The organism is Pseudomonas triticicola (assembly GCF_019145375.1).
In the GTDB taxonomy this organism is placed as follows: Bacteria; Pseudomonadota; Gammaproteobacteria; order Pseudomonadales; family Pseudomonadaceae; genus Aquipseudomonas; species Aquipseudomonas triticicola.
On the sequence record NZ_JAHSTX010000001.1, the window covers coordinates 4,441,011 to 4,556,353 of the forward strand.

Genomic DNA, 115,343 nt, shown 5'->3' on the forward strand with positions numbered 1-115,343 from the left:
ACGCCGCGCAAACGCCGGTAACGGTCAACCTGAGCAACGGCCAGACCATCACCATCGAAGCCGGCAAGACCAGCGGTTCGGTGACGATTGCCGCACCGAGCGATGACGTCTACAAGGACGTCAGCAAGCTCACCGTAACCATGACCGATGCCAGCGGCGGCAACTTCGAGAAACTCGACGTCAGCAAGACTCCGGTCAGCACCACGGTCAACGACACCGTCGACACAACCGCACTGACCCTGACCGCCAGCGATACCGTCAGCGAAGGTGGCCAGATCACCTACACCGCGACCCTGAGCAACCCGGCCGGCACTGCGATGACCGTGACCCTGGCCAACGGCGCGGTGATCAACATCGCGGCCGGTGCTACCAGCGGTTCGGTGAATTTCCCGGCGCCCGCCAATACGCCGTACATCGATGGCAGCAACGTGCGGACGGCGATCGCCAGCCACAGCGGCGGGAATTTCGAGCGCGTCGAGGCCGATCGTTCGGCTGTGGTGACCAAAGTCACCGACGCCGTCGACACCACCAACATCAGCCTGAGCGCCACCGGCAGCGTTGCCGAGGGCGGCTCGATCGTCTACACGGCGACCCTGAGCAATCCGGCCGGCACCGCCATGAGCGTGACCCTGAGCAACGGCGCGGTGATCAACATCGCCAAGGGTGCGAGCACTGGCACTGCGACCGTCGCCGCGCCTGGCGATGACGTGTACAAGGACGCCGGCAAGGTCGATGCGAGCATCACCAAGACCAGCGGTGGCAACTTTGAAAATCTGGTGATCGACAAGACTCCTGCGGTAACTGATGTCACCGACACCATCGACAACAGCACTGTTGCGCTGACCGCCAGCGCCAGTGCGGTAGAAGGCGGCGTGGTTGTCTACACCGCGTCCGTGACCGCACCGGTCACCGGTTCGCCAGTGGTGGTGACCCTGTCCAACGGCCAGACCATCACCATTCCGGTCGGCGCCAGCAGCGCCAGCGTCAACTTCACCGCGCCGAACGATGCACAGGCCGGCGGCAACACCCTGAGCGTGAAAATCGACGGCGCCAGTGGTGGCAATTACGAAAATCTCGTCGCAGACCAGACCCCGGCGGTGACCTCGGTAACCGACGTCGCCGACACCACCAACCTGTCGCTGTCCGCGACCGGCTCTGTGGCCGAGGGCGGTTCGATTGTCTACACCGCAACCCTGAGCAACCCGGCCGGCACGCCAGTGACCGTGAGCCTGAGCAACGGCGCGGTGATCACCATCGAGGCCGGCAAAACCAGCGGCACCGTCACCGTTCCGGCACCTGCCGATGACGTCTACAAAGACGCCGGCAAAGTCGAAGTCACGATCAAGGACGCCATCGGCGGCAACTTCGAAAACCTGGTGCCAAGCACCACGCCAGCGGTTACCGATGTCACCGACACCGTCGACACCTCGACGGTCAAACTGACCGCCACCGAAACCGCAGCCGAAGGCGGCACCGTCACCTACACCGCCACCGTCGGCGCGCCGGTCACCGGTTCGCCTGTGGTCGTCACCCTGGCCAACGGTCAGAACATCACTATCGAAGTCGGCAAGACCAGCGGCAGCGTGAGCACCACCGCGCCGAACGACGTCCTCGCCGGCCACGCGCCGCTGACCAACTCGATCACCAACGTCAGCGGCGGTAATTTCGAAAATCTTGTCGCCGACCAGACCCCGGTCAGCACCACCGTGACCGACACCGTCGACACCACCAACCTGTCGCTGAGCGCGACCGGCGCGGTGAACGAAGGCGGCCAGATTACCTACACCGCGACTTTGAGCAACGCCGCTGGCACACCGGTCACCGTGACCCTGTCGAACGGTGCGACTATCCTCATCGAGGCCGGCAAGACCACCGGCAGCGTGACCGTCGATGCACCGAAAGACGACGTCTATAAAGACGCCGGCAGCGTTGAAGCGACCATCCAGAGCGCAACCGGCGGCAACTTCGAAAACCTCGTCGCCAGCAAAGAGCCGGTGGTGACCACGGTCAACGACACCATCGACACCACCTCCGTGTCGCTGAGCGCCACTGCGAACGTCGCCGAAGGCGAAACCGTGGTTTACACCGCCACCGTGGGCGCGCCAGTGACCGGTTCGCCGGTGATCGTGAGCCTGTCCAACGGTCAGACCATCACCATCGCCGTTGGCGAAACCACCGGCAGCGTCAACTACGTCGCGCCGAACAGCCCATTGGCGGGCGGCAGCTCGCTGAGCGTGACCATTGATGGCGCCACCGGTGGCAACTACGAAAAACTGGTGGTCGACGGCAAGTCCGCCGACACCGTGGTTTCCGACACCACCGACACCACCAACCTGAACCTGACCGCCAGCGATTCGGTCGCCGAAGGCGGCCAGATCACCTACACCGCAACCCTGACCAACCCGGCCGGCACACCGGTGACCGTGACCCTGTCGAACGGCGCCACGATCACTATCGACGCGGGCAAAACCACCGGCACCGTGACAGTCGATGCACCGAAAGACGACGTCTATAAAGATGCCGGTAAAGTCGAAGTGACCATCGAGGGTGCGACCGGCGGCAACTTCGAGAACCTGGTGCCAAGCATGGTTCCAGCGGTGACGAATGTCACCGATACCATCGACACTTCGACGGTCAAACTGACCGCCGATACTTCGGTGGCTGAAGGCGGCACCGTGACTTACACCGCCACCGTTGGTGCACCAGTGACTGGCTCGCCTGTGGTCGTGACCCTGGCCAACGGCCAGACCATCACCATCGGCGTCGGTCAGACTACTGGCACTGCAACCGCTGTTGCTTCGAACGATGCGTTGGCCGGTAATGCTCCGATCACCAATTCGATCACTGGCGTGAGCGGCGGCAACTTCGAAGATCTGGTGGCGGACAAAACACCGGTTTCGACTTCTGTTACGGATGTTACCGACACCACCAATCTGTCGCTCAGCGCCAGCAACTCGGTGGCTGAAGGTGGCCAGATCACTTACACCGCGACATTGACCAACGCCGCTGGCTCGCCAGTGACCGTGACCCTGTCGAACGGCGCTGTGATCACCATCGACGCCGGCAAGACCACCGGCACCGTGAATGTTCCAGCGCCAGCTGACGACGTCTACAAAGACGCCGGCTCTGTTCAGGCCACGATCACCAGCACCACCGGTGGTAACTTCGAAAATCTCGTGCCGAGCACCACGCCAGCGATCACCCAAGTCACCGACACCATCGATACTTCGACCGTCAAACTGACGGCCGACACTTCGGTAGCCGAAGGCGGCACCGTGACTTACACCGCCACCGTCGGAGCTCCGGTCACCGGCTCGCCAGTTGTGGTAACTCTGGCCAACGGCCAGACCATCACCATCGGCGTCGGTCAGACTACTGGCACTGCAACTGCTGTTGCTGCGAACGATGCTCTGACCGGTAATGCTCCGATCACCAACTCGATCACTGGCGTGAGCGGCGGCAATTTCGAAGATCTGGTTGCAGACAAAACTCCGGTTTCGACTTCTGTCACCGACGTTGCCGACACTACCAATCTGTCGCTCAGCGCCAGTAACTCGGTGGCTGAAGGTGGCCAGATCACTTACACCGCTACACTGACCAACGCCGCTGGCTCACCAGTGACCGTGACCTTGTCGAACGGCGCTGTGATCACCATCAAGGCTGGCGAAACCACCGGCACCGCAACCGTTCCTGCACCGTCCGATGACGTCTACAAAGACGCAGGTTCCGTGCAGGCGACGATCACCAGCGCTACCGGTGGCAATTTCGAGAACCTGGTACCGAGCACAGCTCCGGCCGTGACGACTGTCACCGACACCATTGACACTTCGACGGTCAAACTGACCGCCGATACGTCGGTGGCAGAAGGCGGCACCGTGACTTACACCGCCACCGTTGGCGCTCCGGTTACCGGCTCGCCTGTTGTCGTGACTCTGGCTAATGGTCAGAACATCACTATCGCTGTCGGCCAAATTTCCGGCACCGCAACCTTCACCGCACCGAACGATGCGTTGGCCGGTAATGCGCCGATCACCAACTCGATCACTGGCGTAACCGGTGGCAATTTCGAAGATCTGGTTGCGGACAAAACTCCAGTTACGACTTCTGTCACCGACGTTACCGACACGACAAATCTGTCCTTGAGCGCAAGCAATTCGGTGGCGGAAGGCGGCCAGATCACTTACACCGCGACACTGACCAACGCCGCTGGCTCGCCAGTGACCGTGACCTTGTCGAACGGCGCTGTGATCACCATCAAGGCTGGTGAAACCACCGGCACCGCAACCGTTGCGGCACCGTCCGATGACGTCTACAAAGACGCCGGTTCCGTCCAGGCGACGATCACCAGTGCCACCGGTGGCAACTTCGAAAATCTCGTGCCGAGCACCACTCCAGCGATCACTCAGGTCACTGACACCATCGATACTTCGACCGTCAAACTGACGGCTGATACTTCGGTGGCTGAAGGCGGCACCGTGACTTACACCGCCACCGTCGGTGCACCAGTGACTGGCTCCCCTGTCGTCGTGACTCTGGCCAACGGTCAGACCATCACCATCGGCGTCGGCCAGACTACTGGCACTGCAACTGCTGTTGCTGCGAACGATGCGTTGGCCGGTAATGCTCCGATCACCAACTCGATCACCAACGTCAGTGGCGGCAATTTCGAAAATCTGGTTGCGGACAAGACTCCGGTCTCGACTTCTGTCACCGACGTTACCGACACTACAAATCTGTCCTTGAGCGCCAGCAATTCGGTGGCGGAAGGTGGCCAGATCACTTACACCGCGACATTGACCAATGCTGCTGGCTCACCAGTAACCGTGACCCTGTCGAATGGCGCCGTGATCACCATCAAGGCTGGCGAAACCAGCGGTAATGTGACCGTTCCGGCACCGTCCGATGACGTTTACAAAGATGCTGGTTCCGTGCAGGCGACGATCACCAGCGCTACCGGCGGTAACTTCGAGAACCTGGTGCCGAGCACAGCTCCAGCCGTGACGACAGTCACCGACACCATCGACACGTCGACAGTCAAACTGACCGCCGACACTTCGGTAGCCGAAGGCGGCACCGTGACCTACACCGCCACCGTCGGCGCTCCGGTCACCGGCTCGCCAGTTGTGGTAACTCTGGCCAACGGCCAGACCATCACCATCGGCGTCGGCCAGACCACTGGCACTGCAACTGCTGTTGCTGCGAACGATGCGTTGGCCGGTAATGCGCCGATCACCAACTCGATCACTGGCGTAACCGGCGGCAACTTCGAAAATCTGGTGGCGGACAAAACTCCAGTTTCGACTTCTGTCGCGGACGTTACCGACACCACCAATCTGTCGCTGAGTGCGACCGGTTCGGTAGCCGAAGGTGGCCAGATCACGTACACCGCGACCCTGACCAACGCCGCTGGCTCGCCAGTGACCGTGACCTTGTCGAACGGCGCCGTGATCACCATCAAAGCAGGCGAAACCAGCGGCACCGCAACCGTTCCTGCACCGTCCGACGACGTCTACAAAGACGCCGGTTCCGTCCAGGCGACGATCACCAGCGCTACCGGTGGCAACTTCGAGAACCTGGTACCAAGCACTGCTCCGGCCGTGACGACAGTCACCGACACCATCGACACTTCGACCGTCAAACTGACTGCTGATACTTCGGTGGCTGAAGGCGGCACCGTGACTTACACCGCCACCGTTAGTGCTCCGATTACCGGCTCACCAGTTGTGGTAACTCTGGCCAACGGTCAGACCATCACCATCGGCGTCGGTCAGACTACCGGCACTGCAACTGCTGTTGCTTCGAACGATGCACTGACCGGCCACGCTCCGATCACCAACTCGATCACTAACGTAACCGGCGGTAACTTCGAAAACCTCGTTGCCGACAAGACCCCGGTCAGCACCACCGTGACCGACACCGTCGACACCACCAATCTGTCACTGAGCGCAACCGGCTCCGTGGCCGAAGGTGGCCAGATCACCTACACCGCGACACTGACCAACGCCGCTGGCTCGCCTGTGACCGTCACTCTGTCGAACGGCGCGGTCATCACCATCAAGGCTGGCGAAACCACCGGCATTGCAACCGTTGCGGCACCGTCCGATGACGTCTACAAAGATGCCGGCTCGGTGCAGGCGACGATCACCAAAGCCACCGGCGGCAACTTCGAGAACTTGGTACCGAGCACTGCTCCAGCCGTGACGACTGTCACCGACACCATCGACACGTCGACCGTCAAATTGACCGCCGACACTTCGGTCGCGGAAGGCGGCACCGTGACTTACACCGCCACCGTTGGTGCACCAGTGACTGGCTCGCCTGTGGTCGTGACTCTGGCCAACGGCCAGACCATCACCATCGGCGTCGGCCAGACCACTGGCACCGCAACCGCTGTTGCTCCGAACGATGCGCTGACTGGCAACGCTCCGATCACCAACTCGATCACCAACGTCAGCGGTGGCAATTTCGAAAATCTGGTGGCGGATAAAACTCCGGTCTCGACCACTGTCACCGACGTTGCCGACACCACCAACCTGTCTCTGAGTGCGACCGGTTCCGTGGCCGAAGGTGGCTCGATCGTTTACACCGCTACACTGACCAACGCCGCTGGCTCGCCTGTGACCGTCACCTTGTCGAACGGTGCCGTTATCACCATCAAGGCTGGCGAAACCACCGGCACCGCAACCATTCCTGCACCGTCCGATGACGTCTACAAAGATGCCGGTTCTGTGCAGGCGACGATCACCAGCGCTACCGGCGGCAACTTCGAAAACCTGGTACCAAGCGCTGCTCCGGCCGTGACGACAGTCACTGACACCATCGACACTTCGACGGTCAAACTGACCGCTGACACTTCGGTAGCCGAAGGCGGCACCGTGACCTACACCGCCACCGTCGGCGCTCCGGTCACCGGCTCGCCAGTTGTGGTAACTCTGGCCAACGGCCAGACCATCACCATCGGCGTCGGTCAGACTACCGGCACTGCAACCGCTGTTGCTTCGAACGATGCACTGACCGGCCACGCTCCGATCACCAACTCGATCACTAACGTAACCGGCGGCAACTTCGAAAACCTCGTTGCCGACAAGACCCCGGTCAGCACCACCGTGACCGACACCGTCGACACCACCAATCTGTCACTGAGCGCAACCGGCTCCGTGGCCGAAGGTGGCCAGATCACCTACACCGCGACACTGACCAACGCCGCTGGCTCGCCTGTGACCGTCACCCTGTCGAACGGCGCCGTGATCACCATCAAGGCTGGCGAAACAACCGGCACTGCAACCGTTGCGGCACCGTCCGACGACGTCTACAAAGATGCCGGTTCCGTGCAAGCCACGATCAAAACCGCGACCGGTGGCAACTTCGAAAACCTGGTGACCAGCAGTACACCTGCCGTTACGAGCGTCACCGACACCATCGACACCACCACCGTAAAACTGAGCGCAACCGCCACAGCAGCCGAAGGCGGCAATGTCGTCTACACCGCAACCGTCGGCGCGCCCGTCACCGGTTCGCCAGTTGTCGTGACGTTGGCTAACGGTCAAAACATCACCATCGCCGTCGGCCAGACCACCGGCACCGTAACCGCCGTCGCACCGAACGATGCGCTGACCGGCAACGCTCCGTTGACCAACTCGATCACCAACGTCAGCGGCGGCAACTTCGAAAACCTCGTCGCCGACAAAACGCCGGTCAGCACCACCGTGACCGACACCGTCGACACCACCAGCCTGTCGCTGTCGGCAACAAACTCGGTGGCTGAAGGTGGCCAGATCACTTACACCGCGACCCTGACCAACGCCGCTGGCTCGCCAGTGACCGTAACCTTGTCGAACGGCGCCGTGATCACCATCAAGGCTGGCGAAACCACCGGCACGGTGAACGTTCCAGCGCCAGCTGACGACGTCTACAAAGACGCCGGCACCGTGCAGGCGACCATCAGCAGCGCCACCGGAGGCAGCTTCGAAAAACTGGTACCGAGCACCACGCCAGCAGTGACCAGCGTCACCGACACCGTCGACACCACTACCGTCAGCATCACTGGCAGCAGCTCGGTGACCGAAGGCCAGACCGCCAGCTATACCGTCAGCCTCAATCACCCGGCGCAGACCGAAGTGACCCTGAAAATCGTCTACAGCGGCACCGCCGCCGACGGTTCGGACTTCACTGGCGTGTACACCGTGAAGATCCCGGCGGGCGCCAGCAGCGCGCAGTTCAACGTCGCCACCCTCGATGACAAGATCACCGAAGGCACCGAGAACTTCGTGGTCAAGATCGATTCGGCTACCGGCGGCAACTTCGAGAACCTCGCGGTCAGCGGCACCAATGGCAGCGTCAGCACCTCAATCATCGACAACGATGCGCCACCGGTGCTCGATCTGGACGCCAACAACTCCAGCGGTGCGACCGGTGCCGATTACAAGGTGACGTTCACCGAGAACACCCCGGGCGCCGGCGTGTCGATCGCTGACACCGACATCAGCATCACCGACCCGGACAGCACGATGCTGACCGGTGCCACCGTGGTGCTGACCAACCGTCAGGATGGTGATGCGCTGAATCTGGGCAACAGCGTCAACGGCATCACCATCAATGCCAACAGCACCAACGGCACGGTGACCCTGACCCTCTCGGGTAACGCGACCCTGGCCGACTACATGCAGGCCATCAAGAACATCAGCTTCACCAACAGCAGCGAAAACCCGAGCACCGTGCCGCGCATCATCACCGTGACGGTGACCGATGGCGGCAACTACTCGAACACTGCGACCACCACGGTCAACGTGGTGGCAGTCAACGATGCACCGGTCGCCGCGCCGAGCAATGTCACCGGCACCGAAGACACGCCGCTGGTACTCGGCTGGTCGACCTTCGGCGTCAGCGATGTCGACAGCCCGGCGAGCAGCCTCGGTATCAAGATCACGCAGCTGCCGGGCGAGGGCAAACTGCAGTATCTGGACGGCTCGACCTGGAAGGATGTTGCCAACAACCAGACCTTCAGCAAGGCCGACATCGACGCCGGCAAGCTGCGCTTCCTGCCGGATGCCAACGAGTCGGGCACCAACGGTTACGGCGGCACCGGTCTGGGCAACAATCAGGCGGACTACGCGCAGATCAAGTTCCAGCCTACCGATGGCCAGGCGCTGGGCAGCACCGGCACAGTGAAGATCGACATCACGCCAGTGGCGGATGCGCCGACCGTAGCCGTGGCTGACAACAGCGTTAAATCCACTGGTCTGATCAAGGAAGTCTGGACCGGTCTGCCGGGTCTGGGCACTGACGGCAGCGGAGCGAACTCGACCACCCTGAAAAACGTCATCGACGCGGCCGGCAAACCGAACTCCAGCGGCAACGTCACCAACGTGCAGTCTGACGGCAGTGTCGCCGCCGGTACGGCGTCGAAGACCTCTGGCCTGATCTACCTGGAAGCCGGCAAGACCTACAGCTTCAGCGGCGTGGCCGATGACAGCCTGCTGATCACCATCGGCGGCAAGAGTGTGGCTTCCGGTACCTGGGGCGCGGGCGGTGCGATCAATGGTTCGTTTACCCCGACTACAAGCGGTTACTACACCCTCGACATCTACCACCACAACCAGAGCGGCCCGGGCAGCTACGATGTCAACCTGTCGGTCAACGGCAGCACGCCGATTGACCTCAGCAACACCGGCGTGCCGATCTACACCGGTGTGCAGGATCTGATCAACTCGGGCGTGACCGTCTCCGATCTGCACGGCACCAACGGCGAAGGTTATTACGACGGCTACAAGCTCAACACCGGCGCCGAAGGCACCACGGTGAAACTGTCGGCGATCAGCACCGCGCTGACCGACACCGATGGCTCGGAAACCCTGAGCGTAAAGATCAGCGGTGCGCCGGTCGGTTCGGTGCTCAGCGATGGCGCCGGTCATACCTTCACCGTTACCGCGAGCAATGGCGAAGCCAACGTCACCGGCTGGAACCTCGGCTCTCTGACCGTGACTCCGCCGACCTACTACAACGGCCAGTTCAACCTGACCGTGACCTCGACGTCCACCGAACAGGTCGGCGGCTCGGCAAGCAGCACCGCGACCATTCCGGTCACCGTGGTGCCTGCGGTGTACAACGCGGTCACCGCCACCTCGGGTGATGACAACGTCACCGGCACCGACGCCAACGACATCATCGTCGCTGACATCGGCGGTCTGACCGTGGTCCCGGGTACCAACTACAACATTGCGTTCATGGTCGACAGCTCGGGCAGCATGAGCACCTCGTCGCTGAACGCCGCAAAAGACTCGCTGACCTCGGTGTTCAACAGCCTCAAGCAAAGCCTGGGCGGCAGCAACTCGGGTACGGTGAACATCTTCCTGGTGGACTTCGATACCCAGGTCAACAAGTCGGTGTCGGTGAATCTCAACGACCCGAATGCGCTGACCTTGCTCAAAGCAGTGCTGAACTCGATGGCATCCGGTGGCGGTACCAACTACGAGGACGTGTTCAAGACCACGGCCAACTGGTTCCAGAGTGCCGACGCAGTGGCCAACACCGGGGCGAAGAACCTCACGTATTTCATCACCGACGGCCAGCCGACTTACTACCAGACCGGCGAGCAGACCAACCCGACGCTGTATGGCAACGTGAAACTCGACAGCGTGGTGAACACCAGCAACTACAAGCAGGGCGACACGTTCAGCACCTACATCGACAACACGCACTACCTGACCATCAACAGTGCCGGCAGCGTTGTGCTGCAAACCTACAACTCGTGGTGGGGCTGGAGCAGCGAAACCTTGGGCACGATTCACGCGCAGGGCGACGGCACTTATGAATTGTCGAACCTCGCGGGTACCGGCAACAGCACCAACTCGTCGACGACCAGCAACTCGACCAGCGGCTTTGCCTTGTTGAGCGGGTTGTCGAGCGTCGAAGCCATTGGTCTGAACAACGACGTCAGCCTCAACGACCTCAAGCCGTACGACTCGGACAAAACGCCGCAAACCAACATCGATCCGAAGGACCTGGCCAACTCGATCATCGGCCATACCGAAGCGACGATGCCGGGTAACGACACCGTCAACGGTGGCGAAGGCAACGACATCCTGTTCGGCGATCTGGTCAGCTTCAACGGCATTGCCGGCGAGGGTTACCAGGCGATGCAGGCGTTCGTCGCCAAGGAAACCGGCGTTGATGTCAGCAAAGTCACCACCAGCAATGTGCACCAGTACATCACCGAGCACTATCAGGCGTTCGATGTGTCCGGCGCGCACGATGGCAACGACACGCTGCTCGGTGGCGCAGGCAATGACATCCTGTTCGGCTCGGGCGGCACCGACCTGCTCGACGGCGGCAAAGGCAATGACATCCTGCTCGGCGGCACCGGCAACGACACGCTGATCGGCGGTCAGGGCAACGACATCCTCATCGGCGGTTCCGGTGGCGACACCTTCGTCTGGAAATCGGGCGACACCGGTAACGACGTGATCAAGGATTTCAAAGCCAGCGAAGGCGACCGCATCGACCTGCGCGACCTGTTGCAGGGCGAAACCGGCAGCACGATCGACAACTTCCTGAAGATCACCACGGTCGATGGCACGTCGTCGCTGCAAGTCAGCTCGGCGGGCAAATTCAACTCGGGCGATGCCGCTGCGGCGACGCCGGATGTGACGATCAAACTGGAAGGCAACAACTGGGCGAGCGCCAACCTGCACAACCTGATTGCCGGCAGCGATCCGACCATCAAGGTCGATCACAACAACAGCTGACGCTGAAACAGAAACGGCCGCCTCTGATGAGGCGGCCGTCGCGTTTGCGGGCAATGCAGCGGTGACGATTTCATCGTCGCCCCGCATACTGGCGCGCAGTTGGCTATGCTGCTGACAGCATGACGCTGTTCATTTGTGAGGGATGCTCAATGTTTTACGTGCAACGCGATGCGCAAGGCCAGTTGATTCGCGTGGAAGCTGCGGCCTATGCCGAGGCCACGGAAACGCTGCCCGCCGATAACCATGAGATCCAGGCGTGGTACGCCAACGAAGCCGTGGAAAACAGCCTCAGACAGCTCAAGCAGAGCGACTTTGAAATGATTCGGGTACTCGACGACCTGATTCAGGTGCTGACCCAGAAAGGCGTGATCCGCGTCACTGACCTGCCGGCGGCGGCCCAGGCCAAACTGATGGACCGCACCCAGGCGCGTGAAGCACTGGGCGGGTTGAGCCAGTTGATCGATGAGGATGAGGGCGGGTTGATCTGATCCTCCCAAGATCCAAAGCTTACCCTCACCCCAGCCCTCTCCCGGAGGGAGAGGGGGCCGATCGAGGTGTCTTGCGCTATCCATCGACCTGAGAGATCGAGTCGATTTTGGATTCAGTGGAGCTCTTGCAAGTCGGCGTATCTCGTAAATATCCCACGGTCAGTCCCCTCTCCCGGAGGGAGAGGGAGCCGATTGAGGTGTCTGGCGTTATCCATCGACCCGAGAGATCGAGTCGATTTTGGATTCAGTGGAGCTCTTGCACGTCGGCGTATCTCGTAAATATCCCACGGCCAGTCCCCTCTCCCTTTGGGAGAGGCGGCCGATCGAGGTGTCTTGCGCTATCCATCGACCTGAGAGACCGAGTCGATTTTGGATTCAGTGGAGCTCTTGCACGTCGGCGTATCTCGGAAATATCCCACGGCTGATCTGGCTTAATGATTCTGGACACCTCTAAAGGGCGGTAATCTACGCCCAGCTACGAGGTGTGATATGACCAGACGATATTTTTCGACAGATTTCAAACGGGATGCGGCTTGCCTGGTTTTGGATAAAGACTATTCGGTGAGTGAAGCCTGCGAAGCAATGGGTGTGGGCCCTACAGCTCTACGCCGCTGGGTTGAGCAGTTGCGCGCGGAGCGCAGCGGCAAGACGCCTGAGAAGTCCAAAGCCATGACCGTTGACCAACAACGCATCCAGGAACTGGAAGCAACAATTCGACGGATTGAGCGTGAGAAGGAAATTTTAAAAAAGGCTACAGCTCTCTTGATGTCGGATTCCCTCGATCGGTAAGGCTGGTCGAGGAGTTAAGCGAGCAATATTCAAGATCCGAGTTGTGCGTTGTATTTGGAATCAACCGCAGCAGTTATTACGAGCGTCTGAAACAGCGGACAAACGTGGATGTCGAGCGCGATCGCCTTAAGATCAAGGCTGCTGAATTACATGAGCAAAGTCGTGGATCAATGGGCGCGCGCAGCTTGGCAAAGGCGTTGTGTAACGAAAAAGAGTCGGTGGGTCGTTACATGGCTCGTAGCCTGATGCGCGAGCTCGGGTTGAAGAGCCAGCAACGGCGCAGGCATCGTTACAAACCCAGCGGTGCGGAGGCGCAATACGCCCCCAATCATTTGGAGCGTAAATTCAATGTCGAGGCCCCCAATCGAGTGTGGTGTGGCGACGTGACTTACATTTGGGCCGGTACTTAATGGGTTTATCTGGCTGCTGTACTTGATCTGCATGCCCGGCGCATCGTCGGCTGGGCGATGTCCAGAAGTCCGGATTCAGCTCTGACCTGTCGAGCGTTAAAGATGGCTTTCGAGTCGCGAGGACGCCCTGAAAACCTAATGTTCCATTCGGATCAGGGCTGTCATTACAGCAGTAAAGTATTTCGTCAAATGCTGGCGGACATGCGCATAAAACAAAGCATGAGTCGACGAGGAAACTGCTGGGATAACGCCCCGATGGAGCGTTTCTTTGGCAGTTTGAAATCTGAATGGATACCCAAGGCTGGCTACCGAAACGAAGATGAGGCTAGTACCGATGTGTTGCGCTACCTGACCCATTATTACAATCGGATCAGGCTGCACAGTCACAACGGATATCGGACTCCGGTAGCAATGGAAGCCTTGGCAGCATGAGAAATGACCTAAACCCTATAACCGTGTCCAGTATCGTTTGACCAGATCAGGCCAGTCCCCTCTCCCTTTGGGAGAGGGTTAGGGTGAGGGCGCTTCTTGGCTCACCCCCAAGGCTTCGGCTCACCGAGCAACTGCCCCTGCACGCCATACAAGCCCATCTCGCGAATCACTGACAGCTCCCCTTCAGTCTCGACCCGTTCGGCAATCAGCGGCAAATCGATGCTGTGCGCCGCGCGCTGGATCGCTTCGATGAACAGGCGCTTGTCGCTCTCCTGATCAATCGCCCGAATGTAGCTGCCGTCGATCTTCAAATACGCCAGACCCAACCGCGCCAAGTTGCCGATCATGCTGAAGCGCCCGCCGAAGCGCTGCAGGCTCAGCGAGAAGCCAAGCTCGCGCAGGCGTCGGGTCAACTGCTCCAGCACGGCCTGTTCAGGCAATTGCTCCTCGCCGATTTCCAGAGTCAGACGCGCGCCGAGACTGGAATGCGCCCGCAGAATTTCAAAGACTTTGTTCAGCGCCTGCGGGTCGGCCAGCGTTGCCGAGGACAGGTTCAGCGCCAGCGAATCCTCGTGCCCCTTCATCTGCTCGAGCACGCGTTCGAGCATCAGCCGATCGAGCCGCGCGGTCCAGCCGAAGCGCTCCAGCCACGGCAGAAAGCGCCCGGCGGGAATGGTCTGGCCCTGCTCGTCGAGCAAGCGCGACAGGACCTTGTAATGCAGCACCAGTTGCGTGTCCTGCGCAGCGACCACCGGTTGGAAATACAACTCGAAACGCTGCTGACTCAAGGCCTGATCCAGCAGTCGATGCCAGGCGTGGTGATCATCGCCGACCTCCGCCACCAGACTCTGATCGATGCACGCCCAATTCTGCTCGCCCTGCCCTTCGGCCTGCGCGAGTGCCTGATCGCCCAGTGTCAGCACCGCTTGCGGGGAGTCGCCGTGAGCGAAGGGCGCCAGCCCGATCGAAGCCACCGCCGGCACATCGGTCGCGCCGGTGGCATGCAGGCTGCTCAAGGCATTGTCGAGATTCTGCGCCAGCTGCAACGCTTCCTCGCGCACCAGCCCCGGCGCCAGCACGGCGAATTCACCGCCGCGAATACGCGTGACCAAGTCCTGGGTTTGTGGATATCTGGCGCACTCGCGGGTCAGTTGCTCACCGACGGCCTTGAGCAATTGGTCAGTACGCTGGCCGCCGAGACGCTGGTTGAGACCGGCCAGGTCCTTGACCCGCAACAGCAGCAGATAACCGGAACTGGCCTGCTCCGGGTTGCTCACGCGGTTGTTCAATTGCATCTCGAAATAGCGGCGATTGGCCAGGCCGGTGAGGTTGTCCTGATAGGACTCGGTACGCAGTTTTTCACTGCGCTCGGCCTGCTCCTGGAACAGCGTCTTGAGCTTCTCGACCATCTGATTCATTGCCTGCACCACGCGACGCAATTCAGGCGTGCGCGGCAGATCCGGCAGGCTGAGAAACTCGCGGCGGGCAATCGCATGGGACTGCTGGACCATGTAATCGAGGGGCTTCAACTGCCGACGCAGCAACAGCGCGCCGAGCACCGCACTCAATACGCCGCAGATCAGCAACCAGCCAAGGCTGCCCAGTGCGCTCTGCCATAGCTTGGCCACGGCGAACATCGGATGGCTGACCACCTCGACCCGCGCCGCCTGCTCCCAGCCACGGCTGACCAGCGCATCGCCACCCGCTGGTTCGAGGCCGATCAGTCTGACGAACCAGTCCGGCACATTGCTCACCGCCGGGGCACCGCTGCGCTCGACAATGGTCTGCTCGGTCTTCACGTCGACCACGCGGATGCTCGCGTAATAGCCGCTGTCGAAAATCGAACTGACCAGCAGCTCGACCATCGCCGGGTCGTCGATATTCGGCGTCAGCGACAATGCCAGCGCCGTCGCCGCGTCCTGTGCGTGGGAGCGCAACTGATTGACGTACTGGGTGCGCGAGCTCTCCAGGCTGACCATGAAGCTGCCGGTGAAGGCCACGACCAGGAACAGACAGATAGCGATCAACAGCTGTTTGAACAAAGACATCTGAGCGCGTGCTCCTAGTTAGTCGTCTCGACCGGAAAACCTTCGGCCTGCATTTTTTTCAGCACATCCTGCCAGCGCGACAGGCGTTTGGTGTCGCCGACCTTTTTATTGCCCTTGGCGCCGGGCAGATACAGACCTTCGGCATTGAAAGAGTAGACCGGCAGCAAATCGGTCCGCTGCGACGCCGGCTGGATCGGATCGATCAGGCTGTCAAGCACCAGCGGCATGGCATCGGGGGTCGCATAGTACGTCAACACCATGTGCGCGCGGTTCTGGCGCAGCGCCTTGACGTAGGTGATGCGCAGCTTGTCACTGGAAACGCCGAGATGGCGCAGGCTGAAGTACTTGGCAATGGCGTAGTCTTCGCAGTCGCCGGCGCCCTTCCACAGCGCTTCGATAGGGGTTTCCCAATAATCCACTTCGCGCCACAGATCGATGTCTTCGACGTAACGCACCTGCTTGTTGAAAAACAGGTTCACCACTTTGAGCTTGTCCATCTCACTGGCCTGCTTCTGCGTCGCCAGCAGATTCTGCCAGGCGTCGATGCGCTGCTGCCCCGCGCCCAGTGGCCCATAGAGAGCCGTGGCCTTGCGGCTGATCGCGGAAAAATCCCAATCGGCGTGCAGACCGCCCAGCATGACGCCGGCCAGCAGCAATGCGCAGCCAAGCCAGCGCAAGGTCCGAGGGATCGCGAAACGTACCGCCACTGCAGGTTTCCAGAAGGACAGAAAGGAAGCGTTTGATGGTGAAGCTTAGCCCCGCAAAAAACAATGGCACCGTGAGATCATCGAAGACGCGCTAGACTTCAGATTGCAGCGCTTTGTTTTACAAGGTTTGACAACCTGTAGAGCAATCACTAGTGTCATTTGGATCCAAATATTACGACCTACAGGGTGTGTTGTCGTGACTCAGAAGCCCAAACCGCTGCACAGCATCAAAGTCGAAGGACCGATTCCTGCGCATCTGGCCCGGTCGGTGATTGAAGAAACCCTGCGCTCGGCCATCCTCGATGGACGCCTGCCCTGTGGCACTGCGTTGCGCCAACAGGATCTGGCCGATCTGTTCGGGGTCAGCCGCATGCCGGTGCGCGAAGCCTTGCGCCAGCTCGAAGCGCAGGAGCTGCTCAGCGTCACCACGCACAAAGGCGCCGTGGTCGCCCCGCTGATCCAGGGCGATGCCGCTGAAACCTACGAGTTGCGCATTCTGCTCGAATCCGAGGCATTGCGGCAGTCCATTCCGCTGCTGACTGAGGCCGAGCATCAACTCGCCGCTGGCTACATCGACGAACTGGAAGCGCAGCACGACTACAACGAAATCGGCCGCCTCAACCGTCTCTTTCACATGGCCTTGTACAGCAAGGCGCCCAACCAGCGACTGCTGCGCCTGGTGGAGGACGGCCTGAACGAAGAAGAACGTTTTCTGCGGTTCAATCTGGAAGCGATGGGCCTGGGCAAGCTGTCCCAGGATGACCACCGCGCCATGCTTCGGGCCGTGATCCAGCGGGACATACCGCGCTCGCTCGAAATGCTGGAGCAGCACCTCAATCGGGGCGTTGAGGTCATCACCCGCTACCTAGCGACTCCCGCCGCACAGAAGCGTCACACCGCACGCTGATATCTCGTACGTCGAATAATCCCCTTACAAATCTTCGCGACCGCTCTGCTGCCGGCTCTGGCAGCGGAGCGGCGTGCCCACTGGTGCCCGCCCCGGCCCTGCCGACGCATTTCTGCTGCCCGCCGATGACCAATCGGTAATAGCCCTGACGGCAATTTACCCGCACTCTTCCAGCGCCACCCCTACAGAACGGGGACGCGCCGCCCTGACGGCACAGTCCCCGCAACAGGAACCTACGGAAGGAGCCTTGTCACGGGAAACAGGAAGTCATGGCGCCGGTCCCGGCCAACTTTCGCCCCCTTTAAATTCAATCAATCCCCTTGTTTAAAAGTTGCTTCGAGTGAGGCATTCACTCTTGTTATCGATTTTGGCCGTTATTAGCCGAAAGGAGTAACTACGCCCTAATAAAACTTGGCCTGAAAGTTTTATCGGCCACTCTCATATTCAAAAAACAGCCAACTTAAAATAATTTAAAATAAACTTGTTAAATACATTTGCCCTGTATTAGTTTTTCTCTCGCCAGGTTTGAACGTCGCCGTTCAGCGCGGCATATCTCACGCAGCAACCGCAGCACCCATGGCGCCGCAACGGCGCCACAGCGCAATCAATATTTGCCCGACTAACTTGCTATCCAACTCGCTCAACCGCTTACAGCAACTGAAAGAACTGTGCATTTCATATCAATGATAAAGGACATCATGATGCCCACTAAGCAGCAACTCGCCCAGAAGAAAGCCGAACTGAGTATTCACCCGATCTTTTCCGAGATTACTTCGTTATCGGTATTACGCCGTTTCATGGAAACCCATGTATTTGCCGTATGGGACTTCATGTCGCTGACAAAGCGCCTGCAACAGGAACTGACCTGCACGCGTTTACCCTGGTTGCCGCCGCGCGATCCCCACGCGGCGCGGTTGATCAACGAGATTGTGCTGGGAGAGGAATCGGACGATCGCCTCGATGCCGGCCATTACAGCCACTTCGAGTTGTACCTGGATGCGATGCGCGAGATCGGCGCGAGCACCACGGCGGTAGAGCGCTTTGTCGCCCTGCAGCAGGAAGGCGTGAGTTATGACGTCGCGTTGCAGAGCGTCGACGTCGACCCGGCGGCGGCGCAGTTTGTCCGCGATACTTTGCGCACGGCTCTGGAAGCACCCGGACACAGCGTCGCTGCTGCGTTCCTGCACGGTCGCGAGAGCGTCATTCCGACGATGTTCCAGCGCATTCTCGATGACTGGGGCATCGGCATCGAACAGGCACCAACTTTCCGTTACTACCTGCAACGGCATATCGAAGTCGATTCCGAAGATCACGGCCCCGCCGCCGAGCAGTTGCTGGAGCGTCTGGTCGACGGCGATCCGCAGCGCGAAGCCGAGGTTTATGCCAGTGCCATCGCCGCCGTGGAAAGCCGCATCACCCTGTGGAACGGGTTGCGCCTGAGCATGGGCGCAGAAGTAGCCGAGGTGGCCCAATGAACGCAACCGACTATCAATCCTTCGCCGACGCCTGGGAAAGCCGCGCGACCATTCGCACCCGTCCCCGGCGGCTGCTGGAAGACGATCAGCGCCTGATCTACCCGCTCAGCCGCCAGCCGCTGGTACTCAGCGAAACCTTCTTGCGTGAATGCCCGCAACAACGTGATTTCGCCTTGGTGCAGACGTTGTACAAATTCATCAACGACGTTGTGATTTTCGAGACGGAAATCGTCGACAAGACCGCCCGCAGCATTGCCAAGAATCGCTTTGCCGTGGCGTTCCCGTTCGCCTGTCGCTACGACGCGATGACCGTGGTGGTCGATGAGGATTACCACGCGCTGGTGGCCATGGACTTCATGCAGCAGACGGTCGCGCTGACAGGTATCGAGCCGATTCAATTGCCCGATGAAATCGAGCTGAGCCGGGCGATTCCCGCCGCTGTTGCGCTGGCGCCGGACCACCTGCGCAGCGCGGTGGAATTGATCTGCGTGGCGATCGCCGAAAACACCGTGACCGGCGATGTCGCCGCGTTCGCCCGCGACGATTCGGTCAAGCCGTCGATCAAGGGCCTGATGGCCGACCACTTGCTCGACGAGGGTCGCCACTCGAGTTTCTGGGCGCACATGGTGCGCATCTATTGGCACACCGCCAGCGACGCGGACCGCGAAACCATCGCGCAGATTCTGCCGGTGTTCATCGGCCATTACCTGACCAACGACATCCAGAAGTCCTTCGACTTGCGCCTGATCGACGCGCTGCCGGTCAGCGAAACCACGCGGCATTCACTGCGTGAAGAAATCGCCGGCCTGGCCTTCCCGATCAATCGCCACCACCCGCTGGTAGGCAACATCGTCAGGTTTTTCCACAACAGCTCGCTGCTCGCCACACCGTGCGTGCAGCACGCCCTGCGCGACTATCTGGTTTGAGGAGGCTGACATGAAACGTCTCGACATTTTGCTCACCGGCGCCGGCCAGGCCATGACCGATCTGGCCCGGGAGCTCGAACAGCATGGCCATGCTGTGACCCGCAGCGGCGTGGCTCAAGCGGCGGTGAATCTGATCATCGACGATGGCTTTATCGCTGCCGGCGACTTCTGCGCCATCCCGCATCTGCACCTGCGCCTGGGTGTCGCCGCGCAAGAGCATGGCGGCCTGCCGACCCTCGACTTGCTGTGCTTCCTCGGCTCGTCGCTGATCAGCCGTGTGCCGATCGGCGATGAGCCGTCCGGCAACGGTCAGTCGCTACGCCAACGAGCGCTCGCCCATGTGGTCGATGAGGTGTCGTTGCTGGTCAGCCGCTTTTCCCGCGATGCCGATTATTTGCGCCACGCCCCAGCCCTCAAGGCACCGGATTTCGAACGCCTGGAAGACTTGCTGTTTCTCGACAAGCTAGCGTATGTCCACCGTCTCAACGACACGGCAAACCCGGCGCTGCTGCAACAAGCGCAGATCCCGCTGATCGAGCGTCTGCAGCAAAGCCTGATCGAGCATGCCGATCGACCGGCGCTGCACCTCGGCGGACAGTCCATCAGCTACCGCCAATTGCACGCCCACAGCCGGGCGATCCAGCAGCGGTTGCTGCCCTTGCTTGAGCAACATCCGCAGCCGTGGGTGGTCGGTGTCTGCCAAGGCAAAAGCCCGGCGCTGTTTGCCTCGATTCTGGCGATTCTCGGCAGCGGCGCGGTGTACTTGCCACTGGAGCCGAGCCATCCATTGCCGCGTCAGCAATACATCCTGGAAAACGCCGGCGCGGTGCTGTTGCTTCACGATGGACAACAGGCGCTCAGCGAGTCGATAGCGGGGCTGGATGTCAGTGACATCGGGGCGACGGACGCCGATCTCGGCCAGCCGCTGATGCAGCGCTGGCCCGAGCTCGAAGCGCCGTGCATGGCGCTCTACACCTCGGGTACCACCGGGCATCCGAAAGGCGTGCTGCTCAGCCAGGCCAATCTCGCCCACTTCACCGCGTGGTACGCCGACTACGTGCAGTTGCACGCCGAGAGCCGGGTGTTGCAGTTCTCTTCGCTGAGCTTCGATTCGTCACTGATCGACATCTTTCCCAGCCTGCTCGCAGGGGCGGAACTGGTCGTGCCCGACGACACCCAGCGCCGCGATCCTTTGCAGCTGATTGCGCTGATTCGCCGGCGGCAACTGACCCACGCCTTCTTGCCGCCGGCGCTGTTGAGCATCCTGCCGCTGGAGCAACTGGAGGGCGTGCAGGTGATGACCGGCGGTGATGTCTGCGAGCCGTACGTCATCGAGCAACTGACCCGCCAAGGCACCCTGCACAACCTGTATGGCCCGACCGAAGCCACCGTGCTGATCACCGCGCGCCAGCTCAAACCGGGCGACAGCAACCGCACGCTGGGAGGGCCGATCGCTAACAGTCGGGTGCTGATTCTCGACGACGATCTGCAACCGGCGCCCGATCAAACCGTCGGTGAACTATTCATCGTCGGCCCCGGTGTCTGCCTCGGTTACCTGAACAATCCGCAGCAGACCGCCGAGCGTTATCTGAGCCTGTCACTGCCCGGCGGCGAAACCCTGCGCGCCTACCGTAGCGGCGACATGGCCAAGTGGGGCGAGCACGGTATCGAGCTGTGCGGGCGGCGCGACAATCAGGTGAAAATCCGTGGCTTCCGCGTCGAGCCGGAAGAGATCGAGCGCTGCCTGCGCGAGAGCCGCATGTATCGGCAAATCGCCGTGGTCATCGACAATCAGCGGCGCATTCTGGCGTTCTTCGCCCAGCCACAGACCGAGACTGCCCGCGACGCATTGAAGGCTCACGCCCGGCAGTTTCTGCCGGACTACATGCAACCGGGAGCGTGGACCGAACTGGCGCAGATGCCGTTTGCCAGTAACGGCAAAGTCGATCGCAAGGCGCTGCTCGCATTGCCGGTGACGGTGCAGGACAGCGCTGCGAAATGCCTGCCGGCCAATGCTGACGAAGCGCTGCTTCTTGAGGTCTGGGCCGAACTGCTGGAACTGCCGATCAGCGACATTTCCACTGACGAAAGCTTCTTCAATCTCGGCGGACATTCGATTCTGCTGTCGCGGATGTTGCTGCGCTTGCGCGAGGAATTCGGCCGGAGCATTTCGATCAATCGCTTCATCGAACTGCCCACGATCAGCAAACTGGCGACGCTGGTGCGCGGCACCGATGACAGCGCCGTGCTCAGCGCCCAAGCCATGGCCGACGCCGAGCGCGCGCTGGATATCGAACCGTTGCCGATCAGCCGCATGGGCAATGTGCACAAGGTCATCGTCACCGGTGCCAACAGTTTTGTCGGCGTGCACATCGTCGAAGCGCTGCTCGGTTGGGGCGCCAGCGAAGTGGCCTGTCTGGTGCGCGACGGCGTTGGGCAAACGGCGGCGCAACGCTTCGCTCAGGCACTGCGCGAGAACCGTCTGGAGCACCTCGACCTGAGCCGTGTGCGGGTTTACGCAGCTGATATCAGCCGTCCGCAACTTGGCCTGGGCGATGAGGATTATCAGCGTCTGGACCGCGAGTTCGGCGCGCTGGTGCACAACGCCGCCAACGTCAACCACGTGCTCGATTACGAGTCCCTGGCAGCGGACAACGTCGAGCCGATTTTCGCCCTGCTGAAGCTGTGCGAAGGGCAGCGCAAAAAGGTCTTCAACTTCGTCTCGACCCTGTCGGCATCCAGCACCGTGGATGACGCCGGCCGAGTGCTGGAACTGCCCGCCGCAGCGACGCCGCCGATCTATATTCGCAACGGCTACAACCTGTCGAAGTGGGTCGGCGAACGCATCCTCGAACGTGCGCGCGAGTGTGGTGTGCGGGTCAATCTGTATCGCCCCGGCAACATAAGCTTCAACAGCCTGAGCGGCGTTTGCCAGCCGCACAAGAACCGCTTGATGCTGATGCTCAAAGGCTCGATCCAGCTCGGTCAGGTACCGGCCTTTGCGCTGAATTTCGACCTGATGCCGGTGGACTTTCTCGCCCGCTTCATCGCCTTCCATGCCAGCCGTTATTCAGCGGATCGCGCGGTGTTCAATCTGCACAACCCCGAGCCGCTGAGCTGGGATGCCTACGTCGCTTCGTTCAGCGAAACCGGCAGCGAGTTTGCGCTGGTCAGCGTCGCCGACTGGCAGCAGCAATTGAGTCGGGTCGACGCCGACAACGCGCTGTTCGGCGTGCTCGGTTTCTACCTCAACGGCTTCGAAGAAGACATCGGCGACATCTCCCTTATCGGTCACGCCAACGCCGAGGCCGGCGTGCGGCAGATGGGCGCGCACTACCCACAGAAATCCCCGGCGCTGCTGCGTCGCGGCTGCGACTACCTGAAAGAAATCAACTTCATCTGACTCATCAACAAGGAGCAACACCATGAGCAATCTGCAACCCGACACCCTGATCAAAAACCCGCAAGGCTGCCACGTTGTGTCGTCGGTGGAAGTGTCGGCGGACGCGGCAAAAATCTGGGCGATCGTTGGCGATTTCGCAGGCTTCGAACGATTCATTCCGGCGCTGTCGCACACCGAAATGACCGGTGAGGGCGTGTCATCGCTGCGCAAGAAAATCTTCAAGGACGGCAACGTCGTGGTCGAACAACTCAACTCGCGCGATGAACAGGCGCGGCGCATGACCTGGACGACGATTTACAACACGTTGGGGGTGGCGAATCTGTGGGCGGCGATGCAAGTGGAGTCGCTGAGCGCAGGGAAGTCGCGAGCGACCTGGACGATCATTGCCGAACCGGCTGCGGGTGGGGATGAAGCATTGCCGGGGTTCAGGGATTTTGTGCAGGGGTTTGCCGATGATGCGATGGGCAATGTGCTGAAGCTGTTTGTTTAAGGCATCGGTTTGGCGGTGATTGAACCGCCGCTTTCGCGAGCAGGCTCGCTCCCGCATTTTGATTGCATTTCCCTGTGGGAGCGAGCCTGCTCGCGAAGAACGATAACGCGGTCTGCGATCTGTGAATCAGATCTTGAAACTGTCGACCAACTGCTTCAACCGGTTCGCCTGCTGCGACAACGCATCACAATCCTTCAACGTTTCGTTGAGGTTGGCCACGCTCTGCTGGTTCAACAGGTTGATCTGGTTGACGTCGACGTTCAGCGTTTCCACCACCGCCGTCTGCTCTTCAGTCGCCGCTGCAACCGATTGGTTCATGCCGTCGATTTCGCCGATGCGCTGGGTCACGCTGACCAGACGCAGACCGGCCTGATTCGCCACTTCCACGCTTTGCTCGCTGGACGCCTGACTGGCGTTCATCGTGCTCACCGCCTCACGCGAGCCGACCTGCAGCGAGGTGATCATCTTGTGGATCTCTTCCGCCGATTCCTGGGTGCGATGCGCAAGGTTGCGCACCTCATCGGCGACCACGGCAAAACCGCGCCCGGCTTCACCGGCACGCGCGGCCTCGATGGCAGCGTTGAGCGCCAGCAGGTTGGTCTGCTGCGAGATGCCTTTGATTACATCGAGAATGTGGCCAATGTTGTCGGTGCTCGCGTTCAGGGTTTCGATCTGCGTGCACGACAGGCTGATCTTCTGCGACAGCTCGGTCATCGCCTGAATGGTCTGCTCGACCACCTGACGACCATCATCGGCCTGCTCGGAAGCGCCACTGGCGTGCTGCGAAGCATCCGCCGCGTTGCGCGCGATCTCCTGAGTAGCGGCGCCCAGCTGATTGATCGCCGCCGCGACGCTGTTGGTGCGCGCACTTTGCTCGTCGGAACCGACGATCGAAGCGTTGGACGACGCCATCACCCGTTGCGACAGGTCATGTACTTGACGGGTCGCCGACGACACTTCGGAAATCGATGCGTGAATCCGTTCAACGAACTGGTTGAACGCGCTGCCCAGTTCACCGAACTCGTCTTTGCTCTCGACCACCAGACGCCGGGTCAGATCGCCCTCGCCCTGGGCGATGTCTTTCATCGCGCGGCCCATAGTGGTCAGCGGACGCATCAACACATTGATCAACAGGCTCAACAGCAACGCAATCGCCGCGACTGCGACAAACATGGCGATCAACGCCGAGGTGCGGAATTGGCTGAGTGCAGCGTAGGCCTTGGCGCGATCGATCGACAGACCGATGTACCACTGCGCGTTCGGCAGATCGCTGACCGGGGTGAACGAAAGAATGCGTTCCTGGCCGTTGAGCACCACGTTCTGGTTGCCCTTCTCGATGCGCACGCTGGTGTTCGGGTAGATGTCCTTGAGGTTTTTCATTACCTGATCTTTGTCCGGGCTGACGATCACCTGACCGTCGGCACTGACCAGAAACGCATGGCCGAGGCCACCGAAGTCCACCGAGTTGATGATCTTCACCAGGGTTTCCAGGCTCAGGTCACCACCGACCACACCGAGCAATTCACCGTCCTTTTTCACCGGCATGGCGATGGTCACCACCAAACCGCCGACTGCCGCCATATATGGCGGGGTCAGCATGGTTTTGTCGGCGGCCACGGCCTGCTTGTACCAAGGCCGCTGACGCGGATCGTAACCGTCCGGCATCTTCGCATCGGGGCGCTGGGTGAAGACACCGTTGGCCTGCCCGACGTAAGTGAACTGGAAGTTCGACGTGAAGGCCGGCTGATCGACAAGGCCCGGCAAGTCGGCATTCCTGCCTTGATGGGCTACGTTCTGCGCGAGGTTTTCCAGCACCAGAATGCGCCCGCTCATCCAGTTCTGCACGCTGCTGGCGGTGAGGTCACCGGCCTGTTGCACGGAGGACTGCAGGTTCTGGCGAATGGTGTTTCGCTGCAGATAATCGTTGTAGAGCGTGAACAAGGCGAACGCCAGGACCACGACGCCCGAAGCGGCCAGGAGGATTTTATGGCTGAACTTGAGATTCATTTCATGGGACTTCTTATGCCAAAAGTGGGGATGCGTTTCCGGATGCAACATTCCATGTACGGCGCAGGCAGCGTTCTTCTGGCCGCTCTACTTTGGTGCACGCATTTCTCACCAGTCTGTCGGCCAGCGGCGGAGAAATCTTAGGGGCGCGTGAGAAATGGGCGGGTTTTGAACAGGATTCCCGCCGAACGGCGTGCCAGAGCGGCTGCGAGGGAATTTTTCGCATCGACATGGGGGCAGCAGTTGCAAAATCTGTAACCCTTGATGACAATGCGACTAATTATCATTTGTGACGTTCGGGCTGGCGTGGTCATGTCTTCACCTGAGTTGGTCGTACAGGCGCTTTACGGTAGTCATCACGGCTGGCTCAACGCTTGGCTGCGCGCGCGGCTGGGCAACGCAGCGGATGCGGCGGATCTGGCTCAGGACACTTTCCTGCGCCTGCTGCAACGTACCGAACGCCTCGAACTGAAAGCGCCCCGAGCTTTCTTGCGAACCATCGCGCGCGGTCTGGTGATCGATCATTGGCGCCGCGAGGAAATCGAGCGGGCGTATCTGGAGACCATTGCTCACTTGCCTGAAGGCGAAGTACCTGATGCCGAATCGCGCGCGTTGGTGCTGGAACTGCTGGAAAGCATTGCGCGCATGCTCGAAGGACTGAAGCCGAAAGTGCGTCAGGCGTTTCTCCTGGCGCAGTGCGAAGGTTTGACTCACAAACAGATCGCCGAGCAGTTGGGCGTGTCGGTACGTTCAGTGGAACGCTACGTCGCCGATGCGCTGTATCACTGCTATGTGTTGCGGTATGAAAGCTGATGCCTGTGGATAACCTCTCACTCGCTCGCCGCGTCGAACCGCGCCAACAGGTGGTCAAGCAAGCAATTCACTGGCTGCTGCGGCTGCGCAACAACCACGGCAATTCGCGGCTGACTCGCCAATGCGAGCAGTGGCGCGCCGAGCATTACGAACATGAAATCGCCTGGCAGCGGGTGCAGTCGCTGCAAGCCGAATTGAGTTCCAGTCTGCGCGCCGTGCCGGGTGCGCAGGTCGCTTTCAACACCTTGGAAAACAGTGCGCAAGGACTGGGCCGTCGCCAGGCCTTGAAGTTGTTGTCCGGCGCGCTGCTGATGGGATCTGCCGCGTGGCTGGCCAAGGACAGCGCCGCCTGGCAGCAATGGAGCGCCGACTACGCGACAGCGACTGGCGAACGGCGCGGTTTCCAGTTGCCCGACGGCACGCGCATCGAACTAAACACCGCCAGCGCCGTAGACCTGGATTACACCGCGCAGCAGCGCCTGATCAAACTGACCCGTGGCGAGATCATCGTTACCTGCGGCGGCGCTGACGAAGACGCGGCGGCCGATCGACCGCTGCGCATACAGAATCGCCACGGCACTTATGCGCCGTTCGATGCGCGTTTCATTTTGCGTCAGGAAGAACAGTGCACGCGGCTCAGCGTTACCCGTGGCCGGGTGTTGGTTCGCGCTGGCAGTCATTCCCTCGAAGCACTCGCCGGGCAGAGTTTTCTGGTCGATCAAAGCGGTTTGCGCGCAGCGCCGACGCCGGATATGGATGCGGGCGCCTGGCTCGACGGTTTGATTGTCACGCGCAATATGCGGCTGGGTGACTTCCTCGCTGAAGTCGGCCGTTATCGCCCGGGTTATCTCCATTGTTCGGCGGATATCGCAGACCTGCGCCTTTCTGGGGTGTTCCGTCTGGAGGACACCGACAGGCTGCTGGCGGTCCTGCCGCAGACGCTGCCGGTGCAATTGCGTTATCGCACCCGCTGGTGGGTGACCCTGGAACGTGCGGTGTGATTATTTTTGGCGGGTTTTTCCAGGCAGTCCGGCTTAGTCAGTAAGCACTTCAAATCAGCCCTCGCGACTGCCTACGGAAATCCACAATGACTGTCCGCGCCACTTGTAAGAACCCTCTGAATTTCACTGCAGAATCGACACTACTGCGCCATGCGGTTCGGGCGGCACTGCTGACCACCGCGCTGGGCGTCAGCGTATTACCGAGCCTGAGTCTGGCCGCCAACACCGGCACCGAGATCAGCCACCGCTACAACATTGCTGCCGGGCCATTGGGCGAGGCGTTGAATCAGTTTGCCCGGCAGGCCGGTATCACCCTGGCGATGACGCCGCAACAGACCCAAGGTCAGCAATCTCCCGGCGTGCAGGGTGAATATTCGACCGACCAGGCCTTGAGCCATTTGCTCGGTGGCTCAGGGCTGGAAGCCGTCAGCCAGGACGGCAGCAGCTACATTCTGCGCCCGCTGGCTGAAAGCGAAGCGCTGGCCTTGCCGACCACCGACATCAAAGGCTTCGCCCTCGGCAACGCGCTGGGCAGCATGGCCGGCTACAACGCCACGCACAGCCAGATCGCCACCAAGACCAGTACCGCCCTGCTGGAGACCTCGCAAAGCGTATCGGTGGTGACGCGTGAGCAAATGGATGACCAAGGCTCGCAAACCGTCTCGCAAGCGATGCGCTACACCCCGGGTGTGCTGACCAACCCGTATGGCGCCACCCATCGTTACGACTACGTGGCGATGCGCGGTTTCAACGACGGCTCGGTGGACAACATCTACCTCGACGGCCTCAAGTCGATGGGCGACAGCGGCACCTACAGCACCATGCAGGTCGATCCGTATTTCCTTGAACGCGTGGATATTCTCAAAGGCCCGTCATCGGTGCTGTACGGCCGTAGCTCGCCCGGCGGTCTGGTCGCGCTGACCAGCAAAAAGCCGTTGTATGAGGCCTACCATCAGGTGCAGGCGACAGTGGGGACGCAAGGCCAGCGCGGGATTGGTTTTGACTTCAGCGGTCCGGTCGATGACGACAAGCGCATTGCCTATCGTCTGACCGGATTGAGCGATCAGTCCGACACGCAATTCGATCACAACAAGGAAAAACGCTTCGCCCTCGCGCCGACGTTGAGCATCGATTTCAGCGAAGACACCTCGCTGACCCTGCAGGCCTATCTGCAACACGATCCGGACGGTGGTTACCACGGCGGCGTTCCGGCGGACGGCACGATCCATCAGCGCAATGGCGAGCGCATCTCGCCGCGCTTCTTCGAGGGCGAGCCGGGGATCGACGGCTACTCTCGTGACCAGCAGTCGTTCGGCTATCAGTTCGAACATCGTTTCAACGATGTCTTCACCGCCCGGCAGAACTTCCGCTATCTCGATTCCAAAGTGAACATGGATCAGGTCTACGCCTATGGCTGGACCACCCCGACCAGCAATGAACTGAACCGCTATTACACCGGCGGTGATGAGCGCCTGCATGCGTTCATCGTCGACAACATGCTGCAGGCCGAATTCTTCACCGGCGCGACCAAGCACACAGTCCTGATGGGCGCGGATTATCAACGGCGCAAAACCGTGGTCGACTGGACCAGCGGTGGCCTCGCGCCAATCAATGCGTTCAATCCGGTATACGGCAACTCGGCGATCGAGATGTACGGCGAGACCAGCTATCTGCGTCGCCTCGAACAGACCGGTGTGTACCTGCAAGACCTGATCGAGATGGACAAGTGGCGCTTCTCGCTGGGCCTGCGTCAGGACTGGGTCGAGACATCCGATGAAAACCGTATCGCCGAAGCGGGGCGCCCGGTGGGTACAGAGATCAATGATCGGCGCACGAAACTCACTGGGCGTGCCGGCGCTTTATACCTGTTTGATAACGGTCTGGCGCCATACATCAGCTACTCCGAGTCGTTTAACCCGAACTCTTATGCCGACAGCGCCGGTAATCCACTCGCCCCTACCGATGGCACACAGTGGGAAGTCGGTTTGAAGTATCAGCCGCCGGGCACCGATAACCTGTTCACCGCCTCGCTGTTCCGCATCGACCAGGAAAACCTCGCGACCAAACTGCCGCAGGAAAACTTCTATCGCGCGGTCGGCGCCGTGCGCTCGCAAGGTCTGGAGCTGGAAGCGCATATGCAACTGACCGATAACTTGAAAGTGCTCGGCAGTTACACCTTCACTGATATCGAATATTCCAAATCGATGATCAGCACCTTGAGCACGCCGACCGATGCCATCGAGAACAAGGGCAACTCACCGACTCAGGCGCCGCGACACATGGCCTCGCTGTGGGCTGACTACAAGTTCGACAGCGCCGCACTTGATGGGCTGCGCCTGGGTGGTGGGGTGCGCTATGTCGGCTACAGCTGGGCCGATGCGGAGAACACGATGAAGGTGCCGTCTTACACGCTGTTCGACGCCTCGATTGGTTATGACTTGGGCAAGGTCGGCTTGAAAGGTGTGGATGTACGGCTCAACGCGAACAACCTGACTAACGAATCCTATGTCGCGTCCTGCGCCAGTCTGAATTTCTGCTACATGGGCGAAGAACGTAACGTAGCGGCGACCGTCAGCTACCAGTTCTAAAACTTTGTCCTGTGCATAAAAAAGCCAGCCCCTGATATCAGGGGCTGGCTTTGTCATTTCTTCGGGGTGTCTACCATGCGTGCGTTTCTGGTTTTGTTGCATCGATATATTGGCTTGGTTACTGCGGTGTTTTTATTGTTGGCCGGCCTGACCGGCAGTGTGCTGGCGTTTAATCACGAATTGGATGAGTGGCTGAATCCGCAGTTCTACGAGGCGACGTCAATGGGTGAGCGCTTGTCGCCGGGCGCGTTGGTAGATGCAGTGCAGACTGCACATCCGAAACTGCAAGTCTGGTACATGGAGTATCCCCATGAGACGGGGCATACGGCGCTACTGGCGGCCGTTCCGCGTAAGGATCCGGCGACGGGCCAGCCGTTTGATGAGCGCAATCAGGTGTTCTATCTGGACCCGGTCAGCGCGGAGCAAAAAGGCGCGCGCTACTGGGGTGAATGCTGTTTTCAGCGAGAGAACTTCATCCCGTTCATTCTGGAGTTTCATTACAACCTGACATTGCCCGGTAACTGGGGATTGCTGTTGATGGGTGGGGTGGCGATCGCTTGGGTGATCGACTGTTTTGTCGCATTGTGGCTGACCTTGCCGCGCGGCAAGCCATTCTGGAAGAAGTGGGCGACTGCGTGGAAGGTCAAAGGCGGGCATGCCTACCGCTTGAACTTCGATCTGCATCGCGCCGGAGGATTGTGGTTGTGGCTGCTGCTGTTACCGATCGCCGTCAGCAGCGTGGCGATGAACTTGCCGAGCCAGGTGTTCAAGCCTGCAGTTTCGTTGTTTTCGCCCATCGAGCCGAGCGTTTATGAAGCCAGAGGACGAATGCCCGCCAATCAACTGGGGACGACACAGCTAAGTTATCAACAGGCGTACGAAAGGGCATTGCAGGAAGGGAAACGATTAGGACTGACGGCGGCAATCGGCGAGTTGTATTACAGCTTTGAGTACAACTTCTACGGCGCAGGATTTGGACAGCACGATACGGACGCACATGGAAAATCCTGGTTGTTCTTTCACGGTACCGATGGCCGATTTTTGGGACAGGAGATCGCAGGACAGGGCACGCTTGGAGAGCAGTTCTATCGACTCCAGTTGCCGATACATGGGGGACGGATCATCGGGGTGACAGGGCAGGTAATGATCGCGGTACTGGGTGTGTTGATTGCGGGGTTATCAGGGACGGGAGTTTATATCTGGTGGTGCAAGTGGCAGGCAAGACGCAGCAGCAAGAGTCGCAGAACGGCCTGATCTTTCGTACACGCTTAAATGACAAAACCCCTGTCTGCGTTAGCAGACAGGGGTTTCGGAATTCAATCTTGACGATGACCTACTCTCACATGGGGAAACCCCACACTACCATCGGCGATACATCGTTTCACTTCTGAGTTCGGGATGGGATCAGGTGGTTCCAATGTTCTATGGTCGTCAAGAAATTCTTTATCTGGCCCGTCAACACGGTAACAAGCCAGCAAAAACAGGAACTTCTACTAAAACAAAACCCCAACTGCTTTCGCAATTGGGGTTTCGGAATTTAATCTTGACGATGACCTACTCTCACATGGGGAAACCCCACACTACCATCGGCGATGCATCGTTTCACTGCTGAGTTCGGGATGGGATCAGGTGGTTCCAACGCTCTATGGTCGTCAAGAAATTCGGGTACTGACTCGTGACCGGATGGCCTCGCTTCAGCAAATTGGGTATGTGATAGCTTTCGGTGTTTGTGCGCTTCGAACTTTCGGTTCGTTTCGTCTTCACACACCGCAATCTGGCTTTTAAGCGCAAATTGCTTGGGTGTTATATGGTCAAGCCTCACGGGCAATTAGTATTGGTTAGCTCAACGCCTCACAGCGCTTACACACCCAACCTATCAACGTCGTAGTCTTCGACGGCCCTTCAGGGAACTCAAGGTTCCAGTGAGATCTCATCTTGAGGCAAGTTTCCCGCTTAGATGCTTTCAGCGGTTATCTTTCCCGAACATAGCTACCCGGCAATGCCACTGGCGTGACAACCGGAACACCAGAGGTTCGTCCACTCCGGTCCTCTCGTACTAGGAGCAGCCCCTCTCAAATCTCAAACGTCCACGGCAGATAGGGACCGAACTGTCTCACGACGTTCTAAACCCAGCTCGCGTACCACTTTAAATGGCGAACAGCCATACCCTTGGGACCGGCTTCAGCCCCAGGATGTGATGAGCCGACATCGAGGTGCCAAACACCGCCGTCGATATGAACTCTTGGGCGGTATCAGCCTGTTATCCCCGGAGTACCTTTTATCCGTTGAGCGATGGCCCTTCCATACAGAACCACCGGATCACTAAGACCTACTTTCGTACCTGCTCGACGTGTCTGTCTCGCAGTCAAGCGCGCTTTTGCCTTTATACTCTACGACCGATTTCCGACCGGTCTGAGCGCACCTTCGTACTCCTCCGTTACTCTTTAGGAGGAGACCGCCCCAGTCAAACTACCCACCATACACTGTCCTCGATCCGGATAACGGACCTGAGTTAGAACCTCAAAGTTGCCAGGGTGGTATTTCAAGGATGGCTCCACGCGAACTGGCGTCCACGCTTCAAAGCCTCCCACCTATCCTACACAAGCAAATTCAAAGTCCAGTGCAAAGCTATAGTAAAGGTTCACGGGGTCTTTCCGTCTAGCCGCGGATACACTGCATCTTCACAGCGATTTCAATTTCACTGAGTCTCGGGTGGAGACAGCGCCGCCATCGTTACGCCATTCGTGCAGGTCGGAACTTACCCGACAAGGAATTTCGCTACCTTAGGACCGTTATAGTTACGGCCGCCGTTTACCGGGGCTTCGATCAAGAGCTTCGCGTTAGCTAACCCCATCAATTAACCTTCCGGCACCGGGCAGGCGTCACACCCTATACGTCCACTTTCGTGTTTGCAGAGTGCTGTGTTTTTAATAAACAGTCGCAGCGGCCTGGTATCTTCGACCGGCATGAGCTTACGGAGCAAGTCCTTCACCCTCACCGGCGCACCTTCTCCCGAAGTTACGGTGCCATTTTGCCTAGTTCCTTCACCCGAGTTCTCTCAAGCGCCTTGGTATTCTCTACCCAACCACCTGTGTCGGTTTGGGGTACGGTTCCTGGTTACCTGAAGCTTAGAAGCTTTTCTTGGAAGCATGGCATCAACCACTTCGTCACCCAAAGGGTAACTCGTCATCAGCTCTCGGCCTTAAGATCCCGGATTTACCTAAGATCTCAGCCTACCACCTTAAACTTGGACAACCAACGCCAAGCTGGCCTAGCCTTCTCCGTCCCTCCATCGCAATAACCAGAAGTACAGGAATATTAACCTGTTTTCCATCGACTACGCTTTTCAGCCTCGCCTTAGGGACCGACTAACCCTGCGTCGATTAACGTTGCGCAGGAAACCTTGGTCTTTCGGCGTGGGTGTTTTTCACACCCATTGTCGTTACTCATGTCAGCATTCGCACTTCTGATACCTCCAGCAAGCTTCTCAACTCACCTTCACAGGCTTACAGAACGCTCCTCTACCGCATCACCCGAAGGTGATACCCGTAGCTTCGGTGTATGGTTTGAGCCCCGTTACATCTTCCGCGCAGGCCGACTCGACTAGTGAGCTATTACGCTTTCTTTAAAGGGTGGCTGCTTCTAAGCCAACCTCCTAGCTGTCTAAGCCTTCCCACATCGTTTCCCACTTAACCATAACTTTGGGACCTTAGCTGACGGTCTGGGTTGTTTCCCTTTTCACGACGGACGTTAGCACCCGCCGTGTGTCTCCCATGCTCGGCACTTGTAGGTATTCGGAGTTTGCATCGGTTTGGTAAGTCGGGATGACCCCCTAGCCGAAACAGTGCTCTACCCCCTACAGTGATACATGAGGCGCTACCTAAATAGCTTTCGAGGAGAACCAGCTATCTCCGAGCTTGATTAGCCTTTCACTCCGATCCACAGGTCATCCGCTAACTTTTCAACGGTAGTCGGTTCGGTCCTCCAGTCAGTGTTACCTAACCTTCAACCTGCCCATGGATAGATCGCCCGGTTTCGGGTCTATTCCCAGCGACTAGACGCCCTATTAAGACTCGCTTTCGCTACGCCTCCCCTATTCGGTTAAGCTCGCCACTGAAAATAAGTCGCTGACCCATTATACAAAAGGTACGCAGTCACAGAACAAAGTCTGCTCCCACTGCTTGTACGCATACGGTTTCAGGATCTATTTCACTCCCCTCTCCGGGGTTCTTTTCGCCTTTCCCTCACGGTACTAGTTCACTATCGGTCAGTCAGTAGTATTTAGCCTTGGAGGATGGTCCCCCCATATTCAGACAAAGTTTCTCGTGCTCCGTCCTACTCGATTTCATGACTAAGAGATTTTCGCGTACAGGGCTATCACCCACTATGGCCGCACTTTCCAGAGCGTTCCGCTAATCTCAAAGCCACTTAAGGGCTAGTCCCCGTTCGCTCGCCACTACTAAGGGAATCTCGGTTGATTTCTTTTCCTCAGGGTACTTAGATGTTTCAGTTCCCCTGGTTCGCCTCTTGCACCTATGTATTCAGTACAAGATAACCATCTTATGATGGCTGGGTTCCCCCATTCAGACATCTCCGGATCAAAGTCTGTTTGCCGACTCCCCGAAGCTTTTCGCAGGCTACCACGTCTTTCATCGCCTCTGACTGCCAAGGCATCCACCGTATGCGCTTCTTCACTTGACCATATAACCCCAAGCAATCTGGTTATACTGTGAAGACGACATTCGCCGAAAATTCGAATTTCTCAACTAAGAGAACTCACAAATTTTACCTTAGCCTGATCCGTTACCAGTGAAAGTAACGTTCAGTCTATCTTTCTATCACATACCCAAATTTTTAAAGAACGATCTAATCAAAAGACTAGAAATCAATATTCAGTGCGAATATTCATTTCTAAACTCTCAAACTTCGAAGCAGTTTATGGTGGAGCCAAGCGGGATCGAACCGCTGACCTCCTGCGTGCAAGGCAGGCGCTCTCCCAGCTGAGCTATGGCCCCATAACAAAATTGGTGGGTCTGGGCAGATTCGAACTGCCGACCTCACCCTTATCAGGGGTGCGCTCTAACCAACTGAGCTACAGACCCAATTTCGAGCTTGTAACTGTTAGCTCAGAGCTATCAGCTTGGAGCTTAAAGCTGCTTCTATCGTCTTCTTCAATGAATCAAGCAATTCGTGTGGGAGCTCATGCAGCAGCTGATGTCGTCGATTAAGGAGGTGATCCAGCCGCAGGTTCCCCTACGGCTACCTTGTTACGACTTCACCCCAGTCATGAATCACACCGTGGTAACCGTCCTCCCGAAGGTTAGACTAGCTACTTCTGGTGCAACCCACTCCCATGGTGTGACGGGCGGTGTGTACAAGGCCCGGGAACGTATTCACCGCGACATTCTGATTCGCGATTACTAGCGATTCCGACTTCACGCAGTCGAGTTGCAGACTGCGATCCGGACTACGATCGGTTTTATGGGATTAGCTCCACCTCGCGGCTTGGCAACCCTTTGTACCGACCATTGTAGCACGTGTGTAGCCCAGGCCGTAAGGGCCATGATGACTTGACGTCATCCCCACCTTCCTCCGGTTTGTCACCGGCAGTCTCCTTAGAGTGCCCACCATTACGTGCTGGTAACTAAGGACAAGGGTTGCGCTCGTTACGGGACTTAACCCAACATCTCACGACACGAGCTGACGACAGCCATGCAGCACCTGTCTCAATGTTCCCGAAGGCACCAATCCATCTCTGGAAAGTTCATTGGATGTCAAGGCCTGGTAAGGTTCTTCGCGTTGCTTCGAATTAAACCACATGCTCCACCGCTTGTGCGGGCCCCCGTCAATTCATTTGAGTTTTAACCTTGCGGCCGTACTCCCCAGGCGGTCAACTTAATGCGTTAGCTGCGCCACTAAGAGCTCAAGGCTCCCAACGGCTAGTTGACATCGTTTACGGCGTGGACTACCAGGGTATCTAATCCTGTTTGCTCCCCACGCTTTCGCACCTCAGTGTCAGTATCAGTCCAGGTGGTCGCCTTCGCCACTGGTGTTCCTTCCTATATCTACGCATTTCACCGCTACACAGGAAATTCCACCACCCTCTACCATACTCTAGCTTGCCAGTTTTGGATGCAGTTCCCAGGTTGAGCCCGGGGATTTCACATCCAACTTAACAAACCACCTACGCGCGCTTTACGCCCAGTAATTCCGATTAACGCTTGCACCCTCTGTATTACCGCGGCTGCTGGCACAGAGTTAGCCGGTGCTTATTCTGTCGGTAACGTCAAAACAGCAAAGTATTAATTTACTGCCCTTCCTCCCAACTTAAAGTGCTTTACAATCCGAAGACCTTCTTCACACACGCGGCATGGCTGGATCAGGCTTTCGCCCATTGTCCAATATTCCCCACTGCTGCCTCCCGTAGGAGTCTGGACCGTGTCTCAGTTCCAGTGTGACTGATCATCCTCTCAGACCAGTTACGGATCGTCGCCTTGGTGAGCCATTACCTCACCAACTAGCTAATCCGACCTAGGCTCATCTGATAGCGCAAGGCCCGAAGGTCCCCTGCTTTCTCCCGTAGGACGTATGCGGTATTAGCGTTCCTTTCGAAACGTTGTCCCCCACTACCAGGCAGATTCCTAGGCATTACTCACCCGTCCGCCGCTGAATCCAGGAGCAAGCTCCTTTCATCCGCTCGACTTGCATGTGTTAGGCCTGCCGCCAGCGTTCAATCTGAGCCATGATCAAACTCTTCAGTTCAAACATCTTTGGGTTTTTAAGAAACCCTAAACTTGGCTCAGCAATCGTTGGTTACATCTTTGATTTCTCGCGGAGTAACTTGTGATGCTGATAATCTTGTTGACTATCAGTCTGACTGCACAAGCACCCACACGAATTGCTTGATTCAGTTGTTAAAGAGCGGTTGGTTAAGATCTTTCGTCTCAACCGAGGCGCGCATTCTACAGCAGCCTCATTTGCTGTCAAGTGATTATTTTCAGAAGTTTTCGAAGAATTCTTCAACAACTTCAACCACTTGCGCTTCCGATCTCTCGTTAGCGGGAGGCGAATTCTACAGCGTTAATCGCTGCTGTCAACACCTCTTTTTCTCCGCTTTCGACCGAGAAGATCGAACCGTTAAAAGAGCTACACATCACTGCCCTTTCAACTCCTTCCAGGCTTCGATGATCTGAAGCAAGCCGCGGTCGAAAACTGCGTAACTCTTTGAATCTCAAGGAGTTTTCCGTTTCGACTGCGCCGGAAGTGGGGCGAATTATAGACCTCTGGAATCTGCCGTCAACCGTTAATTTCGCTTTTCTTTCAATAACTTGCGTATTGGTTAAAAAACATCCAATCAGATGAGAAAAGAGCTCCTTCTATATAGAAGAAGACTTAAAGGACGCCTTCCTCCTTCAACATAGCCACCGCACCTGCCCCCAGGCCCAGCACCCGCTGCAGAACCTCTAACGTGTGCTCACCTAATAAAGGAGGCGCATGACGATATTCAACGGGCGTCTCCGACAATCGAATCGGGCTGGCCACCTGGGGCACCATCCCCGCCAATGCATGAGGCAGTTCGATCGCCAGACCGCGCGCCTTCACTTGTGGATCTTCAAACACCTGCGACAGATCATTGATCGGCCCACAAGGCACACCCGCATGCTCCAATTGAGCAACCCACTCGGCTGTCGTCTTGAAAACCGTCGCCTGGCGGATCAGTGGAATCAACACCGCGCGGTTCGCCACTCGCAGCTTGTTGGTCGCGAAGCGCGGATCATCCGCCCAGTGCGGCTGCCCGGCGACTTCGGCGAACTTGCGGAACTGCCCGTCATTGCCCACGGTGAGGATGAAGTCGCCATCCGCCGTAGGAAAGTCCTGATAAGGCACGATATTGGGATGGGCATTGCCCAGACGCTTTGGCGCATTGCCGGTGGTCAGGTAGTTCATCGCCTGGTTAGCCAGACACGCGACCTGCACATCCAGCAACGCCATATCGATGTGCTGGCCACCACCGTCGTGATCGCGATGAGCCAACGCCGCGAGAATCGCCACCGTTGAATACAGCCCGGTGAGAATATCCGTCAGCGCTACGCCCACTTTCACCGGGCCAGCACCTTCATCTCCTTCAGGTCGACCAGTCAGACTCATCAAGCCGCCGAGGCCCTGGATCATGAAGTCATACCCTGCACGCTTGGCGTAAGGACCGGTCTGACCGAAGCCGGTGATAGAGCAATAGATCAGATTCGGGTTGAGCGCCTTCAGCGACTCATAGTCCAGGCCATAGGCCGCCAGACCGCCCACCTTGAAATTCTCGATGAGGATGTCCGACTTCGCCGCCAGGTCGCGCACCAGCTTCTGCCCTTCAGGACGGGTGAAGTCGATGGTCACCGATTGCTTGTTGCGGTTGGCCGACAGGTAATAAGCCGCTTCCGACGTGTTCTCGCCGTAAGCGTCTTTGAGAAAGGGCGGACCCCACGCGCGAGTATCGTCACCATTGCCTGGCCGCTCGACCTTGATCACTTCGGCGCCAAGGTCGGCGAGGATTTGCCCAGCCCAAGGCCCGGCCAGCACTCGCGATAAATCCAGTACCCGCAGATGCGACAGCGCGCCCATGGTCTGCTCTCCTATTAATAGAACGCCTGCAGACCGGTTTGCGCACGCCCGAGGATCAGCGCGTGAACGTCATGGGTACCTTCATAGGTATTCACCACTTCCAGGTTGACCAGGTGACGGGCCACACCGAACTCATCGGAGATGCCGTTACCACCGAGCATGTCGCGCGCCATCCGCGCGATATCCAGCGACTTGCCGCAGGAGTTGCGCTTCATGATCGAAGTGATTTCAACGGCGGCAGTGCCTTCATCCTTCATCCGACCCAAGCGCAGGCAGCCTTGCAGTGCCAGAGTGATTTCGGTCTGCATGTCGGCGAGTTTCTTCTGTACCAGCTGAGTTGCGGCCAGCGGACGACCGAACTGCTGACGATCCAGAGTGTATTGGCGCGCAGTGTGCCAGCAGAATTCGGCAGCGCCCAGCGCGCCCCAGGAAATGCCATAGCGTGCGGAATTGAGGCAGGTGAAAGGACCTTTCAGGCCACGGACATCCGGGAAAATGTTCTCTTCCGGCACGAACACGTTGTCCATGACGATCTCACCGGTGATCGAAGCGCGCAGGCCGACCTTGCCGTGAATCGCCGGAGCGCTCAGACCTTTCCAGCCTTTCTCCAGAACGAAGCCACGGATATCGCCGGCATCGTCCTTGGCCCAGACCACGAAGACGTCAGCGATCGGGCTGTTGGTGATCCACATTTTCGCACCGGTCAGGCTGTAGCCGCCATCAACCTTACGCGCCCGGCTAATCATCGCGCCCGGATCGGAACCGTGGTTCGGCTCGGTCAGACCAAAGCAACCGATCCATTCGCCGGAAGCCAGCTTCGGCAGATACTTCTGTTTCTGTGCTTCGGTACCGAATTCGTTGATCGGCACCATCACCAGCGAGGACTGCACACTCATCATCGAGCGATAACCGGAGTCGACGCGCTCGACCTCACGTGCGATCAAGCCATAACTGACGTAATTCAGACCGCTGCCACCGTATTGCTCTGGAATGGTGGCGCCGAGCAGGCCGACTTCACCCATCTCGCGGAAGATTGCCGGATCGGTCTTTTCATGCCGGAAAGCTTCGAGCACACGCGGCGCCAGACTCTGTTGAGCGAACTGCGCGGCGGTATCGCGGATCATCCGCTCTTCTTCGGTGAGCTGTTGATCCAGCAGCAGGGGATCGATCCAATTGAAACTAGCTTTACCGCCCATGAGTGTGCCCTCGCAATCGGGTGAATTAACGTGGCATTGATCCTAGGCGCGGTTCGCCATCGCGGCAAACGAGGATTTCGCATCCTGTTGTGCTAATTTCTCACTCCGAACCGTCGCGAATTGCCTTTTATGCGGCGCATTAGTGAGGTTGACGTACATGCGCAGGAAGATCCCCAGCACCGCCGCACTGATCAGCTTCGAAGCTGCCGCCCGCCATGAGAGCTTTACCCGGGCCGCTGAAGAGCTGTCGCTCACCCAAGGCGCCATTTGCCGACAGATCGCCAGCCTCGAAGAGTTCCTCAGCGTGCAACTGTTCCGGCGCTCGCGACGTGGGGTGAAGCTGACGGAAGCGGGACTTTCCTACAGTCGCCGGGTGGCGACTCAGCTCGATGCAGTGGAGCGCGACACCCTCTCGGTGATGGGCCAGCAGGGCACCAACGTCATCGAGCTCGCAGTCGTCCCGACCTTCGGCACGCAATGGCTGCTGCCACGGCTCAAGGATTTCCAGCTCAAGCACCCGGAAGTGACCGTCAACCTGACCAACCGCACCCGGCCATTCCTGTTTGCCGACACCGAATTCGATGCCGCGATTTACTTCGGCGACGCCGACTGGTCGGGTACCGAATCCCACAGGTTGATGGGCGAAAATCCGATGCCGGTGTGCAGCCCCGCCCTACTCGGCGATCGCAAGCAACTGACAGCGCAAGCCATCGCCGAGCTACCGCTGCTGCAGCAGACGACCCGACCTTACGCCTGGCGCCAATGGTTCAACTCGCAACAGCTGAATATTCCGCGCGACATGACAGGTCCACGCTACGAGCTATTCTCCATGCTTGCCCAGGCAGCCATGCACGACATGGGCGTCGCGCTGATTCCGCCGTTTCTGATCCAGCGCGAGCTGGCAGAGAAACGTCTGGTGGTTGCCAACCCTCAAGCGCTCTCCAGCATCAAGGCCTATTACCTGATGATTCCGGAGCGAAAGGTCGAATCGGCATCGCTGAAGGCATTTCGCGACTGGCTGGTAAATCAAGCGCAGAGCTACAGCCTAGAAGAATAAAGGCTTTGCGCAATACTTAACCCCGTAGTCAGAAAAGCCAAAGCCCTACAGATATAATTATTTGTCGCTTTTGCGCAGACTGTATCCGAAAGTCGTACAGACGTCCCACAAGCTGCAAAACACGTGGCTTTCAGCCTCTAATGGCGACTCATTACTGCCTATTCACGCCACCGATGCGAATTTTTTTTAAATTAAGCCAGAATCCTTGCAGGGCACGGCCTGCAAGGGATTCAACTGGCCATCTGCGACATTCGGTCACGGCATGACTTGTAGTTAATTTTCCGTCACCCGTCATAATCCCTTGAAGGGCATAAAGTTCGCCTGCAAAATGCCGCGCCCCGCCCTGATTCGGCGGGATCGTGCTGATCGGCCGCCCCAGTCGCACCATCCGTAGTGCATGGGTTTACTCAATAAGATCACGCAGGAGATTTGACGTGCACATTGGTGTTCCTCTCGAAACCCAGACCGGTGAAACACGGGTTGCTGCAACCCCGGAAACCATCAAGAAGCTGATCAGCCAAGGCCATAAGGTCACTGTGCAAAGCGGCGCTGGCGTCAAAGCCAGTGTCGTCGACAGTGCCTATGAAGCGGCCGGCGCAAGCATTGGCAGCGCCAATGACGCGTTCGGCGCCGAGCTGATACTCAAAGTGGTCGCGCCAAGCGATGCCGAACTGACGCTGATCAAGCGCGGTGCGGTGCTGGTGGGCATGCTCAACCCATTCAACAACGAGACCATCGCGAAGATGGCCGAATGCGGCATTACCGCGTTCGCCCTCGAGGCGGCACCGCGCACCTCGCGGGCGCAGAGTCTTGATGTGTTGTCGTCGCAGGCGAACATCGCCGGCTACAAAGCAGTGTTGCTCGCCGCTCACTATTACCCACGCTTCATGCCGATGCTGATGACTGCTGCGGGCACCGTGAAAGCGGCGCGCGTGCTGATTCTTGGCGCAGGCGTGGCCGGTTTGCAGGCGATTGCCACGGCGAAACGTCTGGGTGCGGTGATCGAAGCCTCCGACGTGCGCCCTGCGGTGAAGGAACAGATCGAATCCCTCGGCGCGAAGTTCGTCGACGTGCCTTACGAGACCGATGAAGAGCGCGAATGCGCCGTCGGTGTCGGCGGTTACGCGCGGCCGATGCCGGCGAGCTGGATGCAGCGTCAGGCCCAGGCTGTGCACGAGCGCGCCAAGCAGGCCGATATCGTCATCACCACCGCGCTGATTCCGGGCCGCAAGGCGCCGACGCTGCTCAGCGCCGAGACCGTGGCACAGATGAAACCGGGCTCGGTGGTCATCGACCTCGCCGCCGCCCAGGGTGGCAACTGCCCACTGACCGTCGCCGATCAGGTCGCTGTGGAAAACGGTGTGACCATCGTCGGCCCGACCAACCTCGCCGGTGAAGTCCCTGCCGATGCTTCGGCGCTGTACGCACGCAACCTGCTGGACTTCCTCAAGCTGGTGTTCACCAAGGAAGGCCAGTTCGACGTCAACCTCGAAGACGACATCGTCGCCGCGTGCCTGATGTGCCGCGACGGCCAAGTCATCCGCAAAAACGCCTAAGCAGGGATTCAGACGATGGAAGAGCTTATCTCCCCCGGTATCTACAACCTGATCATCTTCGTGCTGGCGATTTATGTCGGTTACCACGTGGTCTGGAACGTTACACCTGCGCTGCACACGCCGTTGATGGCAGTCACCAACGCGATCTCGGCGATCGTGATCGTCGGCGCCATGCTCGCCGCTGCGCTGACCGTTACGCCGCTGGGCAAGACCATGGGCACGCTGGCTGTGGCACTGGCGGCGGTCAATGTGTTCGGTGGCTTCCTGGTCACCCGCCGCATGCTTGAGATGTTCAAGAAGAAAGCCCCGAAAGCAAAAGAAGAGGCGCCGAAGTAATGAGCATGAATCTCGTCACGACGCTCTACCTGATCGCGTCGATCTGCTTTATCCAGGCCCTCAAAGGCCTGTCGCACCCGACCACTTCGCGGCGCGGCAACCTGTTCGGCATGCTTGGCATGGCGCTGGCTATCCTCACCACCGTCGGCCTAATCTATAAGTTGGGCGCCGAGCTGGCCACTGCCGGTATCGGTTACGTGATCGTGGGCCTGCTGATCGGCGGTACCGCCGGCTCGATCATGGCCAAGCGCGTTGAAATGACCAAGATGCCGGAACTGGTAGCGTTCATGCACAGCATGATCGGCCTCGCGGCGGTGTTTATTGCCATCGCGGCGGTGGTCGAGCCGCAATCGCTGGGTATCGTTAAACAACTGGGCGATGCGATTCCGGCGGGCAACCGTCTGGAGCTGTTCCTCGGTGCTGCGATCGGTGCTATCACCTTCTCGGGTTCGGTGATCGCCTTCGGCAAGCTCTCAGGCAAATACAAGTTCCGTCTGTTCCAGGGCGCACCGGTACAGTTCGCCGGTCAGCACAAGCTCAATGCGGTTCTGGGTCTGGCTACGCTGGTTCTCGGCCTGACCTTCATGTTCACCGGCAACCTCATGGCGTTCGCGCTGATGCTGGCACTGGCGTTCGTGATGGGCGTGCTGATCATCATCCCGATCGGCGGCGCCGACATGCCGGTAGTGGTGTCGATGCTCAACAGCTATTCCGGCTGGGCGGCGGCGGGCATCGGTTTCTCGCTGAACAACTCGATGCTGATCATTGCCGGCTCGCTGGTGGGTTCGAGCGGTGCGATTCTCTCGTACATCATGTGCAAGGCGATGAATCGCTCCTTCTTTAATGTACTGCTCGGCGGTTTCGGCAATACGGCAGATGCAGGCCCTGCCGGTGCGCAGGAAGCCCGTCCGGTGAAATCCGGCTCGGCTGATGACGCAACCTTCCTGCTGACCAACGCCGACACCGTGATCATCGTCCCGGGCTACGGTCTGGCAGTGGCCCGTGCACAACACGCACTGAAGGAACTGACCGAGAAGCTGACCCATCGCGGCGTGACCGTGAAGTACGCGATTCACCCGGTGGCCGGTCGCATGCCTGGGCATATGAACGTCCTGCTCGCCGAGGCCGAAGTGCCTTACGATCAGGTGTTCGAGATGGAAGACATCAACTCCGAGTTCGGTCAGGCCGACGTTGTGCTGGTGCTCGGTGCGAACGACGTGGTCAACCCGGCCGCGAAGAACGATCCGAAGTCGCCGATTGCCGGTATGCCGATTCTCGAAGCGTTCAAGGCCAAGACCATCATCGTCAACAAGCGCTCGATGGCCAGCGGCTACGCCGGCCTGGACAACGAACTGTTCTATCTGGACAAGACCATGATGGTTTTCGGCGACGCGAAGAAAGTCATCGAAGACATGGTCAAAGCGGTTGAGTAATCACCCGTTGCAATAGCGAACGCCCCGACTTGTCGGGGCGTTTTTGTTTGCGCCAGACGCTGGACAATTTGCCGCGTTGTTGCAGATCCGGTAACGGTGTTTTACTGCAAACCCGCGAAATAGAGACCTCGTTTGCGACCTTGGTAGCGGGACAGGCGCCGGCCAAATTCACTAGACTGCGCATCCTGCTACTCGTTGCCCGAGATAATAATCCATGTACCGTGACCGTATTCGCCTGCCTTCGTTGTTGGATAAAGTGATGAGCGCTGCCGACGCCGCTGCTCTGATTGAGGACGGCATGACCGTCGGCATGAGCGGTTTCACCCGCGCCGGCGAAGCCAAGGCCGTTCCCCACGCACTGGCCGAGCGCGCCAAGGTCACGCCGCTGAAGATCAGCCTGATGACCGGCGCCAGCCTGGGTAACGACCTCGACAAGCAACTGACCGAGGCTGGCGTGCTGTCGCGGCGTATGCCGTTTCAGGTCGACAGCACGTTGCGCAAGGCGATCAACGCCGGCGAAGTGATGTTCATTGACCAGCATCTCTCGGAAACCGTAGAGCAACTGCGCAACCAACAGTTGAAGCTGCCGGACATCGCCGTCATCGAGGCAGTCGCCATCACTGAACAAGGCCATATCGTGCCGACCACTTCGGTGGGCAACTCGGCCAGCTTCGCGATCTTCGCCAAACAAGTGATCGTCGAGATCAACCTGGCCCACAACGCCAACCTCGAAGGCCTGCACGACATCTATATCCCGACGTACCGCCCGACGCGCACGCCAATCCCGCTGGTAAAAGTCGACGATCGCATCGGCAGCACGGCGATCCCGATTCCGCCGGAGAAGATCGTTGCGATTGTCATCACTCAGCAGTCGGACTCGCCGTCCACAGTGTCGGTACCGGACGTTGATACCAACGCTATCGCTGAACACCTGATCACCTTCTTCAAGCAGGAAGTTGCGGCCGGGCGTATGACGAACAAGCTCGGCCCGCTGCAAGCCGGAATTGGCAACATCGCCAACGCGGTGATGTGCGGCTTGATCGACTCGCCGTTCGAAGACCTGACCATGTACTCGGAAGTGCTCCAGGATTCGACTTTCGACCTGATCGATGCCGGCAAGCTGAGCTTCGCCTCGGGCAGCTCGATCACCCTGTCCGAGCGGCGCAACAGCGACGTGTTCGGCAACCTGGAGAAGTACAAGGACAAACTGATTCTGCGGCCGCAGGAGATCTCCAATCACCCGGAGGTGGTGCGGCGTCTGGGCATCATCGGCATCAACACCGCGCTGGAGTTCGACATCTACGGCAACGTCAACTCCACCCATGTCTGCGGCACGCGGATGATGAACGGCATCGGCGGCTCCGGCGACTTCGCGCGCAATGCGCATCTGGCGGTATTCGTGACCAAGTCGATCGCCAAGGGTGGCGCGATTTCCAGCGTGGTGCCGATGGTCAGCCACGTCGACCATACCGAGCATGACGTCGACATTCTGGTGACCGAGGTCGGCCTCGCCGACCTGCGTGGCCTGGCGCCACGGGAGCGCGCACGAGTGATCATCGACAACTGCGTGCATCCGGACTTTCGCCAGGCACTGAATGATTACTTCAGCGCTGCCTGTGCAATCGGCGGTCATACCCCGCACATCCTGCGCGAAGCACTGAGCTGGCATATGAACCTGGAAGAAACCGGGCGCATGCTGGCGGTGTGATTCACACAGATAATCACCGAGGCAAACACAGTTTTGCCTCGGTGGATGCTCGCGAGAAGCAGGATCGCAAAAAACTGTACTGCTGTACCGGTCTTTTCCTACAGCAAAGTCCTACTCATACCCTCGATACAAGCCGAAATGCACCAATCAAGTGCGGACAGGTACAGTTTGCCCAATTTCGACCCGTACACCATTCATAAACAGTTAACTGCTCACTCACAATACAAATGAACTGTATCTACAGAGACTATCCAAACGAGAGGATCATGGGCACCAGTCAAACCACTACCTGATCCCGCCACAAGCGGAAGGATGTCAACCATGGAACGTACACTCAGTTCCGAACTGTTCTTCGAAGACAAAGCTGTAAACACCCAGGCTTCCCTGCCTCTGCGCGTTATTGCCAACCTGATGTTGTGGCAGCGCCGCATCTCCAGCCGCCACCAATTGGCCCGTCTGGATTCGCGTCTGCTGGCTGATGCCGGTATCAGCGAAGCACAACGCTACGAAGAGCTGAGCAAGCCGTTCTGGCGCTAAGCAGCGTCGCTGGCTCTGGTCGTCAGACCCACCGCCAGCAACCCGAATTGCACAAGCAGAACCCGTCGTGGGCAACCACGACGGGTTTTGTCGTTTCAGGGCCTTGAATGCTCTTAAACACACCCTGAACGAGCACAGGTACAATTTACGAAACACTAAAATAATACCGGTACAGTTATCCAGGACCTTTGAGTATCACTGGCCACCACTGGGCGAACCGCATCTGGCAGCCTAATATCCATGCAGAACGTGGCGAACGTTGCGCAACAGGCGTCTGACTCCTCAGATACCGAGCCACCTCTCACTACGGTTTATCCAAAGGAGTTCCATCATGACCCGTCTTCGTCTGCTCAGTGCCGCCGCCCTGCTGGCCGTGGCTGCCAACGCCAGCGCTACCAGCTTCATCGTCACCACCGACTCGATCGTCGGCGCGCTGAAAGCCACTTCCGACGCCACTTCCGATGTGACCTCCTCGTTCCGTGACGACAAGATCGTCCTCGCCGCCCGCGACGATGCCGCCAGCTTCGTGGCCAGCGAAGGCGATATCCGCGGGGTGAAACTGGAAAGTGCGCTCGATCACATCCGCCATCAGGCGCCACAACTCAATGCCACCGATGCCCAATTGGCTCAGGCCATTCTGACCCTCTGATCGTTTGCGTATTGCGGGACACGCCAGCCGTGTCCCGATGTTTCAACGCTGGCTCTGGCCCGGGCATTTGCGCTAGCCTTCAGACTCGTTAACAGTTGTCGAGTCCCATGCGCTTTCTTCCAAACCTGCTCATCTCTTCTGCCTTGTTCAGCGCCTGCTGGGCGATGTCCGCCAACGCCTTCGATGCATTCAATGCGTCGACCCAAGGCACGGTTGTCAGCGGTTACGCGACCAGCATGGTGTCTTCTGCGCCGTTCGACCGTAAACTGCTGCTCGCCGCCCATGATGATGCGGCCGCCTTTGTTGCCAGTGACGGTGAATGGCGAGGCGCACGGCTGGAATCCGCGCTGCATTACCTGCGCAAAACCCGGCCAAAACTTCATGCCAGCGACCTTGAACTGGCAGAGGCAATTCTCGTCCAATAGTTATCCTTGTCCTTCCGGAGTCGTTCCATGCGTAGCCCGCTGATTGCTGCCGTCCTTGGCCTGTTTGTGTTGGCCGATGTGGCCCAGGCGCACACCCTGGTAGCCACCAGTAACATCATCGTTCGTGCCTCCCAGCGCACTATCGATTTCACTTCCGACACCACCACGTCGATTCGCGATTCGAAAATCATCCGCGAAGCCCACGACGACGCCGCCAGTTTCGTCGCCAGCAACGGCGACATCCGTGGCGCGCACCTCGAAGCCGCGCTCAACACCTTGCGCACTCGCGTGCCGGAAGCGCGCGACGCCAGTGATCAGGTACTCGCCGAAGCCATCCTCGCACTGTGAGGTCCGTTGGCGCCTGGCTGCTGGCCGGGGCGTTGTTGCTGCTTGGCAACAGCGCCCACGCCGGCCTGCAATTGCGGCTCAAGACCGAGGGTCTGAGCCCGGCTCAACAACAGGCCAGTCAGGCGCTGATCGATGAGGCGATGGCGAAACTGCCGCCGAGCTTCATCGAGCGGCTGGATCGGCGCATCGACGTCGGCTGGACCGACGACATGCCAGCCAACGCTTACGGGCAGGCGACGCTGGTTGCCGAACTCGATCTGAACCGCAAGCTGCTCGCCAGCCTCACCGATGGCAGCGCGGCGAAAGAGAAAACCAATCGCCCCCACGGCACTGTGCGCCAGGAACTGCTGGCCACGGTGCTGCACGAAATTACCCACATTTATGATCGTGCGCGTTTATGGCCGGGCGCCGAGCGCACGTTGATCCAGCGCTGCACCCGACGCTTCAACAGCGCCGGGCTGATCGGCATTCCCGATGAGTGTCGCGGGCAGAACGGTCGCCGCTTCACCATCAGCGACGACCCGCGCCTGCTCGATCTGGCCGGGTGGCAACAGTACGTCGGCCGCCGTGGCGAGCGTGAACAACACAACCGCCAGATCGCCCGCAGTCCGGACCTCTACGAGATTTCCAGTCCCAAGGAATTCGTCGCGGTCAACATGGAGTACTTCCTCCTCGACCCGAGCTACGCCTGCCGCCGCCCGGCGCTGTATCGCTACTACAAGGAACATTTCGGCTGGGCGCCGCCAGCGCAGGACACCTGCAGCAAGAGCTTCGCCTTTCTCAATGCGGGCAATGACTTCGCCAAGCAGCCTCTGGGGCAAGTCGATCCGAAACGGGTCTACGCGGTCGATTACCTGCTGGCCGAGGCCAATCAGAACTGGGTCAGCCGCTGGGGCCACAGCATGCTGCGCCTGGTGATCTGCGCCCCAGGTCGCCCGCGTGGCCCGGATTGCCGCCTCGACCTCGATCAGCACCTGGTGCTGTCCTATCGCGCCTTCGTTGGCGATGTGCAGCTGTCGAGCTGGGACGGACTGGTCGGCAAGTACCCGTCGCGGCTGTTCGTGTTGCCGCTGGCGCAAGTGATCGACGAATACACCAAGACCGAGCTGCGCAGCCTCGCTTCGGTGCCGCTGAACCTGTCTCGCGAGGAAATCGAAGGCGTGGTCGAACACGCTGCCGAGATGCACTGGAGCTACGACGGCAACTATTTCTTCCTGTCCAACAACTGCGCGGTAGAAGGTTTGAAACTGTTGCGCAGCGGCAGCAATAACAGCCAACTGGTCGGCCTCGACAGCATCATGCCCAACGGCTTGCTCGAAGTGCTCAAGGGCCGTGGTCTGGCCGACACCAGTGTGCTCGACGATCCGAAAGAAGCGCTGCGCCTGGGTTACCGCTTCGACTCGTTCCGCGATCGTTATCAGGCGATGTTCGATGTGTTGAAGAAGCAGCTGCCGATCAAGCAGACCACTGTCGAAGACTGGCTGTCACTCAGCGCTGAACAACGCCGCGAATGGTTCGACCGCGCCGACCTGCGCACCAGCGCGGCGCTGTTGCTGCTTGAGCAGGCTAGTTTCCGCCGGCAGTTGTTACTGGCGCAGGATGAGGTCAAGCAACGTTACCTCGGTGCCCGCGAGCTGGAAAACGGCGGCATGGACAAAGCCAATGCGACCTTGCAGGAGATCCTCGCCAACAGTGGCTTCCTCAGCCGCCCGGCGGAACTGCTCGACTCCAAGGGTTACGGACTACCGCAGCCGAGCGAGTTTGGCCGACTGGAAGCGGAAAGCAGCCAGCGGCAGAAGAAGCTGCTGGCGCTGTCCGGCGACCTCGATACTGAAGTGCGCAAGCTGCTTGAACCCAAGCGTGCCGCCGAGATTGCCGCCAGCGAGGCCAACGTCAAGCAGATTGGCGAACATTTGCGCAAACTGCACAAGGCCTCGGGCGGACTGCAATTACCCTGAGCACAAAAAAAGGCTTCAGAACGCCTGTTCTGAAGCCTTTTTGTTTTCCCCTGCGACCTTAGACGCGAGCAGTGCGCACGCCTTGGGACAGCGCCGAACACAAACTCAATACGCCATCGATGGCCTGCTCAGGCGTATCGGCACTGGCAATGTGATCGATCAACGCCGAGCCCACCACCACACCATCAGCCAGACGCGCGATCGCTGCGGCCTGCTCCGGTGTCCGGATACCGAAACCGATGCTGATCGGCAGGTCGGTATGCCGACGAAGACGTGTAACCGCCTCTTCCACATGTTCCAGCGTTGCCGCACCGGCACCGGTCACCCCGGCCACCGACACGTAATAGACAAAACCGGAGCTGCCATTGAGCACGCGAGGCAAACGCGCGTCGTCGGTGGTCGGTGTGGTCAGGCGAATGAAATCCAGCCCGGCAGCCTGCGCCGGGTCACACAGCTCTTCGTTGTGCTCTGGCGGCATGTCGACCACGATCAGGCCATCGACGCCAGCCTCTTTGGCTTCGGCGATAAAACGCTCGACGCCGAATTTGTGGATCGGGTTGAAGTAACCCATCAACACCAGCGGCGTGTCGCTGTTGCCTTCACGGAACTCGCGAACCATCTGCAGGGTCTTCGCCAGATTCTGTTTGGCCGCCAGCGCGCGGATGTTGGCCAACTGGATCGCCGGGCCATCGGCCATCGGATCGGTGAACGGCATGCCCAGTTCGATCACGTCGGCACCCGCCGCCGGCAGGCCTTTGAGGATTGCCAGCGAAGTGTCGTAGTCAGGATCACCAGCGGTGACGAAGGTCACCAGCGCGGCGCGGTTCTGTTGCTTGAGGTCGGCAAAGCGGGTTTGCAGGCGGCTCATCAGTGCTTCTCCTGCTGCGACTGTTGCATATGGTGCATCACGGTTTGCATGTCCTTGTCGCCACGGCCCGAGAGGTTGACCACCATCAGGTGATCCTTTGGCAGTTTCGGTGCGCGCTTGAACACTTCGGCCAGGGCGTGGGCGCTTTCCAGGGCAGGAATGATCCCTTCCAGACGGCAGCATTTGTGGAACGCTTCAAGCGCTTCGTCGTCGGTTACCGAGGTGTACTGGACGCGGCCGATGTCGTGCAACCAGGCGTGTTCAGGGCCGATGCCCGGATAGTCGAGGCCGGCGGAAATCGAGTGGGCGTCGATGATCTGGCCATCGTCGTCCTGCAGCAGGAAGGTGCGGTTACCGTGCAGCACGCCCGGCACCCCGCCGTTCAGACTGGCCGCGTGCTTGCCGGTTTCGATGCCGTAACCGGCGGCTTCGACGCCGATGATCTCCACGCTCTTGTCATCGAGGAACGGGTGGAACAGGCCCATGGCGTTGGAACCGCCACCGATGCACGCCACCAGGCTGTCCGGCAGACGACCTTCCTGAGCCTGCAGCTGATCGCGGGTTTCCTTGCCGATGACGGCCTGGAAGTCGCGAACCATTGCAGGATAAGGGTGCGGGCCGGCCACGGTGCCGATCAGGTAGAAGGTGTTGTCGACGTTGGTCACCCAGTCACGCAGAGCTTCGTTCATCGCGTCTTTCAGGGTGCCGGTGCCAGCCACGACCGGAATGACTTCAGCGCCGAGCAGCTTCATGCGGAAGACGTTGGCCTGCTGACGTTCGATATCGGTGGTGCCCATGTAGATCACGCAGTCCAGACCGAACCGCGCAGCAACGGTGGCCGTGGCCACGCCGTGCATGCCGGCGCCGGTTTCGGCGATGATGCGCTTCTTGCCCATGCGCCGCGCCAGCAGAATCTGGCCGATGCAGTTGTTGATCTTGTGCGCGCCGGTGTGGTTCAGCTCTTCGCGCTTGAGGTAGATCTTCGCGCCGCCGCAGAACTCGGTCAGGCGTTCGGCGAAATACAGCGGGCTCGGACGTCCGACGTAATCACGCTGGAAGTAGGCCAATTCTTCCTTGAATGCCGGATCTTCCTTGGCCGCTTCGTATTCGCGAGCCAAGTCGAGGATCAACGGCATCAGGGTTTCCGCTACATAACGGCCACCGAACGCACCGAACAGGCCGTTGGCGTCAGGGCCGTTACGCAGATCAGAGTTGTTCGAAGTCTGGGTCATGGGTCGCTCCAGGTGAATTCGGTCAGAAGACAATGACGATCACTCTACCCCTGACTTTCCAGGCTGAAAACCGATAAGATCGCCACAACCTGTCAGGAAAACTCACAGATACCATGAGCCACGACCTTCCCCCGCTAAATGCCTTGCGCGCCTTCGAGGCCACTGCCCGTCTGAACAGTGTGAGTCAGGCTGCCGAACAGCTGCACGTCACCCACGGCGCGGTCAGCCGCCAGCTCAAGGTGCTTGAAGAACATCTAGGGGTGAGCCTGTTCGTCAAGGACGGACGCGGCTTGAAACTCACAGATGCCGGAGCGCGTCTGCGCGATGCCAGCGCTGAGGCGTTCGATCGGTTGCGCAGTGTTTGCGCCGAACTTACGCAAAGCACAGCGGATGCGCCGTTCGTGCTGGGTTGTTCCGGGAGCCTGCTGGCGCGCTGGTTTATTCCGCGTCTGGGGCGGCTGAACGCCGATTTGCCGGATCTGCGTCTGCACCTGTCGGCCGGTGAAGGTGATCTCGATCCCCGGCGCCCGGGCCTTGATGCGCTGTTGCTGTTCGCCGAACCACCGTGGCCCGCCGATATGCAGGTCTATGAACTGGCGGTGGAACGCATCGGCCCCGTAATGAGCCCGCTGTATAGCGGTTATCAGAAGCTGCACACCGCTGTGGCCGCAGATCTTTTTGATGAGCCCTTGCTGCACACCACCTCTCGCCCACAAGCCTGGCCCAGCTGGGCGCAGCAAAACTACCTCGATCCCAGGGCGTTGAAGCTCGGGCAAGGGTTTGAGCATTTGTATTATTTGCTGGAGGCGGCTGTTGCAGGTCTCGGCGTGGCAATCGCGCCGGAGCCGCTGGTAACCGAAGATCTGAAGGCGGGTCGCCTGGTTGCGCCGTGGGGCTTTTGCGAAACCCAGGCGCAACTGGCGTTGTGGCTACCCAAGCGCGCCGCGGACGGGCGCGCCCGGCAACTGGCGCAGTGGCTCAAGAACGAGCTGCGCCAGCCTGATCACTCGCCGCGCTTGAACAAAAAGTAGGCGGCGAGCAGACCGATTGCACCGACAGCCACGCCGGCTGTGGTCCATGGGTGTTCTTGTGCGTAGTCACGAGTGGCAATGCCGGTCTCGCGGGTTTTCACTTTGACTTCTTCGTACGCGTCGCTGAGCAGATGACGGGAATGTTTCAGCGCACTTTCGGCGTTGCTTTTCAGCGCCTTGAGGGTCTTGCGCGACTCGTCCGAAGCATCGTCTTTCAAGCTTTCCAACGATTTGAGCAGACTCTCGATCTCGGCTTCCATGCTTTGCAACGAGGCTTTACGTAAAGAGGTGTTGGCCATGGTGGCTCTCCTGCATTGGTGATGAGTGGCGTGTGTTGGTTGGGACTTCAGCATGTCGAGAAAGTGCAGAAATTCTGAACTTCGGCAGCGCAGCGGCGCCGAAATCATCAGTGCAATTGCCTGCTAGGCTCAATTTCACACGCCATTCCAACCCAAGGAGAACGCCATGAGTGACCATCATACGTACAAGAAAGTCGAGCTGGTCGGCTCGTCCACTACCAGCATCGAAGACGCCATCAACAATGCACTGGCCGAGGCGAACAAGACCCTGCGCAATTTGGAATGGTTTGAAGTGACCGAAACCCGTGGCCACATCGAAAATGGCCAGGTAGCGCACTTTCAGGTCACGCTGAAAGTCGGCTTCAAGATTGCCGCCAGCTGAGTTTGAGCTAGTCTTCTGAACTTGCGCGCTGGCCGAGTGCCATAGGGAATGGCAAAGCGCTACAAGGTGAGCGCATCGGGTGGATGACTCGATGCCCGCCTCTTTCAATCCGACCAGGGAGTGCGACCGATGAAGAAGTTCATGTTGGCAGTAGGTTTGTTGAGCCTTGCGGGTGGTGCGTTTGCAGCCGGCAAGCCATGTGACGAGCTGAAAAGCGAAATCGCCGCGAAGCTCGATGCCAAAGGCGTATCCGGCTATTCGCTGGATGTTGTCGACAAAGGTGCGGCGGCTGATGGTGACGTTGTCGGCAGTTGCGAAGGCGGCAGCAAGGAAATCGTCTACAAGCGCGGTTGATCGCGCCTGAAATACAAAAGCCGACGTGGATGCGTCGGCTTTTTTGTGTCCAGCACTTGGAATTTGGGACGGTTTAAGATTGCTTCCCCCTCACCCCAGCCCTCTCCCCCCAAGGGGGCGAGGGGGAAAGGGAGCAGATCCGGGAAGATTCCAATCTTGAGTTCGACTGGATATTTCAGGTCGGTGTAATTCGCAAGAGCCCCTTGGTCAGTCCCCTCTCCCTCTGGGAGAGGGTTAGGGTGAGGGACTCTTCAGCCTTTCATAACTTGTGCGAGCAGTTCGTAGGAATGGATGCGATCGGCGTGTTCGTACAGATCACTGGTGAAAATCAGCTCATCCGCCTGGGTCTGCTCGATCAACACCTCAAGCTTGGCGCGGATCTTCTGCGGGCCGCCGACCATGGCGAGGCCGAGGAAATCGCCCACCGCCTCACGTTCATGGGGCAGCCACAGACCGTCCATGGTTTTCACCGGCGGACGCTGCACCAGGCTCTGGCCACGCATCAGCGCAAGAATGCGCTGGTACACCGACGTCGCCAGGTAATCGGCCTGCTCGTCGGTATCCGCTGCCACCAACGGCACGCCGAGCATCACGTACGGCTTGTCGAGCACCGCCGACGGTTTGAAGTGGTTGCGGTAGATGCGAATCGCCTCGTGCATGAAGCGCGGCGCGAAGTGCGAGGCGAAGGCGTAAGGCAAGCCGCGCTCACCCGCCAATTGCGCACTGAACAGACTTGAGCCGAGCAGCCAGATCGGCACGTTGGTGCCGGTGCCGGGCATGGCGATCACCCGTTGCTCCGGGGTGCGCGGGCCGAGGTAGCGCATCAGTTCGGCAACGTCTTCAGGGAAGTCGTCAGCGCTGCCCGAGCGCTCACGGCGCAAGGCGCGGGCGGTCATCTGGTCAGAGCCGGGGGCGCGGCCCAGACCCAGGTCGATGCGTCCCGGGTACAGGCTCTCGAGGGTGCCGAACTGCTCGGCAATCACCAGCGGCGCATGGTTGGGCAGCATCACCCCGCCAGAACCGACGCGGATCGTCGACGTGCCTCCGGCCAGATAGCCGAGCAACACCGAAGTGGCCGAACTGGCGATGCCGTCCATGTTGTGGTGTTCGGCAACCCAGAAGCGCGTGTAGCCGAATTTTTCGGCATGTTGTGCCAGATCCAGCGAGTTGCGCAGCGATTGCCCCGCGCTGCCGTTTTCGCGAACTGGCACCAGGTCGAGGGTGGAAAATTTAACGTCGGACAGTTTTTTCATGAACCTGCATCTCCGGGTGGGGAGGCAGGTTTTTCTTGCGAACGAAAACCTGCCAAATCCATAAGCGTGTTTTATGGAATGAGGGCATATACCCGAGATTCAATAGCAGCGACGAAATTTCCTACTAAAAAAGTCAACGATTCAGCCAGGCTGAACTTTGTTCCGCCGTCTATCCTCAGAAGCCTTGCTAGTAAAAACCGCGACGGCGCGGCGTTCCGCGCCATATTTGAGGAGGCAGACATGGCTATCGTGAAAAAGGCATCGGCGCATTGGGAAGGCGATCTGAAAACCGGTCTCGGCTCGATCTCCACCGAAACCGGCGTACTGCGCGAAGCGCCGTACGGCTTCAAGGCGCGCTTTGAAGGCGGCAAAGGCACCAACCCGGAAGAACTGATCGGCGCGGCCCACGCCGGCTGCTTCTCCATGGCGTTTTCGATGATTCTCGGTGATGCGGGCCTGAAGGCAGACAGCATCGACACCAACGCCGAAGTCACCCTCGATCAGGTTGACGGCGGCTTCGCGATCACTGCGGTGAAGCTGATTCTCAAGGCGAAGATCCCGGGCGCGACTCAGCAACAGTTTGAAGAGCTGAGCAACAAGGCCAAGGAAGGGTGCCCGGTTTCCAAGGTGCTGAATGCGAAGATCACCCTTGAGGCTTCGCTGGTCAGCTGATTCGGCGTTTGCCGGGCTGACGCCTTCGCGAGCAGGCCCGCTCCCACAGGGGATTTGTGCACGTCGCAGATCCAGTGTGTGCGAGCTTGCTCGCGAAGGCAGTCTCGAAACCTGCTCAGCGACCGGCAATTAATACAAGGTGTGAGCAAAGTCAGAACCCGCTCTGCAGAAATGTGGTCGAATAATCGACAGCAGCTTCAGCGCACACCCGTGCGCGCTGCCTCAAGGAGCTTCATCGATGAAACGTATTGGCTTGGCGATCCTTTGCAGTGCACTGGCCACGTCCGCTTTCGCAGCCCCGAAGGACTGCGAAGAGCTCAGAAAGGAAATCGAAAGAAATATTCAGGCGAAGGCAATTCCCTCCTACACCCTGGAAATCATCACGGCAGAAGAGGCGAAGCAGCATGACTCGGCCATGATCGTCGGCACTTGCGAGAACGGTACCAAGCGCATCATCTACCAGAAAAACGACAGCTGAAGCGCTAGATGATGCAGTGGAACTCGCGGTCTTCAGCAACGATCTCGCGCTTGGCATTGTACAAACGCGCGCTCGGCGTAAACGCCAGCGAGCGGCCTTCCAAGAGATAACGCTGGCCTGCTTCGAAGTGGTCATAACGGATCGTCAGATAACACAAACGCTCCACCGGGCCGGTGAGCAGACTGCCACCGCCGCCGAACACTTCGAAGTCGAAACGCACCCGCAGCTCGTGGCTGCCGGGCGTCACCTGGAAGAAGCGCCCGTCGTTCAAGCGCTGGTTGTCGAGACGCTCGGCCATCAGCAACTTGCCGCCGGGGCTTGGCGTAGAGAAGTCGACCCAGGCCATGTGCGGGTCAATGGCAGGCAACGGCGTCTGGCAACCGGCGACTAGACCGACAACGAGCAACAGCAGCAAGGTACGCATGATGGATATCCGCAGATTCGAATAGCCAGCATAGCGCCGATCAACTGCTCTGACAGCCCGCCGGCGTGCCCTGACCGACAACCTTGCGCTGTTCGTCATAAAGCTTGGCCCAAGGCCGGAAGCCGATGCTGCCAGCCTGCAGCTGATAGCGCTGGCCGGCGTTGAAATCCTTGAATTTCACGCTCATCTGGCAATCGCGCCACAGCGGTTCGGCATTCGGGCCGATGTTGGTGGCTTCGACCGGGAATTGATAGCGCACCTTCAGCTCATGGCTGCCGGGCTCCACTTCGAAATAACGTTTGTCGACAGCCTGTGTAGCGTCGACTTGTACGGCTTGCAGCGCCGTGTCGTGTTGGCGAGCGTCAAGATCGATCCAGGCTTGCGAAGGGTCGGGGTCGGGCATTCCGAATCCGGCACAACCGGCCAGCGTCAGCAGGCCTCCTGTCAGCATCAACATGCGCATAGCGGTGCTCCTTGAGGCGGGATAGTCTTGGGGCAGACTTTCCGGGGAATTTCTTATTTTGATCAGGCCGTTTTCCAGCCTTGGGTTACTTGATCGCGTTTTTCCGATTTTGTTTCCGGGTGTGTTGTTTTTGTTGCTCAACGGTTGCGCCAGCGTCAGCTACTACAGCCAGTTGGCCAGCGGCCAACTGCAACTGCTGCGCGCACGCGAGCCGGTCGAAAAAGTCATTGCCGACCCCAGCCGCGACGCCAAACTGCGCGCGCATCTGGCTCAATCACAAAAGGCCCGCACGTTCGCCAGCGAGCATCTGCACTTGCCGGACAACCAGAGCTATCGCCTGTACGCCGACATCGGTCGCCCGTTCGTGGTGTGGAATGTGTTCGCCACCGCAGAGTTTTCCCTGACCCCGCAGAATCACTGTTTCCCGATTGCCGGCTGCGTGGCCTATCGCGGCTACTACAGCCAGAGCGCGGCCCGTGGCGAGGCGGCGATTCAACGCTTGCAGGGCATGGACGTGTCGATCGGCGGGGTCGAGGCGTACTCGACGCTCGGCTGGTTCAATGACCCGATCCTCAATTCGATGATGGGCTGGGGCGACGAACGACTGGCCACGCTGATCTTTCATGAACTGGCGCACCAGAAGTTCTATGTGAAGGACGACACCGAGTTCAACGAGTCATTCGCCACCTTCGTCGAGCAGGAAGGCACGCGGCAGTGGCGCGCATCTCGCGGCCTGCCGGCGGAGTCGGATGCCAGGCTCAAGCAGCGTGACCAGTTCATCGGTCTGGTACTCGACACGCGCTCACGACTGGAGAAGCTCTATGCGCAGCCGCTGTCCGCCGAGCAGATGCGAGAGCGCAAAGCGGCGGAATTCGAGCGCTTGCGCCGGGAGTATCGGCTAATGCGCGACAGTCAGTGGGCCGGGGACAAACGCTATGACGCCTGGGTCAATGCGCCGCTGAACAATGCGCGGTTGTTGCCGTTCGGGCTGTATGACCAGTGGGTGCCGGCGTTTGCGGCGGTGTTCAGGCAAGTAGATGGGGATTGGATGAGGTTTTACGCCGAGGTTGAGCGGTTGGGACGGTTGCCGGTTGATGAGCGTAAGGCGGCGCTGGAAGCGCTGGCCCAGTCCTAAGGTACTCGGAGGCATAACGGCCCTTTCGCGAGCAGGCTCGCTCCCACAGAGGCAGCGAGATCCAATGTGGGAGCGAGCCTGCTCGCGAAGGCTATTTCATCAGCGCTGCAAAAACGCCTGATGCAACTCGTCCAAGGTTTCAAAGTGATAAGCCGGCGCCTCGGCATTCAGCTCTTCAAAACTGCCAAACCCATAGCCCACCGCCGCTGCATCGAGACCATTGCTGCGCGCGCCGATCAGGTCGTGCTTGCGATCGCCGATCATCAGGGTCTGCGCCGGGTCCAGGCGTTCTTCCTCGAGCAGGTGTGCAATCAGCTCAACCTTGTTGGTCCGCGTGCCGTCCAGCTCGCTGCCGTAGATCACTTTGAAATGCCGGGCAAAATCAAAATGCCGGGCGATCTCTCGGGCGAACACCCACGGCTTGGAGGTGGCGATGTACAACCGCCGCCCCTGCCCGCTCAAGGTGTCCAGCAGCGGCGTGACCCCGTCGAATACTCGGTTTTCGTAGAGGCCGGTGACCTTGAAGCGCTCGCGATAGAAATTCACCGCTTCCCAGGCCTTGGCCTCGTCGAAGTCGTAGAACTGCATGAACGCTTGCAGCAGCGGCGGGCCGATGAAGTGTTCCAGTTTGCTCAGATCCGGTTCGTCGATGCCGAGATTGGCCAAGGCAAATTGAATTGAGCGGGTGATGCCCTCACGCGGGTCGGTCAGGGTGCCATCGAGGTCGAACAGTACGGTCTGGTAATGCATGGAAATTCCCAAGCAGGTGTAGGGCGATTCAGAGCTGATCGTAGCCTTCGGCCAGATGCAGGTCCTTGAGCTTGACGTAGTTCGCCGCGCTGTACGTAAAGAAGGCGTTTTCTTTATCGGTCAGCGGGCGCACTTGCTTGACCGGGCTGCCGACATACAGGAAGCCGCTCTGCAGGCGTTTGCCCGGCGGCACCAGGCTGCCGGCGCCGATGATCACATCGTCCTCGACCACCGCGCCGTCCATGACGATGCTGCCCATGCCGATCAACACGCGGCTGCCAACGGTGCACCCGTGCAGCATGACCTTGTGGGCGATGGTCACGTCATCGCCGATCAGCAAGGGAAAACCGTCCGGGTTGAACGGCCCGGCGTGGGTAATGTGCAGCACGCAGCCGTCCTGCACGCTGGTGCGCGCACCGATGCGGATGCGGTGCATGTCGCCACGGATCACCGTCAGCGGCCAGACCGAACTGTCTGCGCCAATTTCGACGTCGCCGATCACCACCGCCGAACCGTCGACGAATGCGCCGTTGCTCAGGCGAGGGGTGTGATTCTGGTATTTGCGAAGGGACACGATTAGTTCTCTCTCTGTCGCCGATAGCTGCGGTGAGTGTCGATTGTAATTAAGATGGGCGCATGTTTCTTCCAGCCAAGGTGCCAACCGTGAGCGTGAACAACCCTCTTTTGCAGTCCTACGACCTGCCGCCGTTCTCCACGATCCGTGCCGAACACGTCCTGCCCGCCATCGAAACCATCCTCGCGGACAACCGCGCCGCCATCGCCGAAATCCTCAAGACCCAGGGCAAGAACCCGACCTGGGCCGGTCTGGTGCTGGCGATGGACGAACTCAACGATCGCCTCGGTGCGGCGTGGAGCCCGGTCAGCCATCTTAACGCCGTGTGCAACAGCGCCGAATTGCGTGAAGCCTACGAGTCGTGCCTGCCGGCCCTGAGCGCCTACTCCACCGAAATGGGCCAGAACCGCGAACTGTTCCAGGCGTATGAAGCATTGGCCAACAGTCCGGAAGCCGCCAGTTTCGACGTCGCGCAAAAGACCATTCTGGAACACGCCCTGCGCGATTTCCGTCTGTCGGGTATCGATCTGCCGGAAGCCGAGCAGAAACGTTACGCCGAAGTGCAGAGCAAGCTGTCCGAGCTCGGCAGCCGCTTCTCCAATCAATTGCTCGACGCCACTCAGGCGTGGACCAAGCACATCACCGACGAAGCCGCCCTCGCCGGCCTGACCGATTCGGCCAAGGCGCAAATGGCTGCCGCCGCCCAGGCCAAGGGCCTCGAAGGCTGGCTGATCACTCTGGAATTCCCGAGCTATTACGCGGTGATGACTTACGCGCAAGACCGCGCGCTGCGTGAAGAAGTCTACGCCGCCTACTGCACCCGCGCCTCGGACCAAGGCCCGAATGCTGGCCAGAACGACAACGGCCCGGTGATGGAAGAGATCCTCGACCTGCGTCAGGAACTGGCCCGACTGCTGGGCTTCGCCAGTTTCGCCGAACTGAGTCTGGCGACAAAAATGGCCGAATCCAGCGATCAGGTGCTGAGTTTCCTGCGTGATCTGGCCCAGCGCAGCAAGCCGTTCGCCGCGCAGGATCTGCAACAGCTGCGCGCTTACGCTGCCGAACAGGGCTGCGCCGATCTGCAAAGCTGGGACAGTGGTTTCTACGGCGAAAAACTCCGCGAGCAGCGTTACAGCGTCGCTCAGGAAACCCTGCGCGCCTACTTCCCGATCGATAAAGTCCTCAGCGGCCTGTTCGCCATCGTCCAGCGTTTGTACGGCATCGAGATCGCCGAACTGAAAGGCTTCGACACCTGGCATCCGGACGTCCGCCTGTTCGAGATCAAGGAAAACGGCCAGCACGTCGGCCGCTTCTTCTTCGACCTGTATGCCCGCGCCAACAAGCGTGGCGGCGCCTGGATGGACGGCGCCCGCGACCGTCGTCGCACCGTCGACGGTGTGCTGCAAAGCCCGGTCGCCAATCTGGTCTGCAACTTCACCCCGGCCGACAGCGGCAAGCCTGCGCTGTTGACCCACGATGAAGTGACCACCCTGTTCCACGAGTTCGGCCACGGCCTGCATCACCTGCTGACCCGCGTCGAACACGCTGGTGTATCCGGCATCAATGGCGTGGCCTGGGACGCGGTCGAGCTGCCGAGCCAGTTCATGGAAAACTGGTGCTGGGAGCCGGAAGGCCTGGCGCTGATCTCCGGCCACTACGAGACCGGCGAGCCACTGCCGCAGGATCTGCTGGAAAAAATGCTCGCGGCGAAGAACTTCCAGTCCGGGCTGATGATGGTGCGTCAGCTGGAGTTTTCGCTGTTCGACTTCGAACTGCATGCCACCCATGGCGATGGCCGCAGCGTGGCGCAAGTGCTCGAGGGCGTGCGTGACGAGGTGTCGGTGATGCGTCCGCCGGCTTACAACCGCTTCCCTAACAGCTTTGCGCACATCTTCGCTGGTGGTTACGCGGCGGGTTACTACAGCTACAAGTGGGCCGAAGTATTGTCCGCCGATGCTTTCTCGAAATTTGAAGAGGACGGCGTGCTTAACGCTGACACCGGTCGTGCGTTCCGCGAGGCGATTCTGGCGCGCGGCGGCTCGCAGGCGCCGATGGTGCTGTTCGTCGACTTCCGTGGTCGTGAGCCGTCGATCGACGCGCTGCTGCGCCACAGCGGCCTGAGCGAGGACGCGGCAGCATGAGCGACGGCCCTGTGATCACCAAGAAGCGCTTTATCGCCGGGGCAGTCTGCCCGGCGTGCAGCGAGCCGGACAAGTTGATGATGTGGAACGAAGACGGCGTGCCGCACCGCGAATGCGTGGCTTGCGGTTACTCTGACACCCTCAACGAGCAGGGCCTGTCGGTGCCCAAAGAGCTGGGCACGCGGGTCAATACCAGCGCGCTGAAACCTGCCGCCGACAAGAAGGTCCAGGCGGTGCAATTCTTCCCCAATCCGAAGTTGAAGAAAAAGCCTGACGAACAACAATGACAGCTACCGCCACCTGCCGATGATCGTCGGCAGGTGGCGGTAATCGTCTACCACCTCGCCCTGCGCTTCCTGATTAGGCTGACCAATCCAGCCCTCTCTCACGGAAGACGTCATGCCCCACACCAATCCACTTTTACAACATTGGCAGTTGCCGCCCTGGTCGGCGATACGCGCCGAACATCTGCTGCCAGCAGTCGAGCACATCGTTGCCGACAACCTGCTGGTTATTGAAAACGTCATCGCCACTCAGGTCGATCATCCCAACTGGGACGACGTGGTAATTGCCATCGATGAAGCCGATGCGCGCCTGGATGAAACCCTGGCGATCATCGAGTTCCTCTCGATCAGTCATGCCGATGAGCCCCAGTGGTTGATGCAGGAAGCCCTGAGTACGCACGCCGCGCAGCGCTACAAGACTGCGAAGGCCGGCAATCGACAGTTGCTGCAGGTTTATCAACGATTGGCACAGAGCTCCATAGCCGCCAGCTTCAGTGCTGCACGCAAAGCCTCGCTGGTGAAAGTCCTGCGCAGGTTTCACTTGGCCGGCAGTGAATTGTCGAGTGCGCAGCGCAAGGATCTGGCGCGATTGAACGGCGAAATCGATCTGCTGGAAAAGCGCTTCATGAGCAATCTCAAATCGGTCAACGCTGCATGGAGCAAAGACATCGACGATGCCGCGCTATTGGCGGGACTGCCGCCCGAAACGCAGGCGCATCTGGCCGCCAATGCCCGCAAGGCCGGCCTGCCCGGGTGGCGGCTGACCCTGAATCAGAACACTTACCAACAGGTCATGAAGAGGGCACAACACCGCGCACTACGCGAGGAGTATTTCAAAGCCTGGTGCACCCGCGCTTCGGATCAGGGGCCACACGCCGGTCGCTTCGATAACGGGCCGGTTTTGCAGACGCTGCTGGCCGCACGTCATGCCAAAGCCCGGCTCTTGGGTTTTGACAACTTTGCCCATCTGCGGCTGCACAACCGTATGGCTACCGGTACCGATCAGGTTGGCCGTTTTCTACGCCAGCAGATCGCCCTCAACGTCCTGTCACTGGCGGGCGAAACCGATGATTTGCAAGCCTTGGCCCGCGAGCACAGGGTTGAACAGATACAAGCGTGGGATCACGATTTACTCGCCGAGCAGTTACGCCTGAAGCAGTCCGGCGGCGCGGACCAGGACCTGCGCCAGTTTTTCCCGCTGGACACCACTCTGCACAGTTTGTGTCGCTTCAGCGAGCACATGTTCGGCATCAGCATCAGCGAAAATTCCCGCCAGGAGCACTTCCACGACAACGTTCGCCTGTTGGAAATCAGCGAGCATGATCAGCCGATTGGCTTCATCTACATCGATCCCTTCCATCACGAGGCGGGCACCGACTTCGCCTGGACCGGCGTGTTGCGCAATCGACGGATCAATGCCGAAGGCCGACCAGCGCTGCCGATTGCCACGTTGCATTGCAATTTCACGGCCGCCGCGACCGGGCATCCGGACCTGCTTGGACATGACGATTTACGCGTGCTGCTGCACGAATTCGGCCATTGCCTGCATCACGTGCTGACGCGTTCGCCGCACTACAACCTGTCCGGTATCTCGCACTTGAGCCGCGACGCGGCCGAGCTTGTCGGGCAACTGTTCGAACAATGGGCGTTATCCGGGCAATTTCTGCGTTGGCTGGGCACCCATCACCAGACTGGTGAGCGCCTGTCCGAAGCACAGGCCAGTGCCGCGTTTTCCACCACCGACGTCCAGCGCAGCCGGGATACGGCGATGCTATCGCTGAGCGCGCTGGTCGACTTTGAATTGCACCGCTGTAACGGCGACGGTCGCACTGTTCAACAAGTGGTGGAGGATGTGCAAAGCGAATTCCCGGGCCTGCATATTCCAGCCTATTGCCGCTTCGCCAACAGCTGCGATTATCTGGTCACCGGTTACGAGGCTTCGCTGTACGCCTACAAATGGTCGGGTGTGCTGGCGAGCGAGGCGTTCAAACGCTTCGAACGTGAAGGCCTGTTCAACGAACAGACGGGCCGGGACCTGCGCGAACACCTGCTCTCGGGTGACAGGCAGTCACTCCCCGCCGCGCTGCAAGCATTCTTGGGTAAACCGATCGACAGTGCGCTATTTCCTGCGCCAGCCGATTGAGCTGATCAACGCTGGACGTGCGCCGAGTCGAACCAGCTCTTCATCGAACACATGGCGAATGCACTGGTGCTGCATTCGCCATTGATCAAGGCTTCGTGCAACCGATCGACATCGGCCTGCATCACGTAGCGCACGCTATCGTGGAAATGCTGACTGTCGCCAAAACCGCCCTCGGTCATTTCCTTGAGCGCCTGCTCTTTGCTCCAGCCCTGCACCACCACGCGGTACATCGCCGCCATCAGACCGGTGCGGTCAGAACCGTGCTTGCAATGCATGAGCACCGGGCCGTCGGCTTCGGCGGACTGAATCGCGCGCAGAGCCTTGAGCACATCGCTGTCATCGACGTGGTTGGTGCGATACGGCAGCTGCACTTGCTTTATGCCCGGTGCGGAGAGCCAGTCGCTATCAGCGTCAGGCAGGAAGTTGATTACGGTGACGACATGCAGATCGTTCAACAGCGGCACCGCACCGGGGCTGGGCAAGGCGCTGCGATACAGCGTCGGTGACATGCGGAACAGGTTGAACTGCGCCTCGACCGGCTGTGCCCACTCGGCCGGGCGAGATGGCGTGGCGTCGGCCGCCCGGGCGGCGATGCCATGCAGCAGTGCAACAAGCGAAAAACATAACGCGGGGAAAAAGCGCACTCGAGACATGCTGGGCTGACCGTTTCGGCAATCTTCATTGAAGGAATTGCAGCTTCGCTTTCGAGCGGTCAACGCGCCGTGAGCCGGTCGTCAAAGAAACGTGAATCGGCGCTTCGCCGGGCTTTTTTCCAGGAAAACGGTTTTTCTTGATGCTTAGCCTGCTACCATTTGTCACATGATGTTGCAGAGGGAACGACTTTTACCCGACCGGACCCTGATCGTCGCGACGCAAAATTCCTCGAGCTGCTCGCAGAAGCGGCTGACTTCTATGCCTGATGAGGTGCCCCCCATGTCTGATCAAGATCGAGACAACCCGCGGCGTGAGTTCTTGCGCAAATCCCTGACCCTGATTCCGGTGGTCACGCTTGCCGGTACCGGCCTGGGCAGCAGCGTGCTGCAAGCCGCACCTGAAAGCACACCGGCGCCTGCCGCAGCAAAACCGGCCGCTGCTGACGCCGGTGATTATCAGCCGAACTTTTTCACCGCTGAAGAGTGGGCGTTCATCAACGCCGCCGTCGCCCAGTTGATCCCCAACGACGCGCAAGGCCCGGGCGCGCTTGAAGCCGGCGTGCCGGAATACATCGACCGGCAGATGAACACCCCGTACGCCGCCGGTGCCCTTTGGTACATGCAAGGCCCATTCAATGCCGACGCTGCGCCGGAGATGGGCTGGCAGAGCAAACTGGTGCCCAAAGACATCTATCGCCTCGGCATCGCCGCCACGGATCAGTGGGTAAAAGGTCTCAGCGGTAAAACATTTGCCGAGCAAGACAGCGCTACCCGAGACGATTTGCTCAAGCAACTCGAAGCCGGCAAGCCGCAGTTCGATGCGGTGCCGGCGAAGATCTTCTTCAATTTGCTGCTGCAAAACACCAAGGAAGGTTTCTTCTGCGACCCGATCCACGGTGGCAATAAAGGCATGGTCGGCTGGACCATGATCGGTTTTCCCGGCGCCCGCGCCGATTTCATGGATTGGGTGGAACGCAACGAGCAATACCCCTTCCCGGCAGTATCGATTCGCGGCGAGAGGGCGTAAGCATGGCAACGGTAATGAAGAAGGTTGATGCAGTCATCGTCGGTTTCGGCTGGACTGGCGCGATCATGGCCAAGGAGCTCACCGAGGCGGGCCTCAACGTGCTGGCGCTGGAGCGCGGGCCGATGCAGGACACTTACCCCGACGGCAACTATCCGCAGGTGATCGACGAACTCACCTACAGCGTGCGCAAGAAACTCTTTCAGGACATCTCCAAAGAGACGGTGACCATTCGCCACAGCGTCAACGACATCGCCCTGCCCAACCGCCAGTTGGGCGCGTTCCTGCCGGGTAATGGCGTCGGTGGCGCCGGGCTGCACTGGTCGGGCGTGCACTTTCGTGTCGACCCGATCGAGTTGCGCATGCGCAGCCACTACGAAGAACGCTACGGCAAAAGCTTCATCCCCAAAGACATGACCATTCAGGATTTCGGCGTCAGCTATGAAGAGCTGGAACCGTTTTTCGACTTCGCGGAAAAAGTCTTCGGCACCTCCGGCCAGGCCTGGACCGTGAAAGGCCAATTGGTCGGCCAGGGCAAGGGCGGCAACCCATACGCGCCGGATCGCTCCAACCCGTTCCCGCTTGAAGCGCAGAAGAACACCGTATCCGCACAGCTGTTCGGCAAAGCGGCTACAGAAGTCGGTTACAAACCCTACAACCTGCCTTCGGCGAATACCTCTGGGCCGTACACCAATCCCTACGGCGCACAGATGGGTCCGTGCAATTTCTGCGGTTTCTGCAGCGGCTACGTCTGCTACATGTATTCCAAGGCCTCGCCGAACGTGAACATTCTGCCGGCGCTCAAGCCCCTGGCGAATTTCGAACTGCGGCCCAACTCCCATGTGCTGCGGGTCAACCTCGACAGCAGCAAGTCCAAAGCCACCGGCGTCACCTACATCGACGGCCAGGGCCGCGAGATCGAGCAGCCGGCGGATCTGGTGATCCTCGGCGCGTTCCAGTTGCACAACGTGCGTCTGATGCTGCTCTCCGGGATCGGCAAACCCTACGATCCGATCAGCGGCGAAGGCGTGGTCGGGCGTAACTTCGCCTACCAGAACATGGCCACCATCAAAGCCTTTTTCGACAAAGACACCCACACCAACAACTTCATCGGCGCCGGCGGTAACGGCGTGGCGGTGGACGATTTCAACGCCGACAACTTCGACCACGGCCCGCACGGCTTCGTCGGCGGTTCGCCGATGTGGGTCAACCAGGCTGGCAGCCGCCCGATTGCCGGCACCTCGAACCCGCCGGGCACGCCGGCCTGGGGCAGTGCGTGGAAACGCGCCACCGCCGATTACTACACCCACCAGGTGTCGATGGACGCCCACGGCGCGCATCAGTCCTACCGTGGCAACTACCTCGATCTCGATCCGGTGTACCGCGATGCCTACGGCCTGCCGCTGCTGCGCATGACTTTCGACTGGCAGGAAAACGACATCAAGATGAACCGCTTCATGGTCGAGAAAATGGGCAAGATCGCCCAAGCCATGGGCCCGAAAGCGATTGCGGTGATCGGCAAGCAGGTCGGCGACCACTTCAACACCGCCTCGTACCAGACCACCCACCTCAACGGTGGCGCAATCATGGGCACCGATCCGAAGACCAGCGCGCTGAACCGCTATTTGCAGAGCTGGGACGTGCACAACGTGTTCGTCCCGGGCGCCTCTGCGTTCCCGCAGGGCCTGGGCTACAACCCGACCGGGCTGGTGGCGGCGCTGACCTACTGGTCGGCAAAAGCTATCCGTGAGCAATACCTGAAAAACCCCGGCCCGCTGGTGCAGGCTTAAGGAGCGATGACCATGAAAACTTTCGTTATCGCCACCCTGGCGCTGCTTGGCAGCGCCCCTATCCATGCGGCTGAAGTTGATCAAGCCTTGATCAAAAAAGGCGAATACCTTGCCCGCGCCGGCGACTGCGTGGCCTGCCACACGGCCAAGGGCGGCAAGCCGTTCGCCGGCGGCCTGCCGATGGAGACGCCGATCGGCACGATCTACTCGACCAACATCACCCCGGATAAAACCGGCCTCGGTGATTACAGCTTCGAGGACTTCGATCAGGCCGTGCGCCACGGCGTGGCCAAAAACGGCAGCACGTTGTATCCGGCGATGCCTTATCCGTCCTACGCGCGGGTCAACCAGGCCGACATGCAAGCGCTGTATGCGTATTTCATGCACGGCGTCGAACCGGTGGCGCAGGAGAACAAGGCCAGCGACATTCCGTGGCCGTTGAGCATGCGCTGGCCGCTGATGGGCTGGCGCTGGCTGTTCGCACCGAAGGTCGAGGATTACCAGGCCACGTCGGCCGATCCGGTGATCGATCGCGGGGCATATCTGGTCGAAGGCCTCGGCCACTGCGGCGCCTGTCACACCCCGCGCGCGCTGACCATGCAGGAAAACTCCCTGAGCGCGGCGGACGGCAGCGAATTCCTCGCCGGCAGTGCACCGCTGGAAGGCTGGATCGCCAAGAGCCTGCGCGGCGATCACAAGGATGGCCTCGGCAGCTGGAGCGAAGAACAACTGGTGCAGTTCCTCAAGACCGGGCGCAGTGATCGCAGCGCAGTGTTCGGCGGCATGAGCGATGTGGTCACCCACAGCATGCAGTACATGAGCGACGCCGACCTCACCGCGATTGCCCGCTATCTCAAATCACTGCCGGCCAATGACCCGGCGGATCAGCCGCATCAGTACGACGAGAAAGTAGCCAAAGCGCTGTGGAACGGTGACGACAGCCAACGCGGCGCGTCGGTGTACATCGACAACTGCGCGGCCTGCCACCGCACCGATGGCCATGGCTACACCCGGGTGTTCCCGGCGCTGGCGGGCAATCCGGTGCTGCAAACCGACGATCCGACCTCGCTCATCCACATCGTGCTCAAGGGCGGGACATTGCCGGCAACACACACCGCGCCATCGACCTTCACCATGCCCGGTTTCGCCTGGCGCCTGTCGGATCAGGAAGTCGCGGATGTGGTGAGCTTCATTCGTGGCAGCTGGGGCAACAAGGGCGCACCGGTGAAGGCTGCCGATGTTGCCGAGTTGCGCACGGAGGATATGAAGCAGACCTCTGGCGACGATCTGGGCCAAGTGACGCAACACAACTGACCACTCGCCCGACGGCACTAGCCAGATGAGGATCGCCCCGATACTGTGCGCATATACAGTATCAGGGGCGTTTTCATGTCTACTCCATTGCCACCTCGCGGTCGCGGCACCGCAACCAACCCGCACAACCGCTTTGCGCCGAATCGTTCGGTGGCCGAGGACGATGGCTGGTATCAGGAAGTGCCAGAGACGCAAAACACCGAAGTGATCATCGAGAAGGCCAAATCGATCGTCAGCCGCAACACCTCGCCGGATCTGCCCTTCGACCGTTCGATAAATCCCTATCGCGGGTGCGAACACGGCTGTATCTATTGCTACGCACGGCCCAGCCACGCCTATTGGGACATGTCGCCGGGCCTGGATTTCGAAACCCGGCTGATTGCCAAGACCAATGCCGCCCAGGTCCTCGAGGAACAGCTGAGCAAACCCGGCTATCAATGTGCGCCGATCAATCTCGGCTCCAATACCGACCCGTATCAGCCCATCGAGCGCGAACACAAGATCACCCGTCAGACCCTGGAAGTGCTGCTGCGCTATCGCCACCCGGTGACCATCGTCACCAAAGGTTCGCTGATTCTGCGCGATCTCGATTTGCTCACGGAGCTGGCGCAGCAACGGCTGGTGGCGGTGATGATCAGCCTGACCACGCTGGATGATGAACTCAAACGCATCCTCGAACCCCGCGCCGCTGCGCCCAAGGCACGCCTGCGTGCGATCCGGGTGATGCGTGAAGCAGGGATTCCGGTCGGCGTGCTGTGTTCGCCAATGATTCCGATGATCAATGACAGTGAAATCGAAAGCCTGCTGACCGAGGCCCACGCTGCCGGTGCGCAAAGCGCTGCCTACATGATGCTGCGCCTGCCGCTGGAAGTCGCGCCGCTGTTCGAGGAGTGGTTGCAGGCGCACTATCCGCAACGTGCCGCCCATGTGCTGAGCCTGATCCGCCAGAGTCGCGGCGGCGAACTCTACGACAGCCGTTTCGGTGCGCGGATGCGCGGCGAAGGACCGTTTGCCGACCTGCTCGCACAAAGATTTGCCAAGGCCATCAAAAAGCTTGGCCTGAACAAACGCGAGGGCTATAACCTCGACTGCGCGGCCTTCTGTCCGCCGGGTCGCCAGATGTCGTTGATTTAGCGACAATTGGCTTTGGGTTGACGGGTTGGAATCCTTCCGCCGAAACACGCCGGTCACGTTTTTTGTGACCTGGAACACACGTTCTAGAGCGTTTGATTCAGTTTCAGTTAAGTTTCGGCGGCTACCTTGTTCATCGAGTGACTGACGGGTCGGGATGACCCGGATGGTTTAAACAGCCACTGGCTTCATACCGGAATACCGGGGAAGACTCCCTGAATCCGCACAAGAGGATGAATCATGAGTGACAAGGATAAACAGTCGTTGGCTGCCTCGGCGCAAAGCCCTGAAGCACAATCCGCCGATGCAGCACTGCGACAGATCGTTGATGGCTTTTTACGCTTTCACCATGACGTTTTTCCGCAGCAGGAAGAACTGTTCAAGAAGCTCGCCACCGCTCAGGCGCCCAAGGCGATGTTCATCACCTGCGCCGACTCGCGCATCGTTCCCGAGCTGATCACCCAGAGCTCACCGGGCGATCTGTTCGTTACCCGTAACGTCGGCAACGTAGTGCCGCCCTACGGTCAGATGAACGGCGGCGTCTCCACCGCGATCGAATACGCGGTACTGGCGCTGGGCGTGCAACACATCATCATTTGCGGCCACTCCGATTGCGGCGCCATGCGCGCGGTACTCAACCCCGACAGCCTGGAAAAAATGCCGACGGTCAAAGCCTGGCTGCGCCATGCTGAAGTCGCGAAAACCATGGTGCACGACAACTGCAACTGCACCGACGAAAAAGACAGCATGCCGATCCTCACCGAGGAAAACGTCATCGCCCAACTGCAGCACTTGCGTACCCATCCTTCGGTAGCCTCGCGCATGGCGAACGGTCATCTGTTCATCCATGGCTGGGTCTACAACATCGAAACCAGCGAAATCAAAGCTTACGACGCGGACCAGGGTCGTTTCCTGCCTCTCGACGGCAGCCATCCGATTCCTGTGGCGACGCCCAAAGCGCGCTTCTAAATCTTCCCAACAATCTGTGTGGTATGACGCCGGCCGCTGATTCAGCGGTCCGGCCTCGCCACGCCTGAAGAAAACTTCGGGAGAATCGCCATGCGTGCGGCTCAATTGAAAGCTGTGTTGCCACGGGAGCTGCTCGCCTCCGTGGTTGTGTTTCTGGTCGCCCTGCCGCTGTGCATGGGCATCGCGATTGCCTCAGGGCTGCCGCCGGCCAAGGGTCTGATCACCGGCATCATCGGCGGTCTGGTGGTCGGTTGGCTGGCGGGCTCGCCGTTGCAGGTCAGCGGTCCGGCGGCGGGTCTGGCGGTGCTGGTTTTCGAACTGGTCCGCCAGCATGGCGTCGAGATGCTCGGGCCGATCCTGCTGCTCGCCGGTTTTCTGCAACTGGTCGCCGGGCGCCTGAAGCTCGGCTGCTGGTTCCGGGTGACGGCGCCAGCGGTTGTGTACGGAATGCTCGCGGGCATTGGCGTGTTGATTGTGCTCTCACAAATCCACGTGATGCTCGATGCCAAGCCGCAACCGTCAGGTCTGGACAACCTCACGGCGTTCCCGGGGGCCGTGGCGCAAGCCTTGCCATCGTTCGGCTGGCAAGCGGGTCTGCTCGGCTTGTCGACGATTGCGGTGATGTGGCTGTGGGAAAAATTCCGTCCGCATTCGCTGCGCTTCATTCCCGGCGCATTGCTCGGTGTGGGTCTGGCGACGGTGGCGAGCCTGATGCTGGCGTTGCAGGTCAAGCGCGTCGAGGTACCGGCGAATCTGGCCGAGGCGATCGATTGGCTCAAGCCGGCCGACCTGATGAGCCTGGCCGACCCGACGCTGCTGATTGCCGCGTTCGCCGTGGCGTTTATCGCCAGTGCCGAAACCCTGCTGTCCGCTGCGGCGGTGGATCGCATGCACAGCGGCGTGCGTTCGGACTTCGACCGTGAACTGTCGGCGCAAGGTGTCGGCAACATGCTCTGCGGTCTGGTCGGCGCGCTGCCGATGACCGGGGTGATCGTGCGCAGTTCGGCCAACGTTCAGGCCGGTGCGACCACACGCTACTCGACGATCTTCCATGGCCTGTGGCTGCTCGCGTTCGTGCTGTTGCTGTCGAGCGTGCTGCAAAGCATTCCGGTGGCGAGCCTGGCGGGGGTGCTGGTGTACACCGGTTTCAAACTGGTCGACCTGAAAGCTTTCCGTGGTCTGGGTCGGTACGGGCGGATGCCGATGTTCACCTACGCCGCGACGGCGCTGGCGATCATTTTTACTGACCTGCTCACCGGTGTGCTGATCGGTTTCGGCCTGACCATGTTGAAACTGGCATTCAAGGCTTCGCGCCTGAAAATCAGCCTGATCGACCTGCCGCAGGACGGCGAAATGGAATTGCGTCTGGTCGGCGCGGCGACGTTCCTCAAAGTACCAGCGCTGACTCAAGTGCTGGGCAGCATTCCCCACGGCACGACGGTGCATGTACCGCTGAACAACCTGAGCTACATCGACCATTCGTGTCTCGAGTTGCTTGAGGAATGGGGCCGGGCGAATGCGGCGAAGGGGTCGAAGCTGTTGATCGAATCGCGTGGGTTGAAGCGACGGCTTGAGGGGCGGGTTCGGACCAATACCGGGATTGGTGCGGCTGGCTAGATCTTCCTGCCTGAGCACAAACCCTGTGGGAGCGAGCTTGCTCGCGAAAGCGGTGGACCAGTCAACCGTGATGTTGAATGACACATTGCATTCGCGAGCAAGCTCGCTCCCACATTGGAATGAGGTGTTTGAGGGTTATGCAGCAGGCTGGTCGAGTTCCAGACCCACACCCAACCGGCGGCTCATGCACGGCCACCGTTTCCACGCCGCGCCAGTGTCCGGGCTGCTGAGTTTTTCGCGATAGGCTTCGACCGACTCCAAAGCAAAACTCTCTTCGTTGAGCATCTCGTCGATCGCGTGATGCACCGCTTCATCCAGTTGGTTGGCAAATTCCTCACCGATCAATTGATGAGCAATCAGGTTGGCGACCGTCATGTCCAAGGGGATCAATGGCTGGCCGAAATGCTTGATGTACAGGTCGTTGACCTCTTCGACAAAGCGGTGTGCCAGATAGGCTTCGTCGAGCAGGCTGTCCAGGCCGACATGTCCGGCCATGATCGCCGGCGGCTGGAGGAAATACTGCTCGGCGATTTTCAGCACCGGTTTGATCTGCGATTCGATTCCCGCTTCCCTGGCGACTTCATTGGCTGCATCCAGCAGGTCCGGTACTTCATCGATGTAGGCGGCGACAAAACGCGTCAGCACGCCCTGGGCGTCGGCTTCCGGCAACTGGATCGCCGGGTGCAGGTGAGGCAGCTTGCTTTCCAGCTGACGGGTCAGCAGGCCGGTGTCTTTTTCGTGCTGTTGGGCTTTTTGGATCTGCTCGCGCAATGCGGCGGTGTTCATGAAAACTCCAGGAAACAAGGCAATGAAATAGGGAAGACATAACTTAGCTGGCTTACGAAAAACGCTAAGACGCATTTGTCATAATTATTTCATCCTTGATGCAGCTGCGTTATATCCATTCGCCACCACTCGTCTGCATCCTTCTCCATTCGGGCACTTGAACGCAAGCCCCGGGTGTTTCAGCTCATTTACGTGCCCGGGTTGCAATTCCCGGGCGCTGTCTATACTCGCCAATGAATGGAGTTAGCTGATGACGCCCGACTGCACCTGCAGCAAGGCCCGGCGATTCAAGTTCGTAGTCTGATGCAGCCGCTCCCTTGCCGCAGGCGATACGCCGGCGGGATAACAAGAACGATAAGGGGAACCCGCAATGATGCGACATCCACATGTCTGGATGGGCCTCCTGTTGTGGTCGATTTTCAGCCCGGCCAACGCGGCATGGACTGTGAATATGGCGCCTGGAGCGACTGAAATCAGTCACGCAGTATTCGACCTGCACATGACCATTTTCTGGATCTGTGTGGTGATCGGGATCATCGTCTTCGGCGCCATGTTCTGGTCGATGATGGTGCACCGCCGCTCCACCGGCCAGGTCGCGGCCAAATTCCACGAAAGCACCGGCGTCGAAATCATGTGGACCATCGTGCCGCTGCTGATCCTGGTGGCCATGGCCGTCCCCGCCACCGCGACGCTGATCAAGATGTACGACACCAGCGAGCCGGACATCGATATCCAGATCACCGGTTATCAGTGGAAGTGGCATTACAAATACCTGGGCCAGGACGTCGAGTTCTTCAGCAACCTGGCCACCCCCGCCGAGCAGATCCACAACAAGGAAGCCAAGGGCGAGCACTACCTGCTCGAAGTCGACAAGCCGCTGGTGCTGCCGATCGGCGCCAAGGTGCGCTTTCTGGTGACCTCGGCTGACGTCATTCACTCATGGTGGGTGCCGGCATTTGCGGTCAAGCGCGATGCGATTCCCGGGTTCGTCAATGAGGCCTGGACGCGCATCGACAAACCCGGCCTCTACCGTGGCCAGTGCGCCGAATTGTGCGGCAAGGACCATGGCTTCATGCCGATCGTGGTCGAGGTCAAGGAGCAGGCCGACTACGAAAAATGGCTCGCCGAGCGCAAGGCCGAGGCCGCGCAGCTCAAAGAACTGACCAGCAAGGAATGGACCCTCGACGAGCTCAAGGAGCGCGGCGACAAGGTTTACCACACCACTTGCGTGGCCTGTCACCAGGCCGAAGGCCAGGGCCTGCCGCCGATGTTCCCGGCACTCAAGGGCTCGAAAATCGCCACCGGGCCGATCAAGGATCACCTGGGCATTGTCTTCCACGGCAAACCCGGCACCGCCATGGCGGCGTTCGGCAAACAGCTGTCGGAAGTCGATATCGCAGCGGTCGTGACTTACGAACGTAACGCCTGGGGCAACAACAAGGGCGACATGGTCACGCCAAAAGAAGTGCTGGAGCTGAAACAGGCGGAAAGCAAATGAGCCGGTCAATTGCGTATTCAGTGAACCGGTCGGGGCAGCGCGCCTTGGCCTGCCCCGTCCACTTTCGTGAAGGAGACCGGCCATGAGCGCTGTCATCGATGACCACGGTCACGCCGACCACGCCCACGGCCCCGCCAAAGGCCTGATGCGCTGGGTGCTGACCACCAACCACAAGGACATCGGCACGCTGTACCTGTGGTTTGCCTTCTGCATGTTCCTGCTCGGCGGCTCGTTCGCCATGGTCATTCGCGCCGAGCTGTTCCAGCCCGGCCTGCAGATCGTGCAGCCGGAATTCTTCAACCAGATGACCACCATGCACGGTCTGGTCATGGTGTTCGGTGCGGTGATGCCGGCATTCGTCGGTCTCGCCAACTGGATGATTCCGCTGATGGTCGGCGCGCCGGACATGGCCCTGCCCCGGATGAACAACTTCAGTTTCTGGCTGTTGCCGGCGGCGTTTCTGCTGCTGGTCTCGACGCTGTTCACCCCGGGTGGCGGGCCGAATTTCGGCTGGACCTTCTACGCGCCGCTGTCGACGACCTACGCACCGGAGAGCGTGACGTTCTTCATCTTCGCCATCCACTTGATGGGCATCAGTTCGATCATGGGCGCGATCAACGTGGTCGCGACCATCCTCAACCTGCGCGCGCCCGGCATGACCCTGATGAAAATGCCGCTGTTCGTCTGGACCTGGCTGATCACCGCGTTTCTGCTGATCGCAGTGATGCCGGTGCTCGCCGGCTGCGTGACGATGATGCTCATGGACATCCACTTCGGCACCAGTTTCTTCAGCGCTGCCGGCGGCGGTGACCCGGTGCTGTTCCAGCATGTGTTCTGGTTCTTCGGCCACCCCGAGGTGTACATCATGATCCTGCCGGCGTTCGGCGCGGTCAGCCAGATCATCCCGACCTTCGCGCGCAAGCCACTGTTCGGCTACACCTCGATGGTCTACGCCACGGCGAGCATCGCGTTCCTGTCGTTCATCGTCTGGGCGCACCACATGTTCGTGGTCGGCATCCCGCTGGTGGGCGAGCTGTTCTTCATGTACGCGACCATGCTGATCGCCGTGCCAACCGGGGTGAAGGTATTCAACTGGGCCAGCACCATGTGGCAAGGCTCGATGACCTTCGAGACGCCGATGCTGTTTGCCGTGGCGTTCGTCATCCTGTTCTCCATTGGCGGTTTCTCCGGGCTGATGCTGGCGATCGCCCCGGCGGACTTCCAGTATCAGGACACTTACTTCGTGGTCGCGCACTTTCACTACGTGCTGGTGCCCGGGGCGATCTTCGGCATCTTCGCCTCGGCCTATTACTGGCTGCCGAAGTGGACCGGGCACATGTACGACGAAACTCTCGGCAAGCTGCATTTCTGGCTGTCGTTCGTCGGCATGAACCTGACCTTCTTCCCGATGCACTTCGTCGGTCTTGCGGGGATGCCGCGACGGATTCCGGACTACAACTTGCAGTTCGCCGATTTCAACATGGTCTCGTCGATCGGCGCATTCATGTTCGGCGCTACGCAGATCTTCTTCCTGTTCATCGTCATCAAGACCATTCGAGGCGGCGCACCGGCCCCGGCGAAACCGTGGGACGGCGCCGAAGGGCTGGAGTGGAGCGTGCCGTCGCCAGCGCCGTATCACACCTTCACCACGCCGCCGGAAGTGAAATGAACATGGAGTTCTTTGTGGGAGCGAGCCTGCTCGCGAAGAACGCTGACGCGGTGTGTCTAAAGCACCGCGGCGTCTGCTTCGCGAGCAGGCTCGCTCCCACAGGGGTTCATGTGGAGGCTGAAAATCATGGCTGACTCGATCTCGCTGAAGAAACTCGTCACCCGCCTGCTGCTGGTGGTGGTGGCGATGTTCGTCTTCGGCTTCGCCCTGGTGCCGATCTATGACGTGATGTGCAAAGCCTTCGGCATCAACGGCAAGACCGGTGGCCAGTATGCGGGCGAGCAAGTGGTCGACACCTCGCGCCAGGTGCGCGTGCAGTTCTTGTCGACCAACACCGCCGACATGCCGTGGGATTTTTACCCGAAACACGACGAGCTGACCGCCAATCCCGGCGCGGTGAACGAGATGGTGTTCATCGCGCGCAATCCCACCGACAAACCGATGAGTGCGCAAGCGGTGCCGAGCATCGCGCCGAGCAACGCGGCGGCGTTTTTCCACAAGACCGAATGCTTTTGTTTTACCCAGCAGGTGCTGCAGCCCGGTGAACAGATCGAAATGCCGGTGCGTTTCATCGTTGACCGCGACATGCCCAAGGAAGTGAAGCACCTGACGCTGTCCTACACGCTGTTCGATATCACCGCCCGACATCCGCCGGTGGCTGTTAACACTGGCGGTTGAGCGTGGCCGATAAGGAGAACAATAAATGGCAACTCATGAGCATTATTACGTCCCGGCCCAAAGCAAATGGCCGATCATCGCCACGCTCGGGATGTTCGTCACCGTGTACGGCCTCGCCACCTGGTTCAACGATCTCAAGGCCGCGCGCCCGGATTCCCACGGCCCGCTGATCTTTTTCGTCGGCGGCCTGCTGTTGGCGTACATGCTGTTCGGCTGGTTCGGTGCGGTGATCAAGGAAAGTCGCGCGGGGCTGTACAGCCCGCAGCTGGACCGCTCGTTCCGCTGGGGCATGAGCTGGTTCATCTTTTCCGAGGTGATGTTCTTCGTCGCCTTCTTCGGCGCGCTGTTCTACGTGCGCCACGTATCCGGGCCGGCACTGGGCGGCGAAGGGCCGAAAGGCATCGCGCACATGCTCTGGCCGAATTTCGAATTTGTCTGGCCGTTGCTGCACACACCAGACCCGAAACTGTTCCCGCCACCCAAAGAAGTCATCAGCCCGTGGGGCCTGCCGCTGATCAATACGATCCTGCTGGTCAGCTCCAGCGTGACCATCACCATCGCCCACCATGCGCTGAAGAAAGGCCATCGCGGCGCGCTGAAACTGTGGCTGGCGATCACCGTGCTATTGGGCGTCGCATTCCTCGGTTTCCAGGCCGAGGAGTACATCCACGCCTATAAAGAGCTGGGGCTGACCCTCGGTTCGGGCATCTACGGTGCGACGTTCTTCATGCTCACCGGCTTCCACGGCGCCCACGTGACCATCGGCACGATCATCCTGTTCGTGATGCTGATGCGGATCATGAAGGGCCACTTCGACAACGAGCACCAGTTCGGTTTCGAAGCGGCGAGCTGGTATTGGCACTTCGTCGACGTGGTCTGGATCGGGCTGTTCTTCTTCGTCTATGTGCTTTGACGGCAGCTGCAAGCTTCAAGCGGCAAGCTTCAAGTAAAAGCGGTAAGGCTTCTAACTTGCAGCTTGCAGCTCAACGCTTGCAGCTACCACGGCACGTGGGACACCAACTGGCCGCTGTAGAAACCCCAGGCCATCAGGCCGACGGTGACCACGGCCAGAGCCACCCGAACACTCAAGGCGATGACCAGCCGATTGGAGCTGCTGTCGTCCTTGACCAGGAAAAACAGGCCGCTGAACAGGCTGACGACCGTGGCAATCAGCATCAGGACGATCGCTGCTTTGAACATGGCAAGACTCCGGGGGACAGGCGATGCACTTGAGTATAGCGATCGCGATGACTGACTTTATGGCGCGCCCATGAAGCGCTTTCGCCCGGGCGTGATTCCCACTGTCGTGGTGGCGCTGTTGCTGCCGCTGATGGTTGCGCTGGGCTTCTGGCAACTGGGCCGGGGCGCGGAGAAAACCGCGCTGCTGGCCAGTTATGCCGAACGTCGCGTGGCCGAACCGCTGGCCAGCGGTGAACTGCTTGGCAGCGCCGACCCGGCTTACCGCCGCGTGCGCCTGCACGGCCAGTTCGACCCCGCCCACACGCTGTTGCTGGACAACCGCCAGCGTGGCGGCAAGGTCGGTGTCGAATTGCTGCAACCGTTTCAGGACCAACGCAGCGGCCTCTGGCTACTGGTCAATCGCGGCTGGCTGCCATGGCCCGATCGGCGCGTGCCGCCGCAATTCACGACACCCGCCGAGGCGCTGACGCTCGACGCCTGGGTCTATGTCGCCCCCGGCGCAACGTTCCAGTTGCACGCCGATCCGGTCAGCGATGTCTGGCCGCAAACCATTACCGCCGTCGAGCCGGGCAAATTGTGGCAAACCCTGGAGCGCGACGGCTTCGCCTACGAATTACGCGCCGAACCCGGCCCGACCAGCTATCAGACCGATTGGCCGGTGGTCGCGATGGGCCCGGAAAAACACCTCGGCTATGCCGTTCAATGGTTCGCCATGGCCACGGCGTTGCTCGGTCTCTACCTCTATTTCGGCTGGCACAACGCAAAGGAGAAACGCCATGGGAAGCGCCATGAATCCACCCAGCATGTCTGAGGCCAAACCTGCCCCCAGCCGCCGGCGCGGGCGCATTCAGTTGCTGTTGATTGTGCTCGGTGTGGTCGGGCCGATGCTCCTCGCCACCGGCATGTACAAATTGCAGTTCTGGGTGCCGGAAGGACGCAGCTACCACGGCGAACTGATCGGCAACGGCCAGACCCGCGCCGACCTCGGCGTGCAGGCCGACGAGCAGCGCTGGCAGATTCTGGTCACGGCGCCAAAGGATTGTGCCGTCGATTGCCAGCAACTGGTTTATCTGGCGCGGCAGATCCAGATCAGCCTCGGCCGCGAAGCCGGGCGCGCCAGCCACGCCCTCGCCGCCGCGCAACCACTGAGCGCTGATTACGCCGCCAAACTCGACCGCGAATATCCACAGTTGCAGCGCTATCCGCTGGATGCCGGGGTGTTCGCCAGGACCACCGGCGATAAAGCCGTGCCGCAGCTGTGGATCGTCGACCCGCACGGCAATCTGGTGCTGCGTTACGAGCCGAATGTGAAGGGCAAGGATCTGCTTAACGACCTGCGGCATCTGCTGAAACTGTCGAACATCGGATGAGGGCATCGTCATGGCCAAACCTGGATTTCGCCTCGCGTTGTTTGCCACCCTGCTGGCACTGATTGTCGTGCTGCTCGGCGCCTACACCCGCCTGACCCACGCCGGCCTCGGCTGCCCGGACTGGCCAGGCTGCTACGGCTTTATCAGCGTGCCAAAAAGCGAGGCGCAACTGGCCCATGCCGAACTGCATTTCCCTGACGCGCCAGTGGAGGCGCACAAGGGCTGGAACGAGATGATCCACCGCTACTTCGCCGGCACCCTCGGCTTGCTGATTTCAGTTTTGGCCGGGCGCGCCTGGGTCAACCGGCGCCATCCGGGCCAGCCGGTGAAACTGCCGCTGTTTCTGCTGGCGGTGGTCATCGCCCAAGCGGCGTTCGGTATGTGGACGGTGACGCTCAAGCTCTGGCCGCAAGTGGTCACCGGGCATTTGCTCGGCGGCTTTGCCACGTTGAGTCTGCTGTTCCTGCTGACGCTGAGGTTGTCCGGCGTGCTGCCGCCGCTGACCGTACCCAAGCGCCTGCAATATTGGGCGACGGCGGGGCTGCTGCTGGTGATCGGCCAGATCGCTTTGGGCGGCTGGGTCAGTTCCAACTACGCAGCGGTGGCCTGCATCGACTTCCCCACCTGCCACGGCCAGTGGCTGCCGCCGGCGGACTTCGCCAACGGTTTCCACCTGACCCAGCACATCGGCCCGAATTATCTCGGCGGGCAACTCGATAGCGATGCACGCACGGCGATTCACCTGACTCACCGCATCGGCGCTTTGCTGGTGACGGTCGTACTGCTCGGTCTGGCCTGGCAGTTGAAAGCGGTGGGCATGACCCGATTGGCCGGATTGCTGCTGATCGCCCTTGCGGCGCAGATCACCCTTGGCATCAGCAACGTGCTGTTTCATCTGCCGCTGCCGGTGGCCGTCGCGCATAACGCCGGCGGCGCGGCGCTGTTACTGACGCTGGTGCTGGTCAATTATCACGCGCGCACCAGCCTGTTGCGGGTGAGCCAACCAGGGCTGGTGCGCTGGCGCTTGAGTGCGCACAAACCTGTCGTCGCGCCCATCGCATTGAAAGGAGAAACGCCATGGCGAGTCTGATCGGCCAGCGTGCAGCGCAAGCGCTGTGGCGCGATTATCTGGAGCTGACCAAACCGAAAGTCGTGGTGCTGATGCTGATCACCTCGCTGGTCGGCATGTTCCTCGCTACCCGCGCCGGCGTGCCGTGGACAGTGCTGGTGTTTGGCAATCTGGGCATTGCCTTGTGCGCCGGCGGCGCGGCGGCGGTCAATCATGTGGTCGATCGGCGCATTGATGCGGTAATGGCGCGCACGCACAAACGGCCGCTGGCCGAAGGCCGGGTTTCACCTGCGGCGGCGCTGACCTTCGCCTTGGTGCTGGCATTGCTCGGCCAGGCGCTGCTGCTGACCTTCACCAATCAGCTGACCGCTTGGCTGACTCTCGCTTCACTGCTCGGTTACGCCGTGATCTACACCGGTTTTCTCAAGCGCGCGACGCCGCAGAACATCGTCATCGGCGGCCTCGCCGGTGCCGCGCCGCCGCTGCTGGGCTGGACCGCCGCCACCGGCCATGTCAGCGCCGAACCGCTGTTGCTGGTGCTGATCATCTTCGCCTGGACCCCCCCGCATTTCTGGGCGCTGGCGATTCATCGCAAGGAGGAATACGCCAAGGCCGACATTCCGATGCTGCCGGTGACCCATGGCGAGCACTACACCAAAGTGCACATTCTGCTCTACACCTTTGCGCTGCTGGCAGTGAGTCTGCTGCCGTACGTGATTCACATGAGCGGCGTGCTGTATCTGGTCTGTGCGCTGGCGTTGGGCGCGAGGTTTCTGCAATGGGCCGTGGTGCTGTACCGTGGCACTCGGCCGCACGCGGCGATCAACACCTTCAAGTACTCTATCTGGTACTTGTTCCTGTTGTTCATCGCCCTGCTCGTAGACCACTACTTACTGTTGAACCTATGACCCGAACCCAGAAAACCGTCTTCATCCTCGTCGCCGTGATCGCGCTGATCCTCGGGCTTACCGTGAATAAAGTGCTGAACGGCAAAGGCCAGGGCGACCCGACTGCGCTGATCGACGCCGGGATCATCCTGCTGCCGCAGAGCCGCAACCTGCCGGACGTGACCATGACCGATCAGGACGGCAAACCAGTTGCCATCGACGAGTTGAAAGGCAAGTGGAGTCTGTTGTTCTTCGGCTATACCTTTTGCCCGGACATCTGCCCGACCACCCTGGCGCAACTGCGGCAGATCAAGAGTGAATTGCCGAAAGAGGCTGTGGATAAACTGCAGATCGTGCTGGTCAGCGTCGACCCCAACCGCGATACGCCGAAGCAGTTGAAGCAGTACCTGGGCTACTTCGATCCGCAGTTCATTGGCCTGACGCCGACGTCGATCGAGGAGCTGCAGAAGGTGGCGAACGCGGTGAGCATTCCGTTCATTCCCGCCGATACCAGCAAGCCGAATTACACCGTGGATCACAGCGGCAATCTGGCCGTTATCGGCCCGGACGGCACGCAGCGCGGGTTTATTCGCGCGCCGTTGAACAATGCCAAGCTGGTGGCGCAGTTGCCGGCGATGCTTGAGCGCAATTAACAGTTCAAAAGCTGAAAAGCCCCTCACCCTAACCCTCTCCCAGAGGGAGAGGGGACTGACCGAGGTGTTTATTCGAATTGCGCCGACCTGCAATTGTGAGTCGAACTCAGGCTCGAAAAGCTTGAAGGTCGGCCCCCTCTCCCTCGGGAGAGGGCTGGGGTGAGGGGAAGCTTCACCGCAGGTCCACAGCCAAACACCAGACACAAAAAAGGGGACGCTCATGGCGTCCCCTTTTTTCATTGCAGCAACCTTAATCAGAACGCCGGCAACACCGCGCCTTTGTACTTCTCGGTAATGAACTGCTTCACTTCCGGGCTGTGCAGCGCAGCCGCCAGTTTCTTCATCGCGTCGCTGTCCTTGTTGTCCGCGCGGGACACGAGGATGTTCACGTACGGCGAGTCGTTGCCTTCGATCACCAGTGCATCCTTGGACGGATCAAGCTTGGCTTCCAGCGCGTAGTTGGTGTTGATCAACGCCAGATCGACCTGGGTCAGCACCCGCGGGATGGTCGCGGCTTCCAGTTCACGGAATTTCAGGTCTTTCGGGTTTTGCTCGATGTCTTTGAGGGTCGACAGAATGTTGGTCGGGTCCTTCAAAGTGATCACGCCGGCCTTGGCCAGCAGCAACAGCGCACGGCCGCCGTTGGTGGCGTCGTTCGGGATCACCACGTTGGCACCACCGGGCAGGTCTTTCAGATCCTTGAGCTTGCTCGAATAAGCACCCAGCGGCTCCAGGTGCACGCCGGTCACGGCGACGAGGCTGGTGCCCTTGGCCTTGTTGAACTCATCGAGGTACGGCTGGTGCTGAAAGAAGTTGGCGTCCAGACGCTTTTCCGCGACCTGTACGTTCGGCTGAATGTAGTCGGTGAAGACCTTCACCTTCAGATCCACGCCTTCCTTGGCCAGGGCCGGTTTGACGAACTCGAGGATTTCCGCATGCGGCACCGGGGTGGCGGCGACGGTCAGGGTCTCGGCGTGGGCCGAAAACGCCGCGACAGCGGCGAAAGCAGCGATCAGTTTTTTCATTCAGCTAACTCCTTGTGAGGGCGCCCGCCAGCGAATGGCCCGCGCCTCTTGATTAAAAAACCGCTTATTTGCGCGAGAAGTGCACGACCAGGCGGTCGCCAACCATTTGCAGCACTTGCACCAGAATCAACAGCAGCACCACGGTGACGATCATCACGTCGGTCTGGAAACGCTGGTAGCCGAAACGGATCGCCAGGTCGCCCAGACCACCGGCGCCGACCACGCCGGCCATCGCCGTGTAGGACACCAGTGTAATCGCTGTCACCGTAATCGCTGCGAAGATGCCCGGACGGGCTTCCGGCAGCAAGGCGTTCATGATGATCTGCCGCGTGGTCGCGCCCATCGACTGGGTCGCTTCGATAATGCCGCGATCGACTTCGCGCAGCGCGGTTTCCACCAGACGCGCGAAGAACGGCGTAGCACCGACCACCAGCGGCGGGATCGCCCCGGCCACACCCAGCGAGGTGCCGGTGATCAGCACGGTGAACGGGATCATCACGATCAGCAGAATGATGAACGGCAGCGAACGCAAGATGTTCACCACCAGCGACAGCACCGCGTAGAGGCCACGGTTTTCCAGCAATTGGCGCGGGCTGCAGAGAAACAGCAGCACGCCCAGCGGCAGGCCGAGCAGCACGGTGAACAACAGCGAACCGCCAAGCATCAGCATGGTGTCGCCAGTCGCCAGCCAGATTTCGTACCAGTCGATATTGGCGAAGAAACTCATCAGGTCAGCCATTAGCGCAACACCTCCATGTGAACGTCAGCGGCGGTGAAGCGGGCAAACGCCGCTTCCATGTCGCCACCGGTGACAGCGAGGGTCAGTTGCCCGTAAGGAATATCTTTGATGCGGTCGATGCGACCGGCGAGGATGCTGTAGTCGACGCCGGTTTCCCGGGCGACGGTGCCGAGCAACGGCGCGTAGGTCGCCTCGCCCTGAAAGGTCAGACGCACAATGCGCCCCGGCACGTGGGCGAAATCGTCACGCTGCTCGCTCTCGTCGATCTGCTCGCTTTCCTGGACGAAACGCTTGGTGGTCGGGTGCTGCGGATGCAGGAACACATCGGCCACGGGACCCTGCTCGACGATCACGCCGGCGTCCATCACCGCGACCTGATCGCAGACGCGCCGGATCACGTCCATCTCGTGGGTGATCAGGACGATGGTCAGTTTCAATTCGCGATTGATTTCCGCCAGCAATTGCAGGACCGATGCGGTGGTCTGCGGGTCGAGGGCGCTGGTGGCCTCGTCGCACAGCAGAATCTTCGGCTTGGTCGCCAGCGCACGGGCAATGCCGACGCGTTGCTTCTGACCGCCGGACAGTTGCGCCGGGTACTTTTTCGCGTGGTCGGACAGACCGACCCGCGCCAGCAGCTCGGCCACCCGTTGATTGATTTCACTGCTCGACAGCTCACCGGCCAGGGTCAGTGGCAAGGCCACGTTATCGGCGACAGTCTTGGAGGCGAGCAGGTTGAAGTGCTGGAAGATCATCCCGACCTGCTGGCGGAAACGGCGCAGGCCGTTGGCATCCAGTGCGGTGACTTCTTCGCCGTCGACGATGATCTTGCCGCCACTGGAATCTTCCAGGCGATTGATCAGACGCAGCAGGGTACTTTTGCCCGCACCGGAATGGCCAATCAGGCCGAACACCTGGCCGTTCTCGATGGCGAGACTGGTCGGGTGCAGCGCGGGAATATCCTTACCGGCGACGCGGTAAGTCTTGTGGACGTTTTGAAACTCGATCACGTAGCGAACCTTGTGGGGCGCGTTGGAAAAGGATCAGCGGTTAGCCGGGCGCGCATTTTAGCCTGTCCGTATAGAGGTTCTTAGCATTTATTTCGCAATTAACCTTCAATTTGGCAATAACGCGATCAAAGGTCAGATAAACGGAACGGCTGAAACGCTCATCAGTCACTAAGTAAGCGACTTGAAACCCTGGGTGCCGTGCCCGGGAATCACTCAAGGGTCTGCGGAAGGCATCCGGGGCCAAACGAGGAGTTTACGTCTGATGAGCATCAAAAAGCCTGCACCTGCTAAAAGCGAGATGGCCGGAACCGATACCCCGGATCGCGCCAACACCAATGCCAAGCTCGACAGCCTGGAAGAATTCCGTTCCGACGCCACCGGTCAGGCACTGCGCACCAATCAGGGCGTGAAGATCGCCGACAACCAGAACACCCTCAAAGCCGGGCCGCGCGGGCCTTCGCTGCTGGAAGACTTCATCATGCGTGAAAAGATCACGCACTTTGACCATGAGCGCATTCCGGAGCGTATCGTCCATGCGCGTGGTACCGGCGCCCACGGTTTCTTTCAGACCTACGAGAACCATGCAGCGCTGACCAAGGCCGGCTTCCTACAGGATCCGGGCAAGAAAACCCCAGTATTCGTGCGCTTTTCCACGGTGCAGGGGCCACGGGGTTCCGGCGATACCGTGCGTGACGTGCGCGGCTTTGCGGTGAAATTCTTTACCGATGAAGGCAACTTCGATTTGGTCGGCAACAACATGCCGGTGTTCTTCATTCAGGACGCGATCAAGTTCCCGGACTTCGTCCACGCGGTGAAGCCCGAGCCGCACAACGAAATCCCCACCGGCGGCTCGGCTCACGATACGTTCTGGGATTTCGTCTCGCTGGTGCCGGAATCGGCGCACATGGTCATCTGGGCGATGTCCGACCGGGCCATCCCGAAAAGCCTGCGCAGCATGCAGGGCTTCGGCGTACACACCTTCCGCCTGATCAACGCCGAGGGCAAATCACGCTTCGTCAAATTCCACTGGCGCCCTACCGCCGGCACCTGCTCGCTGGTGTGGGACGAGGCGCAGAAGCTCGCCGGTAAAGACACCGACTACCATCGTCGCGACCTGTGGGAAGCGATCGAGATGGGCGACTACCCGGAGTGGGAACTGGGCGTACAGATCGTCGAAGAAGAGAACGAACACGACTTTGATTTCGACATCCTCGACCCGACCAAGATCATCCCCGAAGAAATTGTCCCGATTACGCCGCTGGGCAAAATGACCCTGAACCGCAACCCGGACAACTTCTTCGCGGAAACCGAGCAGGTCGCTTTCTGCCCTGGCCACATCGTGCCGGGTATCGACTTCTCCAACGACCCGCTGCTGCAAGGTCGGCTGTTTTCCTACACCGACACGCAGATCAGCCGACTCGGCGGGCCGAACTTTCATGAGCTGCCGATCAACCGTCCGGTGGCGCCGTTCCACAACGGCCAGCGTGATGCGCAACACCGCACCACCATCGACAAGGGTCGTGCCTCGTACGAGCCGAACTCGATCGACGGCGGCTGGCCGAAAGAAACCCCGCCGGCGGCACAGGACGGTGGTTTCGAGAGCTACCCGGAGCGCATCGACGCAGCGAAGATCCGTCAGCGCAGCGAGTCGTTCAGCGATCACTTCTCCCAGGCCCGCTTGTTCTTCAACAGCATGAGCGACCATGAGAAAGAGCACATCATCGCTGCCTACAGCTTCGAGCTGGGCAAGGTCGAGCGTGAGTTCATCCGTGCCCGTGAAGTGAACGAGATCCTCGCCAATATCGACCTGACCCTGGCCAAACGCGTGGCGGAAAACCTCGGCTTGCCGGCGCCAGCCAAAGGCACGGTCGAAGTGCGCAAGACCTCGCTGGAGCAATCGCCAGCGCTGAGCCAGGCCAACCTGCTGCCAGGCAATATCAAAACGCGCAAAGTGGCAATCCTTGCTGCCAACGGCGTTGATGCTGCGGCCATCGATGCGATGAAGAAAGCGCTGGAAGCCGAGGGCGCCCACGCGAAACTGCTCGGCCCGACCTCGGCGCCAGTCAAGACAGCTGACGGCAAGGCGTTGCCAGTGGATGCGTCGATGGAAGGTATGCCTTCAATCGCGTTCGATGCGGTGTTCGTACCGGGCGGCGCGGCGTCGATTACCGCGTTGAGCGGTGACGGCGTGGCGCTGCATTATCTGCTGGAGGCCTACAAGCACCTGAAGGCGATCGCGCTGCACGGCGAGGCCAAGCAGTTGCAGGACTTGCTGAAGCTCGACGCGGATGCGGGGTTGTTGCAGGGCGCGGATGTCGGGGCGTTGACCAAACCGTTCTTCGCCGCGATTGGCGAGCATCGGGTGTGGGCGCGGGAGCCTAAGGCCAAGGCGATTCCAGCGTAAAAGCAAAAGATCGCAGCCTTCGGCAGCTCCTACAGGATGTACTCAATCCCATGTAGGAGCTGCCGGAGGCTGCGATCTTTTTATGGTTTACGCGGGCTTAAAACCATCTGCGCCGGCACTGTGCGCAAGATCTGCTTCTCGATCTGCAAATCAAAATCAGGATCGAGCCTCTTGACTCGCTTGCTCAGCAAGGTCGCCAGCCAAGGATAATCTGCGGTGCGCGGCGCCTGAATGCTGACGGCACATTCGTAATTCACCACATCGGCGGCGATCGCATCGAGTTGTCGTTGCAGCTTGTGAATATCACCGATGTTCAACGCAACTGTGGTGCTCTCGGCGGTCGGGTCGATGACCTTGGCTTTCGGCCTGGCTTCGGCAGCCAGCAGTGCGGCCTCAGCCTTTTCCAGCTCGGCCTTGCGCGCTTCGGTGATCGCGCCGTTGACGCCGCCGGTCAGCGCTGGCGCCTTGGGCATCAGAGCACGGGCGCGGCTGAGCGCGGTGGCGGCAGCGTTGACATCGCCTTTCTGCAGGACGATCTGGCTGCGGCGCAGGTACGCCTCGGCCAGTTGCCGCTGGTACTGTTCAAGGGATTGATCATTGGGGGTTGCGGCCTGCAACGCGGCCAACTGGTCTTCGGCGGTGGCCAGTTCGCTGCTGGCCAGGCTTTGCTCCAGCTGTGCGATGGCCGTAGCCCGCGCATCGGGGACTTCAGCCACCGGCGGCGTGCTTTGGCAGGCGCCCAGCAGCACTGAAAATGCGACAAGGAGCAGATAACGGGAGGCGAACGGCTTCATTCCTGCGACTCTCTAATTGCGCAAAAAGCGGCCAAGTCTACACCCCACGACGGGGCAGAACACAACTCAACAGAAACAGCGCGGCTGCCGCCACCACGATCGACGGGCCCGCCGGGGTGTCCTTGAACCACGACAACGCCAGCCCGCCGCACACCGCGAGCATGCCCAGCAGGCTCGCCCCCAGCGCCATCTGCTCCGGCGAACGGGCGTGACGCTGTGCCGCAGCCGCCGGGATGATCAGCAGCGAAGTGATCAGCAGCACTCCGACGATTTTCATCGCCACGGCGATCACCACCGCGATCAACAGCATCAGCGCCAAGCGTAAACCCGCAACCGGCAGGCCTTCGACCCGCGCCAGTTCTTCGTGCACGGTGACCGCCAGCAACGGCCGCCACAGCGTCACCAGCAACACCAGCACCGCCGCAGTGCCGCCGAGAATCCACGCAAGATCGCTCGGACTGATCGCCAGCAAGTCGCCAAACAGATAGGCCATCAGGTCGATCCGCACTTCATGCATGAAGCTTAGTACCACCAGGCCGAGAGAGAGCGTGCTCGGTGCAAGAATTCCCAGCAGTGTGTCGGATGCCAATGGCTGACGCTGTTGCAGAGTCACCAGCAACACCGCCAGCAGCAGGCAACCGACCGTCACCGCCACCGTCGGGCTGACGTCCAGCAGAAAGCCCAGCGCCACGCCGAGCAACGCAGCGTGGGACAGCGTATCGCCGAAATAGGCCATGCGCCGCCACACCACAAACGAGCCGAGCGGTCCGGCCACCAGCGCCAGGGCCAGACCTGCAAGCAGGGCATACAAAAGAAAATCAGCCATGCTTGCAGCCGTCTCCATGAACATGAGGTTGCCCGCCGAGCGGGCCTTTGACCACCGAACCGTGCAGGTCGTGGGCGTGGTCGTGATGGTGGTGATAGATCGCCAGACTCGGCGCGTTCTTGCCGAACAGCTCGACAAATGCCGGGTCGCCGCTGACCTGCTCGGGGTGCCCGGAGCAGCAGACGTGGCGGTTGAGGCAGACCACCTGATCGGTGGTGCTCATCACCAGATGCAAATCGTGGGACACCATCAGCACGCCGCAACCGTGGCGGTCGCGCAGCCGGGTGATCAGGCTGTACAGCTCGGCCTGCCCGGCCACGTCGACGCCCTGCACCGGCTCATCGAGCACCAGCAGCTCAGGCTCACGCAGCAGTGCCCGAGCCAGCAGCACGCGCTGCATTTCGCCGCCGGAAACGCTCTGCACCGGGCGGTCGATCACGTGTTCGGCACCGACTTCCTTCAACGCGGCCAGGGCACGCGAACGATCGACGCCGGGCACCAGGCGCAGGAAGCGCAGCACTGACAGCGGCAGGGTCGGGTCGACATGCAGTTTCTGCGGCATGTAGCCGACGCGCAGTTTCGGTTTGCGCCAGACGCTGCCACTGTTCGGCTTCAACAGCCCGAGCACGGCGCGTACCAGCGTGGTCTTGCCGGCGCCGTTGGGGCCGATCAGGGTGACGATCTGCCCCGGCTCGACGCTCAGCTCGATGTTGTCCAGCACGGTCTGCCCGGCAAACGTGACGGCGACCTGCTCCAGACGGATCAGCGCGTTGCTCATCAGGCCCCCTGGCAACCGGCGCACAGACCAACCACTTCGACCGTCTGCGCTTCGACGATAAAACCGACGTCTTTGGCGCTGCTGATGATCGCGTCGCTGATCACTTTTTGCTCAAGTTCGATGGCGGCGTGGCACTCGCGGCAGATCAGGAACTGGCCCTGATGCGCGTGTTCAGGATGCACGCAGCCAACGAAGGCGTTGAGCGACGAGATGCGATGGACCAGGCCGTTTTCCAGCAGGAAATCCAGTGCGCGGTACACGGTAGGCGGCGCGGCGCGGCGGCCGTCCTGCTCGCTGAGCACCGCGAGGATGTCGTAGGCACCCAGCGGCTTGTGGCTCTGCCAGACCAGTTCCAGCACACGGCGGCGCAGGGCGGTCAGACGCAAACCTTTCTGCGCGCACAAGGTATCGGCCTCGGACAAAGCGCTGTGCACGCAATGGGAGTGGTCGTGGGGACGGCTGGCAATCGGGGTAATAGGCATGAGCGGCGACGAGATTTGCTGGAGACGTTATTATGTTACCCGTTCTCGCTTCCTTGAGTGGTCATCGTGTCCCGACTTTTTTCTGTTTTTGTGGCTTTTGTTGCCAGTTTTCTGCTGATCGGTACGGCTCAGGCCGAGGTCAAAGTGCTCACCAGCATTAAACCGTTGCAGCTGATTGCCGCTGCCGTGCAGGACGGCGTGGCGATTCCCGAGGTGCTGCTGCCGCCGGGTGCCTCCCCACACAATTACGCCCTGCGCCCATCCGACGTACGGAAGGTGCAGTCGGTCGATCTGCTCTACTGGATCGGCCCGGACATGGAAGGTTTCCTGCCGCGCGTACTCGGCGGTCGCAGCCTGCCGAGCGTCGCCGTGCAGGATCTGCCGGGCCTGAAGCTGAGGCATTTCGGCGCGGACAACCATTCCCATGCCGAAGAAGCCGACGAGCATGATCACGACCATCGCCCCGGCTCGCTGGACGCACACCTGTGGTTGTCACCGGCCAACGCGCGGGTGATCGCCGACAAAATGGCCGCCGACCTCAGCGCCGCCGACCCGGCCAATGCCCAGCGCTATCAGAGCAATGCCAAAGCCTTCGATGAACGTCTGGATGCGCTGGACCAGCGCTTGAAGAAGCGTCTGGCCAATGTCGAAGGCAAGCCGTACTTCGTGTTTCATGAGGCGTTCGATTATTTCGAAGACGCTTACGGCCTGAAGCACGCGGGCGTGTTCGCGGTGGCCGCCGAAGTACAGCCCGGCGCCCAGCATGTGGCGGCGATGCGCAAGCGCTTGCAGGAAGTAGGCAAGACCTGTGTGTTCAGCGAACCGCCATTGCGTCCGCGCCTGGCGGAAACACTGGTGGCCGGTTTGCCAGTGAAACTGGCCGAGCTGGATGCCTTGGGTGGTTATACGCCGGCGACGGCTCAGGGTTATGAGCAGGTGCTGGAAAAACTCGGCAATGATCTGGCCGGGTGCCTGGAATCGATGTAACAACACAAACCCTGTGGGAGCGAGCCTGCTCGCGAAAGCGGTGGGTCAGTCAGCAAAAATGCTGAACGGGCCGCCGCCTTCGCGAGCAGGCTCGCTCCCACAGGTTCATGTTTGCTTGGCGAATCTACTCAGAGGGCGAACGGCAACGGTGTATTGACCTTCTGCCGCTGCGCCAGGCGCTGCTCGAACTCCCGCGGATCGTGAATCAACACATCCTGCCCGGCGAACTGCTCGGCGGCGATCAAGCGTGACAGCCAGAACCGCACACAGGCCACACGCAGCATCGTTGGCCACAATTCGGCTTCCGCCGCCGTGAACGGACGCAGCGCCGCGTAGGCACCGAGGAATGCTCGGGCGCGCGGGCCATCGATCACGCCCTCGTCGTCCGAACACCAGTCATTCAAGGCAATCGCCACGTCGTACAGCATCGGCCCCGAGCAGGCGTTGTAGAAGTCGATCAGCCCGGTCAGGTGGGTGCCTTCGAACATGGCGTTGTCGCGGAACAAGTCGGCGTGAATGTTCGCCCGAGGCAGCGCGAGGATCTTGTCTTTGCGCTCGGTGATCTCATCCAGCGCCTTTTGCAGCAAGGCACGCGGCTCATCGCTCAGGTGCGAGAGAAATTCAGTGCCCTCCTCCAGCATCCAGTCCAGACCACGATCGGTCTTGCGCTTGATCATGCGTTCGCCCTGAGTCGCCAGGTGCAGATGCGCCTGCAACTCGCCGACCTGCGCGCAATGCTGGGCGTTGGCGACCTTGATGTGCTTGCCCGACAGGCGCGGTTGCAGCAGCGCCGGTTTGCCTTTGAGCTCACGCAGGGCCAAGCCGTCGGTGGTGCGCAGGGCGTAAGGCACCGGCAGTTCGGCTTCGTGCAGCACGTCGAGCAGGTCGATGAAGAACGGCATCTCTTGCACCGGGCCGCGCTCAACCAGGGTCAGGACAAACTCGCCCTGCTCCAGACTGATGAAGAAATTGGTGTTTTCGCTGCCGGCGGCGATCCCCTGGAAATCAAGCAGGCGGCCGAGCCCGTAAGGGGCGAGAAAGGTTTCCAGCTCGGGCCGAGCCAGGGGAGTGAACACAGACATGTCTTAACTGCCAGTACGGGCGCCGCAGCGGCGGCGCCGAGTGAATTAAAAACCTACTTCCATTCGAATATCTTCCATGACGGGATCAGCATATCCGGCTGATCCGAACGGATGAAATTGGCATCCGTCCCGTCGGCGCGCACCAGAAAGTACGGCGGCGCGCCCTTTGGCGTGACTTTGATCGCATAGAGGAAACCGTTCTGGCGGTACTCCTGAATGGTCTTGTCGCCCTCCGTGCGGATAGTGACCTCGGGGTCGCCGCCCGGCGCATCATCCGCCGCCATCGCGGCCAGTGGTGAGACAGCGATCAACCCGACCAGCAGCAAGCGATTTAACGTACGCATGATAACCTTGTCCCTTTGTCGTCAACGGTCCCGCTATTCTAGCCCCGGACCCGCCGAAAAGGTTGATCCTGCTCATGAGCCAAGCCCCCCTCGTCCTGGTGGACGGTTCGTCTTACCTGTACCGCGCCTTTCATGCACTGCCACCACTGACCACGTCCAAAGGCCTGCCGACCGGTGCGGTCAAAGGCGTGCTGAACATGCTCAAGAGTCTGCGCAAGCAGTACCCGGACAGCCCCTTCGCCGTAGTTTTCGACGCCAAGGGCGGGACATTTCGCGATGAGATGTACGCCGAATACAAGGCCAACCGGCCAAGCATGCCCGATGACATGCGCGTGCAGATCGAGCCGCTGCACCAGAGCGTGATCGCCCTCGGCTTCCCGCTGCTGTGCGTGGACGGCGTCGAAGCCGACGACGTGATCGGCACCCTCGCCCGCAGCAGTGCGGCAGCAGATCGCCCGGTGATCATTTCCACCGGCGACAAGGACATGGCGCAACTGGTCGACGGCCACATTACCTTGGTCAACACCATGTCCGGTAGCTCGATGGATGTGGAGGGCGTTAAGGAGAAATTTGGCGTCGCACCGGAGCAGATCATCGATTATCTGGCGCTGATGGGCGATTCCTCCGACAACATTCCGGGTGTGCCGGGCATCGGCCCGAAGACGGCGTCCGGCCTGCTGGTCGGCGTCAACGGCGGTCTGACCGAGCTGTACGCCAACCTCGACATCGTGCCGACCCTGCCGATCCGTGGCGCAAAAACCTTGCCGGCCAAGCTCGAAGAGCACCGGGAGATGGCTTTCCTGTCCTATCAACTGGCGACCATCAAGGTCGACGTGCCACTGGATATCGGCCTCGATGATCTGCAGATGGGCCAGGAGGATCCGGCCAAACTCTACGAGCTGTACACCCTGCTGGAATTCAAGAGCTGGCTCAATGATCTGGATCGCGATGCCAAGCGTCAGGAACTGAGCGCGGCTGCCGAACCTGCGCCCGCCCATGATCTGTTCAGCGCCCCGCAAGCCGAGGCACCTGCTGCCCCTGCCGAGGCCGCGTACGAAACCATCCTCGATCAGGCCCGCTTCGACGTCTGGCTGGAAAAATTGCGCAACGCCAAACTGATCGCCTTCGACACCGAAACCACCGGCATCGACGCGCAGCGAGCGCAACTGGTCGGTCTGTCGTTTGCGGTGCAGGCCAACGAAGCTGCGTACATCCCGCTGACCCACTCCTACATCGGCGTGCCTGAGCAGCTGGATCGCGACAGCGTGCTGCGCGCACTCAAGCCGATTCTGGAAGATCCGAGCAAACTCAAGGTTGGCCAGCACGCCAAGTTCGACATGAACATTCTGGCCAACTGCGCCATCGGCGGCGATCAGAGTGAAGGCATCAGCGTGCGCGGCATCGCCTTCGACACCATGCTCGAGTCCTACGTACTCAACTCCACCGCAACCCGTCACGACATGGACAGCCTCGCGCAAAAGTATCTCGACCACACCACGGTGAGCTTCCAGGACATCGCCGGCAAAGGTGCCAAGCAGCTGACCTTCGACCAGATCGCCCTGGAACAGGCCGGGCCGTACGCCGCCGAAGACGCCGACATCACCCTGCGCCTGCACCAGACCCTGTTCGACAAGCTCAGCGCGATTCCGAGCCTGGCCAGCGTGCTGACCGACATTGAGATCCCGCTGGTGCCAGTGCTGGCGCGCATCGAACGCCAGGGTGCGTTTGTCGATGCCGAGTTGCTGGGCATTCAGAGCATCGAACTGGGCAACAAAATGGTCGCGCTGGAGCGTGAAGCCTTCGAAATCGCCGGGGAAGAATTCAACCTCGGCTCGCCGAAGCAGCTGGGCGTGATTCTTTATGAAAAGCTCGGCCTGCCGGTGCTGAAGAAAACCGCCAAAGGCCAGCCGTCCACCGCTGAAGAAGTGCTGGCGAAACTCGCCGAAGACGATCACCGCTTGCCGAAGGTGCTGATGGAGCACCGCTCGATGAGCAAGTTGAAAAGCACCTACACCGATCGCCTGCCGGAGCAGATCAACCCGCGCACCGGGCGCATCCACACCTCGTATCACCAGGCTGTGGCTTCGACCGGGCGCCTGTCCTCCAGTGATCCGAACCTGCAGAACATTCCGGTGCGCACTGCCGAAGGCCGACGCATTCGTCAGGCGTTCGTCGCACCCAAAGGCTACAAACTGCTGGCGGCAGACTATTCGCAGATCGAACTGCGGATCATGGCGCACCTGTCCCGCGATGAAGGTCTGATGAACGCCTTCCGCAACAATCTCGACGTGCACACTGCAACCGCTGCCGAAGTATTCAAGGTCGAGCTTGATCAAGTGACCTCCGACCAGCGCCGCAGCGCCAAGGCGATCAACTTCGGCCTGATCTACGGCATGGGCGCGCAGAAGCTCGGCAAGGACATCGGCGTCGACACCAAGACCGCCAAGGCTTACATCGACACCTACTTCGCCCGTTATCCAGGCGTGCGCGAATACATGGAGCGTACCCGCGCGCAAGCGGCGGATCAGGGTTACGTCGAAACTTTCTTCGGTCGTCGCCTGTACTTGCCGGAGATCAACTCGAACAAGCCGCAGGAACGCGCTGCTGCTGAACGTACGGCGATCAACGCGCCGATGCAGGGCACGGCAGCGGACATCATCAAGAAAGCCATGGTGGCTGTGGATCATTGGCTGGCGACGTCGGGTCTGGACGCGCGGGTCATCCTGCAAGTGCACGACGAACTGGTGCTGGAGGTTCGCGAGGATCTGGTCGAGCAGGTCAGCGCCGAAATTCGTACGCACATGAGCGAAGCGGCGAAACTGGATGTGCCGCTGCTGGTGGAAGTTGGCGTGGGCAACAACTGGGATGAGGCGCACTGAGTCATTGTTGCGCAACCGTCGCCGCGACCTACCGTCGCGGCAACTGCCGGGAATCCGGCTTAGATCGAAAGGCGCTTGAGGCTATTCCAAAGCTTTTTGAAAAAAATCTGAACTAATCTGTCGATCGAACACTCAGAGGTACTGAATGGCTGGTGAAGCCCTTCGATGCTCCTATGTTGTGTTAAGTGTTGGCAGATATCTGAACCCCGCCCTAGCGGTTCGGAACTTGAACCCCGGAATTTCTCCCTCCCCAATGAAATCCGGGGCTTTTTTTTCCAAAAAATCGGCTGTAGCGCGGCCATGCTGCGTTAAAAGCATCGCTAAAAATGCTCATTTAGGTCCCCTAAACTCCGCTTTTTAGCGCTACTTTGCCTTGCCTGGCCACACTACAACCAATTTTTCCCCATTCTGAATTTACTCGGCAGCGGCCTCGGCGCCTTTGTCTGCCAGTTCCATCCAGTCGGCCAGCACAGTGTAGGCCTCTTCCAGGCCCATGCGTTTTGGTGCGGAGAACAGTTGGATGGTGATCGAGTCGCCCCAGCCTTTGCGGATTTCCGACTGTACTTTCAGCAGGGTGTTCTTGGCTGCGCCGTAGGTGAGCTTGTCGGCCTTGGTCAGCAGGATGTGCATCGGCATGCCGGCGGCGACGGCCCAGTCGAGCATCAGCAGGTCGAAGTCGGTCATCGGATGGCGGATGTCCATCATCAGAATCAGACCTTTCAAACTCTCCCGACCACCGAGGTAAGCCTCGAGGTGGCGCTGCCAGTGTTGCTTGAGCGGGATCGGTACTTTTGCATAACCGTAGCCCGGCAGGTCGACCAGACGGCGATCATCGTCTAGCTTGAAGAAGTTCAACAGCTGTGTGCGACCCGGAGTTTTCGAGGTGCGCGCCAGGCTGGCGTGGGTCAGGGTGTTCAGCGCGCTGGATTTGCCAGCGTTGGAACGACCGGCAAACGCCACTTCGAAGCCTTCGTCGTCTGGGCATTGATCGACTTTGGCGGCACTGAGCATGAACGTGGACTGTTGGCACAGGCCGAGGATGGGATTCTTGAGTTGCATGGGATTTCCGATGTGGGCGGCGCCGGGATTGGGCGCGGAACGCGGTGTCGCTTCCGTTTCAGTGACGCCAGTATATAATGCCGCAGATTTTGTGTGTGCTTTGTCCCAGCGAAGGATGAAGTTCACGAGAGCGACAGACTTTGATTGCGCATTAGAACGCAGAACGCTCTCAACCCTGAAAAGGTCGTTTTATGACGAAATGGCTGCTGGCTGCCGGAGTCTTGATGCCGCTTTACAGCGCACAGGCTACACAGGATCCGGAAGCTGTGTACAACCGTGTTTGTGGTGCCTGTCATTCCGGCCAACTACCCATGGCGCCCGCAAGAGGCGATCAGGAAGCTTGGACGCCGAGGTTGGCGAAAGGTATGGGGACGCTGGTGCAACACGTGACCCAGGGTTTCAAGGCGATGCCGCCGCGTGGTTTGTGCATGGACTGCAGTGCCGAGGATTACCAGGCCATCATCCTGTGGATGAGCGAGAGTAAGCCCGGTCCATAACTTAACCCTTAGCCGTAGTTGGATTAGCTGATGAACAAATTGATCGTGAGTCTGCTGTTGACCGTGGGAATTTCAGGTGTCGCCCATGCTGCCGGCGATGCCGCAGCAGGCCAGGCCAAAGCTGCCGTGTGCGGAGCCTGTCACGGCCCGGACGGCAACAGCATGGCGCCAAACTTTCCGAAACTGGCAGGTCAAGGTGAACGCTACCTCGACAAGCAATTGCACGACATCAAGTCGGGCAAGCGCGTGGTGCTGGAAATGACCGGGCTGCTGACCAACCTGAACGATCAGGATCTGGCCGACATCGCTGCGTACTTCGCCAGCCAGAAAGGCAGCGTCGGCGCCGCCGATCCGAAGATCGTCGCTCGCGGTGAAGCGCTGTTCCGTGGCGGCAACCTGGAAAAAGGTCTGCCAGCCTGCACCGGCTGCCATTCGCCGAACGGCGCCGGCAATGCCGCCGCAGGCTTCCCGCACCTGGGTGGCCAGCACGCTCAATACATTGCCAAGCAGCTGACCGATTTCCGCAAGGAAGCCGACGGTCGCGCCAACGACGGCGACGCAATGACCATGCGCACCATCGCACGCAAGCTGAGCGACGAAGACATCGCTGCGGTTTCCAGCTACATACAAGGCCTGCACTGAGGCCCTGATTCGAGTGTTGCATGAGGCGCGTAACGCCGGCCACGTTAACGCTCGATTAATCCTTCGCAGCAAGTATAAAAAGGGTGGCTTTGGCCGCCCTTTTTTGTGGCCGCTGCCGTTACACTACAGCACTCATGCCCGCCAGGATCTGTGTCGCAACAGGTCGAGCGAGGCGACCCAAATTGTTCAGGAGTAAAGCATGCGTAATCTGATCATCAGCGCCGCCCTCGTCGCTGCCAGCCTGTTCGGCGTCACCGCCCAGGCCGCTGAAGCCCCTGCCGCCCCTTACGTCGAACTGGCCAATCCGGTGCCGGTGGCAAAGCCTGGCAAGATCGAAGTGGTCGAGCTGTTCTGGTACGGCTGCCCGCATTGCTACGCTTTTGAGCCAGTGATCAATCCATGGGTTGAAAAACTGCCGTCCGACGTCAACTTCGTGCGCATTCCCGCCATGTTCGGCGGCCCATGGGACGCTCACGGCCAGATGTTCCTGACTCTGGAAGCCATGGGTGTCGAGCACCAGGTGCACAACGCCGTGTTCAACGCGATCCAGAAAGAACACAAGAAGCTCACCGACAAGAACGACATGGCTGACTTCCTCGCCACTCAAGGCGTGGACAAGGACAAGTTCCTCGCCACCTTCGACTCGTTCGCTATCAAAGGCCAGATCGTCAAGGCCCGTGAGCTGGCGAAGAAGTACGAAATCACTGGCGTGCCAACCATGATCGTCAACGGTAAATACCGCTTCGACATCGGCTCTGCCGGTGGTGCCGAGCAAGCATTGAAGCTGGCTGACGATCTGGTCGCCAAAGAGCGAGCGGCTAATAAGGCTGCTGCCAACTAAGCGCGGCATTCGCCATGCGCCGCTGGAAGTCCGAACGCATCGTTGGCCTGCATGATCCGCGGGTCAACGAGCATCATCTGGCGTCTACGGGCCTGCCCGCAGACCAGCGTCTGCGCTTGCTCAGCTTCAATATTCAGGTCGGCATCAGCACTGAGCGCTATCGGCATTACCTGACCCGCAGCTGGCAGCATCTGCTGCCGCACACCGGGCGTTCCGGCAATCTGCAAAAGATCGGTGACCTGCTCGGCGACTTCGATCTGGTCGCGCTGCAGGAAGCCGATGGCGGCAGCCTGCGCTCGGGCTACGTCAATCAGGTCGAACATCTGGCCCACCTCGGCGCCTTTCCCTACTGGTATCAACAACTCAATCGCAACCTCGGTCGACTGGCCCAGCACAGCAATGGCGTGCTCAGTCGCCTGAAGCCGTGGGCGATCGAGGATCACCCGCTGCCCGGCCCGAAAGGTCGCGGCGCGATCCTGCTGCGTTTCGGCGAAGGTCCGGAGGCACTGGTGGTGGTGATGATGCACCTAGCCCTCGGCGCGCGGACGCGCAGCCTGCAACTGGCCTACATTCGTGATTTGATCAGCGGTTACAAGCATCAGGTGCTGATGGGCGACATGAATACCCATGCCAGCGACCTGCTCGAACACTCGCCGTTACGCGATCTCGGCCTGCTGGCCCCGCAGGTGGAAGCGACCTTCCCCAGCTGGCGCCCACAGCGTTGCCTTGATCATATTCTGCTCAGCCCGACCCTGACCCTGGAAAAGGTCGAGGTGCTGGCCCAGCCCATTTCCGATCACCTGCCGGTCGCGGTGGAAATTCGTCTGCCGGGTTCGCTCACGGCCGACGCATTGCCCGCGTTGAGCCCTGCCCCTCGCGGAACCTGTGAATGAGCGACGACGCCCAGCGCTGGAAAGAGAAGTACCTCAAGAGCATCGAACAGCAGGACAAGCTCGAACGCCGCTGGGCCGCGCGACTCGACCTGCTGCGACGCGGTCTGGTGCGCAGCACGCTGGCGGCCGAAGGCACCGACAAGGCTGTCGATCAGTGCATGAAAGAAATGCGCGAAGTCGTGCGTACCGATGACATGGACGCCGGCCTCGCCGCCCTGCTGCCGCGTCTGGAAAAAGCCGTGCTCGACTCCGAGCAGCGCCGTGAAACGCGCATCGATCAGGTCAGCACCGCGCTCACCGCGCTGGTCACCCAGTTGCAGGCTTTGCCATTGCCGCGCGAAGTCGCGCAACCGCTGAAGAAATTCGCCAAGCAACTGGACAGCCGCGTCGGTCAGGCACGGGAAATGCCGCTGCTGTTGAGCGAACTCAGTGGCTTGCAGGGCAAGGCCTTGAGTCAGTTGGAAACGCCAGCCGAGCCTGGCCGGCCGGGGCTGTTGCAGCGTTTGTTTGGCAGCCGTGACGGTGAGGAAGCCGCTGCACCGGCGGCCGACATACCTGCGACACCAGTGCCGCAGCCGGTCGAAGCCCGACAATCTGAACCGGAGCCTGCGCAATCGGCACCGGCGGCCCACGCTGAGCCAGCGATCGCAGCGCCCGAGACCGTCATCGAGGCGCCTGTCCAGACGCCGCCTGATGAGCCGCAAGTCGTTGCGTTCGCTGCGCCTGTGGTCGCCGTTGAAGCCGAGCCAACGCAGGTTGAGCCAGCCGCTGACACCGAGATAACCGTCGCTGCGCAAGCAACCGAAGCACTCAACCCCGACGAACTGATCCACCCCGGCGATCCGTCGCCGCTGCTCCTCGACAGCCTGCCCTTGCCCGAGCCGATCGCTCAGGCCTTGGCCGCCATCGACCCGGAGCAGTCGGAGCACGACATCCTCTTCGCCCTGCCGGATTCTCCAGAGCCGTCCTACAGCTCCGTGGCCCGACATATCGAAGACACGCTGATCGGCCTGCTCGACGACCTGACCTTGCCCGAGCGCCACCGGCCGCAAGCCGAGGCAATGCGCGAACGGCTCAAACACGGGCTCAACTGGTACGAACTACTACCGATCCTCGACGATCTCGCAACCTTGATGCTGGCGATTACCGATAGCGGTCAGCACGAATTCGAAGCCTATCTGCAGCAACTCAACGAACGTCTCGAAGCGTTCCAGAGCAACCTGCAAGCGGCCAGCGAAGGGCATGCCGACAACAGCTCGGCGGCGCGGGCCATGGACACGCAGATTCGCGAGCAGGTCGACGGCTTGCAGAGCAGCGTCCAGCAAGCAGCCGACCTCGATGACCTCAAGCATGTGCTGGAGAATCACCTGGAAGGCCTGCTGGGAACGATGGACCAGCACCAGAAGCAGCGCGACGCCCGCGAGCAGGAAGTCGCCGCCAGGTTGAAGAGCCTGTCGGAGCGGGTCGCGCATATGGAGCAGGAAGCCTTGGGTTTCCGCGAACACCTTGAGGAACAGCGGCAGAAAGCCCTGATCGATCCGTTGACCGGCCTGCCTAACCGCGCGGCGTGGAGTGAACGCCTCGAGCATGAAATCCAGCAATGGCAGCAGCACGGCAACACCCTCAGCCTGGCCATGCTCGACCTCGATCACTTCAAGCGGATCAACGACAGCTATGGCCATCTGGCCGGCGACAAAGTGCTGAAGATCATCGCCACGGTATTGCGCAAACGCCTGCGCGGCTCGGATTTCATCGCCCGTTTCGGCGGTGAAGAGTTCGTGCTGTTGCTGCCCGCGACGCCACCAGCGGTGGGCGCGAAACTGCTGGAAACCCTGCGCGCGGCGATCGAAGCCTGCCCGTTTCACTTCAAGGGCGAGCGAGTGACCATCACCATTTCCATGGGGCTGGCCGCGTTCCGGGTGGGAGAACACAGCGATCTGGTGCTGAAAAGAGCCGATCAGGCGCTGTACCGAGCAAAAAACGCCGGGCGCAACCGAGTCGAGCTAGGTTAAGGCAATTGTTCCATTTTGTTTAAATCCGCCCGCTGGCGGACTCTGAGCAAATCCGTACGTTACACTGTTGCATTATCGTTTTCAGCGTATCGTCCTCTGCCATGAAATTCCTTGCCCTTGTTGCCTCGCTGCTCGTCCTCGCTGGTTGCGCCAGCGGCCCGCGCTATGACACCAGCCATCCTTCGGCCAATTACGACAGCCGCATCCAGTTCGTTGTGGTGCATTACACCTCGGCGTCGCTGGAGCGTTCGCTGCAATTGCTGACCCATGGCGACGTCAGTAGCCATTACCTGATCGGCGATGACAAGAGCGCCACCGTGTACAAGCTGATGGACGAAAACCAGCGCGCCTGGCACGCCGGCGAAAGTCAGTGGCAGGGCCGCACCTGGCTCAACTCCAGTTCCATCGGCATCGAAATCGTCAATCCCGGCTACAAGGACACCCCGACGGGGCGCCTGTGGTATCCGTACAGCGAAGCGCAGATCGAATCGTTGATCACCCTGCTCAAGGACATTAGCAAACGCAACGGCATCAGCCCGCGGCACATCATCGGTCACAGCGACATCGCGCCGTTGCGCAAGCTTGATCCGGGGCCACTGTTCCCGTGGAAACGTCTCGCCGCCGAAGGCCTTGGCCTATGGCCGAACGAGCAAGCGGTGGCGCGGCAGCAGGCTGTATTCGATACCAGCCCATTGCCGGAAATCGGCTGGTTCCAGGCGCAACTCGCGCGCCTGGGTTACGACACGCCGCAGACCGGCGAGCTGGACGTCGCCACGCGCCACGTCCTCGCCGCGTTCCAGATGCATTACCGCCCTGCCCGCTTCGACGGCACACCGGATGCACAAACTGCGGCACTTCTTTTGGTCCTCAATCAGACAAAATAATGACGCCCGCCCGACGGTCAGGGCGAAATCGCAATCAGCAGCTATAACTCATGGTAATTCTTCGGAAAATCCCTGATGGCTGCGACCCGAGAGACGCTGCGTAGCTGGTTTTATCGCCCTGTTTTTTTGGCGATGATCGCGGCTGTCCTCAGCGCCAGCCTGTTGATCGCCGGCGGTATGTTCGTGGCGATGCGCCAGATGGAAATGCGCGAGAGCCAGGAAATGAACGCCCAGGGCGAGCGTTTCCTCGCGCGCCTCGAACAATTGTTCGGCCAGTTGCGCGAAAGTCTCGACGACCTTGAAGCCCAGCCCTTGCGCGGCTGCGACGAAGAAATGATCGCGACCCTGCAGCAAGTCACCTTCAACTACCGCTTCGTCTATGAAGCCGCGTACATGGACGCCTCGCGGTTCTGCTCCAACCGTCCGCGCCAGGAAGGTCTGTCGTTGGTGCGGGCGCCGGACATTCAGGGCCCGACCTACAGCTATTGGCTGAACACCACCACCGAACCCGATGAAAACCGCGCGGCACTGATGCTCGGGCGCGGCAATTTTCGGGTCGCCACCTCTCGCGGACATTTGACCGACATGGTCGACCTGTCGCCCGGCAGCAGCCTGTTGGTGGTGCTCGATCACGGTACTCGCGCGATCCCGGTACTCGGTACGGCGCAAGTCTGGCCGCCGACCGAACCCTGGCCCCCCAAGAGTAGCGATGCACTGCAAGTCACACATACGCGGCTGATCTACCGCATGCCCACCAACAACCCGGAATATCAGCTGGTACTGATTACACCGCGCACCGGCATGCACGTCCCGGCTGTGTGGTGGTGGCTGTTGCCGGTGTGCCTGATCGCCGGGGCCGTTGTCGGCTTTCTGACCTTGCTACTGGTGCGTCAGCGCCAGTCGCTGGATGCCGAGCTGCACGGGGCGATCCGCCGGGGCGAGTTGCAGGTGCTGTATCAGCCGATCTTCGATCTCGACAGCCGCAACTGCGTCGGCGCCGAAGCGCTGCTGCGCTGGCGGCGCCCGGACGGCACGCTGACAAGCCCCGACCTGTTCATTCCCATGGCGGAGAACACCGGGCAGATCCGGCAGATGACCGACTTCGTCTTGCAGCGTCTGCTCGAACAGCTGGGTCAGTTACTGCGCGCCAATCCGCAGCTGTATATCTCGGTGAACCTCGCGGCCTGCGATGTCATGGTGCCGCGCATCGGCCAGGTCATGGCGCGGCTGCTCGCGTTGCACCGCGTCGCCGCGCGGCAGATAGCCTTCGAAGTCACCGAGCGCGGCCTGATTGATGTGGTGGTGGCGCGGGAAAACCTGCAAGCCTTGCGCGACGTCGGCCATCAGGTGCTGATCGATGATTTCGGCACCGGCTATTGCAGCCTCGCCTATCTGCAGACCTTGCCGGTGGACTGTTTGAAAATCGACAAGGCGTTCATCGATGCGCTGGGCCATGACGCGGCGAGCAGCGGCGTCGCTCCGCACATCATTCACATGGCGCAGGCGCTGGATCTGAAAGTGATTGCCGAAGGCATTGAGCTGGAATCCCAAGCCGCACTGCTCAGCAGTGAGGGAGTCAAGTTCGGTCAGGGCTGGCTGTTCGCCCACGCACTGAGCGCTGTGCAATTCATCGAACTGATCACCCGCGGCAGGCGCCTTGCCGCGCGGCGTATGGACGACGAAGCCTAGACGGCCAGCGCCATGTAGAACTGGGTGCCCTGCCCCGGCCGCGAATAAACGCCCATGCGTCCGCCGTGCAACTGGACGATTTCCTTGCACAGTGCCAGGCCGAGCCCGGCGCCACCCTTCTTGCGCCCGACCTGCACGAACGGCTCGAAAATCCGCCCCTGCTGGCCGTAGGCAATGCCTTCGCCGTTGTCTTCGACGCTGATGATCACCCGCTCGCCATGGCGGCGCGCCTGCAGACGGATCTGCCCGTCGCGGGCGGTGTGCCGCAGGGCGTTGTCGATCAGGTTGTCGAGGACGCGATCAAGTTGCGCCTGGTCAGCCTGCAGCCTCGGCAGCGGGCCTTGAATCTCGACGTTCAGCGCAACACCTTTGGCCGCAGCCACGTCGGCAAAGCGCAGTTGCGCCTGCTCCAGCAAGTCTTCAATGGAACATGGCGCCAGAGTGAGTTTCTGTAGGCCGTTCTGGTAGCGCGAGAAGTTGAGCAAGTCGTTGATCAACTGCATCAGGCGCTGCATTTCTTCGTTGACCGTATCCAGCAGGTCAGCTTCGCGCGATTCCGCCGGGAACTTGGCCCGCTCGCGAAACAGCCCGAAGGCCATGTGCATGCCCGTCACCGGCGTGCGCAGCTCGTGGGAAGCGCGCAAGACAAACTCACTGCGCACGCGCTCGAACGCGCGTTGCTCGGTGACATCGTGCAGCACCATCACCGCGCCGAGAATATGCCCCTGGGTATGACTGACCGGCGTCAGGCTATAAGTCAGAAGGCGCGATTCACCATCGACTTCGATACTCAGATCTTCCGGCGCGCGCTCCAGCGTGCCGCCGCGCAGGACCAATTGCAGTTGCGCATCCAGCTCCGGGCGCCCGAGTGCGGTGCCCAAGCCTTGGCCGAGCCGGTCGTCTTCCCAGCCCAACTGGCGCTGAGCCACCGGGTTGAGGTGTTCGAGCTGGCCTTGGCGGTCGATCATCAGCAAGCCGTCGTCGATGCTGTCGAGCACCGCTTGCAAGCGCTGCTGACCGGCCAACAGTTCGTCGACATTCATCGCCTGGTGTTCGCGCAGCGCCTCGGCCATCAGGCCGAAGCGCCGTGACAGCAGATTGACTTCCATGGCCGTGGAAATCGGCAGGGTCACGTCATAGTTGCCCTGCCCGATGTTGTCGGCAGCCTTGGCCAGCGCTTCGATCGGTGCGCCGAAACGTCGGGCGATGCCTTGGGCGGTGACGAAACCGATGATCAGCACCGCCAGCCCGACCAGGCCAAGCAGCCCGGCAATCAGCAACGCGCGTTCGCGGGCAGCGTGCTGGACGGCATTGATGGTTTCCAGTGCGTGTTTGTGCTCAGCGATCAAACCGTTACGGAGGATATTGAAGCGCTCGCGGAAATCCGCGCTGGTGCTGGCGTTCTTCGCCGCTTCGGCAGTCACGTCGAATGAGGCGAGGAAGTTCAGGTAGTCGGCCTTGGCCTGGCGGAAACCGTAAGGCTGGTCATCGCCCTCCGGCTGCTGGGCGATGCCTTGGTCGAGCAACTCGAAGTAGTGCTGTTTGGACGCTTCGAACGCAACGGGATCCGGTTTTTCGGCGAGCATGATGATCAATTGATCACCGAGGGTCTGGCGCAGCTTGAGGCCCAGATCCAGGGTGACAAAATTGCTGCGCACCAGCGCTTCCTGCGACCCGGCCATCTGCATCACGCTGACCAGCCCGAGCAAGAGCCCGAGCAAGGCCACGGTGATCAACGCAGAAATGCTCAGGAACAGGCGCGTGCGCAGCTTGATCGCCAGTTTCATCGCGCAGTGCTCACAGGTTGTACTGCTTGCGTTTGCGATACAGGGTCGAGGCGTCGATGCCGAGGGTTTTCGCCGCTTGGTCCAGGGTGCCGGCAGTAGCGAGCACCGCGCCGATGTGCGCTTTCTCCAGCTCGTCCAGGCTCAGCGCCGCGCCGACCCGTGGCGCGTTGTTGGCCGGTTGTTCGGCCATACCCAGGTGGCTGATTTCCACGCGTTCCTGCGGGCAGATGATGCTGGCCCGCTCGACCACGTTGCGCAGTTCGCGAATATTGCCCGGCCAGCGATAACCGAGCAGCGCTTCGCGCGCCTCATCGCTGAAGCCGCGCGCTGGGCGTGCGTACTCTTTGACGAAACGTGCGAGGAAGCGATCGGCAAGGGTCAGGATGTCTTCGGCGCGCTCGCGCAATGGCGGCAGGTGCAGGGTGATGACGTTGAGACGATAGAGCAGGTCTTCGCGGAAACGGCCGTCGCGGACCATGTCTTCGAGGTTGAGGTTGGTGGCGGCGAGGATGCGCACATCGGCGCGGCGAGTGACCGGATCGCCGACCCGCTCGTATTCCTTGTCCTGGATGAAGCGCAGCAACTTGGGTTGCAAAGTCAGCGGAAAGTCGCCGATCTCGTCGAGAAACAGCGTACCGCCGTCCGCCTGGTTGACCCGACCCAAAGTACTCTCGCTGGCGCCGGTGAACGCGCCACGGCTATGGCCGAACAGCTCGCTTTCCATCAGCTCGGCAGTCAGCGACGGGCAGTTGATAGTGACGCAGGATTTCTTCTCGCGCTTGCTCCAGCCGTGGATCGCACGGGCCAGTTCACCTTTACCGGTGCCGGACTCGCCAAGGATAAGAATGTTGGCGTCGGTGCTTGCGACCTGCCGTGCCGTTTCCAGTACGACTTTCATCGCCGGGCTGTGGGAATCCAGACCGTCTTTCGGTTTGCGGATCTCGCCTTCCAGCGCTTCGAGCCGCGCGGAGAGCTGGCGCACTTCCAGCTGCTTGGCGGTGGCCAGGCGCAGTTGATCAGGGCTGCATGGCTTGACCAGATAATCGGCGGCGCCAGCCTGAATGGCATCAACCGCGGTGTCGACCGCCGAGTGGGCGGTGACGATCACTACGCGCATCCACGGCGCCTGAATGCGCATTTGCGCGAGGACATCGAGACCGTTGTCCTCGCCCAGGCGCAAATCAAGGAAGCACAGATCGAAGACCTGACGTTGCAGCAAAGCATCGGCCTGGGCTGCGCTATTGGCGGTGGCTACCGTATAGCCTTCGTCTTCGAGGCAATAACGAAACGTACGCAGGATGGCGGATTCATCGTCCACCAGCAGAATGCGGCCTTGTTGCTCAGTGGCAGATTCCATTTTTCCTACGCTCCATAGTGATTAGTCTTGGGTTAGTCCCGGAAAAATCGGGCAAGTTGCATGGTTGATTCTGAACGATACCAGCCATAGGAGGGTAGCTCTCTACTGCCATAACGGCCAATTCATTGATTTCGTTGAGTTTTAAAACATTCTGCGTTTTGCAGGGCAGATCCTGCGTCCTCTTCTGACATCTGCGTACCGGTAGCAATTCCATATCATCGAAATTTCCCACGAAATAATCGTGCATTGCGCACGACCGCAGAAGAGCCATCGTGCAGGATGCGTCTTAGGAAATTTCTCAATCACGTATAACTCATTGTTTTTACTGGTTTTTTCATAGATTAAAAAACTGGCATGCAGGCTGCAATACCTCACTCAGCCCGGGCAGAACAGCACCTGCCCCAACCGAACAAGCGTGAGGAACACAGGATGACTCGCCCAATCGCCGCCCAAGTACGTATTTCGCCACTGCAGATCCAGCAAGGTCTGTTCGGTGTACTGGCGTTGCTGATCACCCTGATCGTCTGCCAGCAGTACATGAGCTGGGAAAACAGCCGTAAACCCGAGCCACTGATTTCGATGCAGCACAGCACTCAAACGCACTTCAGTGCCGTAAGCAGCAGCCAGGCCGAGAACGCTTCGATGCACATGATCGATGTAGACCAGGCGCAACCGCTGGATCAATTGCCACGGGAAGAGCGCTGGGTTTTCTAAGCCTTTGAACACATTCAGGCGCGTAGCGTCGGAAACCGGAAACACCCCTAAATAGAGAAGTAAGGAGAATCACCATGTTGAGCTGGGCAATTACATTCTTGATCATTGCCATCATCGCCGCCGTTCTGGGCTTCGGTGGTATCGCGGGCACCGCCACGGGTATCGCCAAGATTCTCTTTGTCGTGTTCCTGGTGATGTTCATCGCTTCCTTCTTCTTTGGCCGTCGCGGCCGAGGTTAACGATGATCGGTCTCAAGACATTGGCCGCCGCCCTGCTTCTGGGCGGCAGTGCCATGGCCATGGCGGCCAATGACGGCCAGGCTCGGGTCAACGAACTGTTGAGTTCCGACCCGCAGTATCGGCAGACCTGGGAAGGCGTGGTGAAGAAGGAAGAACGCCTGCCGGAATGGGTGATGAATCTCTCCGGCACGCCTGAGCAACAGATGAATGCCGTGACTGAAGATGGCGACAAGTATCTGGTCGGCCCGCTCTGCGAATCAGCAGACAAGTGTCTTAATCACCGCTTGATCGTCGCGTTCAGTTTCGACAAGAAAGACGCATACGCCATGCTCGTCGATGTGCCTGAGGGACTGCCGGCCGATAAGTCGCCTACGCGACATGCCACCTACCGTTTCCTCGGCAAACCCGATCAAGGCATGCAGGATCTGCTGATGGAAACCCTGAAGAAAGATCCGAAGTGGTACTGACGCAGGACGCGCAAAGGTTTCGAACACGAAAGCAGCGCCCCGCTGCTTTCCATTGCACCGCCCGATGAGGGTCGGTGCATGACCAGGGGGCCGGGATGTTCTGACTGATACAGGGTCGGAGTGACCTACGGGTACAGGGAGTACCTGCGCAAGGGCCGGGTCAGGGTAAAAGCTGCGCCGCAGGTTCGTCGACCCGGTGGTCTGACGAATCTGCGCTGGGCTTTGAATCCGCTAAAACATTGATCCAGCACGCCAATTCCCCATATTTCAATCGTCGACACTGCGAGGAAAACATTTCGCGGTGTTTCCTGGCGACCGTATATCGACAAAGATCGCGTTCGTTCCGTGTGACTTCTAGTCTTGCGATTCAGACTTTTTCCGGAAATTTCCGCCGGTTTTGCCTGTGCAAAATTTAACCAGGCCACGCTGTAATGGCCGGTTCACGGCACTTATGCCGGCACAAATGTCACAATCGAACCGCTTGGGACGCCAGTTTCAAATGAAAAAGCTCATGCCGATTAGGCATAGGGTAGGCGTTTACGGCATTAGACGGCGCCACCTTGCATCGGAATAGTTGCGCCTTTTTTCGCCTGCCGAAGAGCCGTAAACACGCGCTTCGGGGCACCTTATACGGAGGCAGATGCACAGACTTTTCCGCTGATGAGCGTTCCAGTTCCTGCATGTGCCTGAGTCAAACGCAAGTAAGGGTAAAGATAATGAAGAAGGCAAAAATCAGCCTCGCCTGGCAGATCCTCATCGGTCTGATTCTGGGGATTGCAATTGGTGCGTTGCTCAACCACTTCAGTGCTGAAAAGGCCTGGTGGATCAGCAACGTCCTGCAACCGGCAGGCGATATCTTTATCCGTCTGATCAAGATGATCGTGATCCCGATCGTCATTTCCTCGCTGATCGTCGGCATCGCTGGCGTCGGCGACGCCAAGAAACTCGGGCGTATCGGCCTGAAGACCATCATCTATTTCGAGATCGTCACCACCATCGCCATCGTTGTCGGTCTGGTGCTGGCCAACGTGTTCCATCCGGGCACCGGCATCGACATGAGCACCCTGGGCACGGTGGATATCTCCAAGTACCAGGCGACAGCCGCCGAAGTGCAGCATGAACATGCATTCATCGAAACCATCCTCAACCTGATCCCGTCGAACATTTTCGCGGCCATGGCTCGCGGCGAAATGCTGCCGATCATCTTCTTCTCCGTGCTGTTCGGTCTCGGCCTGTCGAGCCTGCAGTCGGACCTGCGCGAGCCGCTGGTGAAGATGTTCCAGGGCGTTTCGGAAAGCATGTTCAAAGTCACCCACATGATCATGAACTACGCCCCGATCGGCGTGTTCGCACTGATCGCGGTGACCGTGGCCAACTTCGGCTTCGCCTCGCTGCTGCCGCTGGCGAAACTGGTGATTCTGGTTTACGTCGCCATCGCCTTCTTCGCTTTCGTAGTACTGGGGCTGATCGCCAAGCTGTTCGGCTTCTCGGTGCTCAAGCTGATGCGCATCTTCAAGGATGAGCTGGTGCTGGCCTACTCCACCGCTTCCTCGGAAACCGTGCTGCCACGTGTCATCGAGAAAATGGAAGCCTACGGCGCGCCGAAAGCCATCTGCAGCTTCGTGGTACCGACCGGTTACTCGTTCAACCTCGATGGCTCGACCCTGTACCAGTCGATCGCGGCGATCTTCATTGCCCAGCTGTATGGCATTGACCTGTCGATCAGCCAGCAACTGCTGCTGGTGTTGACGCTGATGGTCACCTCCAAAGGTATCGCCGGCGTACCGGGCGTGTCTTTCGTGGTGCTGCTGGCCACTTTGGGCAGCGTTGGCATCCCGCTGGAAGGCCTGGCGTTTATCGCCGGTGTCGACCGCATCATGGACATGGCGCGTACCGCACTGAACGTGATCGGTAACGCCCTGGCGGTGCTGGTGATCGCGCGCTGGGAAGGCATGTACGACGACGCCAAGGGCGAGCGCTACTGGAACTCCCTGCCGCACTGGCGCAGCAAGGAAAAACTGCCGGCTGGCGAAATTTCCAAGAACTGATACAAAACCCTGTGGGAGCGAGCCTGCTCGCGAAGACGGTGTATCAATCTACAGAGATGTTGAATGTGCCGGCCTGTTCGCGAGCAGGCTCGCTCCCACAGTGATTGATGCAAGCCCCACCAACAAACCCCGGAGCAATCCGGGGTTTGTCGTTTCTGGCGACCCCGCTATCATTCGCCGCATTCTTCGGGGGATTTGACTGATGCTTAATGGCCTGTGGCTTGGCTTCTTCATCGTGGCAGCCGTGTCGGCGCTGGCGCAGTGGCTGATCGGCGGCAACGCCGGGATCTTCGCGGCGATGGTGGAAAGCATTTTCGCCATGGCCAAGCTCTCGGTCGAAGTCATGGTGCTGCTGTTCGGCACCCTCACCCTGTGGCTGGGCTTTCTGCGCATCGCCGAGAAAGCCGGAATCGTCGAGTGGCTGGCCAAGGTGCTCGGCCCGCTGTTTCTGCGGCTGATGCCGGAAGTCCCGGCCGGCCACCCTGCCCTCGGCCTGATCACGCTGAACTTCGCCGCCAACGGTCTGGGCCTGGACAACGCCGCCACGCCGATCGGCCTGAAAGCCATGAAAGCGTTGCAGGAGCTCAATCCCAGCGCCACCATCGCCAGCAACGCGCAGATTCTGTTTCTGGTGCTCAACGCCTCGTCGCTGACCCTGCTGCCCGTGACCATCTTCATGTACCGCGCCCAGCAAGGCGCGCCGGATCCGACGCTGGTGTTCCTGCCGATTCTGCTGGCGACCAGTTGCTCGACTATCGTCGGTTTTCTCTCCGTAGCTTTCATGCAACGCCTGCGCATCTGGGACCCGGTGGTCCTCGCCTATCTGCTGCCCGGCGCGCTGATCCTTGGCGGCTTCATGGCCCTGCTCGGCACGCTTTCCGCGACAGCACTGGCGGGATTGTCGTCGATCCTCGGCAATCTCACGCTGTTCGGCCTGATCATGCTGTTTCTGCTGATCGGCGCGCTGCGCAAGGTCAAGGTGTACGAGGCGTTTGTTGAAGGCGCGAAAGAGGGCTTCGATGTGGCGAAGAATCTCTTGCCGTATCTGGTCGCGATGCTGTGTGCGGTTGGCGTGTTGCGTGCCTCTGGTGCGCTGGATTTCGGCCTGGACGGCATTCGCCATCTGGTCGAATGGGCCGGTTGGGACACGCGCTTCGTCGATGCGCTGCCGACGGCGATGGTCAAACCGTTCTCCGGCAGCGCCGCCCGGGCGATGCTGATCGAGACAATGCAGACTTCCGGCGTCGACAGCTTCCCGGCGCTGGTCGCGGCGACGGTGCAGGGCAGTACCGAAACCACGTTCTATGTGCTGGCGGTGTACTTCGGCGCGGTGGGCATTCAGCGCGCGCGGCACGCGGTGGGGTGTGCGTTGCTGGCCGAGTTCGCCGGAGTGGTGGGCGCTATCGGCGTCTGCTACTGGTTCTTCGGCTGAGCAAAATTACCATGTGGGAGCGAGCCTGCTCGCGAAGACGGAGTGTCAGTCAATGCTTAAGTGACTGATACACCGCTTTCGCGAGCAGGCTCGCTCCCACAGGAGTTGTGGTGTGTCAGCGCGGTTGCGGGGCGAGTTTCTGGCCTTGCTCCACGGCCCAGGCCACAACCTTGGCCGTGAGGCGATCACTGGCCTGGCCAAACCCGGCGACCACCGCTGGCACCTGCACATCATTCAACGACTGGCGCTCTTCAAAACGGCGGCTGGCGAGGATGCGCTGGTCGTAACCACGCACCAGCAACGCATCGACCCGCACCACGACGCCGGCCTGGGTGCCCTGATATTCGGTCTGAAACGCCTGCAAACTGCCGCCCAGTTCCAGATCCGCCTGGAAGTTGCTGTCGTCGGTGCTCAGCAACGTCACTCTGCCGTCACGCTGGAATCCATCGAGTAGGCGATTGCGCACCAGTACCGGCGCCGGATCGCTCCAGCGCGAGCCTTTGTAGCTGCTGATCACATCGCCCTGCGGGATCACGGCAATGCTCGGCCGGTTCAGTGCTTCGCTGGCCTGCAATTTATTCAAGCGCAGCGACCACGACTGCGTCGCCGCCGGGCTGGTGGAGGCGAGCGCCGGTGCAGCGGGCAGGCGGTAGACGTCCGAGGGTTCCGACTTGGGCAAGATCGAGCACGCGCCGATCAGGGTCAGGCCAGCGCCGAGCAGGGCGATTCGAGTCAACTTCATGGGGTGAATTCCTTGTTCTTGTCGCTGCCCAGCAGGTAGCCGCTGGGGTTGGCCTCGAGGCGTTGGGAAATGGCGCGCAGCGAGGTCAGCGTCTCGCGCAGTTCGCGAATCGCCGGAGCCAGGCCGTTGAGGCCCTGCATGCCGTTATCCAGCGAATTCTGGTTTTTGCTGAGCAAGCCGTTGATGGTCACGCTGCTTTGCTCCAGCGACTTCATCGCCTGCTCGGCGCTGCCCAGGGCCTGTTTGCCCTGATCGTTGAGCAGGCCGTTGGCGTTGCGCATCAGCAGTGAGGTCTGCTCGAGCATGCTGCCGGCCTGTTTGCCGACGGTCGCCAGTTGCTGCATGGCTTGTTTGATGTCGCCGCGCTGGTCGTTGATGGTGCCCGTGGTTTGTTCCAGATGGGCGAGGGTGTTGCTCACGCGCTCGACGTTTTCCGCAGAGAACATGTGGTTGGCGTTTTGCAGCAGGGCGCTGATGCCGGTCATCAAGTCGCTGCTGTCGTTGAGCAGACGTGAGATAGGCGAGGGCGAGGCGACCAGCGTCGGCAGCTTGCCGTCATGCCCGCGCAGTTTCGGGCTTTCGGGTGTGCCGCCGCTGAGCTGGATGATCGAGGTGCCGGTGATGCCGGTCAGCGCCAGTTTGGCCTGGGTGTCTTCCTTGACCGGCGTGTCGCCCGCCAGACGAATCCGCGCCAGCACCCGGCGCGGGTCCTGCGGGTCGAGGCGCAGGCTGACCACGTCACCGACCTTGATCCCGCTGTACTGCACCGAACTGCCCTTGGACAGACCGCTGACCGCCTCGTTGAACACCACTTCGTAATCCTTGAACTCGGTGTCGACGCTGGATTTGGCCAGAAACAGGCCGAAGAGCAGGGCGCCGGCCACGACGATCACCGTGAACAGGCCGATCAACACATGATGGGCTCGGGTTTCCATATCAGACCTCGTTGAGCAGTTTGGCGGCGTCCAGCGCCGAGCGGCCGCGCGGGCCGTGGAAGTATTCGTGAATCCACGCGTCGGCGGTTTCCGAGACGTCGTCGATAGGGCCGGCAACCAGCACTTTCTTCTGCGCCAGCACCGCCACGCGGTCGGTGATGGTGTACAGCGTGTCGAGGTCGTGGGTGACCAGAAACACACTCAGACCCAACGCGTCACGCAGGGTCAGGATCAATTGATCGAACTGCGCCGCGCCAATCGGATCGAGGCCGGCAGTGGGTTCGTCGAGAAACAGAATGTCCGGATCCAGCGCCAGAGCCCGCGCCAGCGCCGCGCGCTTGATCATGCCGCCGGACAGCGACGCCGGGTATTTGTCCGCCGCCGACAACGGCAGCCCGGCCAACGCCAGCTTCACCGCCGCCAGGTGCTCGGCGTCGTGACGGCTGAGGCCGGCGTGTTCGATAAGGGGCAGGGCGACGTTCTCGGTCACGGTCAGCGAGGAAAACAGCGCGCCTTTCTGAAACAACACACCGAAGCGCCTTTCGATCAGCGAGCGTTCATGCTCGGGCAGATTCGGCAGGTTCTGGCCGAAGACCTTGACCATGCCTTCGCTGGGCCGATTCAGCCCGACGATGCTGCGCAGCAGCACCGATTTACCGGTACCGGAGCCACCCACCACGGCGAGGATTTCGCCCTTGTACACGTCCAGATCAAGGTTCTCGTGCACGCTCTGCGGGCCGAAGCGATTGCACAGGCCACGGACTTCGATCACCGCCTCCGAGGGCGCGCGGGGTAGACGACTCACCAGCCCATCTCCATGAAAAACAGCGCAGCCACCGCATCAAGCACGATCACCACAAAAATCGACTGGACCACGCTGGAGGTGGTGTGCGCGCCGACTGACTCGGCGCTGCCGCTGACCT

General features: G+C 60.1%; 92 protein-coding genes, 2 tRNA genes, 4 rRNA genes and 2 pseudogenes (2 of these 100 cut by a window edge). 61 read left to right on the forward strand and 39 right to left on the reverse strand.

Translation table 11 applies throughout. The features are described 5' to 3' along the window. The 3 genes and pseudogenes from KVG85_RS19565 to KVG85_RS19575 form a co-directional block, all read left to right on the forward strand. On the forward strand, positions 1 to 11,744 hold the 3' portion of the coding sequence (locus KVG85_RS19565) for a LapA family giant adhesin (protein WP_217864711.1). It extends 4,495 nt beyond the left edge of the window; the window shows 11,744 of its 16,239 coding nt (coding positions 4,496-16,239); its start codon lies off the left edge, out of view; the stop codon is at positions 11,742 to 11,744. Positions 11,745 to 11,893: 149 nt separating this feature from the next. Next, positions 11,894 to 12,232: a hypothetical protein gene (locus KVG85_RS19570; protein ID WP_042610141.1), complete on the forward strand. Its 339-nt coding sequence runs from the start codon at positions 11,894 to 11,896 to the stop codon at positions 12,230 to 12,232. Between the two features lie 489 nt (positions 12,233 to 12,721). Further along, a pseudogene (locus KVG85_RS19575) lies at positions 12,722 to 13,863 on the forward strand (IS3 family transposase). Positions 13,864 to 13,964: 101 nt separating this feature from the next. On the opposite strand, the gene lapD reads toward KVG85_RS19575, so the two are convergent. Then, entirely contained in the window at positions 13,965 to 15,911 is a 1,947-nt protein-coding gene (gene lapD, locus KVG85_RS19580; RefSeq protein WP_217864712.1) for a cyclic di-GMP receptor LapD, read from the reverse strand. A 14-nt stretch (positions 15,912 to 15,925) separates the two neighbouring features. Further along, complete coding sequence (gene lapG, locus KVG85_RS19585; RefSeq protein ID WP_041479715.1) at positions 15,926 to 16,618, reverse strand: cysteine protease LapG; 693 nt, start codon at positions 16,616 to 16,618, stop codon at positions 15,926 to 15,928. 196 nt (positions 16,619 to 16,814) lie between these two features. On the opposite strand from lapG, the gene KVG85_RS19590 reads away from it, so the two are divergent. The 5 genes from KVG85_RS19590 to KVG85_RS19610 all read left to right on the forward strand — a co-directional run bounded on the left by KVG85_RS19590 (position 16,815) and on the right by KVG85_RS19610 (position 23,819). Beyond that, complete coding sequence (locus KVG85_RS19590) at positions 16,815 to 17,525, forward strand: GntR family transcriptional regulator (RefSeq protein ID WP_217864713.1); 711 nt, start codon at positions 16,815 to 16,817, stop codon at positions 17,523 to 17,525. 698 nt (positions 17,526 to 18,223) lie between these two features. Beyond that, on the forward strand, positions 18,224 to 19,000 hold the full coding sequence (locus KVG85_RS19595) for a DUF3050 domain-containing protein (RefSeq protein ID WP_217864714.1): 777 nt from the start codon (positions 18,224 to 18,226) through the stop codon (positions 18,998 to 19,000). After that, entirely contained in the window at positions 18,997 to 19,926 is a 930-nt protein-coding gene (locus KVG85_RS19600) for a diiron oxygenase (protein WP_217864715.1), read from the forward strand. Before KVG85_RS19595 ends, KVG85_RS19600 begins: the two co-directional genes overlap by 4 nt. 10 nt (positions 19,927 to 19,936) lie before the next feature. After that, a complete protein-coding gene (locus KVG85_RS19605; RefSeq protein WP_217864716.1) occupies positions 19,937 to 23,329 on the forward strand; it encodes a non-ribosomal peptide synthetase in 3,393 nt (1,130 codons plus the stop codon). Between the two features lie 22 nt (positions 23,330 to 23,351). Continuing rightward, the gene (locus tag KVG85_RS19610) at positions 23,352 to 23,819 is read left to right on the forward strand and encodes an SRPBCC family protein (protein ID WP_217864717.1); all 468 of its coding nucleotides are present in this window, start codon (positions 23,352 to 23,354) and stop codon (positions 23,817 to 23,819) included. Positions 23,820 to 23,945: 126 nt separating this feature from the next. On the opposite strand, the gene KVG85_RS26370 is transcribed toward KVG85_RS19610, so the two are convergent. Both KVG85_RS26370 and KVG85_RS26375 read right to left on the reverse strand, forming a co-directional pair. Further along, a complete protein-coding gene (locus KVG85_RS26370; protein ID WP_370593577.1) occupies positions 23,946 to 24,731 on the reverse strand; it encodes a methyl-accepting chemotaxis protein in 786 nt (261 codons plus the stop codon). A 69-nt stretch (positions 24,732 to 24,800) separates the two neighbouring features. Continuing rightward, positions 24,801 to 25,877 (reverse strand): annotated as a pseudogene (locus KVG85_RS26375) (HAMP domain-containing protein); the annotation flags it as partial. A 261-nt stretch (positions 25,878 to 26,138) separates the two neighbouring features. Between KVG85_RS26375 and KVG85_RS19620 the strand changes: the two are divergent. From KVG85_RS19620 to KVG85_RS19635, 4 genes are all read left to right on the forward strand, one after another. Then, on the forward strand, positions 26,139 to 26,639 hold the full coding sequence (locus KVG85_RS19620) for a sigma-70 family RNA polymerase sigma factor (protein WP_041479723.1): 501 nt from the start codon (positions 26,139 to 26,141) through the stop codon (positions 26,637 to 26,639). After that, the gene (locus tag KVG85_RS19625) at positions 26,639 to 27,640 is read left to right on the forward strand and encodes a FecR domain-containing protein (protein ID WP_217864719.1); all 1,002 of its coding nucleotides are present in this window, start codon (positions 26,639 to 26,641) and stop codon (positions 27,638 to 27,640) included. The genes KVG85_RS19620 and KVG85_RS19625 overlap by 1 nt, the downstream gene beginning before the upstream one ends. Before the next feature lie 86 nt (positions 27,641 to 27,726). After that, positions 27,727 to 30,228 (forward strand): TonB-dependent siderophore receptor, encoded by a 2,502-nt coding sequence (locus tag KVG85_RS19630; protein WP_217864720.1) that lies wholly within the window; start codon positions 27,727 to 27,729, stop codon positions 30,226 to 30,228. A gap of 75 nt (positions 30,229 to 30,303) precedes the next feature. Further along, positions 30,304 to 31,482 (forward strand): PepSY-associated TM helix domain-containing protein, encoded by a 1,179-nt coding sequence (locus KVG85_RS19635; protein WP_217864721.1) that lies wholly within the window; start codon positions 30,304 to 30,306, stop codon positions 31,480 to 31,482. A gap of 66 nt (positions 31,483 to 31,548) precedes the next feature. Here the strand turns inward: KVG85_RS19635 and rrf (KVG85_RS19640) are convergent. The 8 genes from rrf (KVG85_RS19640) to KVG85_RS19675 form a co-directional block, all read right to left on the reverse strand. Beyond that, positions 31,549 to 31,664: ribosomal RNA gene (gene rrf / locus KVG85_RS19640) — 5S ribosomal RNA — on the reverse strand. 105 nt (positions 31,665 to 31,769) lie between these two features. Next, positions 31,770 to 31,885 (reverse strand): 5S ribosomal RNA (gene rrf / locus KVG85_RS19645). 150 nt (positions 31,886 to 32,035) lie between these two features. Next, a 23S ribosomal RNA gene (locus KVG85_RS19650) occupies positions 32,036 to 34,929 on the reverse strand. A 238-nt stretch (positions 34,930 to 35,167) separates the two neighbouring features. Further along, a tRNA-Ala gene (locus KVG85_RS19655) sits at positions 35,168 to 35,243 on the reverse strand. A 10-nt stretch (positions 35,244 to 35,253) separates the two neighbouring features. After that, a tRNA-Ile gene (locus tag KVG85_RS19660) sits at positions 35,254 to 35,330 on the reverse strand. Positions 35,331 to 35,453: 123 nt separating this feature from the next. After that, positions 35,454 to 36,990, reverse strand: a 16S ribosomal RNA gene (locus KVG85_RS19665). Together the 16S, 23S and 5S rRNA genes with 2 tRNA genes alongside form the textbook arrangement of a ribosomal RNA operon. Before the next feature lie 630 nt (positions 36,991 to 37,620). Beyond that, entirely contained in the window at positions 37,621 to 38,841 is a 1,221-nt protein-coding gene (locus KVG85_RS19670; RefSeq protein WP_130911552.1) for a CaiB/BaiF CoA transferase family protein, read from the reverse strand. A 14-nt stretch (positions 38,842 to 38,855) separates the two neighbouring features. Beyond that, positions 38,856 to 40,037: an acyl-CoA dehydrogenase gene (locus KVG85_RS19675; RefSeq protein ID WP_024015035.1), complete on the reverse strand. Its 1,182-nt coding sequence runs from the start codon at positions 40,035 to 40,037 to the stop codon at positions 38,856 to 38,858. 157 nt (positions 40,038 to 40,194) lie between these two features. On the opposite strand from KVG85_RS19675, the gene KVG85_RS19680 reads away from it, so the two are divergent. From KVG85_RS19680 to KVG85_RS19725, 10 genes are all read left to right on the forward strand, one after another. Beyond that, the gene (locus KVG85_RS19680) at positions 40,195 to 41,094 is read left to right on the forward strand and encodes a LysR family transcriptional regulator (RefSeq protein ID WP_122506367.1); all 900 of its coding nucleotides are present in this window, start codon (positions 40,195 to 40,197) and stop codon (positions 41,092 to 41,094) included. A gap of 434 nt (positions 41,095 to 41,528) precedes the next feature. Next, on the forward strand, positions 41,529 to 42,650 hold the full coding sequence (locus KVG85_RS19685; RefSeq protein WP_217864722.1) for a Re/Si-specific NAD(P)(+) transhydrogenase subunit alpha: 1,122 nt from the start codon (positions 41,529 to 41,531) through the stop codon (positions 42,648 to 42,650). A gap of 15 nt (positions 42,651 to 42,665) precedes the next feature. Next, entirely contained in the window at positions 42,666 to 42,986 is a 321-nt protein-coding gene (locus tag KVG85_RS19690) for an NAD(P) transhydrogenase subunit alpha part 2 (protein ID WP_003220416.1), read from the forward strand. Further along, the gene (locus KVG85_RS19695) at positions 42,986 to 44,419 is read left to right on the forward strand and encodes an NAD(P)(+) transhydrogenase (Re/Si-specific) subunit beta (RefSeq protein ID WP_217864723.1); all 1,434 of its coding nucleotides are present in this window, start codon (positions 42,986 to 42,988) and stop codon (positions 44,417 to 44,419) included. The genes KVG85_RS19690 and KVG85_RS19695 overlap by 1 nt, the downstream gene beginning before the upstream one ends. 214 nt (positions 44,420 to 44,633) lie before the next feature. Next, positions 44,634 to 46,127: a succinyl-CoA:acetate CoA-transferase ScpC gene (gene scpC / locus KVG85_RS19700; protein WP_071173986.1), complete on the forward strand. Its 1,494-nt coding sequence runs from the start codon at positions 44,634 to 44,636 to the stop codon at positions 46,125 to 46,127. 321 nt (positions 46,128 to 46,448) lie between these two features. Then, complete coding sequence (locus KVG85_RS19705) at positions 46,449 to 46,664, forward strand: DUF1127 domain-containing protein (protein WP_007911656.1); 216 nt, start codon at positions 46,449 to 46,451, stop codon at positions 46,662 to 46,664. A 331-nt stretch (positions 46,665 to 46,995) separates the two neighbouring features. Then, a complete protein-coding gene (locus KVG85_RS19710) occupies positions 46,996 to 47,313 on the forward strand; it encodes a DUF2388 domain-containing protein (RefSeq protein WP_016772298.1) in 318 nt (105 codons plus the stop codon). A gap of 107 nt (positions 47,314 to 47,420) precedes the next feature. After that, entirely contained in the window at positions 47,421 to 47,738 is a 318-nt protein-coding gene (locus KVG85_RS19715; protein WP_024015031.1) for a DUF2388 domain-containing protein, read from the forward strand. A gap of 27 nt (positions 47,739 to 47,765) precedes the next feature. Beyond that, positions 47,766 to 48,086: a DUF2388 domain-containing protein gene (locus KVG85_RS19720; RefSeq protein ID WP_217864724.1), complete on the forward strand. Its 321-nt coding sequence runs from the start codon at positions 47,766 to 47,768 to the stop codon at positions 48,084 to 48,086. Further along, on the forward strand, positions 48,083 to 50,044 hold the full coding sequence (locus tag KVG85_RS19725; RefSeq protein ID WP_217864725.1) for a DUF7844 domain-containing protein: 1,962 nt from the start codon (positions 48,083 to 48,085) through the stop codon (positions 50,042 to 50,044). Before KVG85_RS19720 ends, KVG85_RS19725 begins: the two co-directional genes overlap by 4 nt. A 58-nt stretch (positions 50,045 to 50,102) precedes the next feature. Here the strand turns inward: KVG85_RS19725 and trpA are convergent, their stop codons facing one another. Then, on the reverse strand, positions 50,103 to 50,912 hold the full coding sequence (trpA, locus tag KVG85_RS19730; RefSeq protein ID WP_217864726.1) for a tryptophan synthase subunit alpha: 810 nt from the start codon (positions 50,910 to 50,912) through the stop codon (positions 50,103 to 50,105). Continuing rightward, positions 50,912 to 52,144, reverse strand: a complete 1,233-nt coding sequence (gene trpB / locus KVG85_RS19735; protein WP_217864727.1) for a tryptophan synthase subunit beta — start codon at positions 52,142 to 52,144, stop codon at positions 50,912 to 50,914. The genes trpA and trpB overlap by 1 nt, the downstream gene beginning before the upstream one ends. A gap of 113 nt (positions 52,145 to 52,257) precedes the next feature. Between trpB and KVG85_RS19740 the strand changes: the two genes are divergently transcribed. Beyond that, a complete protein-coding gene (locus tag KVG85_RS19740; RefSeq protein WP_217864728.1) occupies positions 52,258 to 53,175 on the forward strand; it encodes a LysR family transcriptional regulator in 918 nt (305 codons plus the stop codon). Here KVG85_RS19740 and KVG85_RS19745 read toward each other — a convergent pair. Continuing rightward, positions 53,148 to 53,474 carry an ElaB/YgaM/YqjD family protein gene (locus KVG85_RS19745; RefSeq protein ID WP_039757078.1) on the reverse strand — a complete coding sequence of 109 codons (327 nt, stop codon included), beginning with the start codon at positions 53,472 to 53,474 and terminating at the stop codon, positions 53,148 to 53,150. The two genes, KVG85_RS19740 and KVG85_RS19745, sit on opposite strands and share 28 nt — an antisense overlap. A 166-nt stretch (positions 53,475 to 53,640) precedes the next feature. Here KVG85_RS19745 and KVG85_RS19750 point away from each other — a divergent pair, with 166 nt between their 5' ends. Next, positions 53,641 to 53,856 carry a dodecin gene (locus tag KVG85_RS19750; protein WP_016772305.1) on the forward strand — a complete coding sequence of 72 codons (216 nt, stop codon included), beginning with the start codon at positions 53,641 to 53,643 and terminating at the stop codon, positions 53,854 to 53,856. A 129-nt stretch (positions 53,857 to 53,985) separates the two neighbouring features. Beyond that, positions 53,986 to 54,210 (forward strand): DUF1161 domain-containing protein, encoded by a 225-nt coding sequence (locus tag KVG85_RS19755; protein WP_217864729.1) that lies wholly within the window; start codon positions 53,986 to 53,988, stop codon positions 54,208 to 54,210. Between the two features lie 251 nt (positions 54,211 to 54,461). Here KVG85_RS19755 and KVG85_RS19760 read toward each other — a convergent pair whose 3' ends face one another. Then, positions 54,462 to 55,463: an LLM class flavin-dependent oxidoreductase gene (locus KVG85_RS19760; RefSeq protein ID WP_217864730.1), complete on the reverse strand. Its 1,002-nt coding sequence runs from the start codon at positions 55,461 to 55,463 to the stop codon at positions 54,462 to 54,464. A 240-nt stretch (positions 55,464 to 55,703) separates the two neighbouring features. Here KVG85_RS19760 and KVG85_RS19765 point away from each other — a divergent pair, with 240 nt between their 5' ends. Both KVG85_RS19765 and KVG85_RS19770 read left to right on the forward strand, forming a co-directional pair. Then, positions 55,704 to 56,135 (forward strand): OsmC family protein, encoded by a 432-nt coding sequence (locus KVG85_RS19765; RefSeq protein ID WP_016772308.1) that lies wholly within the window; start codon positions 55,704 to 55,706, stop codon positions 56,133 to 56,135. Positions 56,136 to 56,373: 238 nt separating this feature from the next. Further along, a complete protein-coding gene (locus tag KVG85_RS19770) occupies positions 56,374 to 56,613 on the forward strand; it encodes a DUF1161 domain-containing protein (RefSeq protein ID WP_212617575.1) in 240 nt (79 codons plus the stop codon). Between the two features lie 4 nt (positions 56,614 to 56,617). Here the strand turns inward: KVG85_RS19770 and KVG85_RS19775 are convergent, their stop codons facing one another. Next, on the reverse strand, positions 56,618 to 57,037 hold the full coding sequence (locus tag KVG85_RS19775; RefSeq protein WP_217864731.1) for a PA0061/PA0062 family lipoprotein: 420 nt from the start codon (positions 57,035 to 57,037) through the stop codon (positions 56,618 to 56,620). A gap of 40 nt (positions 57,038 to 57,077) precedes the next feature. Then, positions 57,078 to 57,500 carry a PA0061/PA0062 family lipoprotein gene (locus KVG85_RS19780; RefSeq protein WP_217864732.1) on the reverse strand — a complete coding sequence of 141 codons (423 nt, stop codon included), beginning with the start codon at positions 57,498 to 57,500 and terminating at the stop codon, positions 57,078 to 57,080. 58 nt (positions 57,501 to 57,558) lie between these two features. On the opposite strand from KVG85_RS19780, the gene KVG85_RS19785 reads away from it, so the two are divergent. Then, the gene (locus KVG85_RS19785) at positions 57,559 to 58,635 is read left to right on the forward strand and encodes an aminopeptidase (protein ID WP_217864733.1); all 1,077 of its coding nucleotides are present in this window, start codon (positions 57,559 to 57,561) and stop codon (positions 58,633 to 58,635) included. A gap of 99 nt (positions 58,636 to 58,734) precedes the next feature. Here the strand turns inward: KVG85_RS19785 and KVG85_RS19790 are convergent, their stop codons facing one another. Both KVG85_RS19790 and KVG85_RS19795 read right to left on the reverse strand, forming a co-directional pair. Continuing rightward, entirely contained in the window at positions 58,735 to 59,385 is a 651-nt protein-coding gene (locus KVG85_RS19790; RefSeq protein WP_217864734.1) for an HAD family hydrolase, read from the reverse strand. Between the two features lie 28 nt (positions 59,386 to 59,413). Further along, positions 59,414 to 59,959, reverse strand: coding sequence for a gamma carbonic anhydrase family protein (locus KVG85_RS19795; protein ID WP_016772314.1), 546 nt, complete (start codon positions 59,957 to 59,959; stop codon positions 59,414 to 59,416). 62 nt (positions 59,960 to 60,021) lie between these two features. Between KVG85_RS19795 and prlC the strand changes: the two genes are divergently transcribed. The 3 genes from prlC (at position 60,022) to KVG85_RS19810 (ending at position 64,527) form a co-directional block, all read left to right on the forward strand. Then, positions 60,022 to 62,100, forward strand: coding sequence for an oligopeptidase A (gene prlC, locus KVG85_RS19800; RefSeq protein WP_217864735.1), 2,079 nt, complete (start codon positions 60,022 to 60,024; stop codon positions 62,098 to 62,100). Then, a complete protein-coding gene (locus KVG85_RS19805; protein ID WP_016772316.1) occupies positions 62,097 to 62,387 on the forward strand; it encodes a YheV family putative zinc ribbon protein in 291 nt (96 codons plus the stop codon). The genes prlC and KVG85_RS19805 overlap by 4 nt, the downstream gene beginning before the upstream one ends. A 112-nt stretch (positions 62,388 to 62,499) precedes the next feature. Next, positions 62,500 to 64,527 carry a M3 family metallopeptidase gene (locus KVG85_RS19810; protein WP_217864736.1) on the forward strand — a complete coding sequence of 676 codons (2,028 nt, stop codon included), beginning with the start codon at positions 62,500 to 62,502 and terminating at the stop codon, positions 64,525 to 64,527. Between the two features lie 5 nt (positions 64,528 to 64,532). Here KVG85_RS19810 and KVG85_RS19815 read toward each other — a convergent pair whose 3' ends face one another. Further along, positions 64,533 to 65,180 carry a phosphatase domain-containing protein gene (locus tag KVG85_RS19815; protein ID WP_217864737.1) on the reverse strand — a complete coding sequence of 216 codons (648 nt, stop codon included), beginning with the start codon at positions 65,178 to 65,180 and terminating at the stop codon, positions 64,533 to 64,535. Between the two features lie 280 nt (positions 65,181 to 65,460). On the opposite strand from KVG85_RS19815, the gene KVG85_RS19820 reads away from it, so the two are divergent. The 6 genes from KVG85_RS19820 to KVG85_RS19845 all read left to right on the forward strand — a co-directional run bounded on the left by KVG85_RS19820 (position 65,461) and on the right by KVG85_RS19845 (position 73,025). Beyond that, positions 65,461 to 66,207 (forward strand): gluconate 2-dehydrogenase subunit 3 family protein, encoded by a 747-nt coding sequence (locus tag KVG85_RS19820; protein ID WP_217864738.1) that lies wholly within the window; start codon positions 65,461 to 65,463, stop codon positions 66,205 to 66,207. Positions 66,208 to 66,209: 2 nt separating this feature from the next. Beyond that, entirely contained in the window at positions 66,210 to 67,994 is a 1,785-nt protein-coding gene (locus tag KVG85_RS19825; protein ID WP_217864739.1) for a GMC family oxidoreductase, read from the forward strand. A 12-nt stretch (positions 67,995 to 68,006) separates the two neighbouring features. Further along, a complete protein-coding gene (locus KVG85_RS19830; RefSeq protein ID WP_217864740.1) occupies positions 68,007 to 69,308 on the forward strand; it encodes a c-type cytochrome in 1,302 nt (433 codons plus the stop codon). Between the two features lie 75 nt (positions 69,309 to 69,383). Further along, positions 69,384 to 70,442 carry a PA0069 family radical SAM protein gene (locus KVG85_RS19835; RefSeq protein ID WP_217864741.1) on the forward strand — a complete coding sequence of 353 codons (1,059 nt, stop codon included), beginning with the start codon at positions 69,384 to 69,386 and terminating at the stop codon, positions 70,440 to 70,442. 237 nt (positions 70,443 to 70,679) lie between these two features. Further along, on the forward strand, positions 70,680 to 71,408 hold the full coding sequence (locus tag KVG85_RS19840; protein ID WP_016772323.1) for a carbonic anhydrase: 729 nt from the start codon (positions 70,680 to 70,682) through the stop codon (positions 71,406 to 71,408). 90 nt (positions 71,409 to 71,498) lie between these two features. Next, on the forward strand, positions 71,499 to 73,025 hold the full coding sequence (locus KVG85_RS19845; RefSeq protein ID WP_217864742.1) for a SulP family inorganic anion transporter: 1,527 nt from the start codon (positions 71,499 to 71,501) through the stop codon (positions 73,023 to 73,025). A 135-nt stretch (positions 73,026 to 73,160) separates the two neighbouring features. Here KVG85_RS19845 and KVG85_RS19850 read toward each other — a convergent pair whose 3' ends face one another. Then, positions 73,161 to 73,811 (reverse strand): hypothetical protein, encoded by a 651-nt coding sequence (locus KVG85_RS19850; protein ID WP_024015006.1) that lies wholly within the window; start codon positions 73,809 to 73,811, stop codon positions 73,161 to 73,163. A gap of 370 nt (positions 73,812 to 74,181) precedes the next feature. On the opposite strand from KVG85_RS19850, the gene coxB reads away from it, so the two are divergent. The 4 genes from coxB (at position 74,182) to KVG85_RS19870 (ending at position 78,569) form a co-directional block, all read left to right on the forward strand. Beyond that, positions 74,182 to 75,309, forward strand: a complete 1,128-nt coding sequence (gene coxB, locus KVG85_RS19855; protein ID WP_076564850.1) for a cytochrome c oxidase subunit II — start codon at positions 74,182 to 74,184, stop codon at positions 75,307 to 75,309. An 82-nt stretch (positions 75,310 to 75,391) separates the two neighbouring features. Then, entirely contained in the window at positions 75,392 to 76,978 is a 1,587-nt protein-coding gene (gene ctaD / locus KVG85_RS19860; RefSeq protein WP_016772327.1) for a cytochrome c oxidase subunit I, read from the forward strand. A 126-nt stretch (positions 76,979 to 77,104) separates the two neighbouring features. Next, positions 77,105 to 77,656: a cytochrome c oxidase assembly protein gene (locus tag KVG85_RS19865; protein WP_016772328.1), complete on the forward strand. Its 552-nt coding sequence runs from the start codon at positions 77,105 to 77,107 to the stop codon at positions 77,654 to 77,656. A gap of 25 nt (positions 77,657 to 77,681) precedes the next feature. Continuing rightward, entirely contained in the window at positions 77,682 to 78,569 is an 888-nt protein-coding gene (locus KVG85_RS19870; protein WP_217864743.1) for a cytochrome c oxidase subunit 3, read from the forward strand. An 83-nt stretch (positions 78,570 to 78,652) separates the two neighbouring features. On the opposite strand, the gene KVG85_RS19875 is transcribed toward KVG85_RS19870, so the two are convergent. Beyond that, positions 78,653 to 78,856 (reverse strand): twin transmembrane helix small protein, encoded by a 204-nt coding sequence (locus KVG85_RS19875; protein ID WP_024015001.1) that lies wholly within the window; start codon positions 78,854 to 78,856, stop codon positions 78,653 to 78,655. A 70-nt stretch (positions 78,857 to 78,926) separates the two neighbouring features. On the opposite strand from KVG85_RS19875, the gene KVG85_RS19880 reads away from it, so the two are divergent. Genes KVG85_RS19880 through KVG85_RS19900 form a run of 5 tightly spaced genes read left to right on the forward strand, consistent with a single transcriptional unit; the run spans position 78,927 to position 82,835 of the window. Further along, positions 78,927 to 79,667 carry an SURF1 family protein gene (locus KVG85_RS19880; protein WP_217864744.1) on the forward strand — a complete coding sequence of 247 codons (741 nt, stop codon included), beginning with the start codon at positions 78,927 to 78,929 and terminating at the stop codon, positions 79,665 to 79,667. Beyond that, positions 79,633 to 80,226, forward strand: a complete 594-nt coding sequence (locus tag KVG85_RS19885; RefSeq protein ID WP_150637313.1) for a PA_0111/PP_0108 family redox-active disulfide protein — start codon at positions 79,633 to 79,635, stop codon at positions 80,224 to 80,226. Before KVG85_RS19880 ends, KVG85_RS19885 begins: the two co-directional genes overlap by 35 nt. Positions 80,227 to 80,236: 10 nt before the next feature. Beyond that, positions 80,237 to 81,316: a COX15/CtaA family protein gene (locus KVG85_RS19890; RefSeq protein WP_217864745.1), complete on the forward strand. Its 1,080-nt coding sequence runs from the start codon at positions 80,237 to 80,239 to the stop codon at positions 81,314 to 81,316. Continuing rightward, positions 81,304 to 82,203: a heme o synthase gene (gene cyoE, locus KVG85_RS19895; protein WP_217864746.1), complete on the forward strand. Its 900-nt coding sequence runs from the start codon at positions 81,304 to 81,306 to the stop codon at positions 82,201 to 82,203. Before KVG85_RS19890 ends, cyoE begins: the two co-directional genes overlap by 13 nt. Further along, positions 82,200 to 82,835: an SCO family protein gene (locus KVG85_RS19900; RefSeq protein WP_016772335.1), complete on the forward strand. Its 636-nt coding sequence runs from the start codon at positions 82,200 to 82,202 to the stop codon at positions 82,833 to 82,835. Before cyoE ends, KVG85_RS19900 begins: the two co-directional genes overlap by 4 nt. A gap of 254 nt (positions 82,836 to 83,089) precedes the next feature. On the opposite strand, the gene KVG85_RS19905 is transcribed toward KVG85_RS19900, so the two are convergent. From KVG85_RS19905 to KVG85_RS19915, 3 genes are all read right to left on the reverse strand, one after another. Beyond that, positions 83,090 to 83,860, reverse strand: coding sequence for a MetQ/NlpA family ABC transporter substrate-binding protein (locus KVG85_RS19905; RefSeq protein ID WP_151551964.1), 771 nt, complete (start codon positions 83,858 to 83,860; stop codon positions 83,090 to 83,092). A 64-nt stretch (positions 83,861 to 83,924) separates the two neighbouring features. Further along, positions 83,925 to 84,599, reverse strand: coding sequence for a methionine ABC transporter permease (locus KVG85_RS19910; RefSeq protein WP_016772337.1), 675 nt, complete (start codon positions 84,597 to 84,599; stop codon positions 83,925 to 83,927). After that, positions 84,599 to 85,606, reverse strand: coding sequence for a methionine ABC transporter ATP-binding protein (locus KVG85_RS19915; RefSeq protein WP_016772338.1), 1,008 nt, complete (start codon positions 85,604 to 85,606; stop codon positions 84,599 to 84,601). Before KVG85_RS19915 ends, KVG85_RS19910 begins: the two co-directional genes overlap by 1 nt. 262 nt (positions 85,607 to 85,868) lie before the next feature. Between KVG85_RS19915 and katE the strand changes: the two genes are divergently transcribed. Next, a complete protein-coding gene (katE, locus tag KVG85_RS19920; RefSeq protein WP_041476476.1) occupies positions 85,869 to 88,010 on the forward strand; it encodes a catalase HPII in 2,142 nt (713 codons plus the stop codon). A gap of 80 nt (positions 88,011 to 88,090) precedes the next feature. On the opposite strand, the gene KVG85_RS19925 is transcribed toward katE, so the two are convergent. The 4 genes from KVG85_RS19925 to KVG85_RS19940 are packed head-to-tail and all read right to left on the reverse strand — an operon-like array spanning position 88,091 to position 90,890. After that, entirely contained in the window at positions 88,091 to 88,804 is a 714-nt protein-coding gene (locus KVG85_RS19925) for a PA5502 family lipoprotein (RefSeq protein ID WP_217864747.1), read from the reverse strand. Between the two features lie 37 nt (positions 88,805 to 88,841). After that, the gene (gene znuB / locus KVG85_RS19930; protein ID WP_217864748.1) at positions 88,842 to 89,630 is read right to left on the reverse strand and encodes a zinc ABC transporter permease subunit ZnuB; all 789 of its coding nucleotides are present in this window, start codon (positions 89,628 to 89,630) and stop codon (positions 88,842 to 88,844) included. Beyond that, on the reverse strand, positions 89,623 to 90,408 hold the full coding sequence (znuC, locus tag KVG85_RS19935) for a zinc ABC transporter ATP-binding protein ZnuC (RefSeq protein WP_217864749.1): 786 nt from the start codon (positions 90,406 to 90,408) through the stop codon (positions 89,623 to 89,625). Before znuC ends, znuB begins: the two co-directional genes overlap by 8 nt. After that, entirely contained in the window at positions 90,408 to 90,890 is a 483-nt protein-coding gene (locus KVG85_RS19940) for a Fur family transcriptional regulator (protein WP_024014990.1), read from the reverse strand. Before KVG85_RS19940 ends, znuC begins: the two co-directional genes overlap by 1 nt. A gap of 66 nt (positions 90,891 to 90,956) precedes the next feature. On the opposite strand from KVG85_RS19940, the gene KVG85_RS19945 reads away from it, so the two are divergent. After that, positions 90,957 to 91,877 (forward strand): zinc ABC transporter substrate-binding protein, encoded by a 921-nt coding sequence (locus KVG85_RS19945; RefSeq protein WP_217864750.1) that lies wholly within the window; start codon positions 90,957 to 90,959, stop codon positions 91,875 to 91,877. A 128-nt stretch (positions 91,878 to 92,005) separates the two neighbouring features. On the opposite strand, the gene KVG85_RS19950 is transcribed toward KVG85_RS19945, so the two are convergent. Both KVG85_RS19950 and KVG85_RS19955 read right to left on the reverse strand, forming a co-directional pair. Continuing rightward, positions 92,006 to 92,959, reverse strand: a complete 954-nt coding sequence (locus KVG85_RS19950; RefSeq protein WP_217864751.1) for a homoserine kinase — start codon at positions 92,957 to 92,959, stop codon at positions 92,006 to 92,008. 53 nt (positions 92,960 to 93,012) lie between these two features. After that, positions 93,013 to 93,303 carry a DUF2782 domain-containing protein gene (locus KVG85_RS19955; protein WP_039757137.1) on the reverse strand — a complete coding sequence of 97 codons (291 nt, stop codon included), beginning with the start codon at positions 93,301 to 93,303 and terminating at the stop codon, positions 93,013 to 93,015. Positions 93,304 to 93,377: 74 nt separating this feature from the next. On the opposite strand from KVG85_RS19955, the gene polA reads away from it, so the two are divergent. Next, on the forward strand, positions 93,378 to 96,182 hold the full coding sequence (gene polA, locus KVG85_RS19960) for a DNA polymerase I (RefSeq protein ID WP_217864752.1): 2,805 nt from the start codon (positions 93,378 to 93,380) through the stop codon (positions 96,180 to 96,182). 414 nt (positions 96,183 to 96,596) lie between these two features. On the opposite strand, the gene yihA is transcribed toward polA, so the two are convergent. Beyond that, positions 96,597 to 97,241, reverse strand: coding sequence for a ribosome biogenesis GTP-binding protein YihA/YsxC (gene yihA, locus KVG85_RS19965; RefSeq protein WP_039757139.1), 645 nt, complete (start codon positions 97,239 to 97,241; stop codon positions 96,597 to 96,599). Between the two features lie 191 nt (positions 97,242 to 97,432). On the opposite strand from yihA, the gene KVG85_RS19970 reads away from it, so the two are divergent. From KVG85_RS19970 to KVG85_RS20000, 7 genes are all read left to right on the forward strand, one after another. After that, positions 97,433 to 97,738, forward strand: a complete 306-nt coding sequence (locus KVG85_RS19970; RefSeq protein ID WP_016772347.1) for a c-type cytochrome — start codon at positions 97,433 to 97,435, stop codon at positions 97,736 to 97,738. Positions 97,739 to 97,768: 30 nt separating this feature from the next. Next, the gene (locus KVG85_RS19975; protein WP_217864753.1) at positions 97,769 to 98,380 is read left to right on the forward strand and encodes a c-type cytochrome; all 612 of its coding nucleotides are present in this window, start codon (positions 97,769 to 97,771) and stop codon (positions 98,378 to 98,380) included. Between the two features lie 199 nt (positions 98,381 to 98,579). Then, the gene (locus tag KVG85_RS19980; protein WP_016772349.1) at positions 98,580 to 99,221 is read left to right on the forward strand and encodes a thiol:disulfide interchange protein DsbA/DsbL; all 642 of its coding nucleotides are present in this window, start codon (positions 98,580 to 98,582) and stop codon (positions 99,219 to 99,221) included. 14 nt (positions 99,222 to 99,235) lie between these two features. Then, positions 99,236 to 100,114 (forward strand): endonuclease/exonuclease/phosphatase family protein, encoded by an 879-nt coding sequence (locus tag KVG85_RS19985; protein ID WP_133335424.1) that lies wholly within the window; start codon positions 99,236 to 99,238, stop codon positions 100,112 to 100,114. Next, entirely contained in the window at positions 100,111 to 102,126 is a 2,016-nt protein-coding gene (locus KVG85_RS19990) for a GGDEF domain-containing protein (RefSeq protein WP_217864754.1), read from the forward strand. The genes KVG85_RS19985 and KVG85_RS19990 overlap by 4 nt, the downstream gene beginning before the upstream one ends. Before the next feature lie 101 nt (positions 102,127 to 102,227). Further along, positions 102,228 to 103,010, forward strand: a complete 783-nt coding sequence (locus KVG85_RS19995; protein ID WP_217864755.1) for an N-acetylmuramoyl-L-alanine amidase — start codon at positions 102,228 to 102,230, stop codon at positions 103,008 to 103,010. Positions 103,011 to 103,085: 75 nt separating this feature from the next. Next, entirely contained in the window at positions 103,086 to 104,699 is a 1,614-nt protein-coding gene (locus KVG85_RS20000; protein WP_217864756.1) for an EAL domain-containing protein, read from the forward strand. Here KVG85_RS20000 and KVG85_RS20005 read toward each other — a convergent pair. Continuing rightward, the gene (locus tag KVG85_RS20005) at positions 104,696 to 106,486 is read right to left on the reverse strand and encodes an ATP-binding protein (protein WP_071173949.1); all 1,791 of its coding nucleotides are present in this window, start codon (positions 106,484 to 106,486) and stop codon (positions 104,696 to 104,698) included. The two genes, KVG85_RS20000 and KVG85_RS20005, sit on opposite strands and share 4 nt — an antisense overlap. Positions 106,487 to 106,496: 10 nt before the next feature. Beyond that, the gene (gene algB / locus KVG85_RS20010) at positions 106,497 to 107,843 is read right to left on the reverse strand and encodes a sigma-54-dependent response regulator transcription factor AlgB (protein WP_024014980.1); all 1,347 of its coding nucleotides are present in this window, start codon (positions 107,841 to 107,843) and stop codon (positions 106,497 to 106,499) included. 429 nt (positions 107,844 to 108,272) lie between these two features. Between algB and KVG85_RS20015 the strand changes: the two genes are divergently transcribed. From KVG85_RS20015 to KVG85_RS20035, 5 genes are all read left to right on the forward strand, one after another. Further along, positions 108,273 to 108,557, forward strand: a complete 285-nt coding sequence (locus KVG85_RS20015; RefSeq protein ID WP_024014979.1) for a hypothetical protein — start codon at positions 108,273 to 108,275, stop codon at positions 108,555 to 108,557. A 74-nt stretch (positions 108,558 to 108,631) separates the two neighbouring features. Then, the gene (locus tag KVG85_RS20020; protein WP_003177151.1) at positions 108,632 to 108,796 is read left to right on the forward strand and encodes a DUF1328 domain-containing protein; all 165 of its coding nucleotides are present in this window, start codon (positions 108,632 to 108,634) and stop codon (positions 108,794 to 108,796) included. A gap of 2 nt (positions 108,797 to 108,798) precedes the next feature. Further along, a complete protein-coding gene (locus tag KVG85_RS20025; RefSeq protein WP_217864757.1) occupies positions 108,799 to 109,263 on the forward strand; it encodes an inhibitor of vertebrate lysozyme family protein in 465 nt (154 codons plus the stop codon). A gap of 716 nt (positions 109,264 to 109,979) precedes the next feature. Beyond that, positions 109,980 to 111,311 carry a glutamate/aspartate:proton symporter GltP gene (gltP, locus tag KVG85_RS20030; RefSeq protein ID WP_024014978.1) on the forward strand — a complete coding sequence of 444 codons (1,332 nt, stop codon included), beginning with the start codon at positions 109,980 to 109,982 and terminating at the stop codon, positions 111,309 to 111,311. A gap of 202 nt (positions 111,312 to 111,513) precedes the next feature. Then, positions 111,514 to 112,743 carry a nucleoside recognition domain-containing protein gene (locus tag KVG85_RS20035; RefSeq protein ID WP_071173947.1) on the forward strand — a complete coding sequence of 410 codons (1,230 nt, stop codon included), beginning with the start codon at positions 111,514 to 111,516 and terminating at the stop codon, positions 112,741 to 112,743. 115 nt (positions 112,744 to 112,858) lie between these two features. Here KVG85_RS20035 and KVG85_RS20040 read toward each other — a convergent pair whose 3' ends face one another. The 4 genes in view from KVG85_RS20040 to KVG85_RS20055 are tightly spaced (at most 1 nt apart) and all read right to left on the reverse strand, a layout consistent with a single transcriptional unit that may run on beyond the window. Beyond that, the gene (locus tag KVG85_RS20040; RefSeq protein WP_217864758.1) at positions 112,859 to 113,485 is read right to left on the reverse strand and encodes an ABC-type transport auxiliary lipoprotein family protein; all 627 of its coding nucleotides are present in this window, start codon (positions 113,483 to 113,485) and stop codon (positions 112,859 to 112,861) included. Next, positions 113,482 to 114,420: an MlaD family protein gene (locus KVG85_RS20045; protein ID WP_217864759.1), complete on the reverse strand. Its 939-nt coding sequence runs from the start codon at positions 114,418 to 114,420 to the stop codon at positions 113,482 to 113,484. The genes KVG85_RS20040 and KVG85_RS20045 overlap by 4 nt, the downstream gene beginning before the upstream one ends. A gap of 1 nt (position 114,421) precedes the next feature. Beyond that, on the reverse strand, positions 114,422 to 115,225 hold the full coding sequence (locus KVG85_RS20050; protein WP_122506332.1) for an ABC transporter ATP-binding protein: 804 nt from the start codon (positions 115,223 to 115,225) through the stop codon (positions 114,422 to 114,424). Beyond that, a protein-coding gene (locus KVG85_RS20055) for an ABC transporter permease (RefSeq protein WP_217864760.1) crosses the window boundary here: on the reverse strand, positions 115,222 to 115,343 show its final stretch. Its footprint extends 1,027 nt past the window's final position; only the last 122 of its 1,149 coding nucleotides appear in the window; the start codon falls outside the window, past its right edge — the gene reads right to left on this strand; it ends in the stop codon at positions 115,222 to 115,224. The genes KVG85_RS20050 and KVG85_RS20055 overlap by 4 nt, the downstream gene beginning before the upstream one ends.

What these genes read in the sequence shown, in the direction of transcription:
- KVG85_RS19570 (WP_042610141.1), top strand. Translation starts at nt 11,894, where the DNA reads ATGTTTTACGTGCAACGCGATGCGCAAGGCCAGTTGATTCGCGTGGAA.
- lapD (WP_217864712.1), bottom strand. Translation starts at nt 15,911, where the DNA reads ATGTCTTTGTTCAAACAGCTGTTGATCGCTATCTGTCTGTTCCTGGTC.
- KVG85_RS19595 (WP_217864714.1), top strand. Translation starts at nt 18,224, where the DNA reads ATGATGCCCACTAAGCAGCAACTCGCCCAGAAGAAAGCCGAACTGAGT.
- KVG85_RS19600 (WP_217864715.1), top strand. Translation starts at nt 18,997, where the DNA reads ATGAACGCAACCGACTATCAATCCTTCGCCGACGCCTGGGAAAGCCGC.
- KVG85_RS19605 (WP_217864716.1), top strand. Translation starts at nt 19,937, where the DNA reads ATGAAACGTCTCGACATTTTGCTCACCGGCGCCGGCCAGGCCATGACC.
- KVG85_RS19610 (WP_217864717.1), top strand. Translation starts at nt 23,352, where the DNA reads ATGAGCAATCTGCAACCCGACACCCTGATCAAAAACCCGCAAGGCTGC.
- KVG85_RS26370 (WP_370593577.1), bottom strand. Translation starts at nt 24,731, where the DNA reads ATGGCGTCGTCCAACGCTTCGATCGTCGGTTCCGACGAGCAAAGTGCG.
- KVG85_RS19620 (WP_041479723.1), top strand. Translation starts at nt 26,139, where the DNA reads ATGTCTTCACCTGAGTTGGTCGTACAGGCGCTTTACGGTAGTCATCAC.
- KVG85_RS19625 (WP_217864719.1), top strand. Translation starts at nt 26,639, where the DNA reads ATGCCTGTGGATAACCTCTCACTCGCTCGCCGCGTCGAACCGCGCCAA.
- KVG85_RS19630 (WP_217864720.1), top strand. Translation starts at nt 27,727, where the DNA reads ATGACTGTCCGCGCCACTTGTAAGAACCCTCTGAATTTCACTGCAGAA.
- KVG85_RS19635 (WP_217864721.1), top strand. Translation starts at nt 30,304, where the DNA reads ATGCGTGCGTTTCTGGTTTTGTTGCATCGATATATTGGCTTGGTTACT.
- KVG85_RS19670 (WP_130911552.1), bottom strand. Translation starts at nt 38,841, where the DNA reads ATGGGCGCGCTGTCGCATCTGCGGGTACTGGATTTATCGCGAGTGCTG.
- KVG85_RS19675 (WP_024015035.1), bottom strand. Translation starts at nt 40,037, where the DNA reads ATGGGCGGTAAAGCTAGTTTCAATTGGATCGATCCCCTGCTGCTGGAT.
- KVG85_RS19680 (WP_122506367.1), top strand. Translation starts at nt 40,195, where the DNA reads ATGCGCAGGAAGATCCCCAGCACCGCCGCACTGATCAGCTTCGAAGCT.
- KVG85_RS19690 (WP_003220416.1), top strand. Translation starts at nt 42,666, where the DNA reads ATGGAAGAGCTTATCTCCCCCGGTATCTACAACCTGATCATCTTCGTG.
- KVG85_RS19695 (WP_217864723.1), top strand. Translation starts at nt 42,986, where the DNA reads ATGAGCATGAATCTCGTCACGACGCTCTACCTGATCGCGTCGATCTGC.
- scpC (WP_071173986.1), top strand. Translation starts at nt 44,634, where the DNA reads ATGTACCGTGACCGTATTCGCCTGCCTTCGTTGTTGGATAAAGTGATG.
- KVG85_RS19705 (WP_007911656.1), top strand. Translation starts at nt 46,449, where the DNA reads ATGGAACGTACACTCAGTTCCGAACTGTTCTTCGAAGACAAAGCTGTA.
- KVG85_RS19710 (WP_016772298.1), top strand. Translation starts at nt 46,996, where the DNA reads ATGACCCGTCTTCGTCTGCTCAGTGCCGCCGCCCTGCTGGCCGTGGCT.
- KVG85_RS19715 (WP_024015031.1), top strand. Translation starts at nt 47,421, where the DNA reads ATGCGCTTTCTTCCAAACCTGCTCATCTCTTCTGCCTTGTTCAGCGCC.
- KVG85_RS19720 (WP_217864724.1), top strand. Translation starts at nt 47,766, where the DNA reads ATGCGTAGCCCGCTGATTGCTGCCGTCCTTGGCCTGTTTGTGTTGGCC.
- trpA (WP_217864726.1), bottom strand. Translation starts at nt 50,912, where the DNA reads ATGAGCCGCCTGCAAACCCGCTTTGCCGACCTCAAGCAACAGAACCGC.
- trpB (WP_217864727.1), bottom strand. Translation starts at nt 52,144, where the DNA reads ATGACCCAGACTTCGAACAACTCTGATCTGCGTAACGGCCCTGACGCC.
- KVG85_RS19740 (WP_217864728.1), top strand. Translation starts at nt 52,258, where the DNA reads ATGAGCCACGACCTTCCCCCGCTAAATGCCTTGCGCGCCTTCGAGGCC.
- KVG85_RS19745 (WP_039757078.1), bottom strand. Translation starts at nt 53,474, where the DNA reads ATGGCCAACACCTCTTTACGTAAAGCCTCGTTGCAAAGCATGGAAGCC.
- KVG85_RS19750 (WP_016772305.1), top strand. Translation starts at nt 53,641, where the DNA reads ATGAGTGACCATCATACGTACAAGAAAGTCGAGCTGGTCGGCTCGTCC.
- KVG85_RS19755 (WP_217864729.1), top strand. Translation starts at nt 53,986, where the DNA reads ATGAAGAAGTTCATGTTGGCAGTAGGTTTGTTGAGCCTTGCGGGTGGT.
- KVG85_RS19760 (WP_217864730.1), bottom strand. Translation starts at nt 55,463, where the DNA reads ATGAAAAAACTGTCCGACGTTAAATTTTCCACCCTCGACCTGGTGCCA.
- KVG85_RS19765 (WP_016772308.1), top strand. Translation starts at nt 55,704, where the DNA reads ATGGCTATCGTGAAAAAGGCATCGGCGCATTGGGAAGGCGATCTGAAA.
- KVG85_RS19770 (WP_212617575.1), top strand. Translation starts at nt 56,374, where the DNA reads ATGAAACGTATTGGCTTGGCGATCCTTTGCAGTGCACTGGCCACGTCC.
- KVG85_RS19775 (WP_217864731.1), bottom strand. Translation starts at nt 57,037, where the DNA reads ATGCGTACCTTGCTGCTGTTGCTCGTTGTCGGTCTAGTCGCCGGTTGC.
- KVG85_RS19780 (WP_217864732.1), bottom strand. Translation starts at nt 57,500, where the DNA reads ATGCGCATGTTGATGCTGACAGGAGGCCTGCTGACGCTGGCCGGTTGT.
- KVG85_RS19790 (WP_217864734.1), bottom strand. Translation starts at nt 59,385, where the DNA reads ATGCATTACCAGACCGTACTGTTCGACCTCGATGGCACCCTGACCGAC.
- prlC (WP_217864735.1), top strand. Translation starts at nt 60,022, where the DNA reads ATGTTTCTTCCAGCCAAGGTGCCAACCGTGAGCGTGAACAACCCTCTT.
- KVG85_RS19805 (WP_016772316.1), top strand. Translation starts at nt 62,097, where the DNA reads ATGAGCGACGGCCCTGTGATCACCAAGAAGCGCTTTATCGCCGGGGCA.
- KVG85_RS19810 (WP_217864736.1), top strand. Translation starts at nt 62,500, where the DNA reads ATGCCCCACACCAATCCACTTTTACAACATTGGCAGTTGCCGCCCTGG.
- KVG85_RS19815 (WP_217864737.1), bottom strand. Translation starts at nt 65,180, where the DNA reads ATGTCTCGAGTGCGCTTTTTCCCCGCGTTATGTTTTTCGCTTGTTGCA.
- KVG85_RS19820 (WP_217864738.1), top strand. Translation starts at nt 65,461, where the DNA reads ATGTCTGATCAAGATCGAGACAACCCGCGGCGTGAGTTCTTGCGCAAA.
- KVG85_RS19825 (WP_217864739.1), top strand. Translation starts at nt 66,210, where the DNA reads ATGGCAACGGTAATGAAGAAGGTTGATGCAGTCATCGTCGGTTTCGGC.
- KVG85_RS19830 (WP_217864740.1), top strand. Translation starts at nt 68,007, where the DNA reads ATGAAAACTTTCGTTATCGCCACCCTGGCGCTGCTTGGCAGCGCCCCT.
- KVG85_RS19835 (WP_217864741.1), top strand. Translation starts at nt 69,384, where the DNA reads ATGTCTACTCCATTGCCACCTCGCGGTCGCGGCACCGCAACCAACCCG.
- KVG85_RS19840 (WP_016772323.1), top strand. Translation starts at nt 70,680, where the DNA reads ATGAGTGACAAGGATAAACAGTCGTTGGCTGCCTCGGCGCAAAGCCCT.
- KVG85_RS19845 (WP_217864742.1), top strand. Translation starts at nt 71,499, where the DNA reads ATGCGTGCGGCTCAATTGAAAGCTGTGTTGCCACGGGAGCTGCTCGCC.
- KVG85_RS19850 (WP_024015006.1), bottom strand. Translation starts at nt 73,811, where the DNA reads ATGAACACCGCCGCATTGCGCGAGCAGATCCAAAAAGCCCAACAGCAC.
- coxB (WP_076564850.1), top strand. Translation starts at nt 74,182, where the DNA reads ATGATGCGACATCCACATGTCTGGATGGGCCTCCTGTTGTGGTCGATT.
- ctaD (WP_016772327.1), top strand. Translation starts at nt 75,392, where the DNA reads ATGAGCGCTGTCATCGATGACCACGGTCACGCCGACCACGCCCACGGC.
- KVG85_RS19865 (WP_016772328.1), top strand. Translation starts at nt 77,105, where the DNA reads ATGGCTGACTCGATCTCGCTGAAGAAACTCGTCACCCGCCTGCTGCTG.
- KVG85_RS19870 (WP_217864743.1), top strand. Translation starts at nt 77,682, where the DNA reads ATGGCAACTCATGAGCATTATTACGTCCCGGCCCAAAGCAAATGGCCG.
- KVG85_RS19875 (WP_024015001.1), bottom strand. Translation starts at nt 78,856, where the DNA reads ATGTTCAAAGCAGCGATCGTCCTGATGCTGATTGCCACGGTCGTCAGC.
- KVG85_RS19880 (WP_217864744.1), top strand. Translation starts at nt 78,927, where the DNA reads ATGAAGCGCTTTCGCCCGGGCGTGATTCCCACTGTCGTGGTGGCGCTG.
- KVG85_RS19885 (WP_150637313.1), top strand. Translation starts at nt 79,633, where the DNA reads ATGGGAAGCGCCATGAATCCACCCAGCATGTCTGAGGCCAAACCTGCC.
- KVG85_RS19890 (WP_217864745.1), top strand. Translation starts at nt 80,237, where the DNA reads ATGGCCAAACCTGGATTTCGCCTCGCGTTGTTTGCCACCCTGCTGGCA.
- cyoE (WP_217864746.1), top strand. Translation starts at nt 81,304, where the DNA reads ATGGCGAGTCTGATCGGCCAGCGTGCAGCGCAAGCGCTGTGGCGCGAT.
- KVG85_RS19900 (WP_016772335.1), top strand. Translation starts at nt 82,200, where the DNA reads ATGACCCGAACCCAGAAAACCGTCTTCATCCTCGTCGCCGTGATCGCG.
- KVG85_RS19905 (WP_151551964.1), bottom strand. Translation starts at nt 83,860, where the DNA reads ATGAAAAAACTGATCGCTGCTTTCGCCGCTGTCGCGGCGTTTTCGGCC.
- KVG85_RS19910 (WP_016772337.1), bottom strand. Translation starts at nt 84,599, where the DNA reads ATGGCTGACCTGATGAGTTTCTTCGCCAATATCGACTGGTACGAAATC.
- katE (WP_041476476.1), top strand. Translation starts at nt 85,869, where the DNA reads ATGAGCATCAAAAAGCCTGCACCTGCTAAAAGCGAGATGGCCGGAACC.
- KVG85_RS19925 (WP_217864747.1), bottom strand. Translation starts at nt 88,804, where the DNA reads ATGAAGCCGTTCGCCTCCCGTTATCTGCTCCTTGTCGCATTTTCAGTG.
- znuB (WP_217864748.1), bottom strand. Translation starts at nt 89,630, where the DNA reads ATGGCTGATTTTCTTTTGTATGCCCTGCTTGCAGGTCTGGCCCTGGCG.
- znuC (WP_217864749.1), bottom strand. Translation starts at nt 90,408, where the DNA reads ATGAGCAACGCGCTGATCCGTCTGGAGCAGGTCGCCGTCACGTTTGCC.
- KVG85_RS19940 (WP_024014990.1), bottom strand. Translation starts at nt 90,890, where the DNA reads ATGCCTATTACCCCGATTGCCAGCCGTCCCCACGACCACTCCCATTGC.
- KVG85_RS19950 (WP_217864751.1), bottom strand. Translation starts at nt 92,959, where the DNA reads ATGTCTGTGTTCACTCCCCTGGCTCGGCCCGAGCTGGAAACCTTTCTC.
- KVG85_RS19955 (WP_039757137.1), bottom strand. Translation starts at nt 93,303, where the DNA reads ATGCGTACGTTAAATCGCTTGCTGCTGGTCGGGTTGATCGCTGTCTCA.
- polA (WP_217864752.1), top strand. Translation starts at nt 93,378, where the DNA reads ATGAGCCAAGCCCCCCTCGTCCTGGTGGACGGTTCGTCTTACCTGTAC.
- yihA (WP_039757139.1), bottom strand. Translation starts at nt 97,241, where the DNA reads ATGCAACTCAAGAATCCCATCCTCGGCCTGTGCCAACAGTCCACGTTC.
- KVG85_RS19970 (WP_016772347.1), top strand. Translation starts at nt 97,433, where the DNA reads ATGACGAAATGGCTGCTGGCTGCCGGAGTCTTGATGCCGCTTTACAGC.
- KVG85_RS19975 (WP_217864753.1), top strand. Translation starts at nt 97,769, where the DNA reads ATGAACAAATTGATCGTGAGTCTGCTGTTGACCGTGGGAATTTCAGGT.
- KVG85_RS19980 (WP_016772349.1), top strand. Translation starts at nt 98,580, where the DNA reads ATGCGTAATCTGATCATCAGCGCCGCCCTCGTCGCTGCCAGCCTGTTC.
- KVG85_RS19985 (WP_133335424.1), top strand. Translation starts at nt 99,236, where the DNA reads ATGCGCCGCTGGAAGTCCGAACGCATCGTTGGCCTGCATGATCCGCGG.
- KVG85_RS19990 (WP_217864754.1), top strand. Translation starts at nt 100,111, where the DNA reads ATGAGCGACGACGCCCAGCGCTGGAAAGAGAAGTACCTCAAGAGCATC.
- KVG85_RS19995 (WP_217864755.1), top strand. Translation starts at nt 102,228, where the DNA reads ATGAAATTCCTTGCCCTTGTTGCCTCGCTGCTCGTCCTCGCTGGTTGC.
- KVG85_RS20000 (WP_217864756.1), top strand. Translation starts at nt 103,086, where the DNA reads ATGGCTGCGACCCGAGAGACGCTGCGTAGCTGGTTTTATCGCCCTGTT.
- KVG85_RS20005 (WP_071173949.1), bottom strand. Translation starts at nt 106,486, where the DNA reads ATGAAACTGGCGATCAAGCTGCGCACGCGCCTGTTCCTGAGCATTTCT.
- algB (WP_024014980.1), bottom strand. Translation starts at nt 107,843, where the DNA reads ATGGAATCTGCCACTGAGCAACAAGGCCGCATTCTGCTGGTGGACGAT.
- KVG85_RS20015 (WP_024014979.1), top strand. Translation starts at nt 108,273, where the DNA reads ATGACTCGCCCAATCGCCGCCCAAGTACGTATTTCGCCACTGCAGATC.
- KVG85_RS20020 (WP_003177151.1), top strand. Translation starts at nt 108,632, where the DNA reads ATGTTGAGCTGGGCAATTACATTCTTGATCATTGCCATCATCGCCGCC.
- KVG85_RS20025 (WP_217864757.1), top strand. Translation starts at nt 108,799, where the DNA reads ATGATCGGTCTCAAGACATTGGCCGCCGCCCTGCTTCTGGGCGGCAGT.
- gltP (WP_024014978.1), top strand. Translation starts at nt 109,980, where the DNA reads ATGAAGAAGGCAAAAATCAGCCTCGCCTGGCAGATCCTCATCGGTCTG.
- KVG85_RS20035 (WP_071173947.1), top strand. Translation starts at nt 111,514, where the DNA reads ATGCTTAATGGCCTGTGGCTTGGCTTCTTCATCGTGGCAGCCGTGTCG.
- KVG85_RS20040 (WP_217864758.1), bottom strand. Translation starts at nt 113,485, where the DNA reads ATGAAGTTGACTCGAATCGCCCTGCTCGGCGCTGGCCTGACCCTGATC.
- KVG85_RS20045 (WP_217864759.1), bottom strand. Translation starts at nt 114,420, where the DNA reads ATGGAAACCCGAGCCCATCATGTGTTGATCGGCCTGTTCACGGTGATC.